We start from the raw sequence: 113,488 nt of genomic DNA on the forward strand, positions 1-113,488 counted from the left end.
ATCTTGGACGTGCTGGGTGGCCGGGGGCCTCGCTGTGATCCTTGGCGGTATCGGCTGGGTGGGTGACAAGACACCAACCGAGTACGGCATCAACGAGATTGGCAGCGGCCAAGCGCAGCGGAGCGCTGTGAGCTTCTGGCTAGGGCGGGTTGCGCTTGTCGTTGGCCTCGCCACCGTTCTACTGGGCGTTGCGGTGCGCATGACAGTAGTCGGGACCGCGGTCACGATCGGGCTGGGAGGGCTGACGGCGGTAATCGCAGTCTGGTCGCTGCTCGCCGTCGACCCCACCCACGACTTCTTAACGCTAGCCGTAACAGGATTCGCGCTTTTCCTGTCACCATGGGTTGGCGGGTTCGCCGGCCACAACGCCGCATGGACGGCATGGCTAGCGGGTGCCTTCATAACAACGCTTGGTGTGGCCGGTTACCTGCGTGGTGAACGCCTAGACTTTGCAGCCACCGTCCGCGACGACGCCGCCGAGCGGTACCACAAACGATTTCGCTGAGACACGGCAAGCGGTTACGCCGGCTGACGCGACGTGTCTAGAGTTCGTTAACGGTCACCGCAATGTCGCTGTGGTCGATGGTATGGGGAGCGGCTCGTGATTACGTTGGACCGCTTAGTGAATGTGCTGGGCGATTACGGCGTCCGCATGAAGTGGTCATCTGTGCCGCGGTCGACGGAATTGCGCACCGTGGTCATCCACGAGACCGCGGGTAACCACACGGTAGTCGGCGACGTCTTGTTGGCCATCGGCGCCAATACGGTGGCCCAAGCTGTGGGTTGGGCAGCCTCGGCTCGGGCCGTCGTGGTGCTACTGCGCGGCGACCTCCAGCAGGTGAGTTTCGACGGCGCCTCCGAGGCTCTCGCGATCATGGTTGTCGACGAGGAGATTGCCTGGAGTGAAGTCGCGGCGGTTGTCTACGGGCTGGTAATGGAGGGCCGTGAGACAGAGTCCGGCCGCGGTCCCACCGATTTGTTCGCGTTGGCGGACAGTCTGGCCGACGTTATCGGCGGCGCCGTTGTCATCCACGATCGGCTGTTGCGGGTGTTGGCGTATTCGAGGCAGCAGCGTCATGCCGACGCCGCGCGGGTGGCGACGATCCTGGAACGACAGACACCGGAGCAGCTGCGCGCATTGTTCGAGGCCCGTGGAGTACTCGCGCACCTGGCGGAGTCCGACGATCCGCTGTTTGTCGCGGAGGACAACCAGCGGGGCATGTCTGGCCGGATGGTGGTGGCGGTCCGCTCGGGACGAGAACTCATCGGGTCGATTTGGGTCGCGTGCTCGGCGCCGCTGGAAGGTGGCGCTCTAAGCGCCCTCGCCGACGGTGCCCACACGGTGGCGCTGCATTTGCTTCGGTCACGAGCCAGCGCGGACCTGGAGCGTCATGTCGAATCCGAGCTGGTGATCCGCCTGCTGGAGGGCGCCGCTGACGCCGCCACCGTGGCCAGCAGGCTGGGCTTGCCGCAGAGCCCACTGCGCGTGATTGCACTCCGAGCATTCGTCGGCGCGGACCGCGATGCTGCTCTGCTGCTCGCGTTCGAGCGCGCCACCATGGGTTTCGGCTGGTCACGTCCGGGCCGCAGCGCGTTGGCAGGCAACACCGTGTACACCGTGCTTCCCGGGGATGACGCAACGACGGCGCGGCGTTGGGTAAGCGGTCTGGGAGCGGCCCTCCCCGAACGGGCCACGGTGTTGGCCGGTATCAGCGGGGTGGCTGAGGTAACCGAACTCGTCGCCGCGCGCGACGAAGCCGAGGAATGTTTGGCGCTGCACGAGATGTCGCCCCGCGAGGTGCCTCCGGTCTATGACGAGTCGTGGGCTGACATCTTGCTGCAGCGGTTACGCACCGCGGCGCGCTCGGGCCGGTCCCCATCGCGCGGGCCGGTGGCCGAGCTAGGCCGCCATGACCGAGCCAACGGGACCGACTACGTGGCCACGCTGCGAGCATGGCTCGAGGCCCAGGGCGACCCGACGGCTGCGGGTGAACGTCTGGGAGTGCACGAAAACACCGTGCGTTACCGGCTGCGCAAGATGGCCGAGATCACCGATCTGCCGTTGGACGACGCCAGGAAGCGGCTGGCGATGATGATAGAACTCGCGGCCATCGACACCGATTGACCAAGTGCGCTGTCGTAGCTCGACAAAGCGCGGCAGCGTGGTTGTCCGGCTGCGGCAAAGCTTGGGGCAGCGATTCACACCATCATGGGGGTTGCCAAGTCAGGGCCAGGTTCGAGTGGCGGCCGGTGTCCGGCCGCCTTGCACTGGCTCAAACCCACGCACCCTCCGATGGGAAACGTTCGATGTCCACCTCAGAACCCGGTCATCGTCGGATCGGCGACCGCCGACCCGGCGATGACGGCGCGCTGGAGACCTTCACCGTGCCCTTGCCGCGGACGCTGTTTGTACGGCTGTTTGGTCGTAACCCGTTGGTACGCGCCACGGATCGGGTGGAGGGACTGATTTTGGTGTTGGTCGTTGTGGTGGCATTGATCGCAGTGCCTATCAGTGCCGCCGTGGGCACCGCTGTCCACGATTCTCGAAGCCGCACCTACGCCGAACAGGTCCAAACTCGCCGCCCGGTGACCGCGACTGTCACGGGGGACAGTCATCCGCGCCGGGACCTTGAAAGCCCAACGGTGACGGTTCCTGCCCGATGGATTGCTTCCGGGGCCGAACGCACCGGCGACGTCACAGCACCGCTGACGGCCAAGATCGGCGACGATATTGAGATTTGGGTCGATGGCGAAGGCCATCCGGTGGCCCAACCGGTCAACGCTGCCCGCACCGAGGCGGTGGCCTTTGCAGCCGCGACCTGGTGGGCCATGAGCCTCATGGCGGTGGCTTTGTTCGCCCGCGCGCGAATCACCCTTGACCGACTCCGCTACGACCAATGGCAGCAGAGCTTCGACCGCCTCGTCGAGCGACGTTAGGTCAGCACGCGCGCACGCGGTGGTCGCTATCGGGCACTGCGGCAACAGCTTTGTCGGGTCGCGACAATGCTCGACGGCGCCGTTGTTCGTTTCCGGCAAACAGCGCGGCGGCTGCGCGAGCCATCATGGAATTAGGCGGCCCCGGCACTTTTCGCGTCACGCGGGCCTAAGACCGCAGCGAATATTTCGCCCATAACGTGCCCCGAGTGGTCAGGGGCGGTGCCCCATGCGGCCCGCCCCTGACGACGCCCTCGATACGAAAGGACATCAATCCAGTGAACACCATCCAACGCGTCCGGATGACGCACCACGACTACACCCGACTGCACGACGAACTTGCCGCGCACCGCTCGCGCCGCGGCATCGAGGTTCCCGACGACTTCATGGACTACGACGCGAGTCGCGTCGCGCGCCACTCGGCGCGACAAGCACGCATCCGCGAGATCGAGGATCTACTGAGCAACGCGGTGGTCGTCGGTGCGGAAGCCGTCTTCGACCCCGTCGCCGAACCGGGCATGGTGTTGACCGTCCGTTACGACGACACCGGCGACACCGAAACATTTCTGCTCGGCAGGTCTGACGTGGACGACGCCGGCATCAAGGTCTACTCGATGGCATCGCCGCTGGGCCGCATGATTGCCGGTGCCCGTCCCGGCGATCAGCGCGTCTACGCAATTCCCGGTGAGGCCGGACGGCTCGTGACGCTGCTGAAGGCGGTGCCCTGTGGGATATATGTGGCGAAACGACATGGGCCGCAGTCTTTTTCACGGATATATCGCGACTGCTCAATGGGGACCTAACGCCCTTCGGGCCACCGATGATCAGCATTGTCACGCGACGAAAGGAACAGATATGACCAACCCGCAAACGCGCGTGTGGATTTCGCCGCAAGGCTACGAGCGGCTCCAAAGGGAACTGACCACCCTTCGTGAGCTATGTTGCGCCGCAACGGCTGACGGTGATATCGACGAAAACAATGTGGCCGTGCAACGAGCGTGGCAGGCGCGTATTCAACGGATCCATGATGTGATGAGCAACGCCGTCGTCGGTGTGGATCCACCTGACGACGGGATTGCCGAACCCGGCATGGTTTTGACCATTCGCTACGACGAGACCGGCGACACCGAAACCTTCCTACTGGGTGTGCGCGGAGCCGAATACGGCGACATGAACGTCTACTCCAACCGATCTCCGCTCGGCGCCGCCATCGAAGGCGCACGCCCGGGCGAGCGTCGCACCTACACCCTGCCCAACGGGGCGACCCTCACCGTCACGCTCCTGGAAGCCGTTCCCTACGGCATTCACACAGCTGAAGCGAAGTAGCGGTCCGGCCTGAGAAGCCCGGATCGTCACCCGCACAAAACGATTAGGAGGTCTCCGTCGCTGGCATGGACACATTCAACGAGACATTGAAGTCGGTACTCATGCACCACGAGTTATCGGACGTCCCCGCCAAGCAGATTCACCGGTGGGAAGGCGAGGGTGGCTTCATACCGCCGAGCACAACCCGCATCGGGACGTCACGCGGCGTAGTCGAACACGATCACTCCGTCGGCGCCGGAAAGGCCGTGTGAGGCCGGCCTGCCGACCTGAACGCCGCCCACAAAACCCCTGACCCCACGCTGATGCAGCAAATCTCGGTACCAGCGAATTTGTCGCTCCGAGGCGGGCAAACAACACGCCTGGAGGCATGCCGGTGAGCGTCCCCCGACTTGTCGGTGTCCGGACCTAGACTCGCGGTGCCTCGATAGCCACGCAGTTTGGAAGGGGGGTCCGCCGGGATGCGATTCCTGCACACCGCCGATTGGCAGCTGGGCATGACCAGGCACTTCCTCGCCGGCGACGCCCAGCCGCGGTATTCGGCCGCGCGCCGCGACGCGGTGGCCGGGCTGGGCGCGCTGGCGGCCGAGGTGGGCGCCGAGTTCGTCGTCGTCGCCGGCGACGTCTTCGAACACAATCAACTCGCCCCGCAGGTGGTCGGCCAGTCCCTGGAAGCCATGCGCGCCATAGGCATTCCGGTCTACCTACTGCCGGGCAACCACGATCCGCTCGACGCGTCATCCGTCTACACCAGCGCATTGTTCACCGCCGAACGCCCCGACAACGTCGTGGTGCTCCAGGACGCCGGCATCCATCAGGTGCGGCCGGGCGTGGAGATCGTGGCCGCGCCGTGGCGGTCCAAGGCCCCGACCACCGACCTGGTCGCCGAAGTCCTGGAAGGCTTAACCCCCACCCCGGCCACCCGGATCCTCGTCGCCCACGGCGGCGTCGACGTGCTGGACCCCGATCGAGACAAACCCTCGCTGATTCGCCTCGCGCGGCTCGACGACGCGCTGGCCCGCGGAGCGCTGCACTATGTGGCACTGGGGGACAAGCATTCGCTCACCCGGGTCGGCGACACCGGCCGAGTCTGGTATTCCGGATCGCCGGAAGTCACCAATTTCGACGACGTCGAATCCGACCCCGGCCACGTCTTGGTCGTCGACATCGATGAAAACCACAAACTGTCCGTAACCCCCCGGCACATCGGCCGCTGGCGGTTCGTCACGTTGCAGCGCCAGGTCGACAGCAGTCGCGACATCGCCGACCTCGACATGAACCTCGACCAATTGACCGAGAAGGACCGAACTGTGGTGCGGCTGGCGCTGACGGGTTCGCTGACCGTCACCGATCGCGCCGCGTTGGATGCGTGCCTGGACCGATACGCGCGGCTATTCGCCCACCTGCGCACCTGGGACAGCCACACCGATCTGGCCGTGATACCCGCCGACGGCGAATTCACCGACCTCGGCATCGGGGGGTTCGCCGCCGCGGCCGTTGAGGAGCTGGTGGCCACGGCGCGCGAGGGCGACACCGAATCGGCGGTCGACGCGCAGGCGGCACTGGCACTCTTGCTGCGGCTCACCGACCGGGGCGCCGCATGAAGCTGCATCGGTTGGTCCTGACGAATTACCGCGGCATCGCACACCGCGAGATCGAGTTTCCCGACCACGGCGTGGTCGTGGTCAGCGGCGCCAACGAGATCGGCAAGTCGTCGATGATCGAAGCGTTGGACCTGCTGCTGGAATCCAGGGATCGCTCGACGAAGAAGGAAGTCAAGCAGGTCAAGCCGACCAACAGTGACGTCGGCTCCGAGGTGACTGCCGAAATCAGCTGCGGCGCTTATCGTTTCATCTACCGCAAACGGTTCCACAAGAAGTGCGAAACGGAATTGACGGTGCTGGCGCCCCGTCGCGAACAACTGACCGGCGACGAGGCGCACGAACGCGTCCGGGCGATGCTCGCCGAGACGGTGGACAACGACCTGTGGCACGCCCAGCGGGTGCTGCAGGCCGCGTCGACCGCCGCGGTGGACCTGTCCGGTTGCGACGCGCTGTCGCGTGCGCTCGACGTGGCGGCCGCGCAATCCGACACCGACGCGGCGCTGTCCGGTACCGAGCCGTTGCTCATCGAGCGGATCGACACCGAGTACGCGCGCTACTTCACCCCCACCGGCCGGCCCACCGGGGAATGGGCCGCCGCGATCTCCCGGCTGGCCGACGCCGAGGCCGCGGTCGCCGAATGCGCTGCGGCGGTTGCCGAGGTCGACGACCGGGTGCGGCGCCACGCCGATTTGACCGAGGAAGTCGCCGAGCTGTCGCAGCTGCGCCTGGCCGCCGGCCCGCGGTTGGCCGCCGCGCAGGCCGCCGCCAACAAGATCGCCGAACTCACCCGCCAAGCGCGTGAAGCCAAGCTCGTCGCCGAGGCCGCGACCGCGACCAGCGACGCGGCGTCCGTCGCGCACAGCGGACGGTCGCGGCTGCTCACCGAAATCCAAACCCGCACCGCAGCTGTCGCCGCCGCCGAGGCCGAGGCGAAGGAAGCCGCCGACGCCGAGTCGACGGCGCGCGCCGATGCCGAGGCCTCCGTCGCGGCGGCCGAGAAGGCCGACCAGGCCCTGGAGGGGCTGCAACGCCGCATCGAATCCGCCCGGCTGAGCGCCCGGCTGGCGAAAATCGAGACCATCCAGCGTGACCGCGACGGGCTCAGTCAGGAGCTCTCCGCAATCGTCCTCAGCGATGAGACGCTGCGACGAATCGAAAACGCGGTGGCCGCGGTCGATCGCACCGCCGACCAGCTGGCGGCGATCTCGGCGGCGGTTGAATTCACCGCCGCGGCCGACCTCGAGCTCACCCTCGGCGACCAACGGATCACGTTGCCGGCCGGTCAAACCTGGTCCACCACGGCCACCGGCCCAACCGAAGTCGATATTCCCGGGGTCCTGAACGCGCGGATCACGCCCGGCGCGACCGCGCTCGATGTTCAGGCGAAACATGCTGCGGCACAACAGGAGCTGGTCGCCGCGCTCGCCGCCGCAGGCGTCGCCGACCTCACGGCCGCGCGCAGCGCCGACCAACGGCGTCGCGAATTGCAGATTAGCCGCGACCAGCTGAACGCGACGCTGTCCGGCCTGTGCGGAGATGAAGACGTAGACCAGCTGCGCGCGCGCCTGGCGCAGTTGCATGCTGAGCAGCCGCCGGAACCCACGGATATCACCGCCGGCGCGGCAGAGGACGCGAGGGCGACCGCGCAGGCCGAATGGCAGGCGCTTCGCGACGCGGCGGTGGCGGCCGCGTCGCGCCTGACCGAGACATCCACCCGCGCAACGGTTTTGATCGACAAGGCGGCAACACAACGCGCCGAGCTCGAAAGGGCAACCAACCAACTTGCCCTCGAGCGTGCGTCGGTGAGCGATGCGGTTCTGTCGGCATCGGCGGAGTCGAGCCAGCGGGCCGCCACCACCGCGCAGCAACGCGCCGCGGAGCTGGCCGAGGAACTGGCCGCCGCGGCACCCGACGCGGTCGCCGCGGAATTGGCCGAAGCCAAGCGGGCGGCAGAGTCTCTGGACGATCGCTACGAAGACGCCGCCCGCGCACTGCGCGAGATCAGCATTGAACTGTCCGTCATCGGCAGCGAGGGTCGCCACGGCAAGCTCGACGCGGCGGAAACCGAACTCGAACACGCCACCAGCGAACACACCCGGGTCGGCCAGCGGGCCCGCGCCGCGGAGCTATTGCGGTCGGTAATGGCACGCCACCGCGACACCACCCGGCTGCGCTATGTCGAGCCCTACCGCACGGAACTGCAGCGGCTCGGCCGTCCCGTGTTCGGGCCGACGTTCGAGGTCGACATCGACAGCGACCTATGCATCCGCAGCCGAACGCTGGACGGCGTCACGGTGCCCTACGAATCCCTGTCCGGCGGGGCCAAGGAGCAACTCGGCATTCTGGCGCGGCTGGCCGGCGCGGCACTGGTCGCCAAGGAGGACTCCGTCCCGGTAGTCGTCGACGACGCGCTGGGGTTCACCGACCCGGATCGGCTGGCCAAGATGGGCCAGGTCTTCGACACCGTGGGCGCCCACGGTCAGGTGATCGTCCTGACGTGCAGTCCCGACCGCTACGACGGCGTCACGGGCGCGCAGCGCATCGATCTGAACGTTTAGCACCGTCGGCGGTCGGGAGCGTCTTACACTCACCCCGAAACGGGAGTGCACCATGGACATTCAGTGCGACTACCTTGTGGTCGGTACCGGATCGGCTGGCGCGGTCGTCGCGAATCGGCTCAGCAGCGATCCGTCCACCGTGGTGGTTGCGCTCGAGGCGGGGCCGCCGGACAAGAACCGATTCATTCCGATCCCGGCCGCCTTCTCCAAGCTGTTCCGCAGCGAAATCGACTGGGATTACCTGACCGAACCGCAGCCGGAGCTCGACGGCCGCGAGATCTATTGGCCCCGAGGCAAAGTTCTCGGCGGGTCGTCGGCGATGAACGCCATGATGTGGGTGCGCGGATTCGCCGCCGACTACGACGAATGGGCGGTGCGAGCCGGGCCGCAGTGGTCCTTCGCCGACGTGCTCGGATACTTCCGTCGCATCGAGGACGTCACCGCCGCGTGGCACTTCGTGAGCGGCGATGACAGCGGGGTCACCGGGCCGCTGCAGATTTCGCGCCAACGTAGCCCGCGGCCCTCAACCGCCGCCTGGCTGGCCGCCACCCGCGAGTGCGGATTTCCCCCGGCCCAACCGAATTCGCCTCGGCCGGAAGGTTTTTGCGAAACAGTGGTCACTCAGCGCCGTGGTGCCCGGTTCAGCATCGCCGACGCCTACCTGAAGCCGGCCATGCGCCGCAAGAACCTCACCGTGCTCACCGGTGCCACCGCTACCCGAGTGCTGTTCGAAGGACCCCGCGCGGTCGGCGTCGAATTCCGACGGCACGGCCACCAACACCGCCGGCAACACGATGAACTATGCGTCGCTCACGCCCGCCGCGAGGTGGTGCTCTGCGGCGGTGCCATCAACAGCCCCCAGCTGCTGATGCTTTCCGGCATCGGCGATCGTGATCACCTCGCCGATCTCGGCATCGACACCGTCGCCCACTCGCCCGAGGTGGGGCAGAACCTACTCGACCACCTGGTCACACCCCTGGGCTTCGAGGTCGCCGGCGACAGCCTGGCCGACGCGCAAAAGCCAGGACAGTTGCTCAAGTACCTGCTGCGGCGGCGCGGCATGCTCACTTCCAATGTCGGCGAGGCCTACGGATTTGTCCGCAGCCGCCCCGAGCTGGACCTTCCTGACCTCGAGCTGATCTTTGCTCCGGCGCCCTTTTACGACGAGGGCCTGCTGATCGAGCAACCGGGGCACGGAGTGGTGTTCGGGCCCATCCTGGTCGCCCCGGAAAGCCGCGGCCAGATCACCCTGCGCTCGGCCGACCCGCGGGACAAGCCCGTGATCGAACCGCGCTATCTGTCGGATCCCGGCGGCGTCGACCGTGCCGCGATGATGGAAGGCCTGCGCATATGCGCCCGGCTTGCCGCGGCTCCCGCGTTGAAAGACCTGCTCGGGCGAATCGCCCGGCCGCGCGGTTGCACCGAGCTGAACGAGGCCACCCTCGAGGTCGCGCTCGCCGCGAACTCCCACACCCTGTACCACCCGCTCGGTACCTGCCGCATGGGCAGCGACGATTCAAGCGTGGTGGATCCGCAGTTGCGGGTCCGGGGCGTCTTCGGGCTTCGGGTGGCCGACGCGTCGGTGATGCCCAGCACCGTGCGCGGGCACACGCATGCACCGTCGGTGCTGATCGGCGAGAAGGCGGCCGACCTGATCCGAGGCTGACGCGCGCGGAGTGTCGGCAGAATGGGACGATGGCGGGCCGACACCGATGACGATGGACGCGAAGCGGCGCCGGGCGCACGAAAAGCTGGCGAGGCTGCCGGGCGTGCGCCGGGTACGCCGGCCCGTCTCGCCGGCCAGCGCTGACGAGTTCGACCTGTTCTACGTACGCACCGGCCGCCGGTCCACCCACCCGTTGGTGATCATCCCCGGCGGCCCGGGTGTCGCGTCGGTGCAGATGTACAAAGGACTACGACGGCGCGCCGCCGCCGCCGGTCTCGACGTGATCATGATCGAGCACCGCGGGGTGGGAATGTCACGCCATGACGACTCGGGTGCCGACCTGCCGCCCCGCGCGCTCACCGTGAACCAGGTCGTCGACGACGTGGCCGCGGTGCTCGACGACGCCCGCGCGGATTCGGCCGTCATCTATGGCACCTCGTACGGCACCTACATCGCGGCCGGCGTCGGAGTTCGCCATCCGGCGCGGGTGCGCGCGATGGTCCTCGATTCCCCGCTGCTGTCACGGCACGACATCGTGATCGTGCGCCGCGCAATTCGCCGGCTATTGCTCAAGGGAGACAGCCCCGAAACCGCGCCCCTGGCACCCAAGGTCCGCAAGCTCGTCGACGCGGGCGTGATGACCGCATCGGCGACGCAGATCATCGCGACGATCTACGGACACGGCGGCGCCGGCCTGCTGGATCGTCAACTGGATCTGTTGCTAGACGGACGAAAGATGTTGTGGTGGGCAATATCCCGATTCACCACCCTGTCCAACCTGCCGTTCCGCTACGAGGAAGACCTGGTGAGCCGGATCGCGTTCCGGGAGCTTGACTACGCCGCCGAGCCCGACGGCCTGCCGCTCGACCCGGCCGTGGCCGAGCGCGAAATCCGGACGCAAAAGGTCAGTTTCGACGACGAGCCGTACGACCTGCCGGCCGAGATGCCGAACTTCGGCTGGCCCACCGTGGTGGTTTCCGGCGGCCGCGACCTGATCACTCCGCCCGCGGTGGCCGAGCGGGTGGCGTCGCTGCTGCCGAAGGCCGTGCTGATGAAATTGCCCACCATGGCCCACAGCGCGCTGGACTTTCGTGAGCCCGCGGCCCTGGCCATCGCGGGCGCCGTGTTCCGCGGCGATCTCGACGGGCTGGTTGCCCAGGCCCCGGCTCTCGACGAGATCCCCCCGCGCGTCGCAGTCCGCTTGCTGTGGAAGGCGATTGCGGCGGCCGCCATCGCCGAGAGCGCGGTGCCCACCGTGCCGGCGATGCGACGGCGGCTCAGGTCCGCATGAATCCGATCGCGGTGTAGTCCAGGTCGGCCAGTCCGGGTGCGCCGAAGTTGGCCAGCGTGCTGCGCACGGCGACGTCGCCGGGCGACTGGGTCAGCGGCAGGCTGAAGCCCTCGGCCCAGATGAGCTTGTCGAGGTCGTTGGCCAGCGCCCGGGCCTTTCCGGGATCGAGCTCTTCGAGCGTGCGCTCGATGGCGGCGTCGATCTCCGGGCTGCCGATCTTGCCGAAGTTGCTGGCCCCGTCGGACTGATAGATCTGGGTCAGCGCGGACAGCGGGAACGCGTCGCCGAGCCAGCCGAACTGGGCCATGTCGAAGGCCCCGACGTTGATGTAGTTGGTGAAGAACCCGCTGCCGGACCGGGCGACCAGTTCGAGTTTGACCCCGATCTGGGCCAGGTCGTGCTGGGCGATCTGGGCGAACACCTTGCTGCCCTGCGCGTCGTAAAACAGGTCGCGGATGACCAGCTGGCGCCCGTCCTTTTCGCGGAACTGGCCGCGCTGCTTCCAGCCCAGCGCGTCGAGCTCTCGTCTCGCTGCGGCGGGGTCGTAAGGGACGGTGGCGCTGTTGTCCTGGTAGCCCTCCTGGCCGGCGACATAGATGTGGTTGTCCAATGCCACCGGGTGACTGGTGAGGCCGTATTGGACGACCCGGGCGATGGTCTGGCGGTCGATGCCCTTGGCCACCGCGACCCGTAAAGCCTTGTCTTCCAGGATGGCCCCAGGGGCGCCGTTGAACGTGAAGTGCGACCAACTCGGGGCGGGGGCGCGCCGGATGGAGATGCCTTTGGTCCGCTGCGCGATGGTCAGCTGGTCCAGTGTGCCGACACCGGTCGCGTCGATCGTGTTGTTCTGCAGCGCGGGCAGCCGGGCCGCGTCGTCGAGCACCAGGAAGGTGATGGTGTTCAGGCGCGGCGGCCGTCCCCACCATTTCGGGTTGCGGGTCAACACGATTCGCTGCGTGGTCCGGTCCAGGGACGAGACGATGAACGGACCGGCGGACGGACCCGGACCGCCGAGCTGCCCGTTGTTGAACGCCTCGGCCGTCGCGGTCATGCTTTCCGGCAACAGCATGCCGTTGCCGGCGAACATGCCCCGCCACTCGGCGTAGGGCTTGGCGAAGGTCATGACGGCCTGCCGGTCGTCCACCCCGCGGGTCACCGACGCGACGCGGTCGGCGCCGCCGGGTGCGGCGATCGCGAAGTTCTTGTCCGCCCCGCTGAGGGCGTGGATTTGGCTCGCGATGTCGCGCCATGTGATCGGCGTGCCGTCCGACCACATGGCCTTGGGATTGATGGTGTAGGTGACCACCTGCGGGTTGGTCCCGGTGAGCTCGACGCTGGTGAAGTAGTCGGTGTCGACGGTCGTCGAGCCGTCCGGCCCGATGATGAACGCCCGCGGCAGGGTGGCCTTCATCATCGCGGCGACTTCGGCCGAGTTGCCGTCGATGTTCAGGATGTTGAAGTTCGGCGGAAAATCGCTGAGCGCCAGCCGCAAATCCCCGCCGTCTTGCAGCGTGGCCGGGTCTCGCGGGTTGAGGTCGCTGGTCGTGCCGATCGACGTGACGTCGCCCGTCGGGGGCGGGAGGCTGATGGCCGGCGAGCAGCCGGACACCACGAGCGCAACGAGGACAAGCGCCCGAAGACGCCTCGACACGCCCCGCCTAGACATAACGGCCCGGATCGGGTTGCGGGACCGCGTCCAGGAGCCGCCGCGTGTAGTCGTGTTGCGGATTGCTGAAAATCTCGTCGCTGTCGCCCTGTTCCACGATCGCGCCGGCATACATCACCGCCACGTCGTGGGCGAGGTGTTTGACCACCGAAAGATCATGGGAAACAAAGAGATACGATAGGCCGAACCGCTCTTGCAGATCGAGCAGCAGGTTGATGATCCCCGCCTGGATGGAGACGTCGAGGGCGGACACCGGTTCGTCGAGGGCCAGGATCTTCGGCTGCAATGCCAGCGCCCGCGCGATGCCGATGCGCTGCTTCTGCCCGCCGGAGAACTCGGCGGGGTAGCGGGCCGCGTCCGCGCGGCGCAAGCCCACGATGTCGAGCAGCTCGGCGACCCGCGCGTTGGTGTCGCTCTTGCCGAAACCATTGGCCCGCAACGGTTCGGCGAGCAGCTCGAAGACGGGCAATCGCGGGTCCAGCGAGGCGACCGGGTCCTGGAAGACGACCTGGATGTCGCGTCGCAGCGTCCGCCGGCTCGTCGGGCTCATGACGGCAACATCCGCGCCCAGCACCTCGATCGATCCCGATTGCGGCGCAACGAGTTCCAGGATCTCGTGCAGCGTCGTCGACTTGCCCGAGCCGGACTCGCCGACGATGCCCAGGGTGCGCCCCTGCCGCAACTCGAAGCTGATGCGGTCGACGGCGCGGACCTCCCCGACGGCGCGGCGCAACACCACGCCTTTGGTCAGCCGGTACGTCTTGACGAGATCGCGCACCCGCACGACGACGGGTGAGTCGCCGGCCGCCGTGGCAGGTGCGGAGGTGTTGACCCCGTAGATGTCCGCGGCGCTACGGTCGCCGACCTGATCGGTGCGGATGCAGGCCGCCCGGTGATCCATACCGACCTCGACCAATTCCGGCTCTGCGGAACGGCATTCGTCGATGACCAGCGGGCAGCGCGGCGCGAACGGACAGCCGGGCTCGAGCCCGGCCAGCGACGGGGGCGCACCGGGAATGGGTACCAGCCGGGTACCTTGCGCGGCGTCCAACCGGGGAACCGATCCCAGCAGTCCCACGGTGTAGGGCATCTGGCGGCCGCGGTACAGATCGGCCACGCTGGCGAACTCGACGATCCGTCCCGCATACATCACCAGCGCCCGGTCGGCGAACTCCGCGACAACGCCCAGGTCGTGCGTGATGATGAGCACACCGGCGCCGGTCACGTCGCGCGCGGTCTTGAGCACGTCGAGGATCTGCGCCTGCACGGTGACATCCAGCGCGGTGGTGGGCTCGTCGCAGATCAACAGGTCGGGATCGTTGGCGATCGCGATCGCGATGACGACCCGTTGCCGCTCGCCGCCGGACAGCTCGTGCGGAAACGCCCTGGCCCGTCGCTCCGGCTGCGAAATCCCCACCAGCTCAAGCAGTTCGACCGCGCGCCGGCGGGCGGCCCTGCGGCCCACGCGCGGCTGGTGGACTTCGATCGCCTCGGCGATCTGGTCGCCGACGCTGTAGACCGGTGTCAGCGCCGACATCGGATCCTGGAACACCATGCCGACCGTCTTGCCGCGGAAGCGCGACATCGCCTCGTCGCCAAGCCCGAGCAGCTCGGTGTCGTGTAACCGCACCGAACCGCGCACCCGCGCATGCTCGGGCAGCAGCCCGACCACCGCCATCGCCGACACCGACTTGCCCGATCCCGATTCGCCGACCATCGCCACCACTTCGCCGGGCTCGATGTGGTAGCTGATGCCGCGCACCGCGGCGACCGGTTGGCCGTCGGTCGGAAAGCTGACGGCCAGGTCCGTCACTTGCAAGAGGCTCATCGGGTACCGCCCCCCAGCATCCCGCTGCCGGGGTCCAGCGCGTCGCGCAGGCCGTCGCCGGTCATGTTGGCGCACACCAGGATCAGCACCAAGACCCCGGCGGGAAACAAGAACACCCAGGGGAAGGTGGTCGCGGACTGGGTGCCGTTGGCGATCAGGGTGCCCAGCGACACATCGGGCGGCTGGACGCCGAAACCGAGGAAGCTCAAGCCGGTTTCGGCGAGGATGGCCGAGGCGACGTTGAGCGCGGCATCGATTATCAGGATGGACGCCACGTTGGGCACCACATGACCGACGATGATCCGGCGGCTGGACACTCCCATATACCGTGCGGCGCGGATGAATTCACGTTCCCGCAGGCTCATGGTCATGCCACGGACCATGCGCGAGCTGATCATCCAGCCGAAGCCGGCCAGCAGCAGCACCAGCAACAGGATGCTCGACGACTTCTTGACCCGCGGCGTGAGGATGGCAATGAGGATGAAGCTGGGCACCACCAACAGCAGGTCGACCACCCACATCAGCACCCGGTCCCGCCACCCGCCGAAATAGCCGGCGATGGACCCGACGGTGGCGGCGATGCCGGTGGAGATGAACGCCACGCAGACGCCGATCAGCATCGACTTCTGCATTCCGCGCAGGATTTGCGCCAACAAGTCCTGGCCCAGCGCGTTGGTGCCCAGCCAGTGACGGGTGCTCGGCGGCTGCAGCAGCGCGTTGAAGTCGAGGTCGTCGTAGGAATAGGGCAGCAGCGAAGGCAGCGCGTAGCAGCCGACGAACAGCAGCGCCAACAGCACCAGCGACGCCACCGCCAGCCGGTTGCGGGCGAACCGGCGCAGCACCAAGGTGCGCCGCGAGGCGAAACCCGCCACCTCGGGAACCGAAACCCCCTGGGCCGCAGCGGTTTGCGAGCTAGACGTCATGACACCCGGACCCTTGGATCAAGCGCCGCGTAGATGACGTCGGACAGCAGGCCGGCCAGCAGCACCACCATGCCGGAGAACAGGGTGATCGCGGCGATGATGTTGGTGTCCTGGGTCGAAATGCCCTGTACCAGCCACTCGCCCATGCCGTGCCATCCGTAGATCTTCTCGACGAACACGGCTCCGACGACCAGCCCGGCCACCCCGTAGGCGAACAGCGTCGCCAGCGGGATCAGCGCGGTGCGCAGCCCGTGCTTCAGCAGCGCGCGCCGGCGGGTGAGGCCCTTGGCGCGGGCGGTGCGAATGAAATCCTGGCCGAGGACGTCGAGCATGGCGTTGCGCTGATATCGGCTGTATCCCGCGGCGGCCATCAGAGTCAGCGTCAGCGTGGGCAGGATCAAATGCCGCAGCCGGTCGAGCAATTCGTGCCCGGCACCCGTCACCCCGGGCGACGTCTCCCCGGTGTAATCGAAGAGCTGGACGCCGACGGCCCAATTCACCCGCAGGGCACCGAGAATCAACAGGCTGGCGATGACGAACGACGGTGTGCTCAGCACCAGTAGCGCCAGCATGGTGACGACACGGTCACTGAGTCGGTACTGGCGGATCGCGCCCCACGCGCCCGCCGCGATGCCCAGCAACGTGCCCGCCACCGAGCCGATCACCAGCAACCGCAGGCTCACTCCGACGCGGCGCCACAGCGTGGCGGCGACCGGCTGGCCGGTGATGGTTGTGCCGAAGTCGCCGCGCACGACGTGCGAGGCCCAGTGCCCGTAGCGCAGGGGTATGGGTTTGTCCAGACCAAGCGCGTGGGCCTTGGCGTCGATGACGGCCTGCGGGGGGCGGGGATTGCGCTGGAGCAGGCTGTCCAGCGGCGAGAAGGCCAGCGACGTCAGGCCGTAGGTCAGAAACGATGCCAGCGCCAACAGCACGACATAGTTGAGCAACCGGCGCGCCAGGAAGCGAATCATGCCCGACCGAGCCGCCCGTGCCGCATTGGGACAGGTTAAGGCGTCTCGAGGCGTCCTTGTGATCCGCCTGATTTTCATGCGTGAATTACGGGTGGTCCGTTGCTAATTTCAAGCCGCAATACCGCAGGAGGCTGCTATGACGGTCACCGATGACTACCTGGCCAACAACGCCCAGTACGCGAGCGGTTTCAAGGGACCGCTGCCCATGCCGCCGAGCAAACACGTCGCGGTCCTCGCATGCATGGATGCCCGGCTCGACGTCTACCGCATCCTGGGGCTGGGCGAAGGGGAGGCCCACGTGATCCGCAACGCCGGCGGCGTCGCCACCGACGACGCGATCCGCTCGCTGGCCATCAGCCAGCGATTGCTGGGCACGCGGGAGATCATCCTGATTCACCACACCGACTGCGGGATGCTCACGTTCACCGACGACGACTTCAAGCGCGCCATTCAGGAGGAGACCGGGGTCAAGCCGCCGTGGGCCGCGGAGGCGTTTCCGGATGCCGCCGAGGATGTGCGGCAATCGATGCGCCGCATCGAAAACAGTCCGTTCGTGACCAAGCACGTCTCGTTGCGCGGGTTCGTCTTCGACGTCGCCACCGGCAAGCTCGACGAAGTCACCCTATAGCGCGAGCAGACGCAGAATCGCATCAAAAGCCTCGACCGAGTGCGGTTCTGCGTCTGCTCGCCGGGAAACCTAACCCACCTTGTAGGTCGCGAGGGCCTTGGCGACCAGCGTGCCGTGCGTGTCGAGGATCTCGGCCTCGCAGTTGGTCAGCGAGCGGCCCCGGCGTAGCACCCGGCCCACGCCGATCACGTCGGTGGCGCGGGCCGGCGCCATGAAGTCCAGCGTCATCGACACCGTCACGCCGCGCAGGTCGGGTGGTGCCGCGGCGCCGCACCAGGCCGCCGCCATGACGGTGACATCGGCGAGGGTGGCGATGGCGCCGCCGTGGACCATGTCGCCGAGGGTGACATTGGAGGGATCCCACGGCAGCCGCAGCCGCACTTCGTCATCGCTGAGGTGGTCGGCGACGATTCCCAGTTTGGCGACGAACGGCGATTGCGGCAGAAACTGCGCGATGACATCGCGACCCGAGGGGTTGGTCATCCGTCCAGGCTAGGCGTCCAGGCTAGGGGTACCGGCCGAAGGCTATGGCGACGTTGTGCCCGCCGAATCCGAACGAGTTGTTGATGGCATACCGATAATTGCCGGGCCTCGGCTTGCCGGCCACCACGTCCAGGTCGATCTCGGGGTCCAGGTTGACCAAGTTCAGGGTCGGCGGAATGACCTGGTCGCGCAGCGCCAGCACGGTCAGGATCGACTCCACAGCGCCCACCGCCCCGACCGAGTGGCCCAACGCCGCTTTGGGTGCGTAGACCGCGGCCTTGTTACTGCCCAGCGCGTTGTTGATGGCCCTGCCCTCGGCGACGTCGCCGACCGAGGTGCCGGTGGCGTGGGCGTTGACGTGGTCGATCTCGTGCGGGGTGATGCCGGCGAGCTCGATCGCCCGGGTCATCGCGTGCCCGGCGCGCACGCCGTTGGGGTCCGGCGCCACCATGTGGAAGCCGTCGGAGGTGATGCTGGCACCCATGATGCGGGCCACGATCGGGGCACCACGCGCCTTGGCGTGCTCCTCGGTCTCGATCACCATCAGGGCGCCGCCTTCGCCGAAGACGAACCCGGTGCGGTCCTTGTCGAACGGGCGACAGGCGCCCGCCGGGTCGTCGTTTTTCGTGGACATCACGATGCGCATCTGAGCGAACGCGGCGATCGCGACTGCCTCGATCCTGACCTCGACGCCGCCGCAGATGGCGATGTCCGCCTCACCCAACACGATGTTGCGCCACGCCTGGGCGATGCCTTCCGAACCGGACGCACACGCCGAAACCGGGGCGATCACGCCGGCCCTGGCGTGCCGTTCCAGGCCGACCGCCGCCGCGGCGGAGTTGGGCATGTATTTCTGCACCGCCAGCGGCGAGACGGCGTTCTTCCCACGGGCGCGCAAGTCTTCGTAGCTGAACACGATCTGCTCGGCCGAGCCCAGGCCGGTGCCGATGGATACCATCAGCCGGTTGCCGTCGACCTCGGGCGAGCCGGCGTTTTCCCACGCCCGGCGGCCCAGAACGGTGGACATCTGCGCCAGGTAACCCATCCGGTGCCGCTCGGCGCGCGTCAATCCGTCGTCGAAATCCTCCAGCAGGTGCCCCCCGATGCGCACCGGCAGGTCGTAGTGCTCAATGAACGAGTCGTCGAGGGTTCGGATGCCGCTTTGCCCGTCCAGCAACAACTTCCACGTCTTTTCGGTGTCGGTCGCCAGCGCCGTCGTCATGGCCATGCCGGTGACGACGACGTTTGGCAAACCGTTCCCCGTAGCCAACGGTGCCATCAGGTCCGCTAAACCCTTCCCCTCCATGCTCCAGACGAGCGGAGACGTGCCCCAAGGTACGCCACGTGGGAGGTCATTGACATCGACGGGGGAGGCTGGTTTTATATACGGCAATGACCGTAAACATGGTCAGTTCTACCAAGTTTATTGGGATTATTTGAGGGGCCCATGACCAGCGATGTGAAGGCCGCCCCGGCGGCCGGGCAGTACGAGCTGAGCCATCTGCGCTCGCTGGAAGCCGAGGCGATCCACATCATTCGGGAGGTGGCCGCCGAGTTCGAGCGGCCGGTGCTGCTGTTCTCGGGCGGCAAGGACTCCATCGTCATGCTGCATCTGGCGCTCAAGGCATTCCGTCCAGGGCGGTTGCCGTTCCCGGTGATGCATGTCGACACCGGCCACAATTTCGACGAGGTGATCGCGACCCGCGACGAACTGGTCGCCGAGGCCGGGGTGCGCCTCGTGGTCGCCTCGGTGCAGGAAGACATCGATGCCGGCCGGGTCGTCGAAACCATCCCCTCGCGAAACCCGATCCAGACCGTGACGCTGCTGCGCGCCATCCGGGAGAACAAGTTCGACGCGGCGTTCGGGGGAGCGCGGCGCGACGAGGAGAAGGCGCGGGCCAAGGAGCGAGTGTTCAGCTTCCGCGACGAGTTCGGCCAGTGGGACCCGAAGGCCCAGCGGCCCGAGCTGTGGAACCTTTACAACGGACGCCACCACAAGGGCGAGCACATTCGCGTCTTCCCGCTGTCCAACTGGACCGAGTTCGACATCTGGTCCTACATCGGCGCCGAGAAGATCAAGTTGCCGTCGATCTATTTCGCGCACCGGCGCAAGGTGTTCAGCCGCGACGGAATGCTGCTGGCGGTACACCGGCACATGCAGCCGCGCGCCGACGAACCGGTGTTCGAGGCCATGGTGCGGTTCCGCACGGTCGGGGATGTCACCTGTACCGGATGTGTGGAATCGGCGGCCGCGACCGTGTCGGAGGTGATCGCCGAAACCGCGGTGTCCCGCTTGACCGAGCGGGGCGCGACCCGCGCCGACGATCGGATTTCGGAAGCCGGAATGGAAGACCGCAAGCGGCAGGGTTACTTCTGATGGCCGCACCCGCCACGCTACTTCGCATCGCAACCGCCGGCTCCGTCGACGACGGCAAGTCCACGCTGATCGGACGCCTGCTCTACGACTCCAAGGCCGTAATGGAAGACCAGTGGGCGTCGGTGGAGCGGACGTCCAAGGAGCGCGGCCACGAATACACCGACCTGGCGCTGGTCACCGATGGCCTCCGGGCCGAACGCGAGCAGGGCATCACGATCGACGTCGCGTACCGCTACTTCGCCACTCCCAAGCGGAAATTCATCATCGCCGACACCCCGGGGCACATCCAGTACACCCGCAACATGGTGACCGGGGCGTCGACCGCCCAACTGGTCATCGTGCTCGTCGATGCGCGGCAGGGCCTGCTCGAACAATCGCGCCGGCACGCCTTCCTGGCCTCGCTGTTGGGCATCCAGCACATCGTGCTGGCGGTCAACAAGATGGACCTGATCGACTGGGACAGAGAGAAATTCGAGGCGATCCGCGACGAGTTCCACGCCTTCGCCGCACGTCTGGATGTGCAGGACGTGGCGACCATACCGATTTCCGCGCTGCACGGCGACAACGTGGTGACCAAGTCGGACCGGACGCCCTGGTACGAGGGACCCGCGCTGCTGTCGCACCTCGAAGAGGTCTACATCGCCGGTGACCGCAACCTGGTCGACGTGCGCTTCCCGGTGCAATACGTGATTCGGCCACAGACCCACGAGCATCAAGACCACCGCAGCTATGCGGGAACGGTGGCCAGCGGGGTCATGCGCCCCGGTGACGAGGTGGTGGTGCTGCCGACCGGCAAGAGCACCCGCATCACCTCGATCGATGGGCCGACCGGCCCTGTGGCAGAAGCGTTTCCGCCGATGGCCGTCTCGGTGAGCCTCGCGGACGACATCGACATATCCCGCGGCGACATGATCGCCCGCACCAACAACCACCCGCGGGTCGCGCAGGAATTCGATGCGACCGTCTGCTGGATGGCCGACGGTTCCGCGCTGGAGCCCGGCCGCGAATATGTCATCAAGCACACCACCCGGACCACGCGGGCGCGGGTCACCGCGCTGGAGTACCGGCTCGACGTCAACACTTTGCACCGCGACAAGTCCGCAACGGCGTTGAAGCTCAACGAACTTGGCCGCATCTCGCTGCGCACCCGGGTGCCGCTGCTGCTCGACGAGTACACGCGCAACGCCAGCACCGGGTCGTTCATCCTCATCGACCCCGACACCAACGGCACGGTGGCGGCGGGCATGGTGTTGCGCGATGTGTCGGCGCAGTCCGCGAGCCCCAACACCGTGCGGCACGCGTCGCTGGTAACCGCCGCGGACCGGGCGGTCCGGGGCAGGACGGTGTGGCTGACCGGCCTGTCGGGCGCCGGGAAGTCGTCGGTGGCCATGCTCGTCGAGCGGAAGCTGATCGAAAAGGGAATTCCCGCATACGTTCTCGATGGCGACAACCTGCGTCATGGGCTGAACGCCGATCTCGGGTTCAGCATGGCCGACCGCGCGGAGAACCTGCGGCGGCTGGCCCATGTGGCGACGCTGCTCGCCGACTCCGGCCAAATCGTGCTGGTGCCCGCGATCAGTCCGCTGGCCGAACACCGGGAGATGGCCCGTCGAGTGCACGCCGACGCCGGCTTCGACTTCGTCGAGGTCTTCTGTGACACTCCGCTCTCGGAGTGCGAGCGGCGTGATCCCAAGGGGCTGTACGCCAAAGCTCGCGCGGGCGAGATCACGCATTTCACTGGCGTCGACAGCCCGTATCAACGGCCCAAGAATCCCGACTTGCGGCTGACCTCCGATCGTCCGCTCGATGAGCTGGCGGAGAGCGTCATCGAGCTGCTGGAGTCGCGGCCCTAACGCGGACCGCGTCGTCGGTATCGGCGGGGTTCAATTGCCCCGCTCCTCCTCGGAACGCTCCGCGTTCCGCATCGTCGCTATGGGCGGATGGCACAATCCTCAGGGTGCGCATGTCAGCCAAGGCGGAGTATGCGGTGCGGGCGATGGTGCAGCTCGCGACGGCCAGCGCTGGCTCGCTGGTCAAGACGGATGACCTGGCGCACGCGCAGGGCATACCGCCGCAATTTCTCGTCGATATCCTGACCAACCTGCGCACCGATCGCCTGGTGCGAAGCCACCGCGGCCGCGAAGGCGGCTACGAGCTGGCCCGGCCGGGAAACGAGATCAGCATCGCCGACGTGCTGCGCTGCATCGACGGACCGCTGGCCAGCGTCCGCGACATCGGGCTCGGGGACCTGCCTTACTCGGGCCCGACGACGGCGCTGACCGACGTCTGGCGCGCACTGCGCGCCAGCATGCGCTCGGTGCTGGAGGAAACGACGTTGGCGGATGTCGCAGCCGGAGCGCTACCTAAGCATGTCGCGCAGCTCGCCAATGACTATCGGGCGCAGGAGAGCGTCCGGCACGGCTCACCGCACAGGGGCGACTAGCCGCCCGAGCCGTAGGGGCGGGTGAGAATCTCCATGGCGTGGCCGGACGGATCCAGGAAGTACACCCCGCGCCCGCCATCGCGCTGGTTGATCTCACCGGGCCGCTCTTGGCGGGGATCCGCCCAGTGCTGCATGCCGCGCGATTTGATCTTGTCGTAGATCGCGTCGAACTCCGGCTCGGAGACAAGGAAGGCATAGTGCTGCCGCCGGATCTCCTCACCCTCGGGCGCGTCCGCGTAGTCGAGGCTGGCGCCGTGATCGAGCGAGAGAACCATGAAGTGGCCGAGCGGCTTCGGGCTGGGTAGGCCGAACAGGTCGGCGAGAAATTCCGCGGACTGCTGCTTGTCGCGCGAGGCGACGATGGTGTGGTTGAAACTGATGGACATAGTTCTTTCCAGTATTCCCTCGACATCAGCTCGTGGCGAGCGCCATGGCGAGCACGTCGAGACGCCACAGCGCCTGAAAGAGCTCGCGAGCCACCTCAGCGGGCTGTGCGACGCTCGCCGCGATCTCGCGGATGGTGCGGCGCCCGTCGACGAGTTGCACGAACGGCAGCCGATCGGCGCTGAGTGTCAGCCTGGCGCCGCCTGGCCAGATGAGGTCGGCTTCGGACAGGACGCACGCGGTGCGGAATTCCGGAACGTAGTCCAGGGATTCGGCCGTCGTGAAGTCGATCGTGTACTGCTCTTTCGGACGGTCCGGGCGACACGCCATGAAGAAGTGTGTCGCATTCAGAGTTTGTATCCGCTCCATCGCCGACCAGAGTTTGATGTCAGGCAGTTCCGCCAGGGCGGCGTGAAATCTGCTCGACGGCAAGAGGATTTCGTGCGGATAGTACGGCGTCTTGTGAAACCAGCCCTGGAATTCGAGTCCCGCTGAAGAGACGAGCTCCAGGCACTCCTGGACCGTGTAGCTTCGCTGGCGGCCGTGTAAGAACGTGTCGACGACGGCGCCGTCGTCGTGCAGATCGCGTGCCACCTTGAAGTAATTCCGGACGGGATGCTCCGCGGGCAGCGTCGGGATCGCGTCCTTGACGAGCTGCACCGACGCGTCATCCTGGGACAGCCCCAAATCCCGGAAGACCGACTCGAGCAGTTCGACCCCGATCCGGCCGTATTTTGCATAGAGCATCACGCCGATCGTGCCGTCGCGCCGCAGGCAGCTGGCGAGTGCCTTCATGCCTTTCAAGGGATCCGCCGTGTGGTGCAGCACGCCGGTGGACACGATCAGGTCGAAGTCTCGTTGCAGCGCTGACAACTCTTCGATTGCGAGCTTGTGCAGTTCGAGGTTGTGCAGCCCGTGCTTGTCCTTGAGGTAGTGCTGATGATCCAGCGCCGACTGGCTGACGTCGACCGCCACCACTTTGGCTGCCCGGTTGCTGAAGGCGAACACCGCCGCCTGATTTGCACCGCATCCCGCGATCAGGATGTCGAGGTCGGGTCGGTAGTCCCGGTCGGGCCACAAGATCCGGTGGGATCGAAACGGGTCGAACCACTCCCAGTTCGTTTTGGAGTAGACCTCGAGGTCCTGGATCGGGGGCGGATAGCGCCACCGATCGTATTGCCGAGACACGACGTCGGCGCGCGGATCGTCGGTCACGGCTACTTCGGCGCCGTCAGCTCAAGGGCGATGTTGTCGGGGTCGCGGAACTCCAGGATGTACGACGGTCCGATGTCCTTGACCGGCTCGTGCTCGACACCGATTTCATCGAGATGTGTAGCCGCGGAATCCAATTCGGCCCTGGTGTTCAGCCGGAACGCGATGTGGTCGAGGCCGGCCCGGTCCTCGTGAAATCGGTCGGTGGCGACCGGCCGCAATCCGAGCAGCGTCCCGCCCAGGTCGTAGATCACGCCGCCGAACAGGAAGCTCAACTGATCGCGGGTTGCTTCGTCGGCATTCTCCGGGACCTCGAGCAACACCGGCCAATCGAAGACGCTTTCGTAGAACCGCCGGGATCGCTCGATGTCGCTGACCGTGAGGCGGACATGCGCGATCGAAGAACAGTTGACGCCCACGTGACCATGCTGCCACTTGAGGATCCGCACATTGAAGGCATGCCAGAATCGCCGTCGTGCGAATAGCCATGACGATGCCGGTGATGGAGCCGGATCTGGATGCGGGAATTTTGCGGAGCTGGGCCCGCGGCATCGACGAAGGACCGTTCTCGTCGCTGTGCTGGGGTGAGCGCATCGCTTTCGACAATCCGGACCACCTGACGCTGCTCGGGGCGCTGGCCGCGTGGACCGGCCGGGTACGGCTGGTGAGCACGGTGATCGTGCCGCAGCTGCACGACCCGGTGCTGCTGGCGAAGGCCCTGGCGACCGGCGACGTGCTCTGCGGCGGGCGCCTGACCGTGGGGGTCGGCGTGGGCGGCAGGCACGAGGACTACCACGCCGTCGGCGCCGATCCGGCGACGCAGACGATGCGCGCCTTGGCTGACCGCGTGGCGGTGATGAAGCGGGTGTGGGCCGGCGAAAAGGTCAGCGAGTCGGTGCTGCCGGTGGGGCCGCTGCCGGTCCAGGCCGGTGGTCCGCCGCTGCTCGTGGGCAGCATGGGACCCAAGGCCATCCGCAGCGCGGCGGCCTGGGCCGACGGGTTGGCCGGCACCACCCTGGATCTGGACGTCGCCAAGCAGAACGAGTTGTTCGACGTGGCCCGGACGGCGTGGGCGCAGGCCGGCAAGCCGAAACCCCACCTGGTGACGTCGTTTTGGGTCGCGTTCGGGCCGCCCGAGGGCGCGCGCGCCCAGGTACATCGTCATCTGCGCCGCTATATGAACTGGATACCGCCGGAGTACGTCGACGCGATGGCACCGATGACCGGCTGGGCCGGTAGCGAAGACGAGTTGCTCGCCGTCCTGCGAAAGTTCGAAGCGATCGGCGCCGACGAGGTCCAGCTGATTCCGACCAGTTCGGATCTCGACCAGCTGCGCCGCGCGGCCGACGTGGCGAGACAGATTTAGGCCGACGCGCGCTCAGTGGTATCGGGGCCGGCGGCAGGTTCCTGGGGAGGCTGCCCCTTGCGCAGCGTCGCCAGCAGCTCGCGGTAGGGGCCGACGAGGTAGACGGTGTCGCCCCCACGAAGCCACGCGTCGCGCCGAGGGTGGAGCGCGACGGGTGCGTCTTGGCGGGTGATCGCGATGACGCGGGTCTGGGTGGACAGCTCGAACATTTTCAGCCCGTCAAGTTCGCTGCCGGCCGCCACATGCATGCCCCCGACCATGAAGGAGCGCTGCCCGACGGAAAACGTCCCCAGCACTTGCAGGCCCATGGCGGCGCCGATGAACCACGGCGCGGCCAGTTCGACGGTCGACCGCACGTTTTCGAATCCGAACCGCTGCGCCACCGCGTTCCCCAGCGCGCGGTCGTATACGCGTAGCACCAGCGGCACGTCGGTCCGGACGACGTCGGGCATCACCCGGGGCCCGAGCATCTCGCGCAGCACGATTCCGGTCTCGATGTTCACCATGTCGTCCTGGGTCAGCACCGCTACCGCCCGGGCACGCGCAACACCGGCCGATTCCAGCGTCTGACGCAGCGTCGCGTCACCGAATATCACCGGCACGTCGAGGTCTGCCGCCGTCGACAAGTAGCGGTTGTTCTCGTCGCGTTCGACGACCGCCACGTCGTACCCGGCGTTGGTCAAATCGCTGACGACGCGGATGCCGAACGAACCCAGCCCGACGACGATGACGTGATTGCGCAGGTGGCGGGCCCGGCGCCGACCGGCCGAATGAACGAAACGCCGCGAGAGCAGCAGGTCGGCGATGAACGCGACAAGCAGTGCGGTGGTCGTGACGCCGGCGAACATCAGCATGATGCTGAACAGCCGCAGCCAGGTGGGCTGCGACAGGAAGCTGAAGTCGCCGTAACCCACCGTCGCCATCGTCTCGGTGCTGAAGTACAGAGCGTCGAGCCAGGACATTTTCGGATGCGGCTGATAGAACAGGCGCAACACGACCGTCGATCCGAGCAGCAGGGCGGCCGCCGCCAGCAGCGCCCGCGGGAACATCGGATTGAGGTCGTCCCGCACGCCGCGTATGGCATCGAGAGCTCGCCGCAGCCGGGGCCGGCGTGAGCGCCTCGCGGTGGAGCGGGGGATCTTGATGCCCCGGGTGGCCAGCTCGTCGGCGGTGCCGATCATTGCGGTCCAATCGCCGGCGTGCACCGGCAGATCCCGGCCCGGGCACACCTCCACCTCGTCCGGGGCGGAGGTGTTCTCGCCGTGAATCACCGCCACCGGCGCCAGGTCGCCGTAGATCTCGCGCAGCGTCGCGTTCCGCGGCGCCTCGGCGCCCGAGACCACGAATTTGATGCCAGCCGCCTCGAACGGGTGCGCGGTGTGCGCCAGACATGCCTCGACAACCGACGGCGCAGCGAGCTCCGCCACGTCCAGAATCGCGCCCGGCCGCTTGTCGGCAGTCAGAGCCGTGCGCAGGACGTCGTTGGCCAGCCGCGCCACCACCCGTACATTGGGGTTGGCTTTCCTTGCCAGCAGGGCGATTTCGAGATTGGTCGCGTCATCGTCTCCGGCGCAGACAACGGCGAGCGCGCGGGCCACCCCGGCGTCGGCGAGCTCGGCGGCAGTGGTGACTTTGACGATGTGCACGCCGGCGCTATTGAGCTCCTCGACGATCGTCGTGGCCAGCGCGTCGTCACCGCTGACGATGATGTGCCGACGCATGCTCACCCACGCTACCGTGCGGATTTGTCCCAGCAAAAGTGCTGCTTCGCACGACATCGTTGTGCCACAAGTAGAGTCGCAGCATGCCCACAGCCCAGCGCGGGCGCAGCAGCATCGAGATCGTCGCGCCGCCCGATCTCGTGTACGACCTCATCGCTGACGTCACCCGGATGGGCGAGTGGAGCCCCGAATGCTATCGCTGCGAATGGCTGGATGGGACAACTGCGGCGGCCCCGGGCGCGCGGTTTCGCGGGTACAACCGGCGCGGTCCGCTGCGGTGGGAAAGGACGGCGGTGGTCGTTGTTGCCGACCGGGGCCGTGAATTCAGCTTCACCACGGTCAACGACGGCACTGGGCGTGAAGAAACGCGTTGGCTTTACACGATGGAGCCGTCCTCGTCCGGCACCTCGCTCACCGAGTCTTTTGAGTTCGTATGGTGTTCGGCGCCCACCCGACTCGCAGAAGCGCTGTTGCCGCGGGGACGTCAGGTCAACCAGGGGATCGAGGAGACGTTGCGGCGCATCAAACGGGCCGCCGAAACACCCGCCTCATAGATCTCGGGAGTGCGTCGACCGTGATACTGGCGGCGTGCCTTTCATCGAACGCGTCGCGTCCCGCGAAATCTATCGGAACCAGTGGATGGTGCTTCGAGAGGACGATATCCGCCGCGCCGACGGCAGCCCGGGCATCTTCGCGGTGGTGGACAAGCCGACCTATGCGCTCGTGCTGCCCTACGACGGCCAGCGTTTCCGCTTGGTCGAACAGTTCCGGTATCCCCTCGGCGCGCGGCGCTGGGAGTTTCCCCAGGGCACGGCCCCGGACCTGGCGGAAAGCGAGCCGTCCGAGCTGGCGGCGCGCGAGCTGCGCGAGGAAACCGGGCTACGTGCGGCATCGTTCGAGGCGCTCGGCCAGCTCGATGTGGCTCCGGGACTGAGCAGCCAACGGGGCTGGGTGTTCCTGGCGACCGGGATCTCCGAGGGCGAATCCCGCCGCGAGCACGAGGAGCAGGACATGCACAGCCAATGGTTCTCGCGCGACGACGTCGAGCGGATGATCCGCTCGGGTGTGATCACGGACTCGCAGTCGATCGCGGCCTACGCCCTGTTCCTGCTACGGGAGCGATGAGTTCTCGGTCTGGCATCGGTCAACACCGATATGACGATCACACAACGCAATCTCGACGGCTATGGGGCGCCGGCCATTCAGTGGGCTCGGGTCAAAGCCGTGCTCGACAGTCAGCTGACGCAGGCGCCGGAAACCGGCGGCCCGCACCGCCACACGGTGTGGCTCACCACGATCAATCCCGATGGCAGCCCGCATGTGATGCCGCTCGGGGTGCTTCCGTGGGAAGGCAGCTGGTACTTCACCTCCGGCCTGGCGACCAGGAAGTCGCGTAACTTGGCCCGCGATCCGCGATGCGTGCTGTCCGTTGCCACCGATCCGTTCGATCTGGTCGTCGAAGGCCTCGCGCGGCGGGTCACCGACGCCGGCGAATTGGCGTCCGTCGCAGACGTTTTCGCGCGCGACGGCTGGCCGTGCCGGGTTGAGGGCGACGCACTGACGGCGGAGTTCAGCGCTCCCTCGGCCGGGCCCGCGCCGTGGCATCTCTATCGCGTCGAGCCCGAGACGGTGTTCGCTCTCGGCACGTCGGAACCCTACGGCGCCACCAAGTTTCAGCTGGGCTAACTCGCAAAGACTACGCGGACAGACCGGCCGCGGCGCAGATCTGCTGGCGCGCGGCGGCGCGGTCGGCGTCGGGAAATATGTAATGGCTCAACGCGGTTCGTGCGATGGCGCCGGCCAGAGCACGAGGGTCGACCGGCGTGAGGAAGGCACCCTCGCGGGCACAGCGCTGCAACACCGCCAACAGGCCTTCGGCGAGCATGGGTAGCGCCTGCGCCATCTGTTCGTGCGCGAAGCCCGGCTCGAGATCGAGCAGGCGCCCGGGTGGCTGGGCCTCGACGAAGGTCGCGACGACGTCGACCGCGGCTTCCAGTCGTGCGACCCCGACGACGCCCGACGTCGCTTCGTCCAATGCGGCGGTGAAGCGCCGGCGCTCGCGTTTTCCCAGCGCATCGATGAGCTCTTCCTTGGATACGAAGTAGCGGTAGATGGTCGGCCGGGACACCCCGGCCAGCGTCGCCACGTCGGACAGCGACAACTTGCGGGCGCCGGTCCGGAACGCGAGCCGCTGCGCCGCATCGAGGATTCGATCGGCGACCGACGCGGCGGCAGGGCTTACAGCTTGCCGAGTTTGCGCAGCCATGAGATCAGCCGTCGCAGGCCGTCGTCGAAGGACATGGGCTCATACCCGAGGCGTCGGGTGGTCAGATTGTCGGTCGCTCTGGGCTGTCGGTTGGTCTTTGCCGCGGCCTCCGCGATCGCCATCAAGGTTGGCCCGAATTCGGCGGTCAGCGCCGCGGGATCGGTGCGGTAGTCGAGGTCCTCGACACGGTGGTCGATTCCGGCGATCTCGCACGCGCGATTGATGCCACCGGCCGTGCTGAACGTGTCGTCGGGCCGCCCGACCAACAGGTATCGCTCGCCGGCCATCCCCTTGTCCAGCGCGGCGATGGCACCCTTCGCGACATCCGCCCCGGCGACCCACGTCACCGGAAAAGCCAGATAGCGCTTGATCTTTCCGCGCATGCCCGCCAGCAGCACCCGGTTGAAGCTGGTGCGGTGCAGGGCGCGTTCCACGACCAGGCCGGGCCCGAAGATCGCGCCCGGATGACACGTCAGCACGTCGTCGCCCGCGGCGGCACGCCGGTGCGCCTCGAGAAAGGCAGCCAGCTTGGTGACGGTGTAGGGGTCGCCGGGCGGGTTCTTCAGAACGGGTGCCTCTTCGAAATCGACGCCGGTGCTCAGGTCGAGGAACGTTGCGGTGCTCAGGGCAACCACCCGGCGCATGCCGTGGGCTTTGGCCGCATCCAGGACGTTGGTCGTCCCAACGGTGTTGACCGCTTTGAAGTCCTCCAGGTCCTGACTCGCGCCGCCCAGCAGCGCGGCGCAGTGGATGGCCGCCTCGGCGCCCTTCGCCGCGTGCAGCACGTCGTCGGCATCCCTGATGTCGCCCTTGACCAGCTCGACGCCGACTCCGGCCAGCGCCGCGGCGTCGTCGGGATCGCGAACCAGCGCGCGGACGTGGTCGCCCCGCTCGATCAGTTGCTGACAGACGTTGCCGCCGGTCTGACCCGTCGCGCCGGTGACGAAGATGGTGCTGGCCATCGCGGCCTCCCCGGTTGTTACATATCGAACATATTTGGTTTTGACTGTAAACCTTGAAGTGGGATTGTTCTATATTCATCTCCATGACACTCGATCCCTCCAGCGTCCTCCTGACTGACCGCGTCGCGGTCGTCACCGGCGGAGGCGCCGGCATCGGCCGTGGTATCGCGGCCGGCCTGAAGGCCTTCGGCGCGCGGGTCGCGATCTGGGAACGCAACCCCGACTCGTGTGCGTCTGCGGCCGAGGAGATCGGCGCGCTGGGCCTGACCGTCGACGTCCGGGACAGCGCCGCGGTGGACGCCGCGCTGGCGCAGACGACGGCTGAACTCGGGACGGTGACGATCCTGGTCAACAACGCCGGCGGGGTTTTCTGGTCGGGGATCCTCGACACCAGCGAGAACGGTTGGGACGCGCTGTACAAGTCGAACCTGCGGCACGTCTACCTGTGCACGCAGCGGGTGGCGCGGATCCTCGTGGAGCAGACACTGCCGGGCAGCATCATCAGCGTCACCTCGATCGAGGGGGTGCGCGCCGCGCCCGGCTACGCGACCTACGCGGCGGCCAAGGCCGGTGTCATCAACTACACGAAGACCGCCGCGCTCGAGCTTGCGCCGCACGGCATTCGGGTCAACGCGCTGGCGCCCGACATCACGCTGACCGAGGGCATCAGGCAGATCGCGCCGCCGGGCTCCGAGCAGCGATTCGGCCTCACCGTCCCGATGGGGCGGGCGGGTCATGTCGATGAAATGGCCGGCGCGGCAGTGTTTCTCGCGTCCGACATGTCCAGCTACATCACCGGTCAGACGATTCATGTCGACGGCGGCACCCATGCAGCCAGCGGCTGGTATCACCACCCGGAGACCGGCGCGTACGCGCTGGGTCCGACGAGCGGTTAGTCGCCGGTGTCGAGGCCGACATGAGCGGACATCCCGCCGTCGATCGCAATCATCTGCCCGGTGATGTAGCGCGACGCGTCCGAAGCCAGGAAGACGACGAGATCGGCGACGTCCTTCGGTTGCCCGAGGTACGGCGTCAGCGTGGCGCGGCCGAGGCGGTCGATGACGTCCTCGGACAGGTGCGCGCGAACGGCGTCGGTGAGGATCAATCCGGGCACGATCGTGTTGGCCCGCACGCCGGCCTTTCCCTCGCTCGTCGCGACGTACATCGTCAGGGTGTGCACCCCAGCCTTCGAGACGCCGTAGGCCAGGCGGGCGCGGTCGCCTTTGAGTGCGGCCCCCGACGACATGTTGACAATGGATCCCCCTCCACCCCTTCGCATTTCGGGGACCGCGTGCTTGCACATCAGCAGCTGACTGCCGAGGTTGACCTGCACGGACCGCTGCCACACATCCAACGACATTTCGGTGACCGCGGTGTCCCGCGACAAGAAGTCGCTGGCTGTCAGGGCCGCGTTGTTGTGCAGCACGTCGATGCGGCCGAACTCCGCCACGGTCGATTCCACCACTTCTCGCGCTGTCGCCTCCTGCGCGAGATCGCCGCCGAGCGCGATCGCGCGGGCCCCCGTTCGCCGAATCTCCTCGGCGACCCCGGCGGCCTTCGCCTCGTCGACGTCGACCACGGCGACGGCGGCGCCCTGGCGGGCCAATTCGTGCGCCGTTGCCGCACCGATTCCACCCGCACCCCCGGTGACTATCGCGACCTTTTCGGCAAGTCTGGACATCGAGTTCTCCCAATCATCGGGGCTTTTCGGCCCCGCACAAGAAAGTTAGCCTGATTTATGCCGCGTATTGCGCCAATCCCAATGGAAGAGCTGAGCTCGCGCTCCCGCGAAATCGTGGAGGCCGGCGTTGCCGCCGGGCTCTACGCGACTCCGGTGCCCCTGCAGATATTCGCGTATCGCAGCGCACAACTCGAACAGGTCGACATGGCCCGACACCACCTGGGTGCCGGCACCCTGCTCGGCGGCCGCATCCTGGAGTTGCTGCGCATCCGCAGCGCCCAGCTCGGCGAATGCGAACCCTGTAGCCAATCGCGCAAGCATGACTCGATCACCGACGAGGATGTGGCATGCCTGCTCGCGCCGGGCCACGGCTCGCTGACCCCCCAGGAGCAGATGGCCGTCGAGTTCCTCGACCTGCTTTCCGCCGACCACCACGCCATGGACGACGAGTTCTACAAGCGTCTCGGGGAGCATTTCACCGCCGCGCAGATCATCGAGTTGGGGTTCACCTGCGCCGGCGTGATGGGCGTGCACCGGTTCATCCACACCCTCGACGTCTACGGCGATTCACCGCCCGTCATCGGCTACGACCGGGATCAGATCGACAGTACGAGCCGGAGTGACGGAGCTCGGAACCGTTCGGCGACATAGAGTTTCAGCTGTGTCCGTGCCGATATCCCGCTGTGTCGTCGACCCAGCACCATTTGGGCGATGCGGTCGAGGGTGGTGCGACGGATTGCGGTGTTCGGCGGTATCGCGCTGGCGATCCTCGGCACCACAGTCGTGGCGGCCCACGCGGCGATGCCGGTATGGAACGGCAAATACTCGCTGGTGAGATACGCGGTCAACAAGACGGGCACTAGCGCTGCCGCCGGCCAGGCCGAACCGACATTCAGTGCCGACTACGTCTTCGTGACGTCGTGCGCGTCGGGCACCTGCGTGGCCACCGCCACCGATGGGCCCGTGCCGAAGAACCCAACGTTGCCGCAGCCGTCGCATTACACCTGGGACGGGACTCGATGGGTTGAGCACTTCGACTTCCAATGGGACTGCTACATGGGGGACGGGATCCCGAAAGTCTGGTCACCAGCGAAGTCGTGGGCGTTCTACGCGCCCCAACCCGACGGGTCGCTGCGTGGCACCTGGCACACCGACATCGCGGGCGGGCCGTGCGGCGGAAGCGTCGAAATGCCGGTGGCGGCGTTTGCCGCGCGGCCCGGATGAGGTCCGCCGTCCGTATACACCGGCCTGCGCCCGCAAACCCGCTGCAGCCGGTTGCGACACGGTCACGGATGCATACCCATTCGCAGCGCACTGGTCACAAAAGCCCCAGTAGTCACTATCGTCACATAGGCCAGCCGCAGACGTCAATGCGACGTCTCGCCCCCTGAAAGGTGTGACCTTTGTCGGCGATTCTTCGAGGCACTTCGCTATGGGTGGTGTCGACGGCCGCTATCGCATTCATCGTTGCGTTGGGCCCGGCGCCATCGGCGAATGCCACTCCTTGCGGCGCGCCCGAAGCGAACGTGGATCCACCCCCGCGGCAGGAGATGCCCGCGCCGCAGCCCGTCGTGGTGCCGCCGACGGGGCGCCGACCCACCCATACGAATGACCAAGCGCCGCTCCCCAAGCTGGGCCCGCTGATCCAGTCCTTCCTCAGGCCGACTGCTCCCGGTCAGCGATACTCGGCCCCACTGCAACCTCAAGCCGGGGTGGTGCCGCCGCCCGGGCCTAACCCGCCCGCGCCGGGCTTCCCGCAGACGCCCAATGCCACGCAGCTGCAGCCGAATGCGGCACCGAATCCGCAGCCGGCACCGCAACCGGCGCCTCAGCCGGCGCCGCCGCCCCCCGCCAATATCGCGGGGGCGCCGACATCGCTCGTCGACTGGGTGACCGGACCCAACGGCCCCAACAAAACGCTGCAGCGATTCGGTATCTCCGGAACGGACCTTGGGATCGTTTGGGACAACGGCGATCCCGCCAACCGGCAGGCCCTGATGGCGTTCGGTGACACGTTCGGCTACTGCAAGGTTCGCGGCCAAGAATGGCGGTACAACGTACTGTTCCGCAGTAACGACCGTGACCTGTCTAAGGGAATCCACGTCGCGGATGGTGTGCCCAATAACAACTATTCGGGCTCACCGGTGTGGAACAACGGCCTGTCCAAGCAGGTGGTCAACTCCATCCACAAGGCAGCGCACGAGACGGGAATCATTCCGACGTCGGCCATCTCGATCGGGCGAACCCAATACATGAACTACATGTCCATCCAGCATTGGGGCCGCGACGGTGAATGGACGACGAACTACTCGGCGATCGCGAGATCCCTTGACAACGGCCAGAACTGGGGGATCTACCCCGGCTCCATCCGCACGGCCTCGGCCGACGCGGTCCCGGGCGTCGGGTTCACCCCGGGCAACGAGAATTTTCAGATGGGTTCGTTCATGCGGGGTAACGACGGTTACCTCTACTCGTTCGGGACCCCGTCGGGACGTGGCGGCGCGGCGTACCTGTCGCGAGTCCCCCCGAACGCTTTGCCCGACCTCACCAAGTACCAATACTGGAACGGCGACAACGGCGGGCGCTGGGTCCCGAACAATCCGGGCGCGGCGACGCCGGTTTTCCCGGGGCCCGTGGGTGAAATGTCGTCCCAGTACAACAGCTATCTGAAGCAGTACTTGGTGCTCTACACCAACGGCGGCAGCAACGACGTCGTGGCCAGGACGGCGCCGGCTCCCCAGGGACCGTGGAGTCCCGAGCAGCCGCTGGTGTCGTCGTTCCAGATGCCCGGTGGGATCTACGCCCCGATGATTCATCCCTGGTCGTCGGGCAGGGACCTGTACTTCAACCTGTCGCTGTGGTCGGCCTATGACGTGATGTTGATGCACACTGTGCTGCCCTAGCCTTTCGGCTTGACCTGCGGTGATGCCGCGTTTGTGTAATAGTGTGTGCCTGATGAAGAGTCAAGCAGCAGTGGCGATCGCTATCGGGGCCGCGTTCGTGGCGACGCCGGTCGCGCATGCCGACAACAACTGGATCGCCATGGCGATGTCGGATTCCACCGGGCAGATCAAGTTCGTTGACGGTGGGACCAGTCAAGGTGCCGCCGAGCAGAAGGCGATGGAGACGTGTCGCAAGGCCATCAGCGACTGTCGTCTGCTGGCCAGCGGGCAGGGTGGGTGCATCGCGCTCGTTTTGAACAGCGCGAAAACCAAATATTTCGGCGGCTGGGGCCCGACCCGCGAAGAAGCCGAGGCGGCCGCACTAGGGATCGCCGGCGGCGGAACGGTCCAAGCCGGGCACGGCCACTGTCAAGGTGATGGGGGCGCCGGCGGGGGCTAGGTGCACCCGCTGATGTGGATTCGCCGCCCGGCTCCGACGCAGACGCTGACCGGCGGCGGGGGTGGTGGCGGCGGAAAGTCCTGCGGCAGTGGCGCATAGTCGGCCGGCGGCGGCACGTAGGTGTTGACCGTGTCGGCCACATTGGTGCAGCCGCTCACCGAAACACGCCTGCCGACGCTCGCGCACACGTCGGCGTTGGCCACGCCGGAGGGCTGCACGACGGCATATATCTCAGGAATCGATGTAAGGGCCAACACCGTAATCCCCGCGGCGATCCCAGACCGGACCAACAGAGTCATCGCGATCTCCTTTCCATCTCCGATCGCGTTAGGGAGCGACGCCCTGCCCAAGTAGCGGGGTCCACTGGCAACGCTGCCTGATGTCAGTCAACGGCTGACGGATGCCCTCAAGGTCGGCTTGCTCTTGTGGGTTGGCGCTGAAGTAGTTCTGCACGTCGCCTTGGATCTGATCCTTGGGCTGATCCTGGAGGCCGGTGTAGAAGCCATTCACGTCGGGGTGAGTGAACAGGTAGGTCGACAGTGCCGTCGCGACACCGGCCGCGACACTGGCGACGTCCGCGGCCGTGCAGTTGGGCGGGCGGGGCGGCGGATCGGCCGCGGCGGTCCCAGCGGTGGCGCACCACAGCGCGCCCGTGGCCGCGGCAGCGCCGATCGCGCCGACAACCACCCGGCGCGGAAAGATTTCTGAGAGGAACATCGCTGGCTCCTTCCTGCGGTAAACGATCCGGCCGCACCCGATAGCCGCCTCAAGCTAAGTAGACATCAACAACGGCCTGCTCCGATATAGCTACGCCGCCGCGATCGTCGACATCAGGGGACGCAGCGTCTGGAACAGCGGCTGACGATCCCGCAGATAGAAGTGGCCGCCCCGGAGGATCTGCACGGAGAAGTCCGCCGTTGTCCGCGAACGCCATTCGCGCAAGTCGGATTCACTCACGAGCGGGTCCTCGCTGCCGCCGAAGACATGGATCGGGCAGGGCAGCTGGGCTGTGTGGTCTTCCTCGTCGGTCATGCACAGCCGCAAGTCGTGTCGAGTGGTGGTGACGGCTCGCTCGTGCAGGGTCGGCCATCGCGTTAGTTGGGGAGGCAGCCCGCCCAGGTCCGACAGCAGCGTCGCAAGCTGGTCGTCGTCGAGGAGGTCCACGGCATGCAGTGGCGGCGGAAGGTGCGGTGGGCCGTAGGCGGAGAGGAAGACCGCCCGTGGCAGCGGCGATCCCTGCGCGGCGCGCACGCACGCCAATCGGTATGCCTGCAGGGCGCCGAAACTGTGGCCGAAGAACATGTGCGGTTCGTCGAGATCGGACCGCAGCTGATCGTTCACCTCGTCGACGAGCTGCCGCAGCGTGGTGAAGCGCTGCCGGTCGGCGACCTCGACCGGAATCACGTCGATCGCCGGTCTCAGTGCCTTACCCCAGGCGTTGAATGCCAACCCGCCGCCCCCGGCGTGGTGAAAGCAGAACAACTTCACGGTGTCAGCCGCCTTTCTCGTCGAGGCTTACTGAAACCGCGCTCCGGCAAGCCCTTTGAGGGGATGCCAGAGGAAACCCTGCGGTCGCAGGTGTCGGCGGCGAGTGTTCCGAGCCGGGCCCAGGTGGCCAGCGTTCACCAGCTTCAGCTCGTCGGCCAGCGCCTTGACCATGAAGCGGATCTGTTCGGCTGAATGGCAGCTGGTGACAAAGAATCGAACCCGCGCTTCTTCTTCCGGCACGGCGGGAAAGATGATCGGGTCGGCGTTGATGCCGCGGCGCTGCAGCGCATACGAGAGTTGCAGCGCCTTGGTCGAGCTGCCGACGACGACCGGGATCATCGGGGCGCTTGCCGGGTTGCCGGTGTCAATGTCGGCTTCGCGGGCCAGGCTCATGAAGAGCGCTTCATTCGCGCGCCGCCGGCGCAGGTGTTCGAGTAGCGTCCAGCGCCCGGTGGCTCTCCGTTTTGCCGCCGCAGGCGCGATTGTGTCGAGGCAACGGTTGGTGTTCATGCTGTGCTCCGTACTTTCGTGGGGCGGACCCGGGTGGGCCGCGCTCACAGGTAGGAGCCTCGGGCTCCGCTGACGTGGACAGTTTTTTCCGAAGGAGTTTGTGGACCGGCGGAGCCGGTGCCCGGACACTTGTCCGCGCTGGTGGCGGGGGCACAGTATGGAGAGGGGGGTTCGGACCCAGAGGAGAAACCGATGACCCCGGACGGTCTGATTAGTCGCATAGGTTTGGGCGCCGCGTCGCTCGCGATCGCACTTGCGCTTCCCTCAGTTGCCTCCGGCGATACCCCATCCTGGAACGGCGACTACGCGATCACGTTCATCGTCGGTCCCAAGGACGGGACGAGCGTGGCGGCCAGTCAGCCTGAGGTGCAGTACACCGATACGTACACGTTCCATTCGAGCTGTGCGAGCGGCAAGTGTGTCGCCACGATCGTTGGCGGCCCGCCGCCGAGGAACCCGACCGTTCCGCAACCGGTTCAATTCACCTGGGATGGGTCATCATGGACGCAAGCCAGCGATTTCCAGTGGGATTGCATGATGCCCGACACCTCAATCCAATGGAGTCCGGCCCGAGGCACCACCCGCTACACGCCCCAACCCGACGGCTCACTTTCCGGCACCATGCACACCGAGATCCTGAGCGGTCCATGCCAGGGCACGCTTGACATCAACATGACTGCCCAGCGCGTGTGAAAGTCGTCAGCGATCGCCGAGATCAGGGGACGCTGCGTCTTGAACAGTGGCTTGCTGAAATCGCTGTGCGGCAAGCTAATTGGCGGATGTTTAGAAATTTTGCGGAGCTAGCTGCGTGCGTTCACCAGCTCCAGCTCCTCGGCCAATGCGTTGACCATGAACCGGATCTGGTCTTCCGAGTAGCAGCTGGCGACAAAGAACTGCAGGCCCGCTTTGTCTTCCGGCGCAAAAAGGATCGGGTAGGCATTGATGCCGCGTCGCATCAGGGCCCCCGACAGGCGTAGCGCCTTGATCGAGCTGCCGACGATGCACGGGATCACGGGGCTGTCGGCGCGCTCCTCGGTTGCGATGCCGGCTTCATGCGCCAGGCTCAGGAAAAGCGCGGCATTCTGGCGCCGCCGGAATTGGTGTTCGAGTAGTGCCCTGCGCCCAGTGGCTCTACGTATCGCCGCCGCGGGCCCGACCATGTCCAGGCAGGGGTTGATGTTCACGCTGTGCTCCGTACTTTCGTGGGCGGACCCGGGTGGACCGCGCTCACAGCTAGGAGCGTCTGACTCGGCTAACGCGGACAGTTTTTCCCGGACAACTTTGGAAACCGGCGGTCGGACGACTGTCCACGCCTAATCAGGGCGGACGGTGGACGCTACTCGTTATTCACCCGTCAACGGTCTATGGGATGGACCTGCAAACGGCCCTGGCGAGGAAGCTCCCCGGCAGGAACTCAGCGGATAACGATGCCGACGCGGCCCAAGCACGAGCCGACGCGGCGTCCGCGTACAAGTCAGCCTTTGCGGGCGACGTCTTGGCTCAGGATCTGGGGCCAGGTCTCGACATCGGCCGGGGTGTGCGCCACGGTGAGCGTTGACCGCGGCATCAGTGCGGCAAGCGATTCCGCTGTCGACATCGGATGCGCGGGGTCGCCGACCCAGGCCAGAATCGTCGTCGGCACATCGATTCGTGCGACCGCTTCGTGAGCGGGCAGGTCGCTGAGAGCCGCGCCCCGAAACAGTGACGGCAGCAGCGCGTCGGCCACATCGGGAACCGTTTCGGGCCTGCCGACCGTGGCTGGCGGCGGAGTCGCCCCACGCGACGACGCGATGAAGGCACCGACACCCTCGGTTTCGATGAAGTCGGCCGCAGCCCGGTAGATCGCCGCCTGCACGGGCCGGGTTTCCCACGCGGTGGCCGGCACCATCAGCGTGAGGCCGGCGAAGCGGTCCGGCTCGCGGGCGGCAGCGTGCAGCAGCGTGCCGGCACCCATGGACGGGCCGACTCCGTGCACCTGCTCGCCGGGAAACCATTTGTCGAGCAGCTGCAGAAGATCCTCGGCAAGGCTTTCCCATCGGTAATCCTCCGGGACCTTGCGCCCTGTCGACTTGCCATGGCCGCGTGCGTCGTACCGCAGCAGTCGGGTCCCGCTTAGGCCCCTGCCGAGGTCGAGATTGAGCACCCGGTCACGCGCGCGGCTGGAGGTGAGCCCGTGCAGTTGAACTACCGGATGACCACCTTCGTCGCTCAGTTCAACCGCAAGCTCCGCTCCGGGAACCACGAAAGTGGACATCACCCAACTCGTTTCACGACCCGACGGCTCGCCCCGCGCTGACCGAGCATTCAGGCTAACTGGGGCGTTAGGGTACCGCCATGCGGCTGACGAACGTGGCGCACCTGCGGCTGCCCTTCGGGCGACTCTGGGGCTACGACGTGTCGGTGTCTGACCTCGGCCGGCAGCTCCCGGTGTCTTTCGACCAGCGCATACACGTTTGTGCGGGCCCACGACCGGGCTCCTGGATGGCTCTGTCCATTCGGTTGCCGGCGGGGGTGAGCCGCCAATCGTTGGCCGATGCGTGGCTGGGCGTGATCGCCCGCCACGGCACCCTCCGAACGGCATTCACACCCGGGGCGGACGGCGAGCCGCAGCTACATGAGATCGATATTCACCCAGGCGAGTGGGTAGAGCATGAGATCACTCCGGGCCAGGCGGTCAACGACGCACTGCGAGTGGTTCTCAATGCGACGTGCTCGCCCTATCAGCGGCCCTCACATCGGTTGTGTGTGTTGGAGACTGCCGCCGGATTGACGGTGGTGATCGCTGCCGACCACGCCCACGTGGACATGTGGTCGATGCTGGTGATCGCCCGGGACCTGTTGTCGATGCTCGCCGACGCGCGGATCGGACGCACGTCGCCGCCGCAGCCGCCGCCGGCATTTGTCGTGCACACGCAAGCACTGTTGGACCGTCCCGCCGCACCGGAACGCGTGCGCGCGCGATGGGCACAAATCATCAGCGACAGCGGCGGGGTGATGCCACGGTTTCCGCTGCCGTTGGGTGCGTCCGGGCCGCATCCGGAACGCGTTGAAGTGCGCGACGTGTTCGATGTCGATGACGGCGCCGCGTTCGTCGCGCAGGCACGGGAAGACGGTGTCTCGACGCTGGCACTCGCTGTGGTCGCCATGACTGCGGTGACCCGCGAGTTGGCCGGGGCGCCGCTGCGCGCGGTCTTCCCCGTGCACAGCCGATTTGAAGACAAATGGCACGACTCGGTGGGTTGGTTCATCACCAATTCGGTCCTGGAGTCGGCGGTTGCCGAGCCGCACGCCGCGGCCGCCGCCGTCAAAGAAGCCGTGCAGCTTGGTTCCTGGCCACTGGCCGACGTACTGGCTCCGTGGGGTGGAATGCCCACCGCGCCAGGCATGTTCGCGATTTCCTGGCTGGACCAAAGCAGACTTCCGGTGCGCATCGACTCGGTCGGACTCGACGCTCAGTATGTGAGCGCGAGCGTTGACACCGACGGCGTCATGCTCTGGTTCATCCAGGACGAGTCCGGGCTACATCTGCGATGCCGCTACCCGGATACCGCGGAGGCACGAACCAACGTCGGGGCGTGGCTGGACCTGTTGGTGGCGCGTCTACAGGCACTCGCACAGTCCTCGGTTCGAGGACTGCTGCAGGTAGCGGGCCGTACCTATCGGGTGCAGCGCGCGACGCGCGAACACGTGGGGGTGATCGCCCAGCTGCTCTCCGACGACGAATTCGGTCAGGATCGCGAAGACGCCGAACTCGAACGCTACGAGGCGGCCTACGACATCGTCGTTCGCAACCGATCCAACTATCTCGGGGTCGTCCTGGACGGTTCCGATACGGTCGTCGCGACTGTGCAATTGACCATCATCCCCGGCCTTTCCCGCGGCGGCGCCACCCGGCTGCAGATCGAGGGATTACGGGTCGCCAAAGCCGAACGCGCACAGGGTCTTGGTACTGCGCTCGTCGAGTGGGCACACAGCTACGGCCGAGCTCGCGGGGCACGGCTGGCGCAGGTGACCACCGACGAGGCTCGCGAAAGGGCCCGGGCGTTCTATCGCCGGCTCGGGTACCACGCCGCCCACGTCGGGCTGAAATGCACGATCTGAGGCCGGTTTACTCCAGTGGCGCTCAAGAACCACCTCTGACCTGCTTAAATGCGTTGTGCCCCCGGCAGGATTCGAACCTGCGGCCTTCTGCTCCGGAGGCAGACGCTCTATCCCCTGAGCTACGGGGGCGCAAAACGCGATGCTGCGCCATCGGGCCCAGCCAGAGTAACGCATGGACGTGACGGCCGTGACGATGCCACAGATCAAGAGGCCCGCGCCTGCGCACTCGGGCGCAGCGCCCCGGGTGATCGCCCGGTGTGTTTCTTCACCAGTCGGTGCAGAGTCGCCGGATCGGCCAACCCCACCGCGGCGGCGATCTCCTCGAGTGGCATGCGGGTGGTGCGCAACAGATGTAGCGAGCGTTCGAGGCGAACCCGCTGCACCAGCTGCAACGGACTGAGGCCCACGGCGTTTCGCGTCCGGCGCACTCTTCGAGCGGCTACGGTCCATCCTGCACGGAAAAATCCTCCATTCGGACTTATTGGCCTCGGCGAGGGTGTAATTACTGTGAGCATGCGTTTCATCTATGTTGGTGCGGCGGTCGGTATGGCCATCGCCGCTCCGGTCATGGCATCGGTTGTGCTGAATGGGCCGTCCGCTCGCGCTGACAACCGCGCTTCCCAGACCTATTACGAGGGTTGCATGTTAGGTATTCCGGGCACCGCGGGGCGGCAAATCGAAGTGAATAGGCTCTGGTTCGTGATGCGGCAGGATCTCAATTCCGGTGTTCCCAACGAGGCATTTCAGAAGGCGGAAATTCCAAAGATACAGCAGATGGGATTCGACGAGGACGTTGCTGAAAATGCCGTGCGTTGTTTTTATTTCAGCACCCCTTATTTAGACGACAACCCATAGGACAGGACCTGGGCGCTGCCATGCTGGGTAATCCTAGTTAGTGACTACCTAAGCAAGGTCATGAAATCGGGGGGCGCGACAACATAGTCGTTGCGCCATTGGGCCCCGACAGACTAACGCATCGCGGTGGCGGCGCCGCCACCGTAATGGATTCGGGCGTAGGGACTGAAGCCCATAGGATGGACGTTCGTGACCCCCGCTGACCTGGCTGAGCTGCTCAAAACCACCGCTGCTGCGGTGCTTGCCGAGCGCGGGCTGGATGCTGCCGTTTTAACGCAGCCGGTCACCGTGGAGCGGCCCCGCAACCCCGAGCACGGCGACTATGCCAGCAACCTGGCCATGCAGCTGGGCAAGAAAGTCGGCGCTAATCCGCGTGAGCTGGCCGGATGGCTCGCCGAAGCGCTGGCCCAGGCCGACGGCATCGCCTCGGCCGAAGTCGCCGGGCCGGGCTTCATCAACCTGCGCCTAGAGGCGTCGGCCCAGGCCAAGGTCGTCAACGACGTGCTTGACGCCGGGGACCACTACGGCCATTCCGGGGCCCAGGCCACCCACAAGGTCAACCTGGAATTCGTCTCGGCCAACCCGACCGGTCCCATCCACATCGGCGGCACCCGCTGGGCCGCCGTCGGCGACGCGCTGGGCCGCTTGCTGTCCACGCAGGGCGCCGACGTCGTGCGCGAATACTATTTCAACGACCACGGCGCCCAGATCGACCGGTTCGCCAGCTCGCTGATCGCCGCGGCCAAAGGCGAACCGGCCCCGGCCGACGGCTACGCCGGCACCTACATCACCGACATCGCCGTGCAGGTACTGCAGAAGGCGCCCGACGCGCTGAGCCTGCCCGAACCGGACATGCGCGAGACTTTCCGCGCGATCGGCGTCGACTTGATGTTCACCCACATCAAGAAGTCGTTGCACGAGTTCGGCACCGACTTCGACGTCTACACCCACGAAGACTCGATGCACACCAGCGGCCGAGTCGACCAGGCCATCGCCAGTCTGCGCGAGACCGGCAACATCTATGAGAAGGACGGCGCAACCTGGTTGCGCACCAGTGCTTTTGGTGACGACAAGGACAGGGTCGTGATCAAGAGCGACGGCAAGCCGGCCTATATCGCCGGCGACATCGCCTACTACTTGGACAAGAGGCGGCGCGGCTTCGACCTGTGCATCTACATGCTCGGCGCCGATCACCACGGATACATCGCCCGGCTCAAAGCAGTGGCCGCCGCCTTCGGCGACGACCCGGCCACGGTCGAGGTGCTCATCGGGCAGATGGTCAACCTGGTCCGCGACGGCCAGCCGGTCCGGATGAGCAAGCGGGCCGGAACGGTGATCACGCTCGACGACCTCGTCGAGGCCATCGGGGTCGACGCCGCGCGCTACAGCCTGATCCGCTCGTCGGTGGACACGCCGATCGACATCGACCTGGCGCTGTGGTCCTCGGCATCGAATGAAAACCCGGTCTATTACGTGCAATACGCGCATGCCCGGCTTTCCGCGCTGGCCCGCAACGCAGCCGAACTGGGCCTGATCCCCGACACCGCGCACCTCGAGCTGCTCAGCCACGACAAGGAGGGCGCGCTGCTGCGCACCATCGGCGAATTCCCGCGGGTACTCAGCACGGCGGCCTCCCTGCGCGAACCCCACCGCATATGCCGTTACCTGGAAGACCTTGCCGGCGACTACCACCGGTTCTACGACTCGTGCCGGGTGTTGCCGCAGGGCGACGAACAGCCCACCGACCTGCACACCGCGCGGCTGGCGCTGTGCCAGGCCGCTCGCCAGGTCATCGCCAACGGGCTGGCGATCCTCGGAGTCACCGCCCCGGAGCGAATGTGAACGTCCATCCCGCCGGTCCCCGGCACGCCGAAGAGACCCGGCACACCGAGAGTCCGCCGCGGCCGCAATCCGCCGAGGAGCTGCTGCGGTTGGCGCCGAATGTGTGGCCGCGCAACACAGCTCGCGACGACGCCGGCATCGCCAGCATCGCCGGCGTTCCGCTGACCGACCTCGCCCAGGAGTACGGAACGCCGCTGTTCGTCATTGACGAGGACGACTTCCGCTCGCGCTGCCGCGAGATCGCGTCGGCCTTCGGCGGCGGCCACAACGTCCACTACGCCGCCAAGGCTTTCTTGTGCAGCGAGGTCGCCCGCTGGATCGACGAGGAAGGCCTCTCGCTCGACGTGTGCACCGGCGGGGAGCTGGCGGTGGCACTGCATGCCGATTTCCCGCCGGAGCGGATCACCTTCCACGGCAACAACAAATCCGTCGCGGAGCTGACTGCCGCGGTGAAAGCCGGTGTGGGCCATGTCGTTTTGGACTCGATGACCGAAATCGAGCGCCTGGAGTCGATCGCGGCCGAGGCCGGTGTCGTCCAGGACGTCTTCGTTCGGCTCACCGTCGGCGTCGAAGCCCACACCCACGAGTTCATCTCCACCGCGCACGAGGACCAGAAGTTCGGCCTGTCGGTGGCGAGCGGCGCGGCGCTGGCGGCGGTGGGCCGGGTGTTCGACGCCGATCACCTGCGACTCGTCGGGTTGCACAGCCATATCGGTTCGCAGATCTTCGACGTCGCCGGCTTCGAACTGGCCGCGCACCGCGTCATCGGCCTGCTGCACGAGATTGTCGACCAATTCGGGGTCGACAAGACCGCGCAGATCTCGACGGTGGATCTTGGTGGCGGCCTGGGTATTTCGTACCTGGCCTCCGACGATCCGCCGCCGATGGCCGAACTCGCGGCCAAGTTGAGCGCCGTCGTCAGCAACGAGTCGGCGGCGGTCGGGCTGCCCGCGCCTCGGCTGGTCGTCGAGCCCGGCCGCGCCATCGCCGGACCGGGCACCATCACCTTGTACGAGGTCGGCACCGTCAAGGACGTCGACGTGAGCGCCACGGCGAACCGGCGCTACGTCAGCGTCGACGGCGGCATGAGCGACAACATCCGCACGGCGCTCTATGACGCGCAATACGATGTCCGGCTGGTCTCGCGAGCCAGCGATACGCCGGCGGCGCTGGCCCGCATCGTCGGAAAACACTGCGAGACCGGTGATATCGTCGTGCGCGACGCTTGGGTGCCCGGCGACCTGCGCCCCGGCGACTTGCTGGGAGTGGCGGCCACCGGCGCCTACTGCTATTCGCTCTCGAGTCGTTACAACATGATCGGCCGGCCCGCCGTGGTCGCCGTGCGTGGGGGGCGGTCCCGCCTGATCCTGCGCCGCGAGACGGTCGATGATCTGCTGAGTTTGGAGGTGAACCGTGCCCGGTGACGAAAAGCCGGTCGGCGTGGCGGTACTGGGTTTGGGCAACGTCGGTAGCGAGGTTGTCCGAATCATCGAGGACAGCGCGCAGGACCTCGCCGCTCGCGTCGGTGCACCCGTGGTGCTCCGCGGCGTGGGAGTGCGCCGCGTCGCCGACGATCGCGGCGTCCCGATCGAGCTGCTGACCGACAACGTCGAAGAGCTCGTCTCGCGCAAGGACGTCGACATCGTCGTGGAATTGATGGGGCCGGTGGAGCCGTCCCGTAAGGCGATCCTGTGCGCCCTCGAACACGGCAAGTCCGTCGTCACGGCGAACAAGGCGTTGCTGTCCACCTCCACCGGGGAATTGGCGCAGGCCGCTGAAAGCGCGCACGTCGACCTGTATTTCGAGGCGGCGGTCGCGGGCGCAATCCCGGTCATCCGCCCGCTCACCCAATCACTGGCGGGCGACACGGTGCACCGGGTGGCCGGCATCGTCAATGGCACCACGAACTACATCCTCTCGGAGATGGACAGCACCGGTGCCGACTACGAGAGCGCGCTGGCCGACGCGAGCGCGCTGGGCTACGCCGAGGCCGACCCCACCGCCGACGTCGAGGGCTACGACGCCGCGGCTAAGGCCGCGATTCTGGCATCCATCGCCTTCCACACCCGGGTGACAGCCGACGACGTCTACCGCGAAGGCATCACGGAGATCACCCCGGCCGACTTCGTGTCCGCACGGTCCCTGGGCTGCAACATCAAGCTGCTGTCCATCTGTGAGCGCATCACGGGTGACGATGGCCAGCAACGGGTTTCGGCCCGCGTCTACCCGGCGCTGGTGCCCATGTCGCATCCCCTGGCCACGGTCAACGGGGCCTTCAACGCCGTTGTCGTCGAGGCCGAGGCCGCGGGCCGGCTGATGTTCTATGGCCAGGGGGCCGGGGGAGCGCCCACCGCATCGGCGGTGACCGGTGACTTGGTGATGGCCGCCCGCAACCGGGTGCTGGGCAGCCGTGGCCCGAGAGAGTCGAGGTATGCCCAACTGCCCATCGCACCAATGGGTTTCATCAATACCCGCTATTACGTCAGCATGAACGTCGCCGACAAGCCCGGCGTCTTGTCCTCGGTGGCGGCGGAATTCGCCAAGCGCGAGGTGAGCATCGCCGAGGTCCGCCAGGAAGGCGTGGTCGACGACGGCGGGCGACGGGTGGGAGCCCGGATCGTGGTGGTCACCCACACCGCCACCGACGCCGCGCTTTCCGAAACCGTCGATGCCCTCGCCGATTTGGACTCCGTCCACGGCGTGGCGAGCGTGCTGCGACTGGAAGGGACCAGCCTATGAGCGCCCCCCGGGCGACCCCGACGGCCACGCACCAGCCGTGGCCGGGCGTGATCGCGGCATACCGCGACCGGTTACCGGTCGGCGACGATTGGACGCCGGTCACGCTGCTCGAGGGCGGCACCCCGCTGATCGCCGCGACCCGGCTGTCGGAAAAGACCGGCTGCACGGTCCATCTCAAGGTCGAGGGCCTCAATCCCACCGGCTCCTTCAAGGACCGGGGCATGACGATGGCCGTCACCGACGCGTTGGCCCGCGGCCAGCAGGCGGTGTTGTGCGCGTCGACGGGAAACACCTCGGCCTCGGCGGCGGCATATGCCGCGCGCGCCGGGATCACGTGCGCGGTGCTGATACCGCAGGGCAAGATCGCGATGGGCAAGCTGGCGCAGGCGGTCATGCACGGCGCCAAGATCATCCAGATCGACGGCAACTTCGACGACTGCCTGGAACTCGCCCGCAAGATGGCCGCCGACTTCCCGACCATCTCGTTGGTGAACTCGGTGAACCCGGTGCGCATCGAGGGTCAGAAGACGGCGGCCTTCGAAATCGTCGACGCACTGGGCGCAGCACCGGACATACACGCCCTTCCCGTCGGCAACGCCGGCAACATCACCGCGTACTGGAAGGGCTACACCGAGTATCGCCAAGCGGGTGTGATCGACAAGCTGCCCCGCATGCTGGGCACCCAGGCCGCCGGCGCGGCGCCGTTGGTATTGGGTGAACCGGTCAGCCACCCCGAAACCATTGCCACCGCAATCCGCATCGGAGCACCGGCGTCGTGGACCGCCGCGGTTGCGGCGCAGCAGCAATCCAACGGGCGGTTCCTGGCCGCCACCGACGAGGAGATTCTCGCGGCGTATCACCTGGTCGCCAGCTGCGAAGGCGTCTTCGTCGAGCCGGCCTCCGCCGCCAGCATCGCGGGGCTACTCAAGGCCATCGACGACGGTTGGGTCGCCCGCGGGTCGACGGTGGTGTGTACGGTGACCGGCAATGGCCTCAAGGATCCCGACACGGCGCTGCGGGACATGCCGAGCGTGTCCGCCTTGCCCGTCGATCCCGTGCTCGTCGTCGAGAAGTTGGGGCTGGCCTAGTGGTTAAGGCCTTTTGGTGAGCCAGATCCTGCCGACCGGGCTGGTGGCGAGCGCCGTGGTGTCGGCGTCAAGCGCGAATCTCGGCCCGGGTTTCGACAGCATCGGCCTGGCCCTGAGTCTCATCGACGAGATCTCCGTGGAGACAACGGATTCCGGCCTGACCGTCGAAGTCGAGGGGGAGGGCGCCGGGCAGGTGCCACTCGGTCCCGAGCATCTCGTGGTGCGCGCCGTCGAATGCGGGTTGCGCGCCGTAGGAGTCAAGGCCGCGGGCCTGGTGGTGCGCTGCCGCAACGCCATCCCGCATTCGTGTGGCCTGGGTTCCTCCGCGGCGGCGGTGGTCGGCGGCCTGGCGGCGGTGAACGGCCTTGTCGCACAAACGGATTCGACGCCGCTGACCGACGCTGAGCTGATCCAGCTGTCCTCCGAGTTCGAAGGTCATCCCGACAACGCCGCGGCGGCGGTCTTAGGTGGTGCGGTGGTTTCGTGGACCGACCGCGCGGGCGACGATGCCAAATACTCGGCCGTTCCGCTGCGACTTCACCCCGGCATCCATCTGTACTGCGCGATCCCCGAAGCGCGCTCATTGACCGCGGAGACCCGGGTGCTGTTACCCGCCCAGGTCAGCCACGACGATGCGACGTTCAACGTCAGCCGCGCCGCGTTGCTGGTGGTGGCGCTCACCGAGCGGCCGGATCTGTTGATGGCGGCCACCGAGGACGTGCTCCATCAACCCCAGCGCGCCCCGGCGATGCCCGCCTCGTCGGAATATTTGCGACTGCTGCGGCGTAATAACGTGGTAGCGACACTTTCGGGGGCTGGCCCGTCGCTCATCGCATTGACTACCGAGCCGGAACTGCCCTCGGAAGTGCGGGAGTACGGCGCCGCGAACGGATTTACCATCACCGAGATGACCGCCGGCGAAGCAGTTCGCTGGAGCCCGGGAGTCACGGTTCCCAGTTAATCCACAGCGTGGCCGGAGGGTTTGCTTGCTTCCGACAGGGATGCGGGTTATCCTCGGAGCCGTCCAGCAATCGCAGGATCTGCATCTGCATACATACTGCCTTGCCGCTAGGACAACACCAATTCTTCTCGTGAACGAGGTTCGCCGCTTACTCCGCCGATCAAGGCGATCACCGTTGCAGAGTCGATGATTGGTCGCACTCGGCAATTTGGCTGAATGCAACGAACCCCCATATCACGTGATCAACGGGGGAAGAAAGGAAATCCGTGACCGATACGGACCTGTTCACGGCGAGCGAAAGTACCGATGGCAGTCAGCCGTCGAATCCCGTGAACACAGACACGCCAGACGCCAAAAGCGAAGCCCCGGTTGGCTCCCTGTCCACCATGGTGCTACCCGAGCTGCGCGCGCTGGCTAACCGTGCCGGCGTCAAGGGGACGTCAGGCATGCGCAAAAACGAACTAATTGCAGCGATTCAGGAAATCAGGGGACAGGCCAACGGTGCGTCGGCCCCCACTGCCTCTCCTGACGCCGCCGACAAATCCGACACGACAACTGTCGAAGCGCCTGTCGCCGGAGGGGAACCCCAAGGGGAACAGAACGATTCGGCGACCGACGGCCCGCGCCGGGAACGGCGCGCCGCGACCCGTGACGCAGGATCGGGCACCCGCACCGCCGACGAGGCGGATCGCGAGGGCGCCCGTGACAGCAAGACCTCCGGCGAGGCCGAGAAGTCTGGCGAGGCCGACAAGCGTCAAGGGGGCCGACAGGACACCAAGACCGACGAGCGCGGGCAGGACGCCGGCGGCGACCAGCAAGCCTCGGGCGGCCAGCAGAATCGCGGCGGCTCGAACCAGCAAGACGACGACGGCGAGGGACGTCAGGGCCGGCGGGGACGCCGGTTCCGCGAGCGCGACCGCCGGCGCCGCGGTGAACGAGGTGGCGACGGCGCCGACGCCGAACTGCGCGAGGACGACGTCGTTCAGCCGGTGGCCGGCATCCTTGACGTCCTCGACAATTACGCGTTCGTCCGCACCTCCGGCTACCTCGCCGGTCCGCACGACGTCTACGTCTCCATGAACATGGTCCGCAAGAACGGCCTGCGCCGCGGCGACGCGGTGACAGGCGCGGTTCGGGTGCCCCGCGAAGGCGAGCAGCCCAACCAGCGCCAGAAGTTCAACCCGCTGGTCCGCCTCGACACCATCAACGGCGGATCCGTCGAAGACGCCAAGAAGCGGCCCGATTTCTCCAAGCTGACGCCGTTGTACCCCAACCAGCGGCTGCGTCTGGAAACCACCCCGGATCGGCTCACCACCCGCGTCATCGACCTGATCATGCCGATCGGCAAGGGGCAGCGCGCGCTGATCGTGTCGCCGCCCAAGGCCGGTAAGACGACGATCCTGCAGGACATCGCCAACGCGATCACCAAGAACAACCCGGAATGCCACCTCATGGTCGTGCTCGTCGACGAGCGGCCGGAGGAGGTCACCGACATGCAGCGCTCGGTCAAGGGCGAGGTCATCGCGTCGACGTTCGACCGGCCGCCTTCGGACCACACCTCGGTCGCCGAGCTGGCGATCGAGCGTGCCAAGCGGCTCGTCGAGCAGGGCAAGGACGTCGTCGTGCTGCTGGACTCGATCACCCGCCTGGGGCGCGCTTACAACAACGCATCGCCCGCGTCGGGCCGCATCCTGTCCGGTGGTGTCGACTCCACCGCGCTGTATCCGCCCAAGCGTTTCCTGGGCGCCGCGCGCAACATCGAGGAAGGCGGGTCGCTGACCATCATCGCCACCGCGATGGTCGAGACGGGGTCCACCGGTGACACGGTCATCTTCGAGGAGTTCAAGGGCACCGGTAACGCCGAGCTCAAGCTGGACCGCAAGATCTCCGAACGCCGTGTCTTCCCCGCGGTCGACGTGAACCCGTCGGGCACCCGAAAGGACGAGCTGTTGCTCTCGCCCGACGAGTTCGGCATTGTGCACAAGCTTCGCCGCGTGCTGTCGGGGCTGGATTCCCACCAGGCCATCGATTTGCTGATGTCGCAGCTGCGCAAGACGAAGACCAACTACGAGTTCCTGGTTCAGGTGTCCAAGACGACGCCTGGATCCATGGATACCGACTAGCGGGCAGCTCGCGCGAGGCCGGCCGTGGCGGAAACGCTTCAGCAGCTGCTTCGCGAACGCCTGGACCAGGACACCCCGGCGCTGAAATACGGCGAGCGGGTCTGGACCTGGCGCCAGCATCTTTCCGATGCGGCCGCCACCGCCGCGGCCCTGATCCGCGTCGCCGATCCGGACCGCCCGCTGCACGTCGGCACGCTCCTGGGTAATACCCCCGAGATGCTCACCGCCATGGCGGCGGCGGCATTGGGCGGGTACGTGCTCTGCGGGATCAATGACACCCGCCGTGGCGCCGCCCTGGCCAGGGACATCGTGCACGCGGACTGCCAGATCCTGCTCACCGATCCGGCGCACAAGGCAATGCTGGACGGTCTCGAGCTGCCCGGTGTGCGGGTGTTCGACGTGTCCGGTGAGGCCTGGCGGGCGCTGCTCGACGAGGCCGGGCCGCTGACTCCCTATCGCGAGGTCAGCGCTACCGACACGTTCATGATGATGTTCACCTCGGGCACCAGCGGCGACCCGAAGGCGGTGCAGGTCACCCATCTCACCGTGCTGTTCGCCGGCGCTACGCTGATCGCGCGGTTCGGGCTGGACGCGTCCGATGTCTGCTACATGGCGATGCCGCTGTTTCACGCCAACGCCCTATTCACCGGGTGGAGCGTGGCGGCGGGCGCCGGAGCGGCGATGGTTCCCGCCACCTTCTCGGCATCCCGGCTGCTGGCCGACCTGCGCCGCTACGGGGCCACCTTCATGAACTACGTCGGCAAACCACTGGCCTTTGTGCTCGCCACGCCCGAGCGGCCCGACGACCGCGACAACCCGCTGCGGGTCGCGGTCGGCAACGAGGCGAGCGATCGCGACATCGCCGAGTTCAGCCGTCGCTTCGACTGCACGGTGTGGGACGGCTTCGGCTCCACCGAGGGCGCCATCATCATCACTCGCGAGGACGGCTGCCCGCCCGGGTCGTTGGGCCGGGGTTTTCCCGGTGTCGCCATCTACAACCCGGACACCCTGGCCGAGTGTCCGGTCGCGACTTTCGGCGACGACGGCGCGCTCACCAACGCCGACGAGGCGATAGGGGAGCTGGTCAACACCACCGGCGCGGGATTGTTCGCCGGCTACTACAACGACCCGCAGGCCACCGACAGCCGACTTCGAAACGGCATGTTCTGGTCGGGCGATCTCGCCTACCGGGACGCCGACGGCTGGATCTACTTCGCCGGACGCAGCGGTGACTGGTTGCGCGTCGACGGGGAGAACATGACCACGGCGCCCATCGAGCGGATCCTGCAAAGGTTGACATCGGTGAGCCACGCGGCGGTCTATGCGGTACCCGACGAACAGGTCGGCGACCAGGTCATGGCGGCGATCGTGTTGCGCGACGGCGTCGCCCTGACGCCCGAGGAGTTCGGCCGGTTCCTGGCCGAACAGCCCGATCTATCCCCCAAGGCGTGGCCGCGGCATGTGTGGCTCACCGACCGACTGCCCACCACGGCGACCAACAAGATCATCAAGCGGGAGCTGGCCGCCCGCGGCACCAAGCCCGACGGCGGTGTGCTGTGGACGCGTATCGGAAAAACCGGCGTCTACAACCCGGCCTGATGCCGCCGGCGTCCCCGGGAATGCCGGCGCCCTGCTCGGCGTTTGGGCTGATGTAGGTTGACCTGGCATAATCGACGGTCGACTACCCCAAAGGACCAGATCAGGTCAATGGAGTTCGCGCCCGGTCCGGGCGGCCAACGATCAAAGAGGACACATGAAAGCTGACATTCACCCCGCGTACGAGGAGACCACGGTCCACTGCGGGTGCGGCAATACCTTCACCACCCGTAGCACCAAGCCCGGCGGCCACATCGTCGTCGAGGTCTGCTCGCAATGCCACCCGTTCTACACCGGCAAGCAGAAGATCCTGGACAGCGGCGGCCGGGTGGCGCGTTTCGAAAAGCGCTACGGCAAGCGCAAGGGCGGCGCCGCGGAGGCGGCCGCGCCGGAGCAGGCCGACAAATAGCTGGCTCACCGACGCCCGAACTGTGCTGATTTCGCACAGGCCGGGCGTCGGTTTGCGTTTGCGGGAGGAGGTGACATGACGCAGCCGGTGCAGACGATCGACGTGCTGCTCGCCGAGCATGCCGCCCTCGAGCAGCGGCTGGCCGATCCCGAGCTGCACAGCAATCCCGACGAGGCGCGCAAAGCCGGACGCCGGTTCGCCCGGCTGGCCCCGATCATCGCCACTTATAACAAGCTGGTGGCGGCCCGCGGTGATCTGGAGACCGCCCGCGAACTGGCCGCCGACGACGAGTCGTTCGCCGACGAGGTCACCGAACTGGAATCCCGGGTCGCTGAACTGGATACCCAACTCACCGACATGCTGGCGCCGCGCGACCCGCATGACGCCGACGACATCGTGCTGGAAGTCAAATCCGGTGAGGGCGGCGAAGAATCGGCACTGTTCGCCGCCGACCTGGCCAGGATGTACATCCGCTACGCCGAGCGGCACGGCTGGAACGTGACTGTCCTGGACGAAACCACGTCGGACCTCGGCGGCTACAAAGACGCGACGCTGGCTATTTCCAGCAAGGGCGACACGGCCGACGGCGTCTGGTCGCGAATGAAATTCGAGGGCGGCGTGCACCGGGTGCAGCGCGTCCCGGTGACGGAATCCCAAGGCCGCGTGCACACTTCGGCGGCGGGCGTGCTGGTCTATCCGGAGCCCGAGGAGGTCGGCGAGGTGCAGATCGACGAGTCGGATCTGCGCATCGACGTGTACCGCTCGTCCGGCAAGGGCGGGCAGGGCGTCAACACCACCGACTCCGCGGTGCGAATCACGCACCTGCCCACCGGGATCGTCGTCACCTGTCAAAACGAACGCTCCCAGCTGCAGAACAAAACCCGCGCGTTGCAGGTGCTGGCGGCGCGCCTGCAGGCGATCGCCGAGGAGCAGGCGCTGGCCGACGCGTCGGCGGACCGCGCGAGCCAGATCCGCACGGTAGACCGCAGCGAACGAATTCGCACCTACAACTTCCCGGAGAACCGGATCACGGATCACCGAATCGGTTACAAGTCACACAATCTCGACCAGGTGCTCGACGGCGACCTGGACGCGTTGTTCGACGCGCTGAGCGCCGCCGACAAGCAGTCGCGGTTGCAACAGGCATGACAGTCCTGCGGCGCGCAATCGACTCTGCTGCGGCGCAACTGGCCGAAGCGGGGATCGACTCTGCGCGTTTCGACGCGGAGGAATTGGCCGCGCATCTCGCGGGCACCGATCGCGGTCGGCTGAGCCTGGTCGAGTCCATCGACGACGAATTTCTCCCGCGTTACGCCGACGCCGTCGCCGCGCGCTCGCGGCGGGTTCCGCTGCAGCATCTCATCGGGACGGCGGCGTTTGGCCCGGTGCTGCTGCACGTCGGCCCCGGCGTCTTCATACCGCGCCCGGAGACGGAGTCGCTGTTCGCGTGGGCCTCCGCGCAGCCACTGGCCGCCCGACCGCTGATCGTCGATGTGTGCACCGGATCCGGCGCATTGGCCGTGGCGCTGGCCCGGCACCGTCCCGCCGCCCGGGTCATCGGTATCGACGACGACGAGGCCGCGCTCGACTACGCCCGCCACAACATCGAGGGCACCGAAGTCGAACTCGTCCGTGCCGATGTCACCGCATCGGGCCTGCTTCCCGAGTTGGACGGGCGGGTTGACCTACTCGTCGCGAACCCGCCCTACGTTCCCGACAGCGTCGTCCTGGAACCCGAAGTGGCCCAACATGATCCGCCGCACGCGGTGTTCGGCGGGCCGGACGGCATGACGGTGATCGCCGCCGTGGTGCGCCTCGCCGGGCGCTGGCTGGGCGTCGGTGGTCTGTTCGCCGTCGAGCACGATGACACCACGTCGTCGCGGACCGTCGAATTGGTGGAGAGCACAGGGCTTTTCGATGACGTCCAGGCGCGGCATGATCTGACCGGCAGGCCAAGGTTTGTGACGGCGCGCAGAAGGGGGATCCGTGGCTGAGGTATTCGACTGTGCCGACCCCGACCAGCGTTCGCTGGGAATCTCCTCGGCGGCGGGGGCGTTGAAGGGCGGCCGGCTGGTCGTCATGCCGACGGACACCGTGTACGGCATCGGTGCCGACGCGTTCGACGGCACCGCCGTGGCCGCGCTGCTCTCGGCGAAGGGCCGCGGCCGCGACATGCCGGTGGGGGTGCTGGTCGGCTCCTGGCACACGATCGAGGGGCTGGTCTACACGATGCCCGACGGCGCCCGCGAACTGATCCGCGCATTCTGGCCGGGCGCACTGAGTTTGGTAGTGACACAAGCACCGTCGCTGCAGTGGGATCTCGGCGATGCCCGCGGAACCGTGATGCTGCGAATGCCGCTGCACCCCGTCGCCATCGAGCTGTTGCGTGAGGTCGGACCGATGGCGGTTTCCAGCGCCAACGTCTCCGGCCGCTCGCCGGCGGTGAACGCCGACGAAGCGCGCAACCAACTCGGCGACCTCGTCGACGTCTATCTCGACGCGGGCCCATCCGAGCAACAGGCCGCGTCCACGATCGTCGACCTGACCGGAGCCGCGCCGCGCATCCTGCGGGCGGGGCCGGTCAGCGCCGAACGGATCGCCGAAGTGCTCGGGACGGACCCGGGAAGCCTCATCGCCTAGCTCGGCGCGGTGGATCTCAGGTTGGTGCAGTACGGTCTCGACGTGTCCAGCGACCTAGCCAGCCTTGCCGGTGGCTTGTTCGCCCTGTCCGATCGCGGCGCCGGTGTCCCGCTGCGCGAGCTTGCCCTCGTCGGGCTGACCGCGGCCATCATCACCTACTTCGCCACCGGACCGGTGCGGGTACTGGCCACCCGATTGGGAGCGGTCGCCTATCCGCGGGAACGCGATGTGCACGTGACCCCGACCCCGCGGATGGGCGGGCTAGCCATGTTTGTCGGCGTTGTCAGCGCCGTCTTCCTGGCGTCGCAGCTTCCCGCGCTGACCCGCGGATTCGTCTATTCCACCGGAATGCCCGCGGTGCTGGTGGCCGGCGCGGTGATCATGGGCATCGGCCTGATCGACGACCGCTGGGGCCTGGATGCGCTGACCAAGTTCGCCGGCCAGATCACCGCGGCGAGCGTGCTGGTCACCATGGGCGTCGCATGGAGTGTCATCTATATCCCGTTGGGCGGTGTCGGCACGGTGGTCCTTGACCAGGCCTCGTCGATCCTGCTCACCCTGGCGCTGACCGTGTCGGTCGTCAACGCGATGAACTTCGTGGACGGGCTCGACGGGCTGGCCGCCGGGGTGGGTCTCATCATGGCGATGGCGATATGCATGTTCTCGGTAGGTCTGCTCCGCGACCACGGCGGTGACGTGCTGTTCTACCCGCCCGCGGTGATTTCGGTGGTGCTGGCGGGGGCCTGTCTGGGCTTTCTGCCGCACAACTTCCACCGGGCCAAGATCTTCATGGGCGACTCCGGCTCGATGCTGATCGGTTTGATGCTCGCCGCGGCATCCACGACGGCCGCCGGACCCATCTCGCAGAACGCCTACGGTGCTCGCGATGTGTTTGCTCTGCTGTCACCCTTCCTGCTGGTGGTGGCGGTCATGTTCTTTCCGATGCTCGATCTGCTGCTGGCGATCGTGCGCCGGACCCGCGCCGGGCGCAGCGCGTTCAGCCCCGACAAGATGCACCTGCACCATCGGTTGCTGCAGATCGGTCATTCGCATCGCCGGGTGGTCCTGCTCATCTATCTATGGGTCGGCATCGTCGCGTTCGGCGCCGCGAGCACGATATTTTTCAACCCCCGCGATACCGGCGCGGTGATGCTGGGGGCCATCGTGGTGGCCGGGGTGGCGACGGCGATCCCGCTCCTGCGCCGCCGCGACGACTACGAAGACGAGGACTACGACAGATAGTAGTAGTTTCGGTCGCCGTATGATACGGTGCTGGTAGAACCCCGAATTGAAGCCTCGAGGGTTGCCGGCCAGCCGGCCCGCCGGACGCTTATCCGGTCGCGCCGATTCACGACCGACAAAGGGAGCTACCCCTTGGGTGATTCCAGTGTGACGTGCGATACGCTCGGCGGGCCACCGATCGGTCGGTCGGGGGACTTCCGCTCCACTACCTGGGATTGAGGTGCTGCAGTGACGACACCAGCGCAGGACGCGCCGTTGGTGTTTCCCTCTGTTGCTTTCCGTCCGGTTCGGCTGTTTGTGATCAGCGCCGGGATCACCGCGCTGGCGATCCTGGCCGCCGGATTGTCGGGTCACCTCATGTTCGGCGTGTTCTTCGGCGTCGGGTTGCTGTTGGGTTTGCTCAACGCACTCCTGGTGCGGCGCTCGGTCGCCTCGATCACCGCGAAAGACCATCCACTGAAGAGCTCGATGGCCCTCAACTCGGCGACACGGTTGGCGATCATCACCGTGGTCGCGCTGATCATTGCCTACGTCTTCCGGCCGAACGGCTTGGGTGCGATGTTCGGACTGGCGCTGTTCCAGGTGCTGCTGGTCGCGTCGACCGCGCTGCCGGTCTGGAAGAAGCTGCGCACCGGCGAGCCGGCGGCGACCGGCTCGGATGCGGAAGGAGGGAGCACCAGCGATGACTGAGACGATCCTGGCCGGGTCCCAAATCGAGGTCGGCGAGCACACCACCGCGACCTGGCTCGGAATGACCGTCAACACCGACACCGTCCTGTCGACCGCGATCGCGGCGGTGATCGTGATCGCCCTGGCCTTCTTCCTGCGCGCCAAGATCACGTCGAGCGGCGTTCCCAGCGGAGTCCAGTTGTTCTGGGAGGCGCTCACCATCCAGATGCGCAACCAGATCGAGGCCGCCGTCGGGATGCGCATCGCGCCGTTCGTGCTGCCGCTGGCGGTCACGATCTTCGTGTTCATCCTGATCTCCAACTGGCTGTCGGTGCTGCCGCTGCAGTACACCGACAAATCCGGCCACACCACCGAGTTGCTCAAGTCGGCGGCGGCGGACATCAATTACGTTCTGGCGCTGGCTCTTTTCGTGTTCGTTTGCTATCACGTCGCCGGAATCTGGCGCCGCGGCATCGTCGGGCACCCCATCAAGGTGCTCAAGGGGCACGTGGCATTTCTGGCGCCGATCAACGTCGTCGAAGAGCTGGCGAAGCCGATCTCGTTGTCGCTCCGACTCTTTGGCAACATCTTCGCCGGCGGCATCTTGGTCGCCCTGATCGCGATGTTCCCGCCGTACATCATGTGGGCGCCCAACGCGATCTGGAAATCGTTCGACTTGTTCGTCGGGGCGATCCAGGCCTTCATCTTCTCGATTCTGACGATCTTGTACTTCAGCCAAGCCATGGAGCTCGAGGAGCACCATGACTGAAACCTGGTAGACCGCTACCAGATAGCCACCACATAAAGGAGGAAAGAATGGACCCCACTATCGCTGCCGGTGCTCTCATCGGCGGTGGAATCATCATGGGTGGCGGCGCAATCGGAGCCGGTATCGGTGACGGTATCGCCGGTAACGCGCTGGTTTCGGGTATCGCCCGGCAACCGGAGGCGCAGGGCCGCTTGTTCACGCCGTTCTTCATCACGGTCGGTCTGGTTGAGGCGGCCTACTTCATCAACCTGGCGTTCATGGCGTTGTTCGTCTTCGCCACCCCCGTCACGTAGTTCGGCTGTGATGGGTTGCAATGGGTGAAGTAAACCCTATGGTTTTGGCGGCCAGCCAGGTGGTAGCAGAGGGCGGCAAGGGCGGCAGTAACTTCCTCGTCCCCAACGGCACCTTCTTCTTTGTGCTGGCCATCTTCCTGATCGTGCTCGCCGTCATCGGCACCTTCGTGGTGCCGCCGATTCTGAAGGTGCTGCGCGAACGCGACGCCATGGTCGCCAAAACCGCTGCCGACAACAAGAAATCGGCCGAGCAGTTCGAAGCGGCGCAGGCCGATTACGAGGCGGCCATGAAGGAAGCCCGCGTGCAGGCATCGTCGTTCCGCGACGACGCGCGCGCGGACGGCCGCAAGGTCGTCGAAGACGCGCGGGCCCGTGCCGAGCAAGAGGTGATGTCGACGGTGCAGGTTGCCTCCGAGCAATTGAAACGGGAAAGGGACGCAGTGGAACTGGATCTGCGCGCCAACGTCGGAACGATGTCGGCGACCCTGGCCAGCCGGATCCTCGGCGTCGACGTAACGACCTCGGCCGCGACAAGGTAATCATCAATGTCGACCTTCATCGGACAATTAATCGGGTTCGCGGTCATCGTGTTCCTGGTGGTGCGGTACGTCGTGCCGCCGGTGCGTAACCTGATGACCGCCCGGCAGAGCGCGGTGCGCCAACAGCTGGAGGACTCGGCCGCGGCCGCCACCCGGTTGACCGAGTCGACCGAGGCACACAGCAAGGCCGTGGAAGCCGCCAAGGAAGAGGCGCAGCGGGTCGTCGAAGAGGCCAAGACGGACGCGGTACGCATCGCCGAGCAATTGCAGGCCCAGGCCGATGTCGAGGCCGAACGCATCAAGGCGCAGGGCGCCAGCCAGATCGAGCTCATGCGGACCCAGCTCACCCGTCAGCTTCGCCTGGAGCTCGGCCACGAATCCGTGCGCCAGGCAGGCGAATTGGTGCGCACCTATGTCGCCGATGCGGACCAGCAGGCGGCGACGGTCGACCGATTTCTCGACGAGCTCGACGAGATGGCGCCCGCATCGGCCGAGGTCGCGTACCCGCTGCTGAAGAAGATGCGCTCGGCCAGTCGGCTGGCGCTGGGCGACCTGTCGGAGCGGTTCAACGACCTGGCCAAGGACCTGGACAACAAGGGGCTCACCACGCTCTCGGCCGAGCTGGTGTCGGTAGCCCAAATGCTCGACCGCGAAATCGTTGTCACCCGCTATCTCACCGTGCCTGCCGAGGACGCGGGCCCCCGCGTCCGGCTGATCGAGCGGCTGGTATCCGGCAAGGTCGGTGACGCCACGCTCGACGTGCTGCGGTTGGCCGTCTCGGAGCATTGGTCCGCCAACTCCGATCTGGTCGATGCCATCGAGCACGTGTCACGGCAAGCGCTGCTGGAAGTCGCCGAGCGCGAGGATCGGGTCGATGACGTGGAAGACCAACTGTTCCGGTTTTCCCGCATCCTCGAGGCACAGCCCCGGCTCGGCATCCTGTTGGGCGACTACGCCGCCCCCGCCGAGGGACGGGTTGCGTTGCTGCGCAAGGTGCTTGACAGCGCAAGCGGCAGGGTCACCCCGATCGCGAGGGCGTTGCTCACCCAGACCGTCGAGCTGCTGAGGGGCCAGCCGGCCGAGGAGGCCATGAAGCTCCTGGCCGAAGTGGCGGTGGCGCGGCGCGGCGAAATCGTCGCGCAAGTCAGTGCCGCGGCCGAACTCAGCGACGCCCAGCGCACTCGCCTCACCGAAGTGCTCAGCCGCATCTACGGTCATCCGGTCACGGTGCATCTCCAGATCGACGCCGAACTGCTGGGTGGACTGCTCATCGCCGTGGCCGACGAGGTGATCGACGGTACGCTCGCGTCCCGTCTGGCCGCGGCCAAAGCCCAGTTACCCGACTAAAGCACCCGAACCACATCCCACGCGAACGACGATCAAGTAGGAAGAACGAAAAGCCATGGCAGAGTTGACAATCTCGGCTGACGACATCCAAAGCGCGGTCGAGGAGTACGTAGGCTCCTTCACCTCCGACACCTCCCGTGAGGAAGTCGGTACCGTCGTCGACGCCGGGGACGGCATCGCGCACGTCGAAGGTTTGCCGTCGGTCATGACCCAGGAGCTGCTCGAGTTCCCGGGCGGGGTGCTCGGTGTCGCGCTGAACCTCGACGAGCACAGCGTCGGCGCGGTGATCCTGGGCGAGTTCGAGAAAATCGAAGAAGGCCAACAGGTAAAGCGCACCGGCGAAGTGTTGTCGGTCCCGGTCGGCGACGCGTTCCTGGGCCGGGTCGTCAACCCGCTGGGCCAACCGATCGACGGGCGCGGCGACATCGACACCGACGTGCGGCGCGCGCTGGAAATCCAGGCGCCGTCGGTGGTGCAGCGTCAAGGCGTGAAAGAGCCGCTGCAGACCGGGATCAAGGCCATCGACGCGATGACCCCGATCGGCCGCGGCCAGCGTCAGCTGATCATCGGCGACCGCAAGACCGGCAAGACCGCGGTCTGCATCGACACCATCCTCAACCAGCGGCAGAACTGGGAGTCGGGCGACGAGCGCAAGCAGGTGCGTTGCGTATACGTCGCTATCGGTCAGAAGGGCACCACCATCGCGGCGGTCCGCCGCGCGCTGGAAGAGGGCGGCGCGATGGACTACACCACCATCGTCGCGGCGCCCGCGTCAGACTCCGCCGGCTTCAAATGGCTTGCGCCCTATACCGGTTCGGCAATCGCCCAGCACTGGATGTATGACGGCAAGCATGTGCTGATCGTCTTCGACGATCTGAGCAAGCAGGCCGAGGCGTACCGCGCGATCTCCTTGCTGCTGCGCCGCCCGCCGGGCCGCGAGGCCTACCCGGGCGACGTGTTCTACCTGCACTCGCGGCTGCTGGAGCGTTGCGCGAAGCTTTCCGATGACCTGGGCGGCGGCTCGCTGACCGGGCTGCCGATCATCGAGACGAAGGCCAACGACATCTCGGCCTACATCCCCACCAACGTCATCTCGATCACCGATGGGCAGTGCTTCCTCGAGTCCGACCTGTTCAACCAGGGCGTCCGGCCCGCCATCAACGTCGGCGTCTCGGTGTCCCGCGTCGGTGGCGCGGCACAGATCAAGGCCATGAAAGAGGTCGCGGGCTCGCTGCGTCTCGACCTGTCGCAGTACCGCGAGCTGGAATCGTTCGCGGCCTTCGCGTCCGACTTGGACGCCACGTCCAAGGCACAGCTGGATCGCGGCGAACGGCTGGTCGAGCTGCTCAAGCAACGGCAGTACCAGCCCATGCCGGTCGAGGAGCAGGTGGTCTCGATCTTCCTGGGCACCGGCGGCCACCTGGACTCCGTGCCCGTCGAAGACGTCAGGCGCTTCGAAACCGAGCTGCTGGACCACATGCGGGCCTCCGAGGAGAAGTTCCTGGCCGGGATCCGCGACAGCCAGAAGCTCTCCGAAGAGGGCGAGAACCAGCTCACCGAGATCATCAAGCATTTCAAGAAGGGCTTCGCGGCCAGCGACGGCTCGTCCGTGGTGCCCGACGAGCACGTCGAGCCGATGGAAGAGGAGGAGCTGGAAAAGGAGTCGGTGCAAGTCAAAAAGGAGAAGCCCAAGGACCAGAAGGAATCCAAGGACTCCAAGAAGGACTCCAAGAAGGATTCCAAGAAGGACTCCGGCAAGGACAAGAAGTAGCTAACGATGGCTGCCACACTTCGCGAATTACGCGGCCGCATTCGGTCGGCGGGGTCGATCAAAAAGATCACCAAGGCTCAGGAGATGATCGCGACATCGCGCATCGGCAAGGCGCAGACCCGCCTGGACTCCGCGCGGCCGTACGCATTCCAGATCACCTCGACGCTCACCACCCTGTCCGCCGAGGCCGCCCTGGATCACCCCTTGCTGGTCGAGCGCGCGGAGCCGAAGCGGGCGGGCGTCCTGGTGGTGTCCTCCGACCGCGGTTTGTGTGGCGCGTACAACTCCAGCGTCTTCCGTCGCTCCGAGGAGCTGTTCTCCCTGCTACGGGAGGAAGGAAAGACGCCGGTTCTGTACACGGTGGGCCGTAAGGCGCTGAACTACTTCAAATTCCGCAACTGGGACATCACCGACTCGTGGACGGGATTCTCCGAGCAACCCAAGTACGAAAACGCCGCGGAGATCGGGTCCACTTTGGTCGATACCTTCATGAAGGGCGCGGGCGACGACGAGTCGGCGGACGACCAGGGCGACCAGGGGGTTGACGAACTGCACATCGTCTACTCGGAGTTCAAGTCGATGATGTCGCAGACGGCGGTGGCCCACCGGATCGCTCCGCTGGTGGTGGAGTACGTCGAGGAAGAACCCGAACTGCACACCCTGTATTCGTTTGAGCCCGATGCGACGACGCTGTTCGAAGCGTTGCTGCCGCGGTACCTGACCACCCGTGTGTACGCGGCGCTGTTGGAAGCCGCGGCATCGGAGCTGGCTTCCCGCCAACGTGCGATGAAGTCGGCCACCGACAACGCAGACGATTTGATCAAGGATCTGACGCTGATGGCGAACCGCGAGCGGCAGGCCCAGATCACCCAGGAGATCAGCGAAATCGTCGGTGGCGCAAACGCGCTCGCCGACGCTAAGTAGCACCACGAGGAAGAAGAAACATGACTGCCACTGACGAGAAGACCAAAGACGGCGGGAAGTCCGGGAACTCCGACACCAACGGCCGCGTGGTACGGGTCACCGGGCCCGTCGTCGACGTCGAGTTCCCGCGCGGCTCCGTCCCGGACCTGTTCAACGCGCTGAACGCCGACATCACCTTCGAGGAGCTCAAGAAGACCCTCACGCTCGAGGTTGCGCAGCACCTGGGCGACAACCTGGTGCGCACCATCTCGTTGCAGCCCACCGACGGCCTCGTGCGCGGCGTCGAGGTAACCGACAGCGGCAACTCGATCTCGGTGCCGGTCGGCGAGGGGGTCAAGGGCCATGTCTTCAACGCCCTCGGGTACTGCCTCGACAAGCCGGGGTACGGAGAAGAGTTCGACCACTGGTCGATTCACCGCAAACCCCCGGCGTTCGAAGAGCTCGAGCCCCGCACCGAGATGCTCGAGACGGGCCTGAAGGTCGTCGATCTGCTCACCCCCTACGTGCGTGGTGGCAAGATCGCGCTGTTCGGCGGCGCCGGCGTCGGCAAGACGGTGCTCATCCAGGAGATGATCAACCGTATTGCCCGAAACTTCGGTGGGACTTCGGTTTTCGCCGGGGTGGGGGAGCGCACCCGCGAGGGCAACGACCTGTGGGTCGAGCTCAAGGAAGCCGACGTGCTCAAGGACACCGCCCTGGTGTTCGGTCAGATGGACGAGCCGCCCGGCACCCGTATGCGGGTCGCACTGTCGGCGTTGACAATGGCCGAGTGGTTCCGCGACGAGGCGGGCCAGGACGTTCTGCTGTTCATCGACAACATCTTCCGGTTCACCCAGGCGGGATCCGAGGTGTCGACCCTGCTCGGTCGTATGCCTTCGGCGGTGGGATACCAGCCCACGCTGGCCGACGAGATGGGCGAGCTGCAGGAGCGCATCACCTCGACGCGAGGCCGCTCGATTACGTCGATGCAAGCGGTGTACGTGCCCGCCGACGACTACACCGACCCGGCGCCGGCGACGACGTTCGCACACCTGGACGCCACCACGGAGCTCTCGCGTTCGGTGTTCTCCAAAGGCATCTTCCCCGCCGTCGACCCGCTGGCGTCGAGCTCGACCATCCTCGACCCGGGTGTCGTCGGTGACGAGCACTACCGCGTGGCGCAGGAAGTCATCCGAATCCTGCAGCGCTACAAGGACCTTCAGGACATCATTGCCATCCTCGGTATCGATGAGTTGTCCGAAGAGGACAAGCAGCTGGTGCAGCGCGCCCGGCGCATCGAGCGGTTCCTCTCGCAGAACATGATGGCGGCCGAACAGTTCACCGGTCAGCCGGGTTCGACGGTGCCGGTCAAGGAGACCATCGAGGCATTCGACAAGCTGACCAAGGGCGACTTCGACCACATACCCGAGCAGGCCTTCTTCCTGATCGGTGGGCTCGACGACTTGGCCAAGAAAGCCGAAAGCTTCGGCGCCAAGCTGGATTCCTGAGGCTGAATCGAAAGGCGTTGTGGCATGGCGGAATTGAATGTTGAGATCGTCGCCGTCGACCGAAAGATCTGGTCGGGCGAGGCGACGTTCCTGTTCACCCGCACCACCGTCGGCGAAATCGGCATCCTGCCCCGCCACATCCCGCTGGTGGCGCAACTGGTCGACGACGCCATGGTGCGCGTCGAACGGGAAGGCGAAGACGATCTGCGCATCGCGGTGGACGGTGGGTTCCTCTCGGTAACCGAGGAGACCGTCACCGTTCTCGCCGAATCAGCGGAGTTCGAGTCGGAGATCGACGAGGCCGCCGCGAAGGAAGATTCGGAGTCCGACGATCCCCGCATCGCCGCGAGGGGCCGCGCCAGACTGCGCGCCGTCGGCGCGATCGACTGACCGCCGATGAGCGCGCCCATGGTCGGCATGGTCGTGCTCGTCGTCCTGTTAGCGGCGGCCGTCGTTGCGTTGAGTTATCGGCTGTGGAAGCTGCGCCAGGGCGGCACGGCGGGAATCATGCGAGACATCCCCGCGGTGGGTGGTCACGGCTGGCGGCACGGCGTGATCCGCTACCGCGGCGGCGAGGCCGCGTTCTACCGGTTGTCCAGCCTGCGTTTGTGGCCCGATCGTCGGCTCAGCCGGCGCGGTGTGGAGATCGTGGCCCGGCGTGCGCCGCGTGGCGACGAGTTCGACATCATGACCGACGAGATCGTCGTCCTAGAACTGCGCGACACCACGCAGGACCGCAGGTCCGGTTATGAGCTCGCCCTGGATCAGGGCGCGTTGACCGCGTTCTTGTCGTGGCTGGAGTCCCGCCCGTCGCCGCGCGCGCGTCGTCGCAGCGTCTGAAACCCCGGCGGCCGAGCCGATTTGGCCGCTCGCCTCAGCCTCCGGGCGCGCCGCCGCCGGGTTTCCAGAGCACATCTCCCTCGGGGTTGGCCACCCGCGACAGAATGAAAAGCAGATCCGAGAGCCGGTTGAGGTATTTCGCCGGCAGCACGTTGACGCCCTCCGGGTGGGAATCGACCGCGGCCCACGCCGACCGCTCGGCCCGCCGTACCACCGTGCGAGCGACGTGCAGCAGCGCCGACAACGCCGAACCACCCGGTAGCACAAAGGAATTCAAGGCCGGCAACGGCTCGTTGTATGTGTCGCACCACCGTTCGAGCCGGTCCACGTAGGCCTGGGTTACGCGCAGCGGGGGGTATTCGGGAGTTTCCACGACGGGGGTAGACAGGTCGGCGCCGGCGTCGAACAGGTCGTTCTGGATCTGGCGCAAGACGTCCGCGATTTCGTTGTCCGGCTGACCCAGGGCGATCGCCACGCCGATCGCCGAGTTGGCCTCGTCGCAGTCGGCGTACGCCACCAGCCGGGGGTCGTTTTTCGAGACCCGCGAGAAGTCGCTCAATCCAGTGGTCCCGTCGTCGCCGGTTCGCGTATAGATCCGGGTCAGGTGTATTGCCATGACAAAACGGTACCGGCTGCCGGACTTGACCTGACTGACAAGCCGAAACCGCTTCACTAGACTGACGCGGGTGTCTGAGCGATTCGTGGTGACCGGCGGCAACCGGTTGTCAGGCGAAGTCGCTGTCGGAGGCGCCAAGAACAGCGTGCTCAAGCTCATGGCCGCGACGCTGCTGGCCGAAGGCACCAGCACCATCACCAATTGCCCCGACATCCTCGACGTGCCGCTGATGGCGGAGGTTTTGCGTGGTTTGGGGGCGACCGTCGAACTGGACGGCGACACCGCCCGAATCACCTCACCCGACGAACCGAAGTACGACGCCGACTTCGCGGCGGTGCGCCAGTTCCGGGCCTCGGTGTGCGTGCTGGGGCCGCTGGTCGGGCGATGCAAGCGGGCCAGGGTCGCGCTGCCCGGTGGTGACGCGATCGGATCGCGCCCGCTCGACATGCATCAGGCGGGGCTGCGGCAGCTGGGCGCGCACTGCAACATCGAGCACGGATGCGTGGTGGCGCAGGCGGATGCACTGCGTGGCGCGGAGATTCAGTTGGAGTTTCCGTCGGTGGGGGCCACCGAGAACATCCTAATGGCTGCCGTCGTCGCCGAGGGTGTCACCACGATTCACAACGCCGCGCGGGAACCCGACGTGGTCGATCTGTGCACGATGTTGAACCAGATGGGCGCGCAGGTCGAAGGGGCGGGATCCCCGACGATGACCATCACCGGTGTTCCGCGACTTCATCCCACCGAGCACCGGGTGATCGGGGACCGCATCGTCGCGGCCACGTGGGGCATCGCCGCCGCTATGACTCGTGGGGACATCTCGGTGACGGGCGTTGACCCGGCGCATCTTCAGGTGGTGCTGCACAAATTGCACGACGCGGGCGCCACGGTCACCCAGACGGACAGCAGCTTCCGCGTGACCCAATACGAGCGTCCGAAGGCGGTCAACGTTGCGACGTTGCCGTTCCCGGGTTTCCCGACGGACCTGCAGCCGATGGCCATCGCCCTGGCGTCGATCGCCGACGGCACCTCGATGATCACGGAGAACGTTTTCGAAGCGCGCTTCCGGTTCGTCGAAGAGATGATCCGGCTCGGCGCGGACGCTCGCACCGACGGCCACCACGCGGTGGTGCGCGGCCTGCCACAACTTTCCAGCGCCCCGGTGTGGTGCTCGGACATCCGCGCCGGCGCCGGCCTGGTGCTCGCGGGGCTGGTCGCGGACGGCGACACTGAGGTGCACGACGTCTTCCACATCGACCGCGGCTACCCGCTGTTCGTGGAGAACCTGGCCATTTTGGGAGCCGAGATCGAACGGGTAGAGTAGTCGGAAGTTGTTGCCCAACAGGCGCGGTCGCCACTTGAAGCCGACCGAAACCGGGGCTTGACTCCTCTGCCGGACCTATATTAAGCTGGCAGGGTTGCCCCGAAGCGGGCGAAAACAAGCGTGAGTGTTGTTTGAGAACTCAATAGTGTGTTTGGTGGTTTTTATTTTTGTTGTTGTTTTTTGACCATACTTTGCACCCCCCGTGTGTGGGTATGGTCGTTTTTTGATGCCAGATATTGGCGTCTTGTCAGGTATCTCTGATTTGTAAATTCACCTCGTTATCGAGGGGTTTTTGTTTGGAGAGTTTGATCCTGGCTCAGGACGAACGCTGGCGGCGTGCTTAACACATGCAAGTCGAACGGAAAGGCCCCTTCGGGGGTACTCGAGTGGCGAACGGGTGAGTAACACGTGGGTAATCTGCCCTGCACTTCGGGATAAGCCTGGGAAACTGGGTCTAATACCGGATAGGACCATTTAGCGCATGCTTTATGGTGGAAAGCTTTTGCGGTGTGGGATGGGCCCGCGGCCTATCAGCTTGTTGGTGGGGTGACGGCCTACCAAGGCGACGACGGGTAGCCGGCCTGAGAGGGTGTCCGGCCACACTGGGACTGAGATACGGCCCAGACTCCTACGGGAGGCAGCAGTGGGGAATATTGCACAATGGGCGCAAGCCTGATGCAGCGACGCCGCGTGGGGGATGACGGCCTTCGGGTTGTAAACCTCTTTCACCATCGACGAAGGTCCGGGTTTTCTCGGATTGACGGTAGGTGGAGAAGAAGCACCGGCCAACTACGTGCCAGCAGCCGCGGTAATACGTAGGGTGCGAGCGTTGTCCGGAATTACTGGGCGTAAAGAGCTCGTAGGTGGTTTGTCGCGTTGTTCGTGAAATCTCACGGCTTAACTGTGAGCGTGCGGGCGATACGGGCAGACTGGAGTACTGCAGGGGAGACTGGAATTCCTGGTGTAGCGGTGGAATGCGCAGATATCAGGAGGAACACCGGTGGCGAAGGCGGGTCTCTGGGCAGTAACTGACGCTGAGGAGCGAAAGCGTGGGGAGCGAACAGGATTAGATACCCTGGTAGTCCACGCCGTAAACGGTGGGTACTAGGTGTGGGTTTCCTTCCTTGGGATCCGTGCCGTAGCTAACGCATTAAGTACCCCGCCTGGGGAGTACGGCCGCAAGGCTAAAACTCAAAGGAATTGACGGGGGCCCGCACAAGCGGCGGAGCATGTGGATTAATTCGATGCAACGCGAAGAACCTTACCTGGGTTTGACATGCACAGGACGCGTCTAGAGATAGGCGTTCCCTTGTGGCCTGTGTGCAGGTGGTGCATGGCTGTCGTCAGCTCGTGTCGTGAGATGTTGGGTTAAGTCCCGCAACGAGCGCAACCCTTGTCTCATGTTGCCAGCGGGTAATGCCGGGGACTCGTGAGAGACTGCCGGGGTCAACTCGGAGGAAGGTGGGGATGACGTCAAGTCATCATGCCCCTTATGTCCAGGGCTTCACACATGCTACAATGGCCGGTACAAAGGGCTGCGATGCCGTAAGGTTAAGCGAATCCTTTTAAAGCCGGTCTCAGTTCGGATCGGGGTCTGCAACTCGACCCCGTGAAGTCGGAGTCGCTAGTAATCGCAGATCAGCAACGCTGCGGTGAATACGTTCCCGGGCCTTGTACACACCGCCCGTCACGTCATGAAAGTCGGTAACACCCGAAGCCAGTGGCCTAACCCTTGGGAGGGAGCTGTCGAAGGTGGGATCGGCGATTGGGACGAAGTCGTAACAAGGTAGCCGTACCGGAAGGTGCGGCTGGATCACCTCCTTTCTAAGGAGCACCACGAAAAGCACTCCAATTGGTGGGGTGCAAGCCGTGAGGGGTTTTCGTCTGTAGTGGACGAAAGCCGGGTGCACAACAGCAAACGACCGCCAGACACACTATTGGGCCCTGAGGCAACACTCCGGTTTATCTGAGTGGTGTCCCCCCATCTTGGTGGTGGGGTGTGGTGTTTGAGTATTGGATAGTGGTTGCGAGCATCTAAGGATGCGCTGCCCTCGCGGTGGCGTGTCCATAAATGTGTAATTTTTATCTTTGGTTTTTGTGTTAGTAAGTGTCTAAGGGCGCATGGTGAATGCCTTGGCATCGAGAGCCGATGAAGGACGTGGGAGGCTGCGATATGCCTCGGGGAGCTGTCAACCGAGCGTTGATCCGAGGATTTCCGAATGGGGAAACCCAGCACGAGTTATGTCGTGTTACCCGTATCTGAATATATAGGGTGCGGGAGGGAACGCGGGGAAGTGAAACATCTCAGTACCCGTAGGAAGAGAAAACAATTGTGATTCCGCTAGTAGTGGCGAGCGAACGCGGAACATGGCTAAACCGCACGCATGCGATACCGGGTAGGGGTTGTGTGTGCGGGGTTGTGGGATTGATACGTCTCAGCTCTACCTGGCTGAGGGGCAGTCAGAAAGTGTCGTAGTTAGCGGAAGTGGCCTGGGATGGTCCGCCATAGACGGTGAGAGCCCGGTACGCGAAAACCCGGCACCTGCCTTGTATCAACTCCCGAGTAGCAGCGGGCCCGTGGAATCCGCTGTGAATCTGCCGGGACCACCCGGTAAGCCTAAATACTTCTCGATGACCGATAGCGGATTAGTACCGTGAGGGAATGGTGAAAAGTACCCCGGGAGGGGAGTGAAAGAGTACCTGAAACCGTGTGCCTACAATCCGTCAGAGCCTCCTTGTGGGGTGATGGCGTGCCTTTTGAAGAATGAGCCTGCGAGTCAGGGACATGTCGCGAGGTTAACCCGTGTGGGGTAGCCGCAGCGAAAGCGAGTCTGAATAGGGCGTATCCCCGTAAGGGGTGTAGTGGCGTGTTCTGGACCCGAAGCGGAGTGATCTACCCATGGCCAGGGTGAAGCGCGGGTAAGACCGCGTGGAGGCCCGAACCCACTTAGGTTGAAGACTGAGGGGATGAGTTGTGGGTAGGGGTGAAAGGCCAATCAAACTCCGTGATAGCTGGTTCTCCCCGAAATGCATTTAGGTGCAGCGTTACGTGTTTCACCACGGAGGTAGAGCTACTGGATGGCCGATGGGCCCTACTAGGTTACTGACGTCAGCCAAACTCCGAATGCCGTGGTGTATAGCGTGGCAGTGAGACGGCGGGGGATAAGCTCCGTACGTCGAAAGGGAAACAGCCCAGATCGCCGGCTAAGGCCCCAAAGCGTGTGCTAAGTGGAAAAGGATGTGCAGTCGCAAAGACAACCAGGAGGTTGGCTTAGAAGCAGCCACCCTTGAAAGAGTGCGTAATAGCTCACTGGTCAAGTGATTGTGCGCCGACAATGTAGCGGGGCTCAAGCACACCGCCGAAGCCGCGACAACCGCAAGGTTGGGTAGGGGAGCGTCCCCCATTCCGCGAAGCCGCCGGGTGACCGGTGGTGGAGGGTGGGGGAGTGAGAATGCAGGCATGAGTAGCGATAAGGCAAGTGAGAACCTTGCCCGCCGTAAGACCAAGGGTTCCTGGGCCAGGCCAGTCCGCCCAGGGTGAGTCGGGACCTAAGGCGAGGCCGACAGGCGTAGTCGATGGACAACGGGTTGATATTCCCGTACCCGTGTGTGAGCGTCCCTGACGAATCAGCGGTACTAACCACCCAAATCCGGATCGACCATTCCCCTTCGGGGGCGTGGAGTTTCGGGGCTGCGTGGGAACTTCGCTGGTAGTAGTCAAGCAATGGGGTGACGCAGGAAGGTAGCCGTACCAGTCAGTGGTAATACTGGGGCAAGCCTGTAGGGAGAGCGATAGGCAAATCCGTCGCTCACTAATCCTGAGAGGTGATGCATAGCCGGTTGAGGTGAATTCGGTGATCCTCTGCTGCCAAGAAAAGCCTCTAGCGAGCACACACACGGCCCGTACCCCAAACCAACACAGGTGGTCAGGTAGAGCATACCGAGGCGTACGAGATAACTATGGTTAAGGAACTCGGCAAAATGCCCCCGTAACTTCGGGAGAAGGGGGACCGGCATACCGTGAACAGCTTTTCGCTGGGAGCGGGAACCGGTCGCAGAAACCAGTGAGAAGCGACTGTTTACTAAAAACACAGGTCCGTGCGAAGTCGCAAGACGATGTATACGGACTGACGCCTGCCCGGTGCTGGAAGGTTAAGAGGACCCGTTAACCCGCAAGGGTGAAGCGGAGAATTTAAGCCCCAGTAAACGGCGGTGGTAACTATAACCATCCTAAGGTAGCGAAATTCCTTGTCGGGTAAGTTCCGACCTGCACGAATGGCGTAACGACTTCTCAACTGTCTCAACCATAGACTCGGCGAAATTGCACTACGAGTAAAGATGCTCGTTACGCGCGGCAGGACGAAAAGACCCCGGGACCTTCACTACAACTTGGTATTGGTGTTCGGTACGGTTTGTGTAGGATAGGTGGGAGACTTTGAAGCAGTTACGCCAGTAATTGTGGAGTCGTTGTTGAAATACCACTCTGATCGTATTGGACACCTAACGTCGAACCGTATATCCGGTTCACGGACAGTGCCTGGCGGGTAGTTTAACTGGGGCGGTTGCCTCCTAAAATGTAACGGAGGCGCCCAAAGGTTCCCTCAACCTGGACGGCAATCAGGTGTTGAGTGTAAATGCACAAGGGAGCTTGACTGCGAGACCTACAAGTCAAGCAGGGACGAAAGTCGGGATTAGTGATCCGGCACCCCCGAGTGGAAGGGGTGTCGCTCAACGGATAAAAGGTACCCCGGGGATAACAGGCTGATCTTCCCCAAGAGTCCATATCGACGGGATGGTTTGGCACCTCGATGTCGGCTCGTCGCATCCTGGGGCTGGAGCAGGTCCCAAGGGTTGGGCTGTTCGCCCATTAAAGCGGCACGCGAGCTGGGTTTAGAACGTCGTGAGACAGTTCGGTCTCTATCCGCCGCGCGCGTCAGAAACTTGAGGAAACCTGTCCCTAGTACGAGAGGACCGGGACGGACGAACCTCTGGTACACCAGTTGTCCCACCAGGGGCACCGCTGGATAGCCACGTTCGGACAGGATAACCGCTGAAAGCATCTAAGCGGGAAACCTTCTCCAAGATCAGGTTTCTCACCCTTTTAGAGGGATAAGGCCCCCCGCAGAACACGGGATCGATAGGCCAGACCTGGAAGCCCAGCAATGGGTGCAGGGAACTGGCACTAACCGGCCGAAAACTTACCAACACATATCGCAACCACGATCCAACGCCTGGCAGTAATGCCGTGGCGCACCACACCCCCCACCAATACATTTAAATAGAGTTACGGCGGCCACAGCGACAGGGAAACGCCCGGTCCCATCCCGAACCCGGAAGCTAAGCCTGTCAGCGCCGATGATACTGCCCCGTTAGGGTGGAAAAGTAGGACACCGCCGAACATACACAAAAACACCCCCGGCAACGGGGGTGTTTTTGCATTTGACGTCGGGTGCAACCTAGTCGAATAACGTCAAATTCGCCGACGTGCGTCTTTTCTCCAATTCCAGCAGGGTTCGCTTCCGATCCAGCCCGCCGCCGTACCCGGTGAGGCTGCCGCTGGCACCGATCACGCGATGGCAGGGAACGACGATCGCGATGGGATTGTGGCCGTTGGCCAATCCGACGGCGCGCGCGGCGCCGGGGGCGCCGATCTGTTCGGCGATTTCGCCGTACGACCTGGTTTCCCCGTACGGAATCGTCAGCAGCGCCTTCCACACCCGCTGCTGGAATTCGCTGCCCCGCAGATCCAGCTCGAGGTCGAAATCGGTGAGTTCGCCGGCGAAATAGGCGCCGAGCTGGTCGACGGCATCATTGAATGCTTTGGGATCGGCCGACCAGTCCGTTCGTTTGGGCTCGTAGGTCTGATCGACCATCCGCAGGTTGGTCAACGCCGAGCCGTGCCCGGCCAACGTCAACGGGCCGATCGGGCTGTCGATGGTGCGGTAGCTGATCATGCAACCTCCTGAGGTGGCCAATGGTTCACCGGATGCTCGAGCGTGGTCCACAGGTGCTGGACGGCATAGGACCGCCAGGGTCGCCAGCGGGCACTGTGGTCGAGCAAGGTCCGTTCATCGCTGGGCAGGCCGAGCCGCTCGGCGGCGAGCCGAAGTCCCAGGTCGCTCGCCGGGAACGCGTCCGGGTCGCCGAGGCCGCGCATCGCAATCACTTCGGCGGTCCAGGGGCCGATCCCCGGCAGGGCGAGCAATTGCCTTCGCGCGCTTTCCCATTCGCTTCCGCTGTCCAGCACGACGGTTCCGTCGGCGAGGCCGGCGATCAGGGCGCTGAGTGTGCGCTGTCTTGCCTTGGGGACCGCCAGATGGACGGGATCGATCTCGGCGAGTTCCTCGACGGACGGGAATGTATGAGTCAGTGTGCCCGCGGCATCGTCAAGGGGCCGGCCGTACGCGGCAACCAGCCGGGCGGCATGCGTGCGCGCGGCCTTGGTGGATACCTGCTGCCCGAGTACCGCGCGCACGGCGAGTTCGGCCTCGTCGACGGTGCGGGGAATGCGTTGTCCGGGCGCCTTGGCGACCACCGGGCACAGGTCGGGGTCGCGGCTGAGCGCGTCCACGACCGCTTCGGGATCGGCGTCGAGGTCCAGCAAACGCCGGCAGCGGGCGATCGCGGTGGTGAGGTCGCGGAAGTCGTCGAGCACCAGCACGCAGCGGACGTGGTCGACGGCCGGTGTCAGGGTGACCACGGCGCTGCCGGAGGGCAGCCGCAGGCTGCGCCGGTACGCACCGTCGCGGACCTCCTCGCAGCCGGGTACCGCGCCGGCGGCCAGGTGACCGAATGCGCCCTCGTAGGCGAACGGGGTGCGCACCGGAAGTCGAAGACTCACCGCCCCAGGCGAATTCGCATCGGACCGTCCCGCCGCCTGTTTGCGCAGCGTCGTCGGTGTGCTCTCGAACACCAGCCGGACGGTGTCGTTGAACTGACGGATGCTGGAAAACCCGGCGGCGAATGCGACGTCGCCGAACGGCAGCTGTGTGGTCTCGATCAACACTCGGGCCGTCTGCGCGCGCTGCGCGCGGGCCAGCGCCAGCGGACCCGCGCCGAGCTCGGCCTGCAAAAGCCGCTCGAGCTGGCGGGTGGTGTAGCCGAGACGGGCGGCGAGGCCGCCGACGCCGTCACGGTCCACGGTGCCGTCGGCGATCAGCCGCATCGTGCGCGCGACGACGTCGCCGCGCACGTTCCATTCGGGCGAGCCCGGGGACGCGTCGGGGCGGCAGCGCTTGCAGGCCCGGAAGCCCGCCCGTTGCGCTGCCGCCGCGGTCGGGTAGAACCGCACGTTACGGGCAAAAGGAGGCCGCACCGGGCAGCTGGGCCGGCAGTAGATGCGCGTCGTCAGGACCGCGGTGACGAACCACCCGTCGAACCGGGCGTCCTTGGACTGGACCGCGCGGTAGCAGCGTTCGAAATCTTCGTGCACGCTTCAACAGTTACACCTGCCCGCCGACAAAACTGGCGGAAAACCGACATGGTGGTGGGCGGGCCGTGAACCCGAACGTCCGCAAAGGAGCCCTCATGACCGAGCCGCAACCCATCGCCGTGGAGAACTTCTCCCACGCGTGTATCGGCGTCTCCGACATGGAGAGGTCGTTGGCGTTCTACACGGCGGTGCTGGGCATGGATGTCGTTTTCGATGTCGAGCTGGAGGGAGCCGGACTCGACGCGGTGACGGGTGGCGCCGCACAGAACGGCCGCATGATCGGGGGGCTGATCGGCGGCGCGATGGTCGAGCTGCTCTTTCTCGGTAAACTGCCCGCTGCCCCGGCGGGGCCGCACCTTGGCTATACGAATATCTCGTTCCGCGTCGCCGACCTGGACGACGCGTACGAAACGCTGCGGCGTCAGCATCCCGGCGTGCGTACCGAGGCGGCGGTCGACATCGGTGGGGTGCGAATGTTCTTCGTCTACGACCCCGACGGCACCCCAGTCGAAATACTCGAGCTGCCCGCGGGCGCGCGCACCACGTTGGAGCTCTGGCGGCCTTAGCCGCCGGTCGGCACGGCCAACCGGACGGGATTGTCGTGGCCACGGAGCGTCACGGTGTCACCCAAAGACCAACGGGCACTTTCTTTTTCGCTTGCGGCCTGCAAGGTGTCGGCGGTTGCCAGCAATCGGCCCGGGTGCGACTTGGCCAGTTCGCACAGCCGGGCGGCCTCGTTGACCGGTTCGCCGATCACGGTGTATTCGAACCGTTCCTGCGCGCCGACGTTGCCCGCGACGACCTGGCCCGCCGCCACGCCGACGCCGGCGTCCAGGTCGGACATTTCGCTGGCAAGCCGCTTGCAGATGGCCCGGCTAGCGGCCAGCGCTTCGTCCTCGGGATTCTCCAGGCGATTCGGCGCGCCGAAGATGGCCAGCGACGCGTCGCCCTCGAACTTGTTGACCAGCCCGCAATGACGATCCACCTCCTCGACGACGATCGCGAAAAACCGGTTGAGGACCCGGACGACCTCGGCCGGGGGGTGGCTGGTCACCAATTGCGTGGAGCCGACGATATCGATGAAAACGACTGCGACATGGCGTTCTTCGCCGCCCAGTTTGGGCCGCTCGCGTTCCGCGGCCAGGGCGACTTCGCGGCCGACGTGCCGGCCGAAAAGGTCGCGCACGCGCTCGCGTTCACGCAAACCGTCGACCATTCGGTTGAAACCACGCTGCAGCTCACCGAGTTCGGTGCCGTCGAAAACCACCAGGTTGCCGCGAAGGTTGCCCTCCTCGACGCGCTTGAGGGCGGCGCGCACCACCCGCACCGGTGTCGCCGTCAGCCAGGCCAGGATCCACATCAGGACGCAACCGAAGATCAGCGTGGCCGAGGAAATGATCAGCACGCCGACCGCGAACTGGGTTTCGGTGAGATTACCCAGCAGCACCTCGAAGAATGCCAGGAGGGCGATGCCGATGACGGGCACGCCGGAGCCAAGGAACCAGACCATCATCGTCCGGCCCATGATTCCCGCTGTCAGCCGCCGCGGCGGTGGTCCCGCTTCAAGCGCCTGGGCGGCCACCGGCCGGAGCGCGAACTCGGCGAGCAGGTAACTACCGGTGGCGACCAGAACCCCGCAAAAGCTCACCCCGAACAGGAACCGCGGGATGAACAGGGTGTTGACGAGGCCGTAGGCAATCGTCGCCAGCACCGCGCCGACCCCCCACAGCACGAGGTCCACCAGGGCGATTCGCCACGGCGCTATGAAAGTGTTGCGCTCGTCCTTACGGGTCGGAGCGCGGCCCTCGATAGCCCACCGCAGTGCGAGTACGGTGCGCCGGGTAATCCAAAAGGCGCCCAGCGCGAACGCGACCGCGAGATAGGCCGGCACGGCTGCGAATGTGAGCCACGCCGGCGCATCGTCGAACACGCTGGGTTCGGGAATGGCGACCGCCACCAATAGCAGAACGACCCCGACGCCGAGCAGGTTGGCCCCCAGGACGAGGACAGTCAGGATGATTTGGATGCGTACTCGCCGGCGGCGCTGGCTCTCCGACACCTGGCCGAGAAGCAGGGAGCCGTAGGCAGGCGTTTCCGTCAGGCGCCCGCTTTGACGGGTCACCCTTTCCAGCACCCGGCCTATCCGTTGGGCCAGGGTCTTGTTGGCCGACATGGTGGCGCCAGCCTATTTGTCTGTCGCGCTCTAAGGTGAGTCGGGTGCGCCTCGTCATCGCCCAATGCACCGTCGACTACGTCGGCCGACTCACCGCGCATCTGCCTTCCGCGCGCAGATTGCTGCTGTTCAAGGCGGACGGTTCGGTCAGCGTGCACGCCGATGACCGCGCCTACAAGCCGCTGAACTGGATGAGTCCGCCGTGCTGGTTGAGCGAAGACGCCAGCGGCGAGGTGCCGGTGTGGGTGGTGGAGAACAAGGCGGGCGAGCAGCTGCGCATCACCGTCGAGCAGATCGAGCACGATTCCAGCCACGACCTCGGCGTCGACCCCGGTCTGGTGAAGGACGGCGTCGAGGCTCACCTGCAGGCACTGCTCGCTGAGCACGTTCAACTGCTGGGCGAGGGATACACGTTGGTTCGCCGGGAGTACATGACGGCGATCGGCCCCGTCGATCTGCTGTGCCGCGACGAACTCGGTGGTTCGGTCGCGGTGGAAATCAAGCGGCGCGGTGAGATTGACGGCGTGGAGCAGCTGACCCGCTATCTCGAATTGCTCAATCGTGACACCCTGCTGGCGCCGGTGAAAGGGGTGTTCGCCGCTCAGCAGATCAAGCCGCAGGCGCGAACGCTGGCCACCGATCGCGGGATCCGTTGCATAACACTGGATTACGACAAGATGCGCGGGATGGACAACGACGAGTACAGGCTGTTCTGATGTGTCCGCGCCGCAAACCGCCACCGCGACGACAGCCGGAAGGGCCGCCGGCAATGCTGCGTCGTATCGAAACAGGGTCGGATGGGTACGAGTACGAAGTGCGCCCGGTAGCCGCGGCTCGCGCCGTCAAGACCTACCGCTGTCCCGGATGTGACCACGAAATCCGTTCCGGCACTGCGCATGTGGTGGTGTGGCCGGCTGATTCACCCGCGGCCGTCGAGGACCGGCGGCATTGGCACACGCCGTGCTGGACCAACCGCGCCAAGCGCGGCCCGACCCGAAAGTGGTCTTAGTCGCCGGGCTTTAGGAGGCCGGCTCCACCAACTCGATCAGGACGCCGCCTGCGTCCTTGGGGTGGATGAAGTTGATCCGCGAGTTTGCTGTGCCGCGCCGGGCTGCGTCGTAGACGAGTCGCACGCCCTGCTCACGCAGCTGCTCGCAGATGGTGTCCAGATCGCTGACCCGAACGGCCATCTGCTGAATGCCCGGCCCGCGCTTCTCCATGAACTTCGCGATCGTCGACGAGTCGTCGAGCGGGGCCATCAGCTGGAGCTGCGCGGTGGTACCGGGGACGGCCAGCATCGCCTCGCGAATTCCCTGGTCATCGTTGACTTCCTCGTGCACCAGGATCATGCCGAGGTGGTCGTGATACCAGGTGATTGCGGCGTCGAGGTCGGCGACCGCAATGCCGACGTGATCCAGGCCGGTCACCAAGGAGGTTGCCAGGAGGTGACGGGCGTCAACTTGATCGGTCGTCATCACATCACGGTAACGTGGCGGCAAAGATTGCGCATTTCCGGGGTGGCTGAATCGGCCGTCCGCGCACGCCTAGGAGGTAGCCATGACGACGTCGGTGATAGTTGCTGGAGCGCGGACACCCATCGGCAAGTTGATGGGTTCGCTGAAGGACTTCTCGGCCAGCGATCTGGGCGCGATCGCGATCGCGGGCGCGCTGGAGAAGGCCAAGGTGCCGGCGAGTGCGGTCGAATACGTGATCATGGGACAGGTGTTGACGGCCGGGGCCGGCCAGATGCCCGCCCGGCAGGCCGCGGTGGCGGCCGGCATCGGCTGGGACGTTCCGGCGCTGACCATCAACAAGATGTGCCTGTCCGGCATCGACGCCATCGCGCTGGCTGACCAGCTCATTCGTGCCGGCGAGTTCGACGTGGTGGTGGCCGGCGGCCAGGAATCGATGACGAAGGCCCCGCACCTGCTGATGGACAGTCGCGCCGGCTACAAGTACGGCGACGTGACGGTGCTGGACCACATGGCCTACGACGGCCTGCACGACGTGTTCACCGACCAGCCGATGGGTGCGCTCACCGAGCAGCGCAACGACGTCGACAAGTTCACCCGCGCCGAACAGGACGAGTTCGCTGCGCGGTCCCACCAAAAGGCGGCCGCGGCGTGGAAGGACGGCGTCTTCACCGACGAGGTTGTGCCGGTGAACATTCCGCAGCGCAAGGGCGATCCGCTGCAGTTCACCGAGGACGAGGGGATCCGCGCAAACACCACCGCCGAGTCTCTGGCCGGTCTCAAACCGGCGTTTCGCAGCGACGGAACCATCACCGCCGGTTCGGCGTCGCAGATCTCCGACGGCGCGGCCGCGGTGGTGGTGATGAACAAGGACAAAGCGCAGCAGCTGGGGCTGAGCTGGCTGGTCGAGATCGGTGCGCACGGTGTCGTCGCCGGGCCCGATTCGACGCTGCAGTCGCAGCCGGCCAACGCCATCAAGAAGGCACTCGCCCGCGAGGGCATCTCCGTTGATCAGCTCGACGTGGTCGAGATCAACGAGGCGTTCTCGGCGGTGGCGCTGGCGTCGACGCGCGAACTCGGCGTGAATCCCGACATCGTCAACGTCAACGGCGGCGCGATCGCGGTCGGCCATCCGATCGGCATGTCGGGCGCCCGGATCACCCTGCATGCGGCGCTGGAACTGGCGCGCCGCGGGTCCGGCTACGGCGTGGCGGCGCTCTGCGGGGCCGGTGGCCAGGGCGACGCGCTGATTCTGCGGGCCGGTTAGCTGGACCGGACGGCGTTGCTGGGACGCGTGCGGTGAGCGGCGGGTGTGATTTTCGTCATACGGGCCGCTCGAGGGCCTTTCGGGCGGCGATTTCGGCGGGGTTTTGCCCCGCATGAGCACCGCATGAGCGCCGCGGCCACCGGGTGGATCGGTAGCCGACGCACATGACAGACTTGACGGCGTGACTCGTCCGCGACCCTCGATCGGACCCGCTTTGAGTGGTGCGGTCGATCTGTCCGGCCTCAAACAACGAGCTCAACAGAACGCCTCGGCGGCCGGGCCGACGGCTGCGCCCGCGCCGGGCGCCACGGAGGTCACCGAGGCGAACTTCGAGAACGAAGTCCTGGTCCGCTCCGACGAAGTTCCCGTGGTCGTAGCGCTGTGGTCGCCCCGCAGCGATGCCTGCGTCCAGCTGGTCGACACGCTGGGTGGCCTCGCCTCCGAGGACGGCGGCACGTGGTCGCTGGCGACGGTCAACGTCGACGTGGCGCCGCGGGTGGCGCAGATATTCGGTGTCGAGGCGGTCCCCACCGTGGTGGCTTTGGCCGCCGGGCAGCCGATTTCCAGCTTCCAGGGCGCGCAGCCCGCCGATCAATTGCGTCGCTGGCTGGACTCGATACTGTCGGCGACGGCCGGCAAGCTCAAGGGCCCCAGCGGTTCCGAGGGACCCGCGGAAGTCGATCCCGAGTTGGCGGCGGCCCGGCAGCATCTCGAGGCAGGCGACTTCGAGGCCGCGAAGGCGTCCTATGAAGCGCTGTTGGAGACGAATCCCGGCGGCGTCGAGGCGAAGGCGGCGATCCGGCAGATCGACTTCCTCACTCGCGCAACGGCGCAGCGCCCGGACGCCGTCGCCGTTGCAGACGCCGCTCCGGACGATGTCGATGCGGCGTTCGCGGCCGCCGACGTGCAACTGCTCAACCAGGATGTGGGTGCGGCGTTCGCGCGCCTGATCGCGTTGGTGCGCAGCACATCCGGCGACGAGCGCACCAGGGTGCGTACGAGGCTGATCGAGCTGTTCGAACTCTTCGACCCGGCCGATCCCGAGGTGATCGCGGGTCGGCGCAACCTCGCCAACGCCCTTTACTGAGAGTCGTTGGGGCCCTTTATATTCAGGCGGGCTCCAGCCACAACGCCGACGTGGGCGGCAACACCATCACCGCCGAGGCCGGACGGCCATGCCACGGGTCCTCGGTTGCGTCGACGCCACCGAGATTTCCGATCCCCGACCCGTTGTAGACCGTCGCGTCGGTGTTGAGCACCTCGCGCCAGCGGCCCGCGCTGGGCAGCCCCAGCCGGTAGCCGCTGTGCTCGGAGCCCGAGAAGTTGAACACGCAGGCCATGACCGAACCGTCGTTGCCGTACCGCAAGAAGCTCAATACGTTGTTCGCTGAATCGTTGGCGTCGATCCAGGAATAGCCCTCGGGGGTGGTGTCCTGGCTCCACAGCGCCGGATGGGTGCGGTAGATGTCGTTGATGTCACCCACGAGGCGCAGCACGCCGTTGGAGAACCCCACCTCGTCCAGCTGCCACCAGTCCAGGCCGTTTTGCTCGGACCACTCGGCGCGCTGACCGAATTCCTGCCCCATGAACAGCAACTGCTTGCCCGGATGCGCCCACTGGTAGGCCAGCAGGCTGCGCAGGCCGGCGGCCTTGACGTGGTTGTTGCCCGGCATGCGCCCCCACAATGTGCCCTTGCCGTGCACCACCTCGTCGTGGCTGAGCGGCAGCACGTAGTTCTCGCTGAACGCGTAGAGCATCGAGAAGGTCATCTCGTGGTGGTGATAGCTGCGGTGAATGGGGTCGCGGCTGATGTAGTCCAGCGTGTCGTGCATCCAGCCCATGTTCCATTTCATCGAAAAGCCCAGGCCGCCAAGGCTGGTCGGCCGTGTCACCCCCGGCCATGAGGTCGATTCCTCGGCGATCGTGACGATGCCCGGCGCCACCTTGTGTGCTGTGGCGTTCATCTCCTGCAGGAACTGCACCGCCTCCAGGTTCTCGCGGCCGCCGTAGATGTTGGGGGTCCAGCCGCCCTCCGGGCGCGAATAGTCCAGGTAGAGCATCGACGCGACGGCGTCCACGCGTAAGCCGTCGATGTGGAATTCCTCGAGCCAGTACAACGCGTTGGCCACCAGGAAGTTGCGCACCTCCCGACGGCCGAAGTCGAACACGTAAGTGCCCCAGTCGAGTTGCTCCCCGCGTTTGGGATCGGAATGCTCGTACAACGGGGTGCCGTCGAACCGTCCCAGCGCCCATGCGTCCTTGGGGAAGTGCGCCGGCACCCAGTCCACGATGACGCCGATGCCGGCTTGATGCAGGGCGTCGACCAGGGCCCGGAAATCGTCGGGTGTCCCGAATCGCGATGTTGGCGCGTAGTACGACGTGACCTGATATCCCCAGGATCCGGCGAACGGGTGCTCGGCCACCGGGAGCAGCTCCACGTGGGTAAACCCATGTTCCACAACGTAATCCGTCAGTTCCCGGGCCAGCTGGCGGTAGCTGAGCCCGGGGCGCCACGAGCCGAGATGGACCTCGTAAGTGCTCATCGGCTCGAACACCGGGTTGCGCCGCGCACGCGCTGCCACCCACTCGTCGTCGGCCCACTGGTACTGGCTGACCGTCACACGCGATGCGGTGTGCGGCGGCACCTCGGTGGCAAAAGCGAACGGATCGGCCCGCTCGGTGACGACGCCGTCGGCGCCGTGCACGCGGAACTTGTACAACCCGTCGACGGGGAACCCCGGCCAGAACAACTCCCACACTCCGGACGAGCCCAGCACCCGCATCGGGGCGTCGGTGCCGGTCCAGCCGTTGAACTCGCCGATCAGGCTGACGCCCTTGGCGTTGGGGGCCCACACGGCGAACGACACCCCGTTGACGACACCGTCGGCCGTGGTGAACGAGCGGGGGTGGGCGCCAAGCACTTCCCAGAGCCGCTCGTGTCGGCCTTCGGCGAACAGATGCAGGTCCATTTCGCCCAGGGTGGGCAGGAATCGGTAGGCGTCGGCGACCGTGTACGGGGCGGAACCGTCGTAGCTGATCTGCAGTCGGTAGTCGATCAGGTCGACGAACGGCAGCGCCACGGCGAACAGACCCGAATCGATATGGCGCATCGGGAACCGGTCGTCACCGACGAGCGCGACGACCTCGGCGGCATGCGGACGGAACGCCCGGATGACGGTGTGGTCGCCGTACTCGTGGGCGCCCAGGATGCCGTGCGGGTTGTAGTGCGCCCCCGACACCAGGCGCGTCAGATCGGCGGGGTCGGGCGCTAGGTGCGCCCCGGCTAGTTGGTCAGCTCGGCTCACGTCCGCTCACCTCCTGCGTAGCAACGTAATTCGGGATTCGTACGGTATGAGCGGCATGTTGATGATGTGTGCGACCGCCTGAGCGGGGTCGATACGAACGTAATTCGCTTGCCCCCATTGGAATTCCTGGCCGGTAATCTCGTCGCGTACCCAAAAACGTTCGTACGGTTCCATACCCAATGCGGCCATGTCTAACCACAACGTGGCCTCCTCGGGCCCGAACGCGTTGAGGGTCACCACGACGAGCACGCAATCTCCGGTGGCCGGGTCGAACTTGCTGTAGGCCATCAACGCGTCGTTATCCACGCCGTGGAAGTGGATGGTGCGCAACTGCTGCAGCGCGGGATGCAGCCGGCGAATGGCGTTGAGCTGCTTGATGAGCGGCTCGAGTGATTTGCCTTCGGCGAGCGCGCCGGCATAGTCGCGGGGGCGCAATTCGTATTTCTCCGAGTTCAGGTACTCCTCGCTGCCTTCCCGCACCGCTCGGTGCTCGAACAGCTCGTAACCGGAATACATGCCCCACGCCGGGCTCATGGTCGCCGCCAGCACCGCGCGGATGGCGAACATGCCGGGGCCGTTGTGCTGCAGGATGGCGTGCAGGATGTCGGGGGTGTTGACGAAAAGATTCGGCCGGCGGAAGTCCGCGAGCGCGGCAACGTCGTCGCCGAATTCGGTGAGTTCCCATTTCGCGGTGCGCCAGGTGAAGTAGCTGTAGGACTGGGTGAAGCCGAGCTTGGCCAGCCCGTATTGGCGCGCCGGCGGGGTGAAAGCCTCCGAGAGGAACAGCACGTCGGGGTCGGTGTCCTTGACCTGACCGATCAGCCAGGCCCAGAAGTCCGGCGGCTTGGTGTGCGGGTTGTCGACTCGAAAGAACTTGACGCCGTGGTCGATCCAGTGCCGGACCACGCGCAGCACTTCGTCGTAGAGGCCGGCGGGATCGTTGTCGAAGTTGAGCGGGTAGATGTCCTGGTACTTCTTCGGGGGATTCTCCGCGTAGGCGATGGTGCCGTCCGGCAATTCGGTGAACCACTGCCGGTGATCGCGGGCCCACGGGTGGTCCGGTGCGCATTGCAGCGCCAGATCCAGCGCCACCTCCATGCCGAGATCGCGTGCGGCGGCGACGAAATCGTCGAAGTCGTCGATGGTGCCCAACTGGGGGTGAATGGCGTCGTGGCCACCCTCGTCGCTGCCGATGGCCCACGGCGATCCCACGTCGCCGCGAGCGGCGGTCGGGGAGTTGTTGCGGCCCTTGCGATGTACCTTGCCGATCGGGTGGATCGGCGGCAGGTAGACGACGTCGAAACCCATCTCCGCGATGCGGGGCAGCTCGGCGGCCGCCGTGGCGAAGGTGCCGTGGACCGGTTTGCCGGCGGCGTCCCACCCGCCGGTCGAGCGCGGAAACATCTCGTACCACGAGCCGAAGCGGGCCAGCGGCCGGTCCACCCAGATCCCGAATTGCTCGCCCCGGGTGACGATGTCGCGCAGCGGATAGTCGGTCAGAAGTTCATCGATCTCGGGCGACAGGGCCAGCGCCGTGCGCGTCACCGGGTCCCCGCGGGTCCGCAGCGCCTTGGCGGCCGCCAGCAGCGGATCGCGACCCGCGCGCGGCACCCCGGTCGCGGCGCGCTCGAACAGCGCAGCACCGATCAACAGATCGTTGGACAGCTCGATTTCGCCCTGGCCGGCGTCCAGCTTGGCGACGAGTCCGTGCCGCCAGGTGTGGATCGGATCTCCCCACCCGTCGACGCGGAACGTCCACAGGCCCACCCGGTCGGGGGTGAATTGGCCGTGGAAAACGTACGGCTCCTGGCCCATCGTCATCCGAAGCTGCAGCGGCTTGACCCGTTCGGTCACCTTGGCGTCGCGTGCTGACACCGGCCGTTCCGGCGCCTGGACCGCCTTGATCCGGCGGGTCTCCGCTACCTGCGGATAGCGCGGCCCCAGGTATCGCACCACGAGGGTCGCCGCGACGGCCTCGTGGCCCTCACGCCACACCGTCGCACTGACCGGGACCATCTCACCGACCACGGCTTTGGCGGGGTAGGCGCCGCATGAAACGACGGGCTGGACGTTATCGATCTCGACACGACCGGGCACCACCACTCCGTTCCGATTGTGTGCGGCCAGACCGCGGAGTGCTGCGTCGCGGAATGCCTATCGTCGAAAAACTCTCCAATGGGGATGATTCTCTGCTCGGGAAGCATCTTTGCTGCCCAATAACTACCCGATACCCACCCTAGTGTCCGGCCACACACATGGGCCAAAAGCGGTGGCTGAGCTCGCCGTGCACACGGGCGATTCCTCAGTAAGGTAGAGACGCGTGAAAGCCCTCCGCCGCTTTACCGTCCGTGCTCACCTACCCGAGCGCCTTGCCGCGCTGGACCAGCTGTCGAACAACCTGCGGTGGTCGTGGGACAAGCCGACGCAGGATCTCTTCGCAACCATCGAGCCGACGTTGTGGGAGCGTTGCGGTCGAGACCCCGTTGCGCTGCTGGGTGCGGTGAAGCCGGCCCGGCTTGACGAGTTGGCGCTCGACGAAGGGTTCCTGTCTCGGCTCGACGAACTGGCCGCCGAGCTGAACGACTACCTCAGCCGTCCACTGTGGTATCAGCAACACCAACAGGCCGGGGCCGCGATGCCGGCTGCCGTCGCCTACTTCTCGATGGAGTTCGGCGTTGCCGAGGTGCTGCCCAATTACTCCGGCGGCCTGGGCATCCTCGCCGGTGACCACCTGAAGTCGGCCTCGGATCTCGGCGTGCCGCTGATCGCGGTGGGCCTGTACTACCGTTCCGGCTACTTCCGGCAGTCGCTGACGGCGGATGGCTGGCAGAACGAGACCTACCCCTCACTGGATCCGCAGGGCCTGCCGTTGCGGCTGCTGACCGACGCCACCGGCGATCCGGTGCTGGTCGAGTTGAGCCTGCCCGACTCGGCGCAGCTGCGGGCCCGGGTGTGGGTCGCGCAGGTGGGCCGCGTTCCGCTGCTGCTGCTGGATTCCGACGTGCCTGAGAACGAGCACGAACTGCGCAGCGTCACCGATCGCCTGTACGGCGGCGATCAGGAGCATCGGATGCGGCAGGAGATCCTGGCGGGTATCGGCGGGGTACGGGCGATCCGCGCGTTCACCGCCATCGAAGGGCTGCCCGCGCCTGAGGTCTTTCACATGAACGAGGGCCACGCGGGATTCCTCGGAGCCGAACGCATCCGCGAGCTGATCACCGATTCGGGATTGGATTTCGACACCGCGTTGGCCGTCGTGCGATCCAGCACCGTGTTCACCACGCACACCCCGGTGCCCGCCGGAATCGACCGCTTCCCCGTCGAGATGGTGCGGCTCTACTTCGACGACCATCTCGACGACGAACCCGATAAGAAGCGCGGCCCGAGCGCGCCCATGTTGCTGCCCGGCGTGCCGACCGCGCGGATCATCGCGCTCGGTGCCGAAGACGACCCGGAGAAGTTCAACATGGCCCACATGGGTCTGCGACTTGCCCAGCGCGCCAACGGTGTGTCGTTGCTGCACGGCCGGGTGAGCCGGGCCATGTTCAACGAGCTTTGGCCCGGATTCGACCCCGCCGAGGTACCCATCGGGTCGATCACCAACGGCGTGCACGCGCGCACCTGGGCGGCGCCGCAGTGGTTGCAGCTCGGCCGCGAGCTGGCGGGGTCGAACTCGTTCAGCGACCCCGGTGTCTGGTTGCGCCTGCAGGAGGTCGACCCCGGTCATCTGTGGTGGATCCGGTCGCAACTACGGGCGCTGTTGGTCCAGGATGTCCGGGCGCGGCTGCGCCGCTCGTGGCTGGAACGCGGTGCCTCGGATGCCGAATTGAGCTGGATCGCAACCGCATTCGATCCCGACGTGCTCACCATCGGGTTCGCTCGGCGGGTTCCGACATACAAACGGCTGACGCTGATGCTGCGCGATCCGGACCGACTCGAACAGTTGTTGCTCGACGAACAACGACCGATTCAGCTGATCGTCGCCGGCAAATCGCACCCCGCCGACGACGGGGGCAAGGCGTTGATCCAGCAGGTGGTGCGCTTCGCCGACCGGCCCGAGGTGCGCCACCGCATCGCGTTCCTGCCCGACTACGACATGTCGATGGCCCGGCTGTTGTACTGGGGCTGCGACGTCTGGTTGAACAATCCGCTGCGGCCCCTGGAAGCCTGCGGCACCTCGGGCATGAAGAGCGCGCTCAACGGCGGTCTGAACCTGTCCATCCGCGACGGCTGGTGGGACGAATGTTACGACGGCGAAAACGGTTGGGAGATACCGTCTGCCGACGGGCTGACCGACGAGGCCCGTCGCGACGACCTGGAGTCCAGCGCGCTGTACAACCTGCTGGAGCAAGCGGTGGCACCGAAGTTCTACGAGCGCGACGAGCATGGGGTGCCGCCGCGGTGGATCGAAATGGTGCGCCACACCTTGCAGACGCTGGGCCCGAAAGTGCTGGCGTCGCGGATGGTGCGCGACTACGTCGAGAACTACTACACCCCGGCCGCGCAGTCGTTGCGAAGGACGGTCGCGCCGGTCGAGGGCGACGAGAGTGCCGGGGAGTTCGGCACCGCCCGTGAGCTGGCCGCCTACCGCAGGCGCGCCGAAGAAGCCTGGCCCAAGATCGATATCACCGACGTCGACAGCACCGGCCTGCCGGATACCCCGGTGCTGGGCTCGAAGCTGACCCTGACCGCGACCGTGCAATTGGCCGGGCTGGCACCCGACGAGGTCACCGTCCAGGCGTTGGTGGGCAGGGTGGACGCCGGCGACGCGTTGCAGGACCCGCTGACCGTCGAGATGTCGTATACCGGCACCGCCGAGGGGGGCAACCAGGTCTTCTCGACCACGATGACGCTGCCGCTGGCCGGCGCGCTCGGATACACGGTGCGGGTGCTCCCCAACCATCCGATGCTCGCCGCCGGCAACGAGCTCGGCCTGGTCACCCTGGCCCGTTAGCCGGCTCGGCGGTGCGCAGCCGCTCCAGCGCCGCGCGGACCTGCGCGGCGTCGGTGGTCTGCCAAAACGGCGGCAGCGAGGCGCGCAGGTAACCGCTGTAGCGGGCGGTGGCCATCCGCGAGTCGAGCACCGCGACGACGCCGCGGTCGGTGACGCGGCGCAACAGCCGTCCCGACCCCTGCGCGAGCAGCAGCGCCGCGTGGCTGGCGGCGACGGCCATGAAGCCGTTGCCCCCGCGCGCGGCGACGGCGCGCTGGCGAGCGCCCAGCAGCGGGTCGTCGGGCCGGGGGAACGGGATGCGGTCGATCATCACCAGCGACAGCGACGGGCCCGGCACGTCGACGCCCTGCCACAGCGACAGCGTGCCGAACAGCGAAGTCTCGGCGTCGGCGCTGAATTGCTCGACGAGCGCGGTGGTGCTGTCGTCGCCCTGACACAGGACCGGGGTCGGCAGCCGTTCGCGCATGGCCTCGGCGGCGGCCCGGGCGGCCCGCATCGATGAGAACAATCCCAGCGTGCGCCCGCCGGCCGCGGTGATGAGGTCGGCGATCTCGGTCAGTTGCTCGGCCGAGCCGGCGCCGTCGCGTCCCGGCGGCGGCAGATGGGCCGCGACGTAGAGGATGCCCGCCTTGGCGTGGTGGAAAGGCGATCCGACGTCGAGGCCGCGCCAGCGTGGGTATTCGCCGGAGTCCGGTCCGGCCAGCCCCCACGCGGTCGCCATCGCGTCGAAGGAGCCGCCAACCGTGAGGGTCGCCGACGTCAACACGGTCGTCGACCGCGCGAACACCCGATCGCGCAGCAACGCGGCGACCGACAGCGGCGCCACCCGCAGCACCGGGCGCGGCGAACCGCGATTGTCCTCGTGATCCAGCCAGACCACGTCCGTGCGATCGGGGATCGCGGGGGCGAAGGAGGCCAGGACACGCGACGCCGTATCGGATATTTCGCTCAGCGCGGCAACCGCTTCGGCGCGCGCCGCGGCGGCCTTGGCGTCGCTGGTGGTGTCGATCGCCGAGCGTGCCGCAGCGGCGCCATCGCGCAGCGCGGCCAGATAGGTCGCCATCTCGTCGTCCAGATGGTCGATGCGGCCCGGTGTTGCGTCGTGGATCGCGGCCCCGAAGTTGGCCGATGCCGCCTCCAGCCGCTGGGTTATCTCGGGATCCACCAGCCGGGCAATCCGCCGGGATGCAACACCGAGCGTGGCCGGCGTCAGCTCCGCGGTGGCCACCGACGTCACCCGGTCGACCAGCTCGTGCGCCTCGTCGACCACCAACAGCGCGTGCTCGGGCAGCACCGCCGATTCGGCAACCGCATCGATGGCCAGCAAGGCGTGGTTGGTGACGACGACGTCGGCGCGGCCGGCCGTGGCGCGCGCCCGTTCCGAAAAGCACTCGGTGCCGAACGGGCAGCGGGCCACCCCGAGGCACTCCCGCGCGGAGACGCTGACCTGCGACCAGGATCGGTCCGGCACACCGGGTTTGAGGTCGTCGCGGTCACCGGTGTCGGTCGTCGAGGCCCAGGCGGTGAGCCGCTGCACGTCGCGGCCCAGCGCGGTGACCGCCACCGCGTCGAAGAGCTCGTCCTGCGGTTCGTCGGACCCGTCGGCGGCGGCACCGTTATGGATCTTGTTCAGGCACAGGTAGTTTCGTCGCCCCTTCAGCAGCGCGAACCGCGGCGGGCGCGGCAGCGCGTCAGTGAGCGAATCGGCCAGCCGGGGCAGGTCGCGATCGACGAGTTGGCGCTGCAGCGCGATCGTGGCGGTCGACACGACGACGGGGCCGTCCTCGTTGACGGCGCGGACGATCGCGGGAACCAAATACGCCAGCGACTTCCCGGTGCCGGTGCCCGCCTGCACGACGAGGTGCTCGCCGGTTTCGAAGGCCCGCGCGACGGCGTCGGCCATTTCCTGCTGTCCGCTGCGTTCGCTGCCGCCGAGCGCGGCCACCGCGGTGGCCAGCAACTCGGGCACGGATGCTTCCGGCATGGCTCAGAAGCCGACCCGCACGGTCGGGATCGCCGGATCGCCGTGCGCCAATTTCAGCCCCTCCCACGGCAGGCTGTGCAGCCCGGACGCCACCAGGTCCCGGGCGGCGGCCAGCGCCCCGCGACCCGTTTCGGTCACCGCCTCCCCGCCGCGCACCAGCGGGACCGTCAGCACCCGGAACGGCTCGGTGGCTTCCGGCGGATTGCCGGCCGGGTACAGCACCTCCTCGGTGATCGTGCCGGTGGGGCGGCAGCGCCGCAGCGCCTCTTTTCGGCCGCCGTCGGATTCCTTGTGGGCGCTGCGCTTGTGCACCGGCATGCCGTCCACCTCGACCAACTTGTAGACCATGCTCGCGGTGGGTGCGCCCGAGCCGGTGACCAGTGACGTGCCGACGCCGTAGCTGTCCACCGGCTCGGCGCGCAACGCGGCGATGGAGAACTCGTCGAGGTCGCCGGACACCACGATGCTGGTCCGGGTCGCGCCCAGCTGGTCGAGTTGCTGGCGCACCTGGCGGGCCAGCACGCCCAGCTCACCGGAGTCGAGGCGCACCCCACCCAGCTCGGCACCGGCGGCGGCCACGGCATTGGCCACGCCGGTCGTCACGTCGTAGGTGTCCACCAGCAGCGTGGTTTGCGCGCCCAGCGCGTCGACCTGGGCACGAAATGCGGCGACTTCGTCGGGCCCGTCCCGCCGGGTGTGCAGCATCGTGAAAGCGTGTGCCGCGGTGCCCTCCGTGGGGATCCCGTATTGCCGTTCGGCTTCCAGGTTGGACGTCGCGGTAAACCCGGCGATATAGGCGGCGCGCGCCGCCGCCACCGCCGCGCGTTCGTGGGTTCGCCGTGATCCCATCTCGATCAGCGGTCGGTCCTGCGCGGCGCTGACCATTCGCGCCGCCGCGGAGGCGATCGCGGTGTCGTGGTTGAAGATCGACAGCGCCAGCGTTTCGAGCACCACGCATTCGGCGAAGCTGCCGCTCACGGACAACACCGGCGAACCGGGGAAGTACAGCTCGCCTTCGGCGTAGCCGTCGATATCGCCGCCGAAGCGGAAATCGCGGAGGTAGCGCAGCGTGTCGTCGTCCAGGAATTGCGCGAGCAGCTGGCACGCCTCGTCGTCAAACCTGAACTGCGGCAACACTTCCAGCAGCCGGCCGGTGCCGGCGACCACGCCGTAGCGGCGACCCTCGGGCAGGCGGCGGGCGAACAGTTCGAACGTGGTCGGGCGATGCGCGGTGCCATCGCGCAGCGCCGCCGCGAGCATGGTCAACTCGTATTTGTCCGTTAGCAGCCCAGCGAGGGCCGGGTCGTTCATTCCGTAAAGGTAACGGCTGGCTGCGAGCGAGCCGTCTCTCGGTATCGTGGAGGCCATGGTTGTTGCGTCAGCACCCACCAAGCCTGGCACTACCGGACAACGCGAGTCCGCTCCGGCCCACGTCACGGCCAGTCCCTGGGTCACCATCGTGTGGGACGACCCGGTCAACCTGATGACCTACGTGACGTATGTATTCCAGAAGTTGTTCGGATACAGCGAGCCGCATGCCACCAAGCTGATGCTGCAGGTGCACAACGAGGGCAAGGCGGTGGTGTCCGCGGGCAGCCGGGAGTCCATGGAAGTCGACGTGTCCAAACTGCACGCCGCCGGTTTGTGGGCGACGATGCAGCAGGACCGCTGAGATTCGAGGGCACCCGGGATTCCGCGTGCGCAAATGGAAGCGCGTCGAGACCGCAAACGGTCCCCGTTTTCGGTCCGCCTTGGCTCCCCATGAGGCGGACCTGCTCAAGAACCTCGTCACCGCGATGATCGGTTTGCTCGACGAGCGCGAATCTTCTTCGCCGGCAGACGAACTCGAAGAGATCACCGGTATCAAGACCGGAAACTCCGAACGGCCGCGGGAGTCGACGCTGCGACGGCTGCTGCCCGATTTCTACAAATCCGATCAGGACGACGCCGCGGCCGACACCTCCGAAGGCCTCAACGCCGCGCTGCGCAGCCTGCACGAGCCGGAGATCATCAACGCCAAACGTGTTGCCGCACAGGAGTTGTTGGACACGCTGCCGGCCGAAGGCGGCCGGTTCGAACTGACCGAGGACGGCGCCAACGCATGGATCGCGGCGGTCAACGACATTCGGCTGACGCTGGGCGTCCTGCTCGAAATCGGGCCCGAGGGCCCAGATCGCCTGCCATCGGACCATCCGTTGGCCGCGCATTACGACGTGTATCAGTGGCTGACCGTCCTGCAGGAATATCTGGTCCTGGTGCTGATGGGGCGGCCGGCCGGATGAACTCCGTCACCGACGTCGGGGGAATCCGCGTCGGCCACTACCAGCGACTGGATCCCGACGCGTCCTTGGGCGCCGGTTGGGCATGCGGCGTGAGCGTCGTGTTGACCCCGCCCGGGACGGTCGGCGCCGTCGATTGCCGCGGTGGCGCGCCCGGCACGCGCGAGAGCGATCTGCTGGATCCGGTCAACACCGTGCGATTCGTCGACGCGGTGTTGCTCGCCGGTGGCAGCGCCTACGGCCTCGCCGCCGCCGACGGCGTCATGCGCTGGCTCGAGGAACACGAGCGCGGCGTGGCGATGGAGGGCGGCGTGGTGCCAATCGTGCCCGCGGCGGTGATCTTCGACCTGCCGGTCGGTGGCTGGGACCGGCGGCCGGACGCCGAGTTCGGCTACCAAGCGGCGCTCGCCGCGAGCGACGAAGGGGTGTCGGTCGGGACCGTCGGCGCTGGGGTCGGGGCGCGCGCCGGTGTGCTCAAGGGCGGCATCGGGACCGCCTCGACGACACTGCCGTCCGGCGTGACGGTCGGCGCCCTCGTCGCGGTGAACTGCGCGGGCGACGTCGTCGACCGGGCCACCGGTCTCCCGTGGATGGCGGCGCTGACCGAGGAGTTCGCCCTGCGGCCGCCGCCGGCCGACCAGATCGACGCGTTCGCCCGGCTGCCGTCGCCGTTGAGCCCGCTGAATACCACGATCGCGGTGGTGGCCACCGACGCCGCGCTGACCCCGGCGGGCTGCCGGCGTGTCGCGATCGCCGCCCATGACGGCCTGGCCCGCACCATCCGGCCGGCACACACACCGCTGGACGGCGACACCGTGTTCGCGCTGGCTACCGGGGCCGTCGAGGTGGCGCCGGCGGTCGGCTCGACACCACCGCCCGCCGCATTTTCGCCGGAGACCGCGCTGACCACCGAGGTGGGCGCGGCCGCGGCCGATTGCCTGGCGCGCGCCGTGCTGGTCGGGGTGCTGGCCGCGGAGTCGGTGGCCGGAATACCCACCTACCGCGGCATGTTGCCCGGAGCATTCGGCCCCTAGCGGAAAGGGAAAGGTTGACGTGCTGGTGATCCGTGCCGACCTGGTGGACGCCATGGTCGCCCACGCGCGTCGTGACCACCCCGACGAAGCCTGCGGGGTGCTGGCCGGCCCGGACGGCTCGGATCGTCCGGAGCGGCACATCGCGATGGTCAACGCCGAACGTTCGCCGACGTTTTACCGCTTCGACGCGCACGAGCAGCTGAAGGTGTGGCGGGCGATGGACGATGCCGACGAGGTCCCGGTCGTCATCTATCACTCACACACCGCGACCGAGGCCTACCCGAGCCGCACCGACGTGAAGCTGGCCGCCGAGCCGGACGCGCACTACGTGCTGGTGTCCACCCGTGACCCCGACCGCCACGAGCTGCGCAGCTATCGCATCGTCGACGGCGTCGTCACCGAAGAGCCTGTCGATATCGTCGAGCAGTACTGAACACAGTTCGAGAAAGGCCCGCATGAGCGTCACCGTGTCCATCCCAACCATCCTCCGGCCGCACACCGGCGGCGAGAAGCGCGTCTCGGCGAGCGGTGACACGCTGGGCGCCATCATCAGCGACCTGGAGGCCAACTACTCCGGCATCTCCGAGCGGCTGATCGACTCCGACAATCCGGGCAAGCTGCATCGCTTCGTGAACATCTACGTCAACGACGAGGACGTGCGATTCTCCGGCGGCCTGGACACCACGGTCGCCGACGGCGACTCGGTGACCATCCTGCCCGCGGTGGCGGGCGGGTAAGCGGGGCGCATGACGCGTTACGACTCGCTGCTGGCCGCGCTGGGCAACACGCCGCTGGTCGGCCTGTCGCGGCTCTCACCGCGCTGGAGCGACGGGCCGGACGGGCCGCACGTGCGGCTGTGGGCCAAGCTCGAGGACCGGAACCCGACCGGCTCGATCAAGGACCGCCCGGCGCTGCGGATGATCGAACGGGCCGAAGAGGACGGGCTACTGGCGCCCGGCGCGACGATCCTCGAGCCCACTAGCGGCAACACCGGCATCTCGCTGGCGATGGCGGCCCGGCTGAAGGGCTACCAGCTGATCTGCGTGATGCCCGAGAACACGTCCGTCGAACGGCGTCAGCTGCTCGAGCTCTACGGCGCGCGGATCATCTTCTCGCCGGCGGAGGGCGGGTCGAACACCGCGGTGGCGACCGCCAAGGAGCTGGCCGCGGCCAACCCGTCATGGGTGATGCTCTATCAGTACGGCAACCCCGCCAACACCGATTCGCACTACCGCGGCACCGGGCCCGAGCTGCTAGCCGACCTGCCCGAGATCACCCACTTCGTGGCCGGCCTGGGCACCACCGGCACCCTGATGGGCACCGGGCGGTTCCTGCGCGAGCACGTTCCCGACGTCAAGATCGTGGCCGCCGAACCCCGCTACGGCGAAGGCGTGTACGCGCTGCGCAACATCGACGAGGGATTCGTGCCCGAACTCTATGACCCCGACGTATTGACCGCCCGCTACTCGGTCGGCGCGGCCGACGCGATCCGTCGCACTCGCGAGCTGGTGGACTCCGAAGGAATCTTTGCGGGCATCTCGACCGGCGCGGTGCTGCATGCGGCGCTGGGCATCGCCCGACAGGCGTTCAACGACGGTGCGCGCGCCGACATCGCCTTCGTGGTGGCCGACGCCGGCTGGAAGTATCTGTCCACCGGCGCCTATGCCGGTAGCCTGGACGATGCCGAAAACGCTCTGGAAGGGCAGCTATGGGCATGACCGGCCCCGCCGGGAACCGAACACCGGCGCAGGGTTCCAAGAAGCGGCCCGACTGGATGGTGGGCGGTGCCACGATCGTCACGTTCGTGGCTTTGCTGTACGTCATCGAGCTGATCGATCAGCTGATGCACCATTCGCTGGACCGCAACGGCATCAGGCCGCTGGAAGCCGACGGGCTGTGGGGGATCATCTGGGCGCCGTTCCTGCACGCGAGCTGGACGCACCTGCTGGCCAACACCGTCCCGGCGTTGGTGCTCGGCTTCCTGATGACGCTCGCCGGCCTGTCCCGGTTCGTCTGGGCCACCGCCATCGTGTGGATCGTCGGCGGCTTCGGCACCTGGCTGATCGGCAACTGGGGCGGCTGTCGTTTCGAGTCCGACCACATCGGGGCCTCCGGCCTGATCTTCGGCTGGCTGACGTTCTTGCTGGTCTTCGGCATATTCGTGCGCAGATTCTGGGACATCGTCACCGGTTTGGTGGTGCTCTTCGCCTACGGCGGCATCTTGGTCAGCGCCGTGCCGGTGCTCGACAAATGCGGCGGTGTGTCGTGGCAGGGCCATCTGTGCGGCGCGCTGGCCGGAATCCTGGCGGCCTACGTCCTGTCTGGTCCGGAGCGCAAGGCCCGCGCCTCGAGGAAAGCCGGTTCGCGGCGCCCCAAGACATGAGCTCGCCATTAGCGCCCGTCGGTGTCTTCGACTCCGGCGTCGGGGGTCTGACCGTCGCGCGGGCCATCATCGACCAGCTGCCCGACGAGGACATGATCTACGTCGGCGACACCGGCAACGGTCCCTACGGCCCGCTGACCATTCCCGAGGTCCGAGCGCACGCGCTGGCCATCGGTGACGATCTCGTCGACCGCGGCGTCAAGGCCCTGGTGATCGCGTGCAACACGGCGTCCGCGGCGTGCCTGCGGGACGCCCGCGAGCGCTACGACGTGCCGGTCGTCGAGGTGATCCTGCCCGCGGTGCGTCGCGCGGTGACCGCCACCCGCAATGGCCGCATCGGTGTCATCGGCACCCAGGCGACCATCGCCTCGCACGCCTACCAGGACGCGTTCGCCGCCGCCCGCGACACCGAGATCACCGCGGTGGCCTGCCCGCGGTTCGTCGACTTCGTCGAGCGCGGCGTCACCAGCGGCCGTCAGGTGCTGGGGCTGGCCGAGGGCTACCTAGAGCCCTTGCAGCGCGCGCAGGTCGACACCCTAGTGCTGGGATGCACGCACTATCCGCTGCTGTCGGGGCTGATCCAGCTGGCGATGGGCGAGAACGTCACGCTGGTTTCGAGTGCCGAGGAAACCGCCAAGGAAGTGCTGCGGGTGCTCACCGAGCGGGACCTGCTGCGGCCCCACGACGCGGCGGCTGCCACCCGGGTGTTCGAGTCCACCGGCGACCCCGAGGCGTTCACCAAACTGGCCGCGCGCTTCCTGGGTCCCGCGGTGACCGGCGTCCAACCCGTGCGCCGCTCGCGTATCGACTAGCCCGGCCTAGCTGCGCAAGCGCGCGGGGAGATTCTCATCACATCAATGCGGCAATGTTTTCTCCACGCTGCTATCGGGCATGGCACAGTAGTGTCCGTGCGAATAACCGTGCTCGGCTGCTCGGGCAGCGTGGTCGGTCCGGATTCGCCTGCATCGGGTTATCTGCTTCGGGCTCCGGATACCCCGCCGTTGGTCCTCGACTTCGGCGGGGGTGTCCTCGGCGCGCTACAGCGATACATGGATCCCGGCTCGGTGCATGTGCTGCTGTCCCATCTGCACGCCGACCACTGTCTGGACATGCCGGGGTTGTTCGTATGGCGCCGCTACCACCCGTCGCGCCCGCTCGGCAAGGCGTTGCTGTACGGCCCGAGCGACACGTGGTCACGGTTGGGGGCAGCGTCCTCGCCCTATGGCGGGGAAATCGACGATTGCTCCGACATCTTCGACGTCCACCACTGGGTCGACGGTGAGCCGGTGACGTTCGGCGCGCTCACCGTGACGCCGCGGGTGGTGGCTCATCCGACCGAGTCCTACGGCTTGCGGGTGACCGATCCCAGCGGCGCCTCGTTCGTCTACAGCGGTGACACGGGAACGTGCGATCAGCTCATCGAGCTGGCCCGCGACGCCGACGTCTTCCTGTGCGAGGCCTCGTGGACGCACGCGCATGACCGTCCGCCCGCCCTGCACCTCTCGGGCACCGAGGCCGGCAGGGCCGCGGCACAGGCCGGCGTTCGCGAGCTGCTGCTGACACACATCCCGCCGTGGACGTCGCGTGAGGACGTGATCAGCGAGGCCAAGGCCGAGTTCGACGGCCCCGTGCATGCGGTCGTATGCGGTGAGACGTTCGATGTCCGCCACTCGGAAAGGGTCTGAGTCAACCGGTTAGGGTTGGCGTCGTGTCCAAACGAGAAGACGGTCGCCTCGACGACGAGCTTCGCCCCGTCGTCATCACCCGCGGGTTCACCGAAAACCCGGCGGGCTCGGTCCTGATCGAATTCGGTCACACCAAAGTCATGTGCACCGCCAGCGTCACCGAGGGCGTGCCGCGCTGGCGCAAGGGGTCGGGCCTGGGGTGGCTGACCGCGGAGTACGCGATGTTGCCGTCGGCCACGCACACTCGCTCCGATCGTGAATCGGTGCGCGGCCGCCTGTCCGGGCGCACCCAGGAGATCAGCCGGCTGGTCGGCCGGTCGCTGCGAGCCTGCATCGACCTGGCGGCGTTGGGGGAGAACACAATCGCCGTCGACTGCGATGTGTTGCAAGCCGACGGCGGCACCCGCACCGCGGCCATCACGGGCGCCTACGTGGCGCTGGCCGACGCGGTGACTTATCTTTCGGCGGCGGGAAAGCTTTCCGATCCCCGGCCGCTGTCGTGCGCTATCGCGGCGGTCTCCGTCGGCGTGGTGGACGGCAGGATTCGGGTGGACCTGCCCTACGAGGAGGACGCGCGCGCCGAGGTGGACATGAACGTCGTGGCCACCGACACCGGGACTCTGGTCGAGGTTCAGGGGACCGGTGAGGGCGCGACGTTTCCGCGTTCGACGCTGGACAAGCTGCTCGACATGGCGCTCGGCGCTTGCGACACCTTGTTCGCGGCGCAGCGGGAGGCATTGGAGCGGCCGTACCCGGGTGTGTTGCCCGAGGGGCCGCCACCGCCGAAGGCGTTCGGAAGCTGACCCACCTACTGGTCGCCAGCCGCAACCCCAAGAAGCTGGCCGAGCTGCGCCGTGTGCTGGACGGCGCCGGACTGTCCGGCTTGACGCTGCTGTCGCTGAACGATGTGGCGCCTTTCGACGAGGCGCCCGAAACCGGTGCGACCTTCGAGGACAACGCATTGGCCAAGGCGCGGGATGCGTTTGCCGCGACCGGTTTTGCGAGTGTGGCCGACGATTCCGGTTTGGAGGTGGCCGCTATGCGCGGGATGCCGGGCGTGCTGTCGGCGCGTTGGTCCGGTAAACACGGCGACGACGCCGCCAACACCGCGTTGCTCCTGGCGCAGCTGCGGGACGTCCCCGACTCGCGGCGAGGCGCGGCCTTCGTGTCGGCCTGCGCACTGGTGTCGTCATCCGGCGAAGTCGTCGTCCGCGGCGAGTGGCCGGGCAGCATCGCCCGCGAGCCGCGCGGCGACGGCGGATTCGGTTACGACCCCGTCTTCATTCCCGACGGAAGCGACCGCACCGCAGCGCAACTCAGCCCCGCCGAGAAGGATGCCGTCTCGCATCGAGGTCGCGCGCTGGCACTGTTGGTGCCGGCGCTGCGAGCGCTGGCCGCGCGAACGTGACTGCAGCGTCACGTTCGGCGTCGAGCGTGACGCTAGAGTCACGCTCGAGCCCTAAATCCCGAAGCGCGCCTTGACGTCCTTGGTCTGGAAATGCTCGACGATGATCCCGAGCAGCGGGATGGTGCCGGACAGCAGCACGCCGATGGTCTTGGCGATCGGCCAGCGGACCTTGACCGCCAGATTGAACGCCGCCAGCACGTAGACGAAATACACCCAGCCGTGCACCACTTCGATCCACCGGATCTCGTGGTGGAACACGAGATGCGAGACGATCTCGTAGCACAGGGCGATCAGCCAGATACCCGTTGTCCACGCCATGATCCGGTAGCCGAACAACGCGGTGCGGATCTTCTCGACGGGGAAGGCCGGCGCACCGGGTTTCTCGGGTGTGGTCATGCGGTAGTCCTGTTCTGCTTTTCGGCGTCGTTCTTGGCGAGCTCTGCCAGATAGGCGTTGTACTCCCGCAGCGCGGGATCGTCGGGCGGTTGTTGCGTGGGCGTGGGGCGCTCGGGCAGCAGCCCGGCGGGTATCTCGGTGACGGCGCCGCCCTTCCGCGGTTCCGGTGGCGCCTCCTCGTAGCGCACGAACTTGCGGTAGGCGTACACGCAGAACCACGCGAACAGCGGCCACTGCAGCGCATACCCGAGGTTCTGGAAGGTTCCCGAGGCGGACTGAAACCGGGTCCACTGCCACCAGCCCAGGGCCAGGCAGCCGCAGGCGGCGACGATCACCAGAATGATCAGCGCGGGCCTGCGACGACGTGTAGTGGACACCCCTTGAAGGTACCGCGCGACGGTTCGGGCCCAGGCCGAGGCGATACGATCGCCGGGTCCGCGGGCGTGGCGGAATTGGCAGACGCGATGGTTTTAGGTGCCATTGCTCGTGAGAGCTTGAGGGTTCGAGTCCCTCCGCCCGCACACTTTCTGTTTCGCCGTGCATTCCGCGGGTAACCGCGATGAATCGCACCAAAGGAAGACGCCATGGCGACCGGACGCGAGCCCTCCGAAGAATCCGTCTCCGCACAAGACCTGGCGGCCGCGGAACGCAGAGTCGCGGAGGCTCGCGGACGCGCCGCCCACGCGGGACTCTCGGCCGCCCGCAGCATCGAGGAATCGGCGCGCCAGCACGAACGGCTCGCGAGCGTGCAAGACGTGACGGTCGACCGAGGCGTCTCGCACACAGACGTGCACCGCAGGTCCGCAGAGCGCCATCGCGAAGCCGCCGCCGAGGACCGCAAGATGGCCGAGGCGAAGCGCAAAGAGTCCGAAGCAGACCTGGCAATCGGCCCAAACCCGCGCGCGCCGCGCAGTCGCTAGCCCCCTCTCACTAACGCCTTGAGTTGACCTTTGGTTAGGCAACCCTTAGTTTGTGAGGGCAACTACTAGCCGAAGGGTGGCGGAACGCGCCGTCACGGGAGAGGACCGCTCATGGGACGCGGGTTGCAGGGTGTGATCTTGCGGGGTTTGGGTGCCCGCGACCACGCCGCAACGGTAATCGAAACCGTCCGCATCGCACCGCATTTCGTGCGGGTGCGGATGGAGTCGCCGACGCTCTTCGAGGACGCGAAGGCCGAACCCGCGGCCTGGTTGCGGTTCTGGTTTCCCGACCCCGACGGGTCGAACACCGAGTTCCAGCGCGCCTACACGATCTCCGAGGCGGACGTCGCCGCGGGCCGGTTCGCGGTCGACGTCGTGCTGCACGAACCTGCCGGACCGGCGTCGTTGTGGGCGAGATCGGTGGAACCTGGCACGACAATCGCAGTCATGTGCTTGATGGGCTCGTCGCGCTTCGCTGTTCCCGACGAGCCCCCCGCCGGCTACCTACTGATCGGTGACTCGGCATCGATCCCCGGGATGAATGGGATCGTCGAAGCCCTCCCGGACGATGTACCGATCGAGATGTACCTCGAGCGGCACGACGACAACGACGGGTTGATCCCGCTGGCGAAACACCCTCGGCTGCAAGTGCATTGGGTCGCACGCCGCGACGAGAGGTCGTTGGCCGAGGCGATCGAGGGCCGCGAATGGACGGGCTGGTACGTGTGGGCGACGCCCGAGGCCGCGACCCTCAAGCACGTCCGACGCAGGCTGCGTGACGAGTTCGGCCTGCGCAAGTCCCAGATACACGCCCAGGCCTACTGGAACGCCGGGCGGGCAATGGGCACCCGTCGTGGAGACAAGACGGACGCCGGCATCGCCGGCGGACCCCCAACGGCGGACCCGCGCTGACCGGACCGACCCTCGGCCTCCGCCCTTGCCGTATGCCTTACAGTTGAGCCGTCCATCGACGGTCTCGGTACGGAGGCGTGCTGCCCATGAGTGCTGTGGTGTCCATTCCGCGGTATCCCGGCGACGTCACGCCCGAGTGGCTGTCGGCCGTGCTTCGCGAACGCCACCCAACCGTCGAGGTGTCGCACGTGGACGTGGTTGCGATCGGCACCGGCCAGACCGGCGCGACCTACCGGGTAACGGCCCGCTACGCGACGGATCCGCGTGATCTGCCGCAGACCTACGTGATCAAGCTGCCGGCCCAGGACGACACCGTGCGCGACCGGGTCGTCATCGGTTATCGCAGCGAGTGCGCGTTCTACTCGTCCGTGGCCGATCGGGTGCAGGTGCCGACCCCGCGGTGCTTCTACTGCGAGATCACCGAGGATGCAATGGATTTCGCCCTGCTGCTGGCCGATCAAGCGCCGGCGGTTCAGGGCGATCAGCTCGCCGGCTGCGGTGAAGCCGAAGCGCGCCTCGCGGCAAACGCTTTGGCGGGCCTGCACGCGCCCAGCTGGTGCGACCCGGCCTGGCTGGATTTTCCGGGCATCGCGTTTGGCCGCCCGGACGAGGCCGGCGCCCGCGGCATGGGCGAGGTGGCGCGGATGAGCGCCGACATCACCATCGAGAAGCTGGGCGATCGAATGAGCGCGGAAGACCGCGAAACATTCCGCACCGCAATGGGTTTGGTGGAACCGTGGCTGCTGGCCGAGTATGACCGGTTTGCCCTGCTGCACGGGGACTATCGCCTGGACAACATGCTGTTCGATCCGGACCGAACGCGGGTCAGCGTGGTCGACTGGCAGACGCTCGGCGTGGGCCTGCCGGCCAGGGATCTCGCCTACTTCACCGCGACGAGCCTGAATTCGCGACTGCGCGCCAGCATCGAGGAGGAGCTCGTCGCCGACTATCACCGGGCGTTGACGGGTGGCGGGGTCACCGACTACGACCGCGAAACATGTTGGCGTGACTACCGGCTCGGTGTACTGCAGGCGCCGCTGATCTCGGCGCTGGGGTTCGCGTTCGCGGCCGCCACCGAGCGCGGCGACGACATGGTGCTGGCCATGCTCAGCCGCGGCTGCCAAGCGATCCGCGACCTGGGGACGCTGGAATTGCTGCGCTGATGTGAGCGCGGCGCAATCAGTACTGCGTGGAGCCCTGGTCTACCCGGATCTGCGCCGCGGTGACCTTCCGCGATTCGTCGCTGGCCAGCCAGCACACGGCGTCGGCGATCTCTTCCGGCTCGGCCACCCAGTCGGGCAGAAACGGGGTGAGGACGTGGGTCAGCTGTGGATTGGTTTCCATGGCTTTGCCTATCGCCTCCACCATTTCGATGGATCCCATCGGGGTGTTCACCGGACCCGGATGAACGCTGTTGACCCGGATCGAGTGTTTGCCCAACTCGGCGGCGAAGGCGCGGGCCAGCCCGGTGACGGCGTGCTTGCTCGCGGTGTAGTGCACCATGAACGGCTGCATTTTCGCCCCGGCCGCCGAGCTGATCAGGATGATCGAGCCACCGCGGCCCCCGTCGATGATCTTGTCGGCGCCGGCCATCACGGTGTTCCAGGTGCCCAGCACATTGACGTCCATCACGTCGCGAAAGGATTCCGGCGTGATGTCGTTCCAGGCCTGCGGGGCCGCGATCCCGGCGTTGGCCACGATGATGTCCAGTCGCCCCAGTGCGGCGACCCCGTCGTCGACCGCCTTGCGCAGCCCGTCGAAATCGCGAGTGTCAACGACCGACGTCACAATCCGGCGACCCGTTTCTTCAACCAGCCGAGCCGTTTCGGCGAGGTCCTCCTCGGTCGCCGGCGGATAGGGAACGCAGGACGGGAGCTTGCCGGCGATGTCGACGGCGATGATGTCGGCCCCCTCCTCGGCCATCCGAATGGCGTGCGCCCGCCCCTGCCCGCGCGCCGCTCCGGTGATGAACGCGACCTTGCCTTCGAGTCTGCCGGTCATCGCTGCGCCGCCTTGACAAGATTGGACCCGATGATCAGACGCTGAATCTCGCTGGTGCCCTCGTAGAGCCGCAGCAGTCGCACGTCGCGGTAGATCCTTTCGACGGGCACGCCGTGCATGTAGCCGCTGCCGCCATGGATCTGTACCGCGAGATCCGCTACCTTGCCGGCCATTTCGGTGCAGAACAGCTTCGCCGCCGACGGCGCGACCCGGCGGTCCCCGTTGGTGACCCATAGCCGGGCCGCGTCGCGGACCAGCGCCCGACCGGCCAGCACCCCGGTCTGCTGGTCGGCGATCATCGCCTGCACCAACTGGAAGTTTCCGATCGGCGTCCCGCCCTGCGTCGCGGTGGCGGCGTAGGACACCGACTCGTCGAGAGCGCGTTGCGCGGCTCCCACCGCGAGCGCGGCGATGTGCACCCGGCCGCGCGCCAGAGAGGTCATCGCCGCCCGATAGCCGTGGTCTTCGCTGCCGCCGATCAGCGCGTCGGTGCCCAGTCGCACGTCGTCGAAGCTGACATCCGCGGTCCACGCGCCTTCTTGGCCCATCTTGGCGTCCTTGGTGCCGACCTCGACGCCCGCTGCGTCCGCGGGCACCAGGAAGACGGCGATCCCCGGCCCTTGGTCGTCGGCCGGGCGGGTCCGCGCGAACACCACGAACAGGTCGGCGACGGGCGCGTTGGTGATAAAGCGCTTCTGCCCGGAGATCACCCAATCGCTCCCGTCGCGGACCGCTTTGCTTCGCAGGCCCGCTGGGTTGGATCCGGCGCCGGGCTCGGTCAGCGCGAAGGAGGCGACGACGTCGCCCGACGCCATTGGCTCGAGCCAGCGCTTCTTCTGTTCGTCGGTGCCGAAGCCGACGAGAACCTGTCCGGCGATGCCGTTGTTGGTGCCGAACATCGACCGCAGCGCCAGCGAGGTGTAGCCCAATTCCATTGCCAGCTCGACATCTTGCACAAGATCGAGCCCAAGGCCGCCCCACTGCTGAGGAATCGCGTACCCGAACAAACCCATCGTCTTGGCCTGTTCGCGCAGATCATCGGGCACCCGGTCGTCGGTCAGGATCTCCTGCTCGCGCGGGATCACCGCGGTGCGGACGAAGTGACGGGTCGCCTCAAGGATCGCCTGGAAATCTTCGTCCGAGACTTCGCGGTCTTCGTGGACTCCCGCGACGGTCATGCGCAGACGCTCCTTTTCCTCGAATGGGTACCCCAGCTCCCAGGACAGGATCCTATATGAAATATGATATTCGGATCGCAGGGGTCCCCCTGGGAGCAAGAACGCGATTAAGGATGAGTGGTCTTCAGTGTCGTTGCTCAGCGGTCAGGCCGCGGTGGTCACGGGTGGTGCACAGGGTCTCGGTTTCGCTATCGCGGAGCGATTCGTCGCCGAAGGCGCACGCGTCGTGCTGGGAGACGTGAATCTCGAGGCGACCGAAACTGCCGCCAAGCAGCTGGGCGGTGATGACGTTGCCCTGGCGGTCCGGTGCGATGTGACTCAAGCGGCCGATGTCGAGAGCCTCATCCAGACCGCGGTCGAGCGCTTCGGCGGCCTGGACATCATGGTCAACAACGCCGGGATCACCCGCGACGCGACGATGCGCAAGATGACCGAGGAACAATTCGATCAGGTCATCGACGTGCACCTGAAGGGGACCTGGAACGGCATCCGCCTGGCGGCGGCAATCATGCGGGAAAACAAGCGCGGCGCGATCATCAACATGTCGTCGGTGTCCGGCAAGGTCGGCATGATCGGCCAGACCAACTACTCCGCGGCCAAGGCCGGGATCGTCGGGATGACCAAGGCCGCCGCGAAGGAACTCGCCTATCTGGGGGTCCGGGTGAACGTCATCGCCCCCGGCCTGATTCGCTCGGCCATGACGGAGGCTATGCCGCAACGCATTTGGGACCAGAAGGAGGCCGAGGTTCCGATGGGCCGGGCGGGGGAACCCAGCGAGGTCGCCAGCGTCGCGTTGTTCCTGGCCTCCGACCTGTCCTCGTATATGACCGGCACCGTCATGGAAGTCACCGGCGGCCGGCACATCTGAGCATGCCGCGAAAGGATAGCCATGCGTGAAGCGGTTATTTGTGAGCCGGTACGGACACCGATCGGCCGCTACGGCGGAATGTTCAAGTCGCAGACCGCGGTCGACCTCGGCGTCGCCGCGCTGAAAGGACTACTCGAACGAACCGGACTTGCGCCGGAGGCCGTGCACGACGTCATCCTCGGGCACTGCTATCCGAGCAGCGAGGCGCCCGCGATCGGGCGAGTGGTGGCATTGGATTCCGGTCTGCCCGTGACGGTTCCGGGCATGCAGGTCGATCGCCGCTGCGGGTCCGGTCTGCAGGCGGTGATCCAGGCGTGCCTGCAGGTGGCCAACGGCGACCACGATCTCGTCATCGCCGGCGGATGCGAAAGCATGAGCAATGTCGCGTTCTATTCCACCGACATGCGGTGGGGTGGCGCCCGCAGCGGTGTCCGAGTGCACGACGGGCTGGCCCGGGGACGCACCACGGCCGGCGGCCGGCACCATCCGGTTCCGGGCGGCATGCTGGAAACGGCTGAGAACTTGCGTCGCCAGTACGGCATTTCGCGCCGGGAGCAAGACGAGCTCGCGGTGCGCTCACACCAGCGTGCCGTGGCGGCGCAAAAGGACGGCGTCTTCGCGGAGGAGATCATTCCCGTCGAGGTCCGCAGCCGGCACGGCGAGGAAATCATCGACACCGATGAGCATCCACGCGCCGACACATCGGTCGAGTCGCTGAGCAAGCTCAAACCCGTTCTGCTGGCCGAAGATCCGGATGCGACGGTCACCGCCGGCAATTCCAGCGGACAGAACGATGCGGCTTCCATGTGCGTGGTGACCACGCGCGAGAAGGCCGCAGAATACGGGCTGAGGCCGTTGGTCCGCATGGTGTCGTGGGGGCTGGCGGGCGTGGCGCCGAACGTCATGGGCATCGGCCCGGTGCCCGCGACCGAGGTTGCGCTCGGCAAGGCGGGCCTGCAACTGTCCGACATCGACGTCATCGAACTCAACGAAGCCTTTGCCGCACAAGCGCTTGCGGTGATGCGCGAATGGAATTTCGGCTCGGCCGACCACGACCGAACCAATGTGCACGGGTCGGGCATCTCACTGGGTCACCCGGTCGGCGCCACCGGCGGCAGGATGCTGGCGTCCCTGGCGCGCGAACTGCATCGCCGGGAGGCGCGCTACGGGTTAGAGACCATGTGCATCGGCGGCGGCCAGGGGCTTGCCGCGGTCTTCGAACGGGTCGCTTCGACGTGAGCGAGTTGCCGCTGAGCGGCCTGACCGTGGTGGAGGTGTCGAGCTTCGTCGCCGCACCGCTGTGCGGCATGACGCTGGGTCAGCTCGGCGCCCAGGTGATCCGCATCGACCCGATCGGCGGCGCCTCCGACGTCCAGCGGTGGCCGCTGGCGGCGGACGGCACGTCGATCTACTGGACCGGATTGAACAAGGGGAAACGTTCGGCCACCATCGATCTGCGCTCGGCAGAAGGTCAAGAACTCGTCCAGCGGCTGATCGTCGAGGGCGACGGCATCGTCGTCACCAACGCCGCGGGTCTGTCCTGGCTGAGCCATGATCAGTTGTCCGCCAAGCGTTCCGACGTGATCCACGTGCAGCTCGTTGGGCGTGGCGACGGTTCCACCGGGGTGGACTACACCGTGAACGCCGGTCTCGGATTCCCGCTCGTGACCGGACCGGCCGATCATGCCGGTCCGATCAATCATGTGCTGCCCGCCTGGGATGTGTGCTGCGGCCTGTACGCCGCGCTGGCCGTGGTCACGGCCGTCCGGCGCCGCGAGCAATCCGGGAGGGGTGCGCGCATCAGCCTGGCGCTCGAGGACGTCGCGCTGGCCACCGCGGGAAATCTGGGCCTGCTGACCGAGCCGCAGGTCAACGGGACCCAACGCCAGCGGTTGGGCAACGCCATCTACGGCCAATACGGCCAGGACTTCACCAGCCGCGACGGTGTGGCATTCATGGTTGTCACGCTGACCGGCAGGCACTTTCGCGATCTGGTCGAGGCGACGGGCACCGGCGCCGCGGTGTCGGCACTCGCCGGGGCGCTGGGTGTGGACTTTGCCGCCGAAGGGGACCGCTACCGGTACCGTGATGCTCTCTCCGGCCTGTTCTCCACCTGGTTCGCCGAGCACACGGCCGAGGAGGTCACCGCGGCATTGTCGAACACCACCGTCCTGTTCGAGCGATACCGCACCTTCGCGGAGGCCGCGGAACACCCCAAAGTGACCGCAAACCCGCTCTTCTCACGGCTCCATCAACCCGGTGTCGGAGACTATTTCGCGCCGGGCCTGCCGATCTCGTTCGACGGCACCCATCCCGCCAGCGCTCCGGCACCCACCCTGGGGCAAGACACCCCCGACCTGCTCGCGCAGTGCCTGGGATTGATCCCGGCCGACATCGAGCGCTTGATAAGCACCAACACGATAGGGAACGACAGCCCATGACCAGACTCGCGCAGACGCTCGGCCTGACCGAATTTCAGACCGAAATCATCGCTACCGTACGGCAATTCGTCGACAAGGAAGTCATTCCCAACGCGCCGGAGCTCGAGCGCGCCGACACCTACCCCCAGGACATCGTCGACCAGATGCGCGAGATGGGTCTGTTCGGACTGATGATTCCGCAGGAGTACGGCGGCCTGGGGGAGTCGCTGCTTACGTACGCCCTCTGCGTCGAGGAGCTGGCACGCGGGTGGATGAGCGTGTCGGGGGTGCTCAACACCCACTTCATCGTGGCGTACATGCTGCGTCAGCATGGCACCGACGAGCAGAAGCAGCGGTTCCTGCCCCGCATGGCGATCGGCGAATCCCGCGGCGCATTCTCGATGTCCGAGCCCGAGCTGGGCTCCGACGTCGCCGCGATCCGCACCCGGGCCAAGCGGAATTCCGACGGCGCCTACAGCATCGACGGACAGAAGATGTGGCTGACCAATGGCGCGACGTCGACGCTCGTGGCGGTGCTGGTGCGCACCGACGAAGGTTCGGACAAGCCACACCGCAACCTGACCGCGTTTCTTGTCGAGAAACCCGTCGGTTTTGGTGAAGTCGTGCCGGGCCTGACCATTCCCGGCAAGATCGACAAACTCGGCTACAAGGGCATCGAGACCACCGAGCTCATCTTCGACGGCTACCGAGCGAGCGCCGACGACATCCTCGGTGGTACGCCGGGGCAGGGATTCTTCCAGATGATGGACGGCATCGAGGTCGGCCGGGTCAACGTGTCGGCGCGAGCCTGCGGCATCGGAATCCGCGCCTTCGAGCTCGCGGTGCGATACGCGCAGCAACGCCACACCTTCGGCAAGCCGATCGCCGAGCACCAGGCCATCGCGTTCCAGCTGGCCGAGATGGCGACCAAAGTCGAAGCCGCACACCTGATGATGGTCAACGCGGCGCGGCTGAAGGACTCGGGAGAACGCAACGACGTCGCCGCCGGCATGGCCAAATACCTTGCCAGCGAATACTGTTCGGAGGTCACGCAGCAGAGTTTCCGGATTCACGGCGGCTACGGCTATTCCAAGGAATACGAGATCGAGCGGCTGATGCGCGATGCGCCGTTCCTGCTCATCGGCGAAGGAACCAGCGAGATCCAGAAGTCCATCATCAGCAAGCGATTGCTCGCCGAGTATCGGGTGTGAGGCGATGAGCGTTCCGGATTTCGCCGCGCGGCCTCAGCTTTCCGAGGACGTCGCGCGATTCGTCCGCACCCGGATATTCGACGGCACCTACGCCGCGGGATCCTACGTTCGGCTAGACCAGCTTGCCGCGGAACTGGGGATCAGTGTCACCCCGGTGCGTGAGGCGCTGTTCGCCCTGCGCGCCGAGGGCCTCATCGCCCAGCAGCCGCGCCGGGGATTCGTGGTGTTGCCCGTGACCGGGCGCGATGTCGCCGACGTCGCCAACGTGCAGGCTCACGTCGGCGGCGAGCTGGCCGCACGCGCCGCGATCAACATCACCGACGACCAGTTGCGTGAACTCAAGGAGATCCAAGCGCAGCTCGAAGACGCCTATGCCGGCGACGACCATGAGCGAACCGTTCGTCTCAACCACGAATTCCATCGGGCCATCAACGTTGCCGCGGATTCACCCAAGCTCGCCCAGCTGATGTTGCAGATCACCCGCTACGCCCCGGAATCGGTGTTCCCCAACATCAAGGGGTGGCCGGAACAGTCGATGAAGGACCATCGCCGGATCCTGTCCGCGCTGAAAAAGCGCGACGACAAACTCGCGCGGGCCGCGATGTCAGAACACCTTGCCGCCGGCGCCGTTCCGCTGATCGACCACCTCACCGCCCATGGGGTTGTCGTGGAGGTAAACGGTTCACGGGACTAGCTGTTGTTGTGCGAGCACGGCGGGGCTTACCCTGCCATTGGGGTGGGCAACGGTACGGAGATGAGAAATGCCCCCAATCCTTCGCACGTCGGCCGTGTTCGCCGCATGCGTGGTCGCGCTCGCGCCCCCGGCCATCGCCGACCCGCTCGACCCGATCCCCGGCAATGGTGTCTTTGTCGTCGGACCCGACATTGCACCGGGCCTCTACCACACTGGCGGGTCGGGGTCGGCCTTTGGCGTCTGGATCAACAATGTGCCGACCCAGGACTCCATGTGCTCGTGGTTCACCTACAGCACGCCCGATGCGAACAAGGACCATGTGCTCCAGACGAACACCTCCATCGGTCCGATGTTCGCCAATATCAACACATCGGTTAAGGCCTTCGAGTCGCAGAACTGTCAACCCTGGACGCGAGTCCAATGACCCGTCACCTGCCGGCCTTGTCCCGGAACGTATTGCGATAGCTTTGCGGTGCCACCCCGACCAGCCGGCGAAACTGTTCACGAAAATTCGTCGCCGATGCGAAACCCACTCGGCGTGAGACGTTTTCGACGCTGTCGGAAGTTCTCTCCAGCAGCTCCTGCGCATGCTTGATCCGAATGCCGTTGACCCACTGCATCGGTGTCTGCCCGGTCTCCTGCTTGAAGCGCCGGTTGATGGTCCTCTCACTGGTGGACGCCTGACGCGCGATCTCGCGGAGGGTCAGCGGCAGGTGCGCGTTGTTCTCGATCCATGCCAGCAGGCCATCGAGTTCGGTGTTGGACATGCGGCGATTGCGGATGATGAATTGCGCTTGCCCACCGGTGCGATGGAGTGGGGCGACCGCCAAGCGGGCGGCGTCGGCGGCGGCCGCGGAGCCGTAGTCGGTTGCGACCATATGGAGGCAGAGATCCAGGCCCGCGGATGCTCCGGCCGAAGTGAGAATCTGCCCCTCGTCGACGTAGAGGGCATCGGCGTCGAGCCGGACGTTGGGATAAGCGGCAGAGAACAATTCGGCCGCCAACCAGTGGGTGGTCGCGCGCCTGCCGTCCAGGATGCCCGCGGCGGCCACGGTGAAGGCTCCGCTACAAATGGATGCGATTCGGGCGCCGCGGCTGTGGGCCGACTTGAGGGCGGTGGCGACGTCGTCGCGGACCGGCACCGTGACGTCGTTGCGTCCCGGCACGACGATGGTGTCGGCGTTGCCGAGTTCTTCCAGGCCGAAGTCGGTGCAGATGCGGATCGGTCCGGCCGTTAGGAGGGGCTCGCAACCGCACACTCGGACCCGGTAGCCGGGCGCGCCGTCCTCGAGCCGGACACGGCCGAATACCTCGACCGCGATGGCGATGTCGAACGCGATGACGTCCGGCTCCGCCAGCACTGCCACGCGATGCATGGCTTGGCAATATACCGGCGCATCGTGTCAATCCAGCCACTGGCCCACCGCCGCCCGACCCATGACGATGGCTGAATGCATGCGCAAATCGTGCTGTACGACGGGTTCGACCCGCTCGACGTCGTGGGGCCGTTCGAAGTGCTGGCCGCGGGCAGCGACAGGGTGGGGGGCGAGCTGACCGTGACGCTCGTGTCGGCGGAGGGGGCACGCAGCGTGACCGGGGGAACCCGTGGACTCGCGTTGACCGCCACCGCCACGCTTGATCCGGACAGCCGCGGATGTGTGATCGTGCCCGGCGCCAGCGGGCCCGTGGCCGGGGACCCGGATGACGGCGTCGAGACCATTCCGGTGGTTTTGGCCCGGGCAAGCCAGACCGAGCTAACGCCGTTGTTGCGGAAGGCTTTCGCCAACCCAGAGGTGACGATGGCGGCGGTGTGCGGGGGATCGGTGGTGATGGCGATGGCGGGCCTGATCGAAGGACGCCACGCGGCGACGCATCATTTGGGATTGGAGTTACTCGAGGCTTCCGGCGTGCACCCGGTGGCGGCTCGGGTCGTCGACGACGGGGATCTGGTCACCGCGGGTGGGGTGACATCGGGGCTGGACTTGGGTCTCTACCTGTTGGAGCGGTGGTACGGCCCGCGAATTCCGCGCGCCGTCGAGGAGCTCTTCGAGTACGAGCGCCGGGGCACCGTGTGGCGCCCAAGCGGGCGAGAACCAGTGGAGGCATGAGTTGGGCATCGAAGGCGAATGGGACGTCACGATCAAAACGCCGATCGGCACACTCGCCGTGGAGTATGTGTTCAGGGAATCTCGTGACGGGCTCGGCGGGACGGCGACCTATAAGTCCGAAACGGTTCCGTTGCAAGGCATTCGGAGCGAGATCGTCGCGGACGGCACCCGGTTGACATGGCGGCAATCGGTGACCAAGCCCATTCGGCTGAATCTGGCCTTCGACGTCGTGGTCGACGGTGATGTCATGACGGGGCATTCTCGCGCGGGCCGGTTGCCGCGGTCGGCGGTGTCCGGCAGTCGCCGTTAGTCGCGCTGCGCCCCGAGCAGTGCCTCCCGCAGGCGCTGGATGTCGACCTTGCCGGTGCCGCCGCGCGGAACGTCGTCGTCGGATCGCAGCATCAGCCACACAGTCGGAACTTTGAAGGCGCTCAGCAGCTTTCGGGCAGCGACCCTCAGTTGTTCGGGCGTGAGCTCGTCGTGGCAAACCACCGCCGCGCCGACCCGCTCACCTGACGGCCCGGAGACGTTGGTGACGTACGCGTTCTGGACGCCGTCGATCGTGCGCAGCGCGCGCTCCACCTCGCTCGGGTATACGGTCGCGCCGCTGACCTTGAACATGTCGTCGGATCTGCCGTGGTAGAACAGGAACCCGTCTCGATCGAGGTGGCCGAGATCGCCGGTGGGGTAGAAGCCGTCGGCGGTGAACAGTTCTTCGCGGCTGCGACGGCAAATGCCGCGAAGCGTGTGCGGTCCCCGTATCTGGATCATGCCCACGGTTCCCGCGGGAACCGGTCCACCGCCCTCCGGGTCGACGATGCGGACCTCCATGCCCCGGAAGGGTTTTCCGCAGCTGCCCCACGCCGTCGGCGGCATGTCGGTGTCGGCGGGATAGCCGCAGTAGGGCCCGAACGCCTCCGTCATGCCGAACAGCGTGGCCCGCGCCCCGGGAGCGCCGCGCTGCTCGGGCGGCAGCAGCGCTTCCAGGCTGCCGTGCCGCAGCGCCGACAGGTCGGCGCCAACCGTTTCCGCGTGCCGGGCCAGCGCCTCGGCCTGATCGGGCCAGCCGCGAAACAATGTGACGCGCTCGGTTTCGAGGAGCCGCAGGGTGGTTTCGGGGCGCGGGATTTCCTCGGTCACGAGGGTGGCACCGGCCAGCAGCGCCGACAGTATCCCGCTGCCGAAGCCGCCGACCCAGAAGAACGGCATCGGGAGATACAGGCGCGTGTCGGTGGCGATGCAGCGTGCCGACAGGCCCGACTCGACCGCGCCCAACGCATTGCCATGCGAGTGGATGACACCCTTGGGTGCTCCGCTGCTGCCGGAGGTGAACATGATGACCAGCGGGTCGGCGGGGGTGACCGTTTCGGTCATGGCGTCGACGATCCGGCGAGCGCCCTCACCGGCCGCGGCGTGGTCGTCGAACCGGTCCGCCGGCCAAACTTCGCGCAGGGCGGGAAGTTCGAGCCGCGGCATGGAGCAGACGTCGTCCAGGTAGCGGTGGCCGCGGAATTCCGCGACGCTCACCAGGAACTGCACCGAGGCGGCCCGTAGCTGGGCGACCAGTTCCCCGGCCCGCAGCAGCGTGCTCAGGGGAACCAG

Annotated in this window: 110 protein-coding genes, 2 tRNA genes, 3 rRNA genes and 2 pseudogenes (2 of these 117 only partly in view); 81 read left to right on the forward strand and 36 right to left on the reverse strand. The window is 66.4% G+C overall.

Going from position 1 to position 113,488, the window contains the following annotated elements:
- From A5745_RS24095 to A5745_RS19110, 10 genes are all read left to right on the forward strand, one after another.
- Positions 1-505, forward strand: partial view of an SPW repeat protein gene (locus A5745_RS24095; RefSeq protein ID WP_254848620.1) — the 3' portion only. It extends 266 nt beyond the left edge of the window; 505 of the gene's 771 nt are visible here — the last part of the coding sequence; its start codon lies beyond the left edge, outside the window; it ends in the stop codon at positions 503-505.
- 96 nt (positions 506-601) lie between these two features.
- On the forward strand, positions 602-2,125 hold the full coding sequence (locus tag A5745_RS19070) for a CdaR family transcriptional regulator (protein WP_076118090.1): 1,524 nt from the start codon (positions 602-604) through the stop codon (positions 2,123-2,125).
- A gap of 182 nt (positions 2,126-2,307) precedes the next feature.
- Positions 2,308-2,937 carry a hypothetical protein gene (locus A5745_RS19075; protein ID WP_076118092.1) on the forward strand — a complete coding sequence of 210 codons (630 nt, stop codon included), beginning with the start codon at positions 2,308-2,310 and terminating at the stop codon, positions 2,935-2,937.
- A 275-nt stretch (positions 2,938-3,212) separates the two neighbouring features.
- The gene (locus tag A5745_RS19080; RefSeq protein ID WP_076118095.1) at positions 3,213-3,737 is read left to right on the forward strand and encodes a GreA/GreB family elongation factor; all 525 of its coding nucleotides are present in this window, start codon (positions 3,213-3,215) and stop codon (positions 3,735-3,737) included.
- A gap of 52 nt (positions 3,738-3,789) precedes the next feature.
- On the forward strand, positions 3,790-4,260 hold the full coding sequence (locus tag A5745_RS19085; RefSeq protein ID WP_076118098.1) for a GreA/GreB family elongation factor: 471 nt from the start codon (positions 3,790-3,792) through the stop codon (positions 4,258-4,260).
- Positions 4,261-4,325: 65 nt separating this feature from the next.
- Complete coding sequence (locus A5745_RS19090; protein ID WP_076118100.1) at positions 4,326-4,511, forward strand: hypothetical protein; 186 nt, start codon at positions 4,326-4,328, stop codon at positions 4,509-4,511.
- Between the two features lie 207 nt (positions 4,512-4,718).
- Positions 4,719-5,861 (forward strand): exonuclease SbcCD subunit D, encoded by a 1,143-nt coding sequence (locus A5745_RS19095; protein ID WP_076118103.1) that lies wholly within the window; start codon positions 4,719-4,721, stop codon positions 5,859-5,861.
- The gene (locus A5745_RS19100) at positions 5,858-8,419 is read left to right on the forward strand and encodes an ATP-binding protein (protein WP_076118105.1); all 2,562 of its coding nucleotides are present in this window, start codon (positions 5,858-5,860) and stop codon (positions 8,417-8,419) included. The genes A5745_RS19095 and A5745_RS19100 overlap by 4 nt, the downstream gene beginning before the upstream one ends.
- A 52-nt stretch (positions 8,420-8,471) precedes the next feature.
- The gene (locus A5745_RS19105) at positions 8,472-10,085 is read left to right on the forward strand and encodes a GMC family oxidoreductase (RefSeq protein ID WP_076060205.1); all 1,614 of its coding nucleotides are present in this window, start codon (positions 8,472-8,474) and stop codon (positions 10,083-10,085) included.
- A gap of 46 nt (positions 10,086-10,131) precedes the next feature.
- Positions 10,132-11,376: an alpha/beta hydrolase gene (locus A5745_RS19110; RefSeq protein WP_076118107.1), complete on the forward strand. Its 1,245-nt coding sequence runs from the start codon at positions 10,132-10,134 to the stop codon at positions 11,374-11,376.
- On the opposite strand, the gene A5745_RS19115 is transcribed toward A5745_RS19110, so the two are convergent.
- Genes A5745_RS19115 through A5745_RS19130 form a run of 4 tightly spaced genes read right to left on the reverse strand, consistent with a single transcriptional unit; the run spans position 11,363 to position 16,764 of the window.
- Positions 11,363-13,042 (reverse strand): ABC transporter family substrate-binding protein, encoded by a 1,680-nt coding sequence (locus A5745_RS19115; RefSeq protein ID WP_076118110.1) that lies wholly within the window; start codon positions 13,040-13,042, stop codon positions 11,363-11,365. The two genes, A5745_RS19110 and A5745_RS19115, sit on opposite strands and share 14 nt — an antisense overlap.
- Positions 13,035-14,870 carry an ABC transporter ATP-binding protein gene (locus tag A5745_RS19120; protein WP_076118113.1) on the reverse strand — a complete coding sequence of 612 codons (1,836 nt, stop codon included), beginning with the start codon at positions 14,868-14,870 and terminating at the stop codon, positions 13,035-13,037. The genes A5745_RS19115 and A5745_RS19120 overlap by 8 nt, the downstream gene beginning before the upstream one ends.
- Positions 14,867-15,742, reverse strand: coding sequence for an ABC transporter permease (locus A5745_RS19125; protein WP_139329701.1), 876 nt, complete (start codon positions 15,740-15,742; stop codon positions 14,867-14,869). The genes A5745_RS19120 and A5745_RS19125 overlap by 4 nt, the downstream gene beginning before the upstream one ends.
- A gap of 47 nt (positions 15,743-15,789) precedes the next feature.
- Positions 15,790-16,764: an ABC transporter permease gene (locus A5745_RS19130; protein WP_076118115.1), complete on the reverse strand. Its 975-nt coding sequence runs from the start codon at positions 16,762-16,764 to the stop codon at positions 15,790-15,792.
- Positions 16,765-16,900: 136 nt separating this feature from the next.
- On the opposite strand from A5745_RS19130, the gene A5745_RS19135 reads away from it, so the two are divergent.
- Positions 16,901-17,392, forward strand: coding sequence for a carbonic anhydrase (locus tag A5745_RS19135; RefSeq protein ID WP_076060215.1), 492 nt, complete (start codon positions 16,901-16,903; stop codon positions 17,390-17,392).
- Between the two features lie 69 nt (positions 17,393-17,461).
- On the opposite strand, the gene A5745_RS19140 is transcribed toward A5745_RS19135, so the two are convergent.
- Together A5745_RS19140 and kasB are read right to left on the reverse strand one after the other, a co-directional pair.
- The gene (locus tag A5745_RS19140; RefSeq protein WP_076060216.1) at positions 17,462-17,875 is read right to left on the reverse strand and encodes a PaaI family thioesterase; all 414 of its coding nucleotides are present in this window, start codon (positions 17,873-17,875) and stop codon (positions 17,462-17,464) included.
- A 22-nt stretch (positions 17,876-17,897) separates the two neighbouring features.
- Entirely contained in the window at positions 17,898-19,154 is a 1,257-nt protein-coding gene (gene kasB / locus A5745_RS19145; RefSeq protein WP_076118118.1) for a 3-oxoacyl-ACP synthase KasB, read from the reverse strand.
- Positions 19,155-19,267: 113 nt separating this feature from the next.
- Between kasB and cysD the strand changes: the two are divergent.
- The 3 genes and pseudogenes from cysD (at position 19,268) to A5745_RS19160 (ending at position 22,695) form a co-directional block, all read left to right on the forward strand.
- Positions 19,268-20,252, forward strand: a pseudogene (cysD, locus tag A5745_RS19150) (sulfate adenylyltransferase subunit CysD).
- Complete coding sequence (gene cysC, locus A5745_RS19155) at positions 20,252-22,105, forward strand: adenylyl-sulfate kinase (protein ID WP_076060218.1); 1,854 nt, start codon at positions 20,252-20,254, stop codon at positions 22,103-22,105. Before cysD ends, cysC begins: the two are co-directional and overlap by 1 nt.
- 104 nt (positions 22,106-22,209) lie before the next feature.
- Positions 22,210-22,695: an RrF2 family transcriptional regulator gene (locus A5745_RS19160; protein ID WP_076118121.1), complete on the forward strand. Its 486-nt coding sequence runs from the start codon at positions 22,210-22,212 to the stop codon at positions 22,693-22,695.
- On the opposite strand, the gene A5745_RS19165 is transcribed toward A5745_RS19160, so the two are convergent.
- Genes A5745_RS19165 through A5745_RS19175 form a run of 3 tightly spaced genes read right to left on the reverse strand, consistent with a single transcriptional unit; the run spans position 22,692 to position 24,710 of the window.
- A complete protein-coding gene (locus tag A5745_RS19165; RefSeq protein ID WP_076118123.1) occupies positions 22,692-23,081 on the reverse strand; it encodes a VOC family protein in 390 nt (129 codons plus the stop codon). The two genes, A5745_RS19160 and A5745_RS19165, sit on opposite strands and share 4 nt — an antisense overlap.
- Before the next feature lie 25 nt (positions 23,082-23,106).
- Positions 23,107-24,294, reverse strand: a complete 1,188-nt coding sequence (locus tag A5745_RS19170; RefSeq protein ID WP_076118126.1) for a bifunctional 2-polyprenyl-6-hydroxyphenol methylase/3-demethylubiquinol 3-O-methyltransferase UbiG — start codon at positions 24,292-24,294, stop codon at positions 23,107-23,109.
- Positions 24,295-24,296: 2 nt separating this feature from the next.
- Positions 24,297-24,710 carry a VOC family protein gene (locus A5745_RS19175; protein WP_076060646.1) on the reverse strand — a complete coding sequence of 138 codons (414 nt, stop codon included), beginning with the start codon at positions 24,708-24,710 and terminating at the stop codon, positions 24,297-24,299.
- A 68-nt stretch (positions 24,711-24,778) separates the two neighbouring features.
- Between A5745_RS19175 and A5745_RS19180 the strand changes: the two genes are divergently transcribed.
- Positions 24,779-25,657 (forward strand): LLM class flavin-dependent oxidoreductase, encoded by an 879-nt coding sequence (locus tag A5745_RS19180; RefSeq protein ID WP_076118128.1) that lies wholly within the window; start codon positions 24,779-24,781, stop codon positions 25,655-25,657.
- Here A5745_RS19180 and A5745_RS19185 read toward each other — a convergent pair.
- Positions 25,654-27,378 (reverse strand): NAD-binding protein, encoded by a 1,725-nt coding sequence (locus tag A5745_RS19185; RefSeq protein WP_076118131.1) that lies wholly within the window; start codon positions 27,376-27,378, stop codon positions 25,654-25,656. The two genes, A5745_RS19180 and A5745_RS19185, sit on opposite strands and share 4 nt — an antisense overlap.
- An 83-nt stretch (positions 27,379-27,461) precedes the next feature.
- Between A5745_RS19185 and A5745_RS19190 the strand changes: the two genes are divergently transcribed.
- The 3 genes from A5745_RS19190 to A5745_RS19200 all read left to right on the forward strand — a co-directional run bounded on the left by A5745_RS19190 (position 27,462) and on the right by A5745_RS19200 (position 29,064).
- Complete coding sequence (locus A5745_RS19190) at positions 27,462-27,932, forward strand: SRPBCC family protein (RefSeq protein ID WP_076118133.1); 471 nt, start codon at positions 27,462-27,464, stop codon at positions 27,930-27,932.
- A gap of 85 nt (positions 27,933-28,017) precedes the next feature.
- Positions 28,018-28,503, forward strand: a complete 486-nt coding sequence (locus A5745_RS19195; protein ID WP_170874461.1) for an NUDIX hydrolase — start codon at positions 28,018-28,020, stop codon at positions 28,501-28,503.
- Between the two features lie 30 nt (positions 28,504-28,533).
- Positions 28,534-29,064 carry a pyridoxamine 5'-phosphate oxidase family protein gene (locus A5745_RS19200; protein WP_076118135.1) on the forward strand — a complete coding sequence of 177 codons (531 nt, stop codon included), beginning with the start codon at positions 28,534-28,536 and terminating at the stop codon, positions 29,062-29,064.
- Between the two features lie 10 nt (positions 29,065-29,074).
- On the opposite strand, the gene A5745_RS19205 is transcribed toward A5745_RS19200, so the two are convergent.
- Positions 29,075-29,644 carry a TetR/AcrR family transcriptional regulator gene (locus A5745_RS19205; protein ID WP_076118138.1) on the reverse strand — a complete coding sequence of 190 codons (570 nt, stop codon included), beginning with the start codon at positions 29,642-29,644 and terminating at the stop codon, positions 29,075-29,077.
- A complete protein-coding gene (locus tag A5745_RS19210) occupies positions 29,617-30,606 on the reverse strand; it encodes an NAD-dependent epimerase/dehydratase family protein (protein ID WP_076118141.1) in 990 nt (329 codons plus the stop codon). Before A5745_RS19210 ends, A5745_RS19205 begins: the two co-directional genes overlap by 28 nt.
- Before the next feature lie 83 nt (positions 30,607-30,689).
- On the opposite strand from A5745_RS19210, the gene A5745_RS19215 reads away from it, so the two are divergent.
- Entirely contained in the window at positions 30,690-31,502 is an 813-nt protein-coding gene (locus A5745_RS19215; RefSeq protein ID WP_076118143.1) for an SDR family NAD(P)-dependent oxidoreductase, read from the forward strand.
- Here A5745_RS19215 and A5745_RS19220 read toward each other — a convergent pair.
- A complete protein-coding gene (locus A5745_RS19220) occupies positions 31,499-32,287 on the reverse strand; it encodes an SDR family NAD(P)-dependent oxidoreductase (RefSeq protein ID WP_076118146.1) in 789 nt (262 codons plus the stop codon). The genes A5745_RS19215 and A5745_RS19220 overlap by 4 nt on opposite strands.
- Before the next feature lie 81 nt (positions 32,288-32,368).
- Here A5745_RS19220 and A5745_RS19225 point away from each other — a divergent pair, with 81 nt between their 5' ends.
- The 4 genes from A5745_RS19225 to A5745_RS19240 all read left to right on the forward strand — a co-directional run bounded on the left by A5745_RS19225 (position 32,369) and on the right by A5745_RS19240 (position 35,629).
- On the forward strand, positions 32,369-32,938 hold the full coding sequence (locus tag A5745_RS19225; protein WP_254848621.1) for a carboxymuconolactone decarboxylase family protein: 570 nt from the start codon (positions 32,369-32,371) through the stop codon (positions 32,936-32,938).
- Positions 32,939-33,088: 150 nt separating this feature from the next.
- On the forward strand, positions 33,089-33,511 hold the full coding sequence (locus A5745_RS19230) for a hypothetical protein (RefSeq protein WP_076118322.1): 423 nt from the start codon (positions 33,089-33,091) through the stop codon (positions 33,509-33,511).
- A 179-nt stretch (positions 33,512-33,690) separates the two neighbouring features.
- Positions 33,691-35,190 (forward strand): DUF4185 domain-containing protein, encoded by a 1,500-nt coding sequence (locus A5745_RS19235; RefSeq protein WP_076118151.1) that lies wholly within the window; start codon positions 33,691-33,693, stop codon positions 35,188-35,190.
- A gap of 52 nt (positions 35,191-35,242) precedes the next feature.
- A complete protein-coding gene (locus tag A5745_RS19240) occupies positions 35,243-35,629 on the forward strand; it encodes a DUF4189 domain-containing protein (RefSeq protein ID WP_076118153.1) in 387 nt (128 codons plus the stop codon).
- On the opposite strand, the gene A5745_RS19245 is transcribed toward A5745_RS19240, so the two are convergent.
- The 4 genes from A5745_RS19245 to A5745_RS19260 all read right to left on the reverse strand — a co-directional run bounded on the left by A5745_RS19245 (position 35,626) and on the right by A5745_RS19260 (position 37,627).
- Complete coding sequence (locus A5745_RS19245) at positions 35,626-35,928, reverse strand: hypothetical protein (protein WP_076060247.1); 303 nt, start codon at positions 35,926-35,928, stop codon at positions 35,626-35,628. The genes A5745_RS19240 and A5745_RS19245 overlap by 4 nt on opposite strands.
- A 28-nt stretch (positions 35,929-35,956) precedes the next feature.
- The gene (locus A5745_RS19250) at positions 35,957-36,346 is read right to left on the reverse strand and encodes a heme-binding protein (RefSeq protein ID WP_076060248.1); all 390 of its coding nucleotides are present in this window, start codon (positions 36,344-36,346) and stop codon (positions 35,957-35,959) included.
- 90 nt (positions 36,347-36,436) lie between these two features.
- Entirely contained in the window at positions 36,437-37,117 is a 681-nt protein-coding gene (locus A5745_RS19255) for a thioesterase II family protein (RefSeq protein ID WP_076118156.1), read from the reverse strand.
- A gap of 27 nt (positions 37,118-37,144) precedes the next feature.
- Positions 37,145-37,627: a hypothetical protein gene (locus A5745_RS19260; protein WP_139329692.1), complete on the reverse strand. Its 483-nt coding sequence runs from the start codon at positions 37,625-37,627 to the stop codon at positions 37,145-37,147.
- A 192-nt stretch (positions 37,628-37,819) separates the two neighbouring features.
- Between A5745_RS19260 and A5745_RS19265 the strand changes: the two genes are divergently transcribed.
- Positions 37,820-38,320: a hypothetical protein gene (locus tag A5745_RS19265; protein WP_076060254.1), complete on the forward strand. Its 501-nt coding sequence runs from the start codon at positions 37,820-37,822 to the stop codon at positions 38,318-38,320.
- 107 nt (positions 38,321-38,427) lie between these two features.
- Here the strand turns inward: A5745_RS19265 and A5745_RS19270 are convergent, their stop codons facing one another.
- Both A5745_RS19270 and A5745_RS19275 read right to left on the reverse strand, forming a co-directional pair.
- Entirely contained in the window at positions 38,428-38,811 is a 384-nt protein-coding gene (locus tag A5745_RS19270) for a hypothetical protein (protein WP_076060255.1), read from the reverse strand.
- A 290-nt stretch (positions 38,812-39,101) separates the two neighbouring features.
- Positions 39,102-39,881, reverse strand: coding sequence for an alpha/beta fold hydrolase (locus A5745_RS19275; RefSeq protein WP_076060257.1), 780 nt, complete (start codon positions 39,879-39,881; stop codon positions 39,102-39,104).
- Positions 39,882-39,961: 80 nt separating this feature from the next.
- On the opposite strand from A5745_RS19275, the gene A5745_RS19280 reads away from it, so the two are divergent.
- A complete protein-coding gene (locus A5745_RS19280) occupies positions 39,962-41,728 on the forward strand; it encodes a GNAT family N-acetyltransferase (RefSeq protein WP_076118160.1) in 1,767 nt (588 codons plus the stop codon).
- Between the two features lie 56 nt (positions 41,729-41,784).
- On the opposite strand, the gene A5745_RS19285 is transcribed toward A5745_RS19280, so the two are convergent.
- Together A5745_RS19285 and A5745_RS24805 are read right to left on the reverse strand one after the other, a co-directional pair.
- Positions 41,785-41,857: transfer RNA gene (locus A5745_RS19285), tRNA-Arg, on the reverse strand.
- Between the two features lie 74 nt (positions 41,858-41,931).
- Positions 41,932-42,252: a helix-turn-helix transcriptional regulator gene (locus A5745_RS24805; RefSeq protein ID WP_083662990.1), complete on the reverse strand. Its 321-nt coding sequence runs from the start codon at positions 42,250-42,252 to the stop codon at positions 41,932-41,934.
- Here A5745_RS24805 and A5745_RS19295 point away from each other — a divergent pair.
- The 23 genes from A5745_RS19295 (at position 42,236) to A5745_RS19410 (ending at position 65,862) form a co-directional block, all read left to right on the forward strand.
- Positions 42,236-42,583 (forward strand): hypothetical protein, encoded by a 348-nt coding sequence (locus A5745_RS19295; protein ID WP_139329693.1) that lies wholly within the window; start codon positions 42,236-42,238, stop codon positions 42,581-42,583. The two genes, A5745_RS24805 and A5745_RS19295, sit on opposite strands and share 17 nt — an antisense overlap.
- A gap of 189 nt (positions 42,584-42,772) precedes the next feature.
- Positions 42,773-44,425: an arginine--tRNA ligase gene (gene argS, locus A5745_RS19300; RefSeq protein WP_076118166.1), complete on the forward strand. Its 1,653-nt coding sequence runs from the start codon at positions 42,773-42,775 to the stop codon at positions 44,423-44,425.
- Complete coding sequence (lysA, locus tag A5745_RS19305) at positions 44,422-45,849, forward strand: diaminopimelate decarboxylase (protein WP_076118168.1); 1,428 nt, start codon at positions 44,422-44,424, stop codon at positions 45,847-45,849. Before argS ends, lysA begins: the two co-directional genes overlap by 4 nt.
- A complete protein-coding gene (locus A5745_RS19310; protein ID WP_076060268.1) occupies positions 45,839-47,164 on the forward strand; it encodes a homoserine dehydrogenase in 1,326 nt (441 codons plus the stop codon). The genes lysA and A5745_RS19310 overlap by 11 nt, the downstream gene beginning before the upstream one ends.
- Positions 47,161-48,252, forward strand: a complete 1,092-nt coding sequence (gene thrC, locus A5745_RS19315; protein ID WP_076118170.1) for a threonine synthase — start codon at positions 47,161-47,163, stop codon at positions 48,250-48,252. Before A5745_RS19310 ends, thrC begins: the two co-directional genes overlap by 4 nt.
- Before the next feature lie 13 nt (positions 48,253-48,265).
- On the forward strand, positions 48,266-49,213 hold the full coding sequence (thrB, locus tag A5745_RS19320) for a homoserine kinase (RefSeq protein ID WP_175879856.1): 948 nt from the start codon (positions 48,266-48,268) through the stop codon (positions 49,211-49,213).
- Positions 49,214-49,479: 266 nt separating this feature from the next.
- On the forward strand, positions 49,480-51,336 hold the full coding sequence (gene rho, locus A5745_RS19330) for a transcription termination factor Rho (RefSeq protein WP_076118174.1): 1,857 nt from the start codon (positions 49,480-49,482) through the stop codon (positions 51,334-51,336).
- 24 nt (positions 51,337-51,360) lie between these two features.
- Positions 51,361-52,935 carry a fatty-acid--CoA ligase FadD1 gene (fadD1, locus tag A5745_RS19335; RefSeq protein ID WP_076118176.1) on the forward strand — a complete coding sequence of 525 codons (1,575 nt, stop codon included), beginning with the start codon at positions 51,361-51,363 and terminating at the stop codon, positions 52,933-52,935.
- Positions 52,936-53,089: 154 nt separating this feature from the next.
- A complete protein-coding gene (gene rpmE, locus A5745_RS19340; protein WP_076060276.1) occupies positions 53,090-53,341 on the forward strand; it encodes a 50S ribosomal protein L31 in 252 nt (83 codons plus the stop codon).
- Positions 53,342-53,416: 75 nt separating this feature from the next.
- Positions 53,417-54,490 carry a peptide chain release factor 1 gene (gene prfA, locus A5745_RS19345; protein ID WP_076060278.1) on the forward strand — a complete coding sequence of 358 codons (1,074 nt, stop codon included), beginning with the start codon at positions 53,417-53,419 and terminating at the stop codon, positions 54,488-54,490.
- Complete coding sequence (prmC, locus tag A5745_RS19350) at positions 54,487-55,335, forward strand: peptide chain release factor N(5)-glutamine methyltransferase (protein ID WP_076060280.1); 849 nt, start codon at positions 54,487-54,489, stop codon at positions 55,333-55,335. Before prfA ends, prmC begins: the two co-directional genes overlap by 4 nt.
- On the forward strand, positions 55,328-55,981 hold the full coding sequence (locus A5745_RS19355) for an L-threonylcarbamoyladenylate synthase (RefSeq protein ID WP_076060282.1): 654 nt from the start codon (positions 55,328-55,330) through the stop codon (positions 55,979-55,981). Before prmC ends, A5745_RS19355 begins: the two co-directional genes overlap by 8 nt.
- 24 nt (positions 55,982-56,005) lie before the next feature.
- On the forward strand, positions 56,006-57,223 hold the full coding sequence (locus tag A5745_RS19360) for a glycosyltransferase family 4 protein (RefSeq protein WP_139329702.1): 1,218 nt from the start codon (positions 56,006-56,008) through the stop codon (positions 57,221-57,223).
- A 228-nt stretch (positions 57,224-57,451) separates the two neighbouring features.
- Positions 57,452-57,913 (forward strand): ATP synthase subunit I, encoded by a 462-nt coding sequence (locus A5745_RS19365; protein WP_076060283.1) that lies wholly within the window; start codon positions 57,452-57,454, stop codon positions 57,911-57,913.
- The gene (gene atpB, locus A5745_RS19370; protein WP_076060285.1) at positions 57,906-58,661 is read left to right on the forward strand and encodes a F0F1 ATP synthase subunit A; all 756 of its coding nucleotides are present in this window, start codon (positions 57,906-57,908) and stop codon (positions 58,659-58,661) included. The genes A5745_RS19365 and atpB overlap by 8 nt, the downstream gene beginning before the upstream one ends.
- Positions 58,662-58,708: 47 nt before the next feature.
- Complete coding sequence (locus A5745_RS19375) at positions 58,709-58,954, forward strand: F0F1 ATP synthase subunit C (RefSeq protein WP_066928722.1); 246 nt, start codon at positions 58,709-58,711, stop codon at positions 58,952-58,954.
- A gap of 20 nt (positions 58,955-58,974) precedes the next feature.
- The gene (locus tag A5745_RS19380; protein WP_076060287.1) at positions 58,975-59,493 is read left to right on the forward strand and encodes a F0F1 ATP synthase subunit B; all 519 of its coding nucleotides are present in this window, start codon (positions 58,975-58,977) and stop codon (positions 59,491-59,493) included.
- Between the two features lie 6 nt (positions 59,494-59,499).
- Positions 59,500-60,840 carry a F0F1 ATP synthase subunit B/delta gene (locus tag A5745_RS19385; RefSeq protein WP_076118178.1) on the forward strand — a complete coding sequence of 447 codons (1,341 nt, stop codon included), beginning with the start codon at positions 59,500-59,502 and terminating at the stop codon, positions 60,838-60,840.
- Positions 60,841-60,895: 55 nt separating this feature from the next.
- Entirely contained in the window at positions 60,896-62,611 is a 1,716-nt protein-coding gene (atpA, locus tag A5745_RS19390; RefSeq protein ID WP_076118180.1) for a F0F1 ATP synthase subunit alpha, read from the forward strand.
- A gap of 6 nt (positions 62,612-62,617) precedes the next feature.
- On the forward strand, positions 62,618-63,535 hold the full coding sequence (locus A5745_RS19395; RefSeq protein ID WP_076060292.1) for a F0F1 ATP synthase subunit gamma: 918 nt from the start codon (positions 62,618-62,620) through the stop codon (positions 63,533-63,535).
- Between the two features lie 20 nt (positions 63,536-63,555).
- Positions 63,556-65,022 carry a F0F1 ATP synthase subunit beta gene (gene atpD / locus A5745_RS19400; RefSeq protein ID WP_076060294.1) on the forward strand — a complete coding sequence of 489 codons (1,467 nt, stop codon included), beginning with the start codon at positions 63,556-63,558 and terminating at the stop codon, positions 65,020-65,022.
- 24 nt (positions 65,023-65,046) lie between these two features.
- Positions 65,047-65,412, forward strand: a complete 366-nt coding sequence (locus A5745_RS19405; RefSeq protein ID WP_076060295.1) for a F0F1 ATP synthase subunit epsilon — start codon at positions 65,047-65,049, stop codon at positions 65,410-65,412.
- Between the two features lie 6 nt (positions 65,413-65,418).
- Positions 65,419-65,862 (forward strand): DUF2550 domain-containing protein, encoded by a 444-nt coding sequence (locus A5745_RS19410; RefSeq protein WP_076060297.1) that lies wholly within the window; start codon positions 65,419-65,421, stop codon positions 65,860-65,862.
- Between the two features lie 34 nt (positions 65,863-65,896).
- Here A5745_RS19410 and A5745_RS19415 read toward each other — a convergent pair whose 3' ends face one another.
- Complete coding sequence (locus A5745_RS19415) at positions 65,897-66,478, reverse strand: cob(I)yrinic acid a,c-diamide adenosyltransferase (RefSeq protein WP_076118326.1); 582 nt, start codon at positions 66,476-66,478, stop codon at positions 65,897-65,899.
- A 70-nt stretch (positions 66,479-66,548) separates the two neighbouring features.
- Between A5745_RS19415 and murA the strand changes: the two genes are divergently transcribed.
- From murA to rrf, 4 genes are all read left to right on the forward strand, one after another.
- Positions 66,549-67,802: a UDP-N-acetylglucosamine 1-carboxyvinyltransferase gene (gene murA / locus A5745_RS19420; protein WP_076060299.1), complete on the forward strand. Its 1,254-nt coding sequence runs from the start codon at positions 66,549-66,551 to the stop codon at positions 67,800-67,802.
- Positions 67,803-68,095: 293 nt separating this feature from the next.
- A 16S ribosomal RNA gene (locus A5745_RS19425) occupies positions 68,096-69,626 on the forward strand.
- A 277-nt stretch (positions 69,627-69,903) separates the two neighbouring features.
- Positions 69,904-73,008, forward strand: a 23S ribosomal RNA gene (locus tag A5745_RS19430).
- A 79-nt stretch (positions 73,009-73,087) separates the two neighbouring features.
- Positions 73,088-73,201 (forward strand): 5S ribosomal RNA (gene rrf / locus A5745_RS19435).
- Together the 16S, 23S and 5S rRNA genes form the textbook arrangement of a ribosomal RNA operon.
- Before the next feature lie 57 nt (positions 73,202-73,258).
- Here the strand turns inward: rrf and A5745_RS19440 are convergent.
- Both A5745_RS19440 and A5745_RS19445 read right to left on the reverse strand, forming a co-directional pair.
- Positions 73,259-73,756, reverse strand: coding sequence for a methylated-DNA--[protein]-cysteine S-methyltransferase (locus A5745_RS19440; RefSeq protein WP_076118182.1), 498 nt, complete (start codon positions 73,754-73,756; stop codon positions 73,259-73,261).
- Positions 73,753-75,234: a DNA-3-methyladenine glycosylase 2 family protein gene (locus tag A5745_RS19445; protein WP_076118184.1), complete on the reverse strand. Its 1,482-nt coding sequence runs from the start codon at positions 75,232-75,234 to the stop codon at positions 73,753-73,755. The genes A5745_RS19440 and A5745_RS19445 overlap by 4 nt, the downstream gene beginning before the upstream one ends.
- Before the next feature lie 95 nt (positions 75,235-75,329).
- On the opposite strand from A5745_RS19445, the gene A5745_RS19450 reads away from it, so the two are divergent.
- Complete coding sequence (locus tag A5745_RS19450; protein WP_076118328.1) at positions 75,330-75,800, forward strand: VOC family protein; 471 nt, start codon at positions 75,330-75,332, stop codon at positions 75,798-75,800.
- On the opposite strand, the gene A5745_RS19455 is transcribed toward A5745_RS19450, so the two are convergent.
- Positions 75,797-77,407: an adenylate/guanylate cyclase domain-containing protein gene (locus tag A5745_RS19455; protein ID WP_076118186.1), complete on the reverse strand. Its 1,611-nt coding sequence runs from the start codon at positions 77,405-77,407 to the stop codon at positions 75,797-75,799. The two genes, A5745_RS19450 and A5745_RS19455, sit on opposite strands and share 4 nt — an antisense overlap.
- Before the next feature lie 44 nt (positions 77,408-77,451).
- On the opposite strand from A5745_RS19455, the gene nucS reads away from it, so the two are divergent.
- Entirely contained in the window at positions 77,452-78,123 is a 672-nt protein-coding gene (nucS, locus tag A5745_RS19460; protein WP_076060306.1) for an endonuclease NucS, read from the forward strand.
- Positions 78,123-78,416, forward strand: a complete 294-nt coding sequence (locus A5745_RS19465; RefSeq protein WP_076118188.1) for a hypothetical protein — start codon at positions 78,123-78,125, stop codon at positions 78,414-78,416. Before nucS ends, A5745_RS19465 begins: the two co-directional genes overlap by 1 nt.
- A gap of 10 nt (positions 78,417-78,426) precedes the next feature.
- Here A5745_RS19465 and mce read toward each other — a convergent pair whose 3' ends face one another.
- Complete coding sequence (mce, locus tag A5745_RS19470) at positions 78,427-78,885, reverse strand: methylmalonyl-CoA epimerase (RefSeq protein ID WP_139329694.1); 459 nt, start codon at positions 78,883-78,885, stop codon at positions 78,427-78,429.
- Positions 78,886-78,964: 79 nt separating this feature from the next.
- On the opposite strand from mce, the gene A5745_RS19475 reads away from it, so the two are divergent.
- On the forward strand, positions 78,965-80,146 hold the full coding sequence (locus A5745_RS19475; RefSeq protein WP_076118190.1) for an acetyl-CoA C-acetyltransferase: 1,182 nt from the start codon (positions 78,965-78,967) through the stop codon (positions 80,144-80,146).
- A gap of 181 nt (positions 80,147-80,327) precedes the next feature.
- Positions 80,328-81,233 (forward strand): tetratricopeptide repeat protein, encoded by a 906-nt coding sequence (locus A5745_RS19480; protein ID WP_076118192.1) that lies wholly within the window; start codon positions 80,328-80,330, stop codon positions 81,231-81,233.
- Positions 81,234-81,255: 22 nt separating this feature from the next.
- On the opposite strand, the gene glgB is transcribed toward A5745_RS19480, so the two are convergent.
- Both glgB and A5745_RS19490 read right to left on the reverse strand, forming a co-directional pair.
- Positions 81,256-83,451 (reverse strand): 1,4-alpha-glucan branching protein GlgB, encoded by a 2,196-nt coding sequence (gene glgB / locus A5745_RS19485; protein ID WP_076118194.1) that lies wholly within the window; start codon positions 83,449-83,451, stop codon positions 81,256-81,258.
- 6 nt (positions 83,452-83,457) lie between these two features.
- A complete protein-coding gene (locus tag A5745_RS19490; RefSeq protein ID WP_217695294.1) occupies positions 83,458-85,548 on the reverse strand; it encodes an alpha-1,4-glucan--maltose-1-phosphate maltosyltransferase in 2,091 nt (696 codons plus the stop codon).
- 223 nt (positions 85,549-85,771) lie between these two features.
- Here A5745_RS19490 and glgP point away from each other — a divergent pair, with 223 nt between their 5' ends.
- The gene (gene glgP / locus A5745_RS19495) at positions 85,772-88,405 is read left to right on the forward strand and encodes an alpha-glucan family phosphorylase (protein WP_076118197.1); all 2,634 of its coding nucleotides are present in this window, start codon (positions 85,772-85,774) and stop codon (positions 88,403-88,405) included.
- Here glgP and A5745_RS19500 read toward each other — a convergent pair.
- Together A5745_RS19500 and A5745_RS19505 are read right to left on the reverse strand one after the other, a co-directional pair.
- The gene (locus A5745_RS19500) at positions 88,389-90,389 is read right to left on the reverse strand and encodes an ATP-dependent DNA helicase (RefSeq protein ID WP_076118199.1); all 2,001 of its coding nucleotides are present in this window, start codon (positions 90,387-90,389) and stop codon (positions 88,389-88,391) included. The genes glgP and A5745_RS19500 overlap by 17 nt on opposite strands.
- A gap of 3 nt (positions 90,390-90,392) precedes the next feature.
- Positions 90,393-91,700 carry a nicotinate phosphoribosyltransferase gene (locus A5745_RS19505; protein ID WP_076118201.1) on the reverse strand — a complete coding sequence of 436 codons (1,308 nt, stop codon included), beginning with the start codon at positions 91,698-91,700 and terminating at the stop codon, positions 90,393-90,395.
- 55 nt (positions 91,701-91,755) lie between these two features.
- On the opposite strand from A5745_RS19505, the gene clpS reads away from it, so the two are divergent.
- The 11 genes from clpS to rdgB all read left to right on the forward strand — a co-directional run bounded on the left by clpS (position 91,756) and on the right by rdgB (position 99,178).
- Positions 91,756-92,061 (forward strand): ATP-dependent Clp protease adapter ClpS, encoded by a 306-nt coding sequence (gene clpS, locus A5745_RS19510; protein ID WP_076060322.1) that lies wholly within the window; start codon positions 91,756-91,758, stop codon positions 92,059-92,061.
- A 25-nt stretch (positions 92,062-92,086) separates the two neighbouring features.
- Entirely contained in the window at positions 92,087-92,671 is a 585-nt protein-coding gene (locus A5745_RS19515; RefSeq protein ID WP_076118203.1) for a DUF2017 domain-containing protein, read from the forward strand.
- Positions 92,668-93,702: a P1 family peptidase gene (locus A5745_RS19520; RefSeq protein WP_076060325.1), complete on the forward strand. Its 1,035-nt coding sequence runs from the start codon at positions 92,668-92,670 to the stop codon at positions 93,700-93,702. The genes A5745_RS19515 and A5745_RS19520 overlap by 4 nt, the downstream gene beginning before the upstream one ends.
- Before the next feature lie 19 nt (positions 93,703-93,721).
- The gene (locus tag A5745_RS19525) at positions 93,722-94,135 is read left to right on the forward strand and encodes a Mov34/MPN/PAD-1 family protein (RefSeq protein WP_076060327.1); all 414 of its coding nucleotides are present in this window, start codon (positions 93,722-93,724) and stop codon (positions 94,133-94,135) included.
- A gap of 22 nt (positions 94,136-94,157) precedes the next feature.
- Complete coding sequence (locus A5745_RS19530) at positions 94,158-94,439, forward strand: MoaD/ThiS family protein (protein WP_076060329.1); 282 nt, start codon at positions 94,158-94,160, stop codon at positions 94,437-94,439.
- Positions 94,440-94,448: 9 nt separating this feature from the next.
- A complete protein-coding gene (locus A5745_RS19535) occupies positions 94,449-95,420 on the forward strand; it encodes a cysteine synthase (protein ID WP_076118205.1) in 972 nt (323 codons plus the stop codon).
- Complete coding sequence (locus A5745_RS19540) at positions 95,411-96,085, forward strand: rhomboid family intramembrane serine protease (protein WP_076118207.1); 675 nt, start codon at positions 95,411-95,413, stop codon at positions 96,083-96,085. The genes A5745_RS19535 and A5745_RS19540 overlap by 10 nt, the downstream gene beginning before the upstream one ends.
- Positions 96,082-96,897, forward strand: coding sequence for a glutamate racemase (gene murI / locus A5745_RS19545; protein WP_076118209.1), 816 nt, complete (start codon positions 96,082-96,084; stop codon positions 96,895-96,897). Before A5745_RS19540 ends, murI begins: the two co-directional genes overlap by 4 nt.
- 90 nt (positions 96,898-96,987) lie before the next feature.
- Positions 96,988-97,770, forward strand: coding sequence for a cyclic nucleotide-degrading phosphodiesterase (locus A5745_RS19550; RefSeq protein ID WP_076060334.1), 783 nt, complete (start codon positions 96,988-96,990; stop codon positions 97,768-97,770).
- A gap of 23 nt (positions 97,771-97,793) precedes the next feature.
- On the forward strand, positions 97,794-98,573 hold the full coding sequence (gene rph / locus A5745_RS19555; protein WP_076060335.1) for a ribonuclease PH: 780 nt from the start codon (positions 97,794-97,796) through the stop codon (positions 98,571-98,573).
- Entirely contained in the window at positions 98,570-99,178 is a 609-nt protein-coding gene (gene rdgB, locus A5745_RS19560; protein WP_076060657.1) for an RdgB/HAM1 family non-canonical purine NTP pyrophosphatase, read from the forward strand. Before rph ends, rdgB begins: the two co-directional genes overlap by 4 nt.
- Before the next feature lie 51 nt (positions 99,179-99,229).
- Here rdgB and A5745_RS19565 read toward each other — a convergent pair whose 3' ends face one another.
- On the reverse strand, positions 99,230-99,574 hold the full coding sequence (locus A5745_RS19565; RefSeq protein ID WP_076118211.1) for a DUF3817 domain-containing protein: 345 nt from the start codon (positions 99,572-99,574) through the stop codon (positions 99,230-99,232).
- Positions 99,571-99,951 (reverse strand): hypothetical protein, encoded by a 381-nt coding sequence (locus tag A5745_RS19570; RefSeq protein WP_076118213.1) that lies wholly within the window; start codon positions 99,949-99,951, stop codon positions 99,571-99,573. The genes A5745_RS19565 and A5745_RS19570 overlap by 4 nt, the downstream gene beginning before the upstream one ends.
- A gap of 60 nt (positions 99,952-100,011) precedes the next feature.
- Between A5745_RS19570 and A5745_RS19575 the strand changes: the two genes are divergently transcribed.
- The 4 genes and pseudogenes from A5745_RS19575 to A5745_RS19590 all read left to right on the forward strand — a co-directional run bounded on the left by A5745_RS19575 (position 100,012) and on the right by A5745_RS19590 (position 102,569).
- Positions 100,012-100,095, forward strand: a tRNA-Leu gene (locus A5745_RS19575).
- A 63-nt stretch (positions 100,096-100,158) separates the two neighbouring features.
- A complete protein-coding gene (locus tag A5745_RS19580) occupies positions 100,159-100,494 on the forward strand; it encodes a hypothetical protein (protein WP_076060341.1) in 336 nt (111 codons plus the stop codon).
- 111 nt (positions 100,495-100,605) lie between these two features.
- Positions 100,606-101,349 (forward strand): annotated as a pseudogene (locus A5745_RS19585) (siderophore-interacting protein); the annotation flags it as partial.
- 143 nt (positions 101,350-101,492) lie between these two features.
- The gene (locus A5745_RS19590; protein WP_076060342.1) at positions 101,493-102,569 is read left to right on the forward strand and encodes a phosphotransferase family protein; all 1,077 of its coding nucleotides are present in this window, start codon (positions 101,493-101,495) and stop codon (positions 102,567-102,569) included.
- A gap of 16 nt (positions 102,570-102,585) precedes the next feature.
- Here A5745_RS19590 and A5745_RS19595 read toward each other — a convergent pair whose 3' ends face one another.
- Together A5745_RS19595 and A5745_RS19600 are read right to left on the reverse strand one after the other, a co-directional pair.
- Complete coding sequence (locus tag A5745_RS19595) at positions 102,586-103,407, reverse strand: mycofactocin-coupled SDR family oxidoreductase (protein WP_076118215.1); 822 nt, start codon at positions 103,405-103,407, stop codon at positions 102,586-102,588.
- Positions 103,404-104,585, reverse strand: coding sequence for an acyl-CoA dehydrogenase family protein (locus tag A5745_RS19600; RefSeq protein ID WP_076118217.1), 1,182 nt, complete (start codon positions 104,583-104,585; stop codon positions 103,404-103,406). The genes A5745_RS19595 and A5745_RS19600 overlap by 4 nt, the downstream gene beginning before the upstream one ends.
- A 106-nt stretch (positions 104,586-104,691) precedes the next feature.
- On the opposite strand from A5745_RS19600, the gene fabG reads away from it, so the two are divergent.
- The 6 genes from fabG to A5745_RS19630 all read left to right on the forward strand — a co-directional run bounded on the left by fabG (position 104,692) and on the right by A5745_RS19630 (position 110,202).
- Complete coding sequence (fabG, locus tag A5745_RS19605) at positions 104,692-105,453, forward strand: 3-oxoacyl-ACP reductase FabG (protein ID WP_371337069.1); 762 nt, start codon at positions 104,692-104,694, stop codon at positions 105,451-105,453.
- 21 nt (positions 105,454-105,474) lie between these two features.
- Positions 105,475-106,692: an acetyl-CoA C-acetyltransferase gene (locus tag A5745_RS19610; RefSeq protein WP_076118221.1), complete on the forward strand. Its 1,218-nt coding sequence runs from the start codon at positions 105,475-105,477 to the stop codon at positions 106,690-106,692.
- Entirely contained in the window at positions 106,689-107,894 is a 1,206-nt protein-coding gene (locus tag A5745_RS19615; protein WP_076118223.1) for a CoA transferase, read from the forward strand. Before A5745_RS19610 ends, A5745_RS19615 begins: the two co-directional genes overlap by 4 nt.
- Entirely contained in the window at positions 107,891-109,084 is a 1,194-nt protein-coding gene (locus A5745_RS19620) for an acyl-CoA dehydrogenase family protein (RefSeq protein WP_076118225.1), read from the forward strand. The genes A5745_RS19615 and A5745_RS19620 overlap by 4 nt, the downstream gene beginning before the upstream one ends.
- A gap of 4 nt (positions 109,085-109,088) precedes the next feature.
- Complete coding sequence (locus A5745_RS19625) at positions 109,089-109,778, forward strand: GntR family transcriptional regulator (protein WP_076060354.1); 690 nt, start codon at positions 109,089-109,091, stop codon at positions 109,776-109,778.
- A gap of 67 nt (positions 109,779-109,845) precedes the next feature.
- Positions 109,846-110,202 (forward strand): hypothetical protein, encoded by a 357-nt coding sequence (locus tag A5745_RS19630; RefSeq protein ID WP_076118227.1) that lies wholly within the window; start codon positions 109,846-109,848, stop codon positions 110,200-110,202.
- A 4-nt stretch (positions 110,203-110,206) separates the two neighbouring features.
- On the opposite strand, the gene A5745_RS19635 is transcribed toward A5745_RS19630, so the two are convergent.
- Positions 110,207-111,154, reverse strand: coding sequence for a GlxA family transcriptional regulator (locus tag A5745_RS19635; RefSeq protein WP_076118229.1), 948 nt, complete (start codon positions 111,152-111,154; stop codon positions 110,207-110,209).
- Positions 111,155-111,229: 75 nt separating this feature from the next.
- Here A5745_RS19635 and A5745_RS19640 point away from each other — a divergent pair, with 75 nt between their 5' ends.
- Positions 111,230-111,886 carry a DJ-1/PfpI family protein gene (locus A5745_RS19640; protein WP_076060359.1) on the forward strand — a complete coding sequence of 219 codons (657 nt, stop codon included), beginning with the start codon at positions 111,230-111,232 and terminating at the stop codon, positions 111,884-111,886.
- A gap of 1 nt (position 111,887) precedes the next feature.
- Positions 111,888-112,196 (forward strand): hypothetical protein, encoded by a 309-nt coding sequence (locus A5745_RS19645; protein ID WP_076118231.1) that lies wholly within the window; start codon positions 111,888-111,890, stop codon positions 112,194-112,196.
- On the opposite strand, the gene A5745_RS19650 is transcribed toward A5745_RS19645, so the two are convergent.
- Positions 112,193-113,488: the 3' portion of a class I adenylate-forming enzyme family protein gene (locus tag A5745_RS19650; protein WP_076118233.1), read on the reverse strand. It continues 237 nt past the right edge of the window; 1,296 of the gene's 1,533 nt are visible here — the last part of the coding sequence; the start codon falls outside the window, past its right edge — the gene reads right to left on this strand; the stop codon is at positions 112,193-112,195. The two genes, A5745_RS19645 and A5745_RS19650, sit on opposite strands and share 4 nt — an antisense overlap.

Origin of the sequence: Mycobacterium sp. IS-2888 (assembly GCF_001954215.1) — a bacterium.
Classification (GTDB): Bacteria; Actinomycetota; Actinomycetes; order Mycobacteriales; family Mycobacteriaceae; genus Mycobacterium.

Excerpts from the sequence above, each read along its gene's own strand:
- A5745_RS19075 (WP_076118092.1), top strand. The coding sequence starts at position 2,308 with ATGTCCACCTCAGAACCCGGTCATCGTCGGATCGGCGACCGCCGACCC.
- A5745_RS19085 (WP_076118098.1), top strand. The coding sequence starts at position 3,790 with ATGACCAACCCGCAAACGCGCGTGTGGATTTCGCCGCAAGGCTACGAG.
- A5745_RS19090 (WP_076118100.1), top strand. The coding sequence starts at position 4,326 with ATGGACACATTCAACGAGACATTGAAGTCGGTACTCATGCACCACGAG.
- A5745_RS19095 (WP_076118103.1), top strand. The coding sequence starts at position 4,719 with ATGCGATTCCTGCACACCGCCGATTGGCAGCTGGGCATGACCAGGCAC.
- A5745_RS19100 (WP_076118105.1), top strand. The coding sequence starts at position 5,858 with ATGAAGCTGCATCGGTTGGTCCTGACGAATTACCGCGGCATCGCACAC.
- A5745_RS19105 (WP_076060205.1), top strand. The coding sequence starts at position 8,472 with ATGGACATTCAGTGCGACTACCTTGTGGTCGGTACCGGATCGGCTGGC.
- A5745_RS19110 (WP_076118107.1), top strand. The coding sequence starts at position 10,132 with ATGACGATGGACGCGAAGCGGCGCCGGGCGCACGAAAAGCTGGCGAGG.
- A5745_RS19115 (WP_076118110.1), bottom strand. The coding sequence starts at position 13,042 with ATGTCTAGGCGGGGCGTGTCGAGGCGTCTTCGGGCGCTTGTCCTCGTT.
- A5745_RS19120 (WP_076118113.1), bottom strand. The coding sequence starts at position 14,870 with ATGAGCCTCTTGCAAGTGACGGACCTGGCCGTCAGCTTTCCGACCGAC.
- A5745_RS19130 (WP_076118115.1), bottom strand. The coding sequence starts at position 16,764 with ATGATTCGCTTCCTGGCGCGCCGGTTGCTCAACTATGTCGTGCTGTTG.
- A5745_RS19135 (WP_076060215.1), top strand. The coding sequence starts at position 16,901 with ATGACGGTCACCGATGACTACCTGGCCAACAACGCCCAGTACGCGAGC.
- A5745_RS19140 (WP_076060216.1), bottom strand. The coding sequence starts at position 17,875 with ATGACCAACCCCTCGGGTCGCGATGTCATCGCGCAGTTTCTGCCGCAA.
- kasB (WP_076118118.1), bottom strand. The coding sequence starts at position 19,154 with ATGGCACCGTTGGCTACGGGGAACGGTTTGCCAAACGTCGTCGTCACC.
- cysC (WP_076060218.1), top strand. The coding sequence starts at position 20,252 with ATGGCCGCACCCGCCACGCTACTTCGCATCGCAACCGCCGGCTCCGTC.
- A5745_RS19165 (WP_076118123.1), bottom strand. The coding sequence starts at position 23,081 with ATGTCCATCAGTTTCAACCACACCATCGTCGCCTCGCGCGACAAGCAG.
- A5745_RS19180 (WP_076118128.1), top strand. The coding sequence starts at position 24,779 with ATGACGATGCCGGTGATGGAGCCGGATCTGGATGCGGGAATTTTGCGG.
- A5745_RS19185 (WP_076118131.1), bottom strand. The coding sequence starts at position 27,378 with ATGCGTCGGCACATCATCGTCAGCGGTGACGACGCGCTGGCCACGACG.
- A5745_RS19190 (WP_076118133.1), top strand. The coding sequence starts at position 27,462 with ATGCCCACAGCCCAGCGCGGGCGCAGCAGCATCGAGATCGTCGCGCCG.
- A5745_RS19195 (WP_170874461.1), top strand. The coding sequence starts at position 28,018 with ATGGTGCTTCGAGAGGACGATATCCGCCGCGCCGACGGCAGCCCGGGC.
- A5745_RS19200 (WP_076118135.1), top strand. The coding sequence starts at position 28,534 with ATGACGATCACACAACGCAATCTCGACGGCTATGGGGCGCCGGCCATT.
- A5745_RS19205 (WP_076118138.1), bottom strand. The coding sequence starts at position 29,644 with ATGGCTGCGCAAACTCGGCAAGCTGTAAGCCCTGCCGCCGCGTCGGTC.
- A5745_RS19210 (WP_076118141.1), bottom strand. The coding sequence starts at position 30,606 with ATGGCCAGCACCATCTTCGTCACCGGCGCGACGGGTCAGACCGGCGGC.
- A5745_RS19215 (WP_076118143.1), top strand. The coding sequence starts at position 30,690 with ATGACACTCGATCCCTCCAGCGTCCTCCTGACTGACCGCGTCGCGGTC.
- A5745_RS19220 (WP_076118146.1), bottom strand. The coding sequence starts at position 32,287 with ATGTCCAGACTTGCCGAAAAGGTCGCGATAGTCACCGGGGGTGCGGGT.
- A5745_RS19225 (WP_254848621.1), top strand. The coding sequence starts at position 32,369 with ATGGAAGAGCTGAGCTCGCGCTCCCGCGAAATCGTGGAGGCCGGCGTT.
- A5745_RS19230 (WP_076118322.1), top strand. The coding sequence starts at position 33,089 with ATGCCGGTATGGAACGGCAAATACTCGCTGGTGAGATACGCGGTCAAC.
- A5745_RS19240 (WP_076118153.1), top strand. The coding sequence starts at position 35,243 with ATGAAGAGTCAAGCAGCAGTGGCGATCGCTATCGGGGCCGCGTTCGTG.
- A5745_RS19245 (WP_076060247.1), bottom strand. The coding sequence starts at position 35,928 with ATGACTCTGTTGGTCCGGTCTGGGATCGCCGCGGGGATTACGGTGTTG.
- A5745_RS19250 (WP_076060248.1), bottom strand. The coding sequence starts at position 36,346 with ATGTTCCTCTCAGAAATCTTTCCGCGCCGGGTGGTTGTCGGCGCGATC.
- A5745_RS19260 (WP_139329692.1), bottom strand. The coding sequence starts at position 37,627 with ATGAACACCAACCGTTGCCTCGACACAATCGCGCCTGCGGCGGCAAAA.
- A5745_RS19265 (WP_076060254.1), top strand. The coding sequence starts at position 37,820 with ATGACCCCGGACGGTCTGATTAGTCGCATAGGTTTGGGCGCCGCGTCG.
- A5745_RS19275 (WP_076060257.1), bottom strand. The coding sequence starts at position 39,881 with ATGTCCACTTTCGTGGTTCCCGGAGCGGAGCTTGCGGTTGAACTGAGC.
- A5745_RS19280 (WP_076118160.1), top strand. The coding sequence starts at position 39,962 with ATGCGGCTGACGAACGTGGCGCACCTGCGGCTGCCCTTCGGGCGACTC.
- A5745_RS24805 (WP_083662990.1), bottom strand. The coding sequence starts at position 42,252 with ATGAAACGCATGCTCACAGTAATTACACCCTCGCCGAGGCCAATAAGT.
- thrC (WP_076118170.1), top strand. The coding sequence starts at position 47,161 with ATGAGCGCCCCCCGGGCGACCCCGACGGCCACGCACCAGCCGTGGCCG.
- rpmE (WP_076060276.1), top strand. The coding sequence starts at position 53,090 with ATGAAAGCTGACATTCACCCCGCGTACGAGGAGACCACGGTCCACTGC.
- prfA (WP_076060278.1), top strand. The coding sequence starts at position 53,417 with ATGACGCAGCCGGTGCAGACGATCGACGTGCTGCTCGCCGAGCATGCC.
- prmC (WP_076060280.1), top strand. The coding sequence starts at position 54,487 with ATGACAGTCCTGCGGCGCGCAATCGACTCTGCTGCGGCGCAACTGGCC.
- atpB (WP_076060285.1), top strand. The coding sequence starts at position 57,906 with ATGACTGAGACGATCCTGGCCGGGTCCCAAATCGAGGTCGGCGAGCAC.
- A5745_RS19375 (WP_066928722.1), top strand. The coding sequence starts at position 58,709 with ATGGACCCCACTATCGCTGCCGGTGCTCTCATCGGCGGTGGAATCATC.
- A5745_RS19380 (WP_076060287.1), top strand. The coding sequence starts at position 58,975 with ATGGGTGAAGTAAACCCTATGGTTTTGGCGGCCAGCCAGGTGGTAGCA.
- A5745_RS19385 (WP_076118178.1), top strand. The coding sequence starts at position 59,500 with ATGTCGACCTTCATCGGACAATTAATCGGGTTCGCGGTCATCGTGTTC.
- atpA (WP_076118180.1), top strand. The coding sequence starts at position 60,896 with ATGGCAGAGTTGACAATCTCGGCTGACGACATCCAAAGCGCGGTCGAG.
- A5745_RS19395 (WP_076060292.1), top strand. The coding sequence starts at position 62,618 with ATGGCTGCCACACTTCGCGAATTACGCGGCCGCATTCGGTCGGCGGGG.
- atpD (WP_076060294.1), top strand. The coding sequence starts at position 63,556 with ATGACTGCCACTGACGAGAAGACCAAAGACGGCGGGAAGTCCGGGAAC.
- A5745_RS19405 (WP_076060295.1), top strand. The coding sequence starts at position 65,047 with ATGGCGGAATTGAATGTTGAGATCGTCGCCGTCGACCGAAAGATCTGG.
- A5745_RS19410 (WP_076060297.1), top strand. The coding sequence starts at position 65,419 with ATGAGCGCGCCCATGGTCGGCATGGTCGTGCTCGTCGTCCTGTTAGCG.
- A5745_RS19415 (WP_076118326.1), bottom strand. The coding sequence starts at position 66,478 with ATGGCAATACACCTGACCCGGATCTATACGCGAACCGGCGACGACGGG.
- A5745_RS19440 (WP_076118182.1), bottom strand. The coding sequence starts at position 73,756 with ATGATCAGCTACCGCACCATCGACAGCCCGATCGGCCCGTTGACGTTG.
- A5745_RS19450 (WP_076118328.1), top strand. The coding sequence starts at position 75,330 with ATGACCGAGCCGCAACCCATCGCCGTGGAGAACTTCTCCCACGCGTGT.
- A5745_RS19455 (WP_076118186.1), bottom strand. The coding sequence starts at position 77,407 with ATGTCGGCCAACAAGACCCTGGCCCAACGGATAGGCCGGGTGCTGGAA.
- A5745_RS19465 (WP_076118188.1), top strand. The coding sequence starts at position 78,123 with ATGTGTCCGCGCCGCAAACCGCCACCGCGACGACAGCCGGAAGGGCCG.
- A5745_RS19475 (WP_076118190.1), top strand. The coding sequence starts at position 78,965 with ATGACGACGTCGGTGATAGTTGCTGGAGCGCGGACACCCATCGGCAAG.
- A5745_RS19500 (WP_076118199.1), bottom strand. The coding sequence starts at position 90,389 with ATGCCGGAAGCATCCGTGCCCGAGTTGCTGGCCACCGCGGTGGCCGCG.
- A5745_RS19505 (WP_076118201.1), bottom strand. The coding sequence starts at position 91,700 with ATGAACGACCCGGCCCTCGCTGGGCTGCTAACGGACAAATACGAGTTG.
- clpS (WP_076060322.1), top strand. The coding sequence starts at position 91,756 with ATGGTTGTTGCGTCAGCACCCACCAAGCCTGGCACTACCGGACAACGC.
- A5745_RS19520 (WP_076060325.1), top strand. The coding sequence starts at position 92,668 with ATGAACTCCGTCACCGACGTCGGGGGAATCCGCGTCGGCCACTACCAG.
- A5745_RS19530 (WP_076060329.1), top strand. The coding sequence starts at position 94,158 with ATGAGCGTCACCGTGTCCATCCCAACCATCCTCCGGCCGCACACCGGC.
- A5745_RS19535 (WP_076118205.1), top strand. The coding sequence starts at position 94,449 with ATGACGCGTTACGACTCGCTGCTGGCCGCGCTGGGCAACACGCCGCTG.
- A5745_RS19540 (WP_076118207.1), top strand. The coding sequence starts at position 95,411 with ATGGGCATGACCGGCCCCGCCGGGAACCGAACACCGGCGCAGGGTTCC.
- murI (WP_076118209.1), top strand. The coding sequence starts at position 96,082 with ATGAGCTCGCCATTAGCGCCCGTCGGTGTCTTCGACTCCGGCGTCGGG.
- A5745_RS19565 (WP_076118211.1), bottom strand. The coding sequence starts at position 99,574 with ATGACCACACCCGAGAAACCCGGTGCGCCGGCCTTCCCCGTCGAGAAG.
- A5745_RS19580 (WP_076060341.1), top strand. The coding sequence starts at position 100,159 with ATGGCGACCGGACGCGAGCCCTCCGAAGAATCCGTCTCCGCACAAGAC.
- A5745_RS19590 (WP_076060342.1), top strand. The coding sequence starts at position 101,493 with ATGAGTGCTGTGGTGTCCATTCCGCGGTATCCCGGCGACGTCACGCCC.
- A5745_RS19595 (WP_076118215.1), bottom strand. The coding sequence starts at position 103,407 with ATGACCGGCAGACTCGAAGGCAAGGTCGCGTTCATCACCGGAGCGGCG.
- A5745_RS19600 (WP_076118217.1), bottom strand. The coding sequence starts at position 104,585 with ATGACCGTCGCGGGAGTCCACGAAGACCGCGAAGTCTCGGACGAAGAT.
- A5745_RS19610 (WP_076118221.1), top strand. The coding sequence starts at position 105,475 with ATGCGTGAAGCGGTTATTTGTGAGCCGGTACGGACACCGATCGGCCGC.
- A5745_RS19620 (WP_076118225.1), top strand. The coding sequence starts at position 107,891 with ATGACCAGACTCGCGCAGACGCTCGGCCTGACCGAATTTCAGACCGAA.
- A5745_RS19625 (WP_076060354.1), top strand. The coding sequence starts at position 109,089 with ATGAGCGTTCCGGATTTCGCCGCGCGGCCTCAGCTTTCCGAGGACGTC.
- A5745_RS19630 (WP_076118227.1), top strand. The coding sequence starts at position 109,846 with ATGCCCCCAATCCTTCGCACGTCGGCCGTGTTCGCCGCATGCGTGGTC.
- A5745_RS19635 (WP_076118229.1), bottom strand. The coding sequence starts at position 111,154 with ATGCATCGCGTGGCAGTGCTGGCGGAGCCGGACGTCATCGCGTTCGAC.
- A5745_RS19640 (WP_076060359.1), top strand. The coding sequence starts at position 111,230 with ATGCATGCGCAAATCGTGCTGTACGACGGGTTCGACCCGCTCGACGTC.